Below are 115,343 nucleotides of genomic sequence, written 5' to 3' on the forward strand. Positions count from 1 at the left end.
CCACCATGTCTCCGGTCTATACACCAAGACAAATGGGGCCGCTGTAAAAGCGGAACAGTGAATCAGCGTCACCCTCGCCAATGGATCAGCTCGCCATACCCGGACCCATGGCTTCACAGGTTTGGCTGAAATCGAGTGCAAACCCGTTGTACAGAGCGTGATAGCGGAACGGTAAATAAGCGTCACCCTCGCCAATGAATCAGCTCTCCGTATCGGGACCGTTCAACGCTGCCAATGGATCACCTCACCTCCATCCAAACAAACAGCGCCACTCGACTGCTGATGATGCTGGTGGGATGTACCTGGATATTGAGAGCCAAAACCCCACCCTCCCGTGAAATGATAAATGGCAGACAACACCCTCAAGTCACGGTTTTTTCAGCCGATATCAGGGCAAATGAAGCACATCGGTCGTGCTCGTCGATCTCCAGGGAGGAACAGACGACCACCGGCAATGCAGCCCCCATGAGGTCGCTGTCTATGACACCCCGCACATTCGGAAAACAGGCTCGCAGCGTCCTGTACGGCGCGGTGGTGTCGTGTCTGAGTGTTTTCACGGCGTACGCCGGCCCCATCCGGATCGTCACCGAAGAACTGCCGCCTTACAACATGACCCAAGACGGCAAAATGACTGGCATGAGCACCGAGGTGGTTCAGGCCGTTCTGAAAGAGGTCAACGTACAGGCTGATATTCAATCGATGCCTTGGGCCCGCGCATATGACCTCGCGTTGCACGATCCAGACGTGCTCATTTACTCCATCACCCGCACCGCCGAGCGCGAACCATTGTTCAAATGGGTTGGCACCATCGCCGCTTCGCGCTGGTACCTGTATTCGTCATCCAGCCACCCGATTACCCTGATGGACCTGGACGACGCCCGCGATTGGCAGACCGCAACCGTCAACGAAGACGTCGGCGAGCAATACCTGATGGGCAACCGTTTCCTCATCGGCCGTCAATTGCAGTCGAGCAATCGCTACGAGTTGAACTATCAGAAATTGCGTACCGGACATGTCGATTTGTGGATTTCCGATGAATTGAATGCCGATTACCTTGCGCGGCAGGCGGGTGACGATCCCAAGGAGACGCTCGTCCCCTCCTTGCGCATCCCGGAGCTCGAAGCAGCAGGCGGCTTCAGTATGGCTTTCAGCGTTGGCACATCCGATGCTACCGTGCAGCTGTTTCAACAGGGCCTGAAGGCCATCCGTGAAAACGGAACCTACGATGCCATTGCACGGAAATGGAATTGAGCATGCTCGCAGAGTCCGAATCGAAAACCTCCGAAGAGACGCGCGTGGCGCGGCGCACCGGTTCGCTGGCACGTCGGCTGGTGTTGGCCACGCTGGCCTTCTGTGTACTGTTCACCTTCGCCACGGTGTCGGTTCGCACCTGGTTCGCCTGGAACGCCAACCTGTCGAACATGAATGCAGAACTGGGCCTGATCGATCAGGTGTTCCAGGGCACCCTGTCCAAAGCGGTGTGGGAGATGGACAACGAGGCGCTGCAGACGCAGATCGACAGCGTCGCTCTCGCGGCACCGGTGGGCCGGGTCGAACTGACCATCCTGCGTCCGGGGCGCGCCCCGCAAGTCCTGACCCGTCAACACCCTGGGCACAACAGTTCGGCACTCGCTCCGGCCTTGCATCGCCAGTTGACGGTGACGCCCTACCCCGGCGCCAACGAGGTGGTGGGCGAGTTGACCATCGAGGGCGATGAAAGCCTGCTCTGGCAACGCCTCTGGAAAGAGGTGGGCATCATCATGCTGACCCAGATCATTCAGTCACTGGCCCTGGCCGGCCTGATCATGGGTATGTTCAATCGCTCGGTGACCCTGCACGTACGACGTATCGCCCGGCATCTGGAGCAACTCACGCCGCAGAACCTCAAACAGCATCTGGTACTGGGACGGCGCGGCAAGGCCAGCGACGAGCTGGACCTCCTGGAGGCGGGCGTCAACGACCTGCAAGACAAACTGGCCGACCACATCGAACGCCAGACCCGCGACGAACTGGCCCTCGCCGCCAGCCGTGATCAACTCGCCGAATTGGTGGAGCAGCGTACGGCGCAGTTGAAGGCCGCGAACACCCGGCTGGAAGCATTGACCCGTTTCGACCCGCTGACCGGCCTGGCGAACCGTCGGCACTTCGATGAGCTCAAGGAATTGGAGTTCAACCGCGCGCTGCGTCACAAGCAGCCCTTTTCGGTGCTGATGTGCGACATCGATTACTTCAAAGCCTACAACGACACCTACGGCCATGCGAACGGTGACCAGTGCCTGCGGGATGTGGCACTGACGATGAGCGCGCTGTTCTCGCGTTCCGGCGAGCTGGTCGCGCGGTTGGGTGGCGAGGAGTTCGCCGTGTTGCTGCCGGGCCAGAACAAGCAGCAGGCGCTGGCCTGCGCCGAACGGCTGCAGGAGTTGCTGGCCAATCGGGAGCTGCCACACAGCGCCTCACCCGTCTCGCCATTCATCACGATGAGCATTGGGATCGCTGAGCTGGAGCCAGCCAACATGGAACGATTCGACCAGTTGCTGCAGACGGCCGACAAGGCCCTGTATCGCGCAAAGAGTCAGGGCCGGAACCGGTGCGTGATCTGAACAGGAAGACCGAATGACATGAGCTGCCCTCACACTACGATCCGACGGAGCCTGAACGGCCTGTGCCTGTGCATGACCCTGCTGTTCGCTCTTTCAGCCCAGGCCGAGACGATTCAGGTCGTCACTGAAGACTCGTCCTATAGCTCGTTGGAGAACGGCAAGGTTGTGGGTGCCGCCAGTGAACTGGTGGAAAAAACCCTAGCCAAGGCGGGCATCACCGATTACCACATGAGCCTGTATCCCTGGGCGCGTGCCTACGACATCGCGCGCCTGGAACCCAACGTGCTGATCTACCCGATCATCCGCAGCGCTGAACGTGAAACGCTGTTCAAGTGGGTGGGGGAGCTGGACGAAGTGACGCCGCTTTTCTACAAATTGCGGTCCCGGCACGACATCGTGGTCAACGACCTGCAAGACGCCGCCGGCTACACCGTGGGTGTGATCCGGGACGATGCTCGCCAGGAATACCTGGAACGCAAGGGCTTCAGCAAGATGGTGGTGTCGTCGAACAACCTGGACAACCTTCGCAAGCTGCTCAGCGGGCAAGTCATGCTGGTGCCCATGCCGGAACGCGAGGCGCGCAAGCAGTGCCAGGATTTGCAGATCGATTTCGAAGAGCTGGAAAGCGTCTACACCCTGGACGATCTGTCCAAGGGGCTGTACGTGGCCATGAGCGCCAAGACACCGGACGACGTTTTCAAACGCGTCAGCACCGCCTTCAGCCGCTTGAAGGATGACGGGACGGTGGCGAAGGTGCTGGCGCAGTGATCAACGCCAGCCCTTCCCGGCCGCGCAGTTCCTGATCCAACCAGCGAGTCGGGCAGCCAGCCCGTCAGACCATCGGCAGGCTCGTGAAGATGTCCAGCCGTTCAGCCTGCGCGGCGAAGTCGGCCAACAGCGGGTAATCCAGGGCGCTGGCCTGATCCGGCACCACCAGTTGGATGAACGACCAGCCGACCGCAATGCTGATCCCGTCCTGCCCGATGTCCGCTTCCGCACTCAAGGGGTGTTCGGCCAACTCCCGTTCAAGCGTCGCGCACGCCGTTTTCAGCTGCTCACTGACCCGCTCCACCCACGGCGCGTGCTGAATCTGGGCCGGGCGCAAATTGCGCTCGTAGTAGATCTGCACCGCCTTTTCATACGCCACCAGTGCCAGGCCTGTCAGACGTAGCGTGCGCGTGCGCTCAGGCAGGCTTGAGGGCATCAGGCCTTTTCCGGGCCCTTGCAAGCACTCCACATAGTCGAGAATCAGGCTCGACTCCATCAGCACGTGCCCCTCATCGGTCACGAAGGTCGGCGCCTTGATCACCGGGTTGATTTCCCGAAAGCGCTCCATGCCACGAAACACCGAGACCGACTCATGCTCGAACGCGATGCCCATCCGTTTCAGGCTGATCGCGACGCGCCGCACATAGGGTGAATCCAGCATACCGACGAGTTTCATCCACACGTTCCCCAGGGTTCAGTAACAAGACAGAAAGGCGCGCAACAGCGCTTTTGCTCGCAGGCTAGCAAAAGCGCCACGACGCGCAACGCACTCTCCGCGAAAAACCTCGCATGGGGCAACACCCTGTCCACACTGTATTCACGAAGTCTTCACAATCGTTTTGAAAAACTCCGCGCCATCCCGCTTTTCAATCAACCCTGTCGACCTTCGACAGCCTCGGCGGGCGCGCAGGTAGCAGGGATACGCCAACTGGCACGCCACGTTCGGGCTCGTTTCGAGTAGTGCTTTATATGGAAGTACGTTCAAAGCTGCGCCCCATCACCTCCACCCGCCTGGTCATGCTGTTTTCCCTCTGCCTGGTGGCGTTCTACAACCTGGCGACCTGGCATGCGCTTATTGGGCTCAGCCAATTGCAGGGCGTCAGGGAAGCGGCGTTCCGGGTATCGTTCGGGCTTCTGCTGTGGGGCGCCTTCACGCTGCTGCTCACACCGTTCTCGTTTCGCCCGACGCTCAAACCGGTGCTGAGCCTCGTCGCACTCTGCTCGGCGGCAGCGGCGTACTTCATGAACAGCTACGGTGTCAGCATCGACACCGGCATGATGCAGAACGTCCTGGAAACCAACCCCGGTGAAGTGAAGGACCTGCTCAGCGGCAGGCTGTTCCTCTATCTGGGCCTGCTGGGCGTCGTGCCGGTGGCGCTGATCTGGCTGGTACCGGTCACCTATCGCCCCGTGCTGCCCGGGCTGGTCAACAAGGTGCTGGTCTGCGTAGGGTGTGTGCTGGTGATCGCGGCGTCCGTCGGGCCGTTCTACTCGACCTACGCGCCGATCTTTCGCGATGAAGACAAACTGACCCACTTCATCAACCCGACCAATTACCTTTACGCGATTGGAAAACTGACCAAGCAGACCGTCGCCATCAAGGAAACGGTCAAGATCCAGACCGTAGGCGCCGACTCGGTGCTTAGCCCGCAGGCGCAGGCGCGGCCGAAGAAGAGCTTGATGATCTTCGTGGTCGGCGAGACCGCGCGGGCCGACCATTTCTCGCTCAACGGGTACGCCCGCGAAACCAATCCGGAACTGAAAAAGCAGGACATCCTGAATTTCACCCAGGTGGCCTCCTGCGGAACGTCCACGGCTGTGTCGGTGCCGTGCATGTTTTCCAAGTTCCCGCGCACCGATTACAGCGACAAAAAAGGCAAGACCTACGAGAGCTTGCTGGACATGCTTCAACGCGCCGGTTTCAAGGTGGTCTGGCTGGACAACAACAGCGACTGCAAGGGCACCTGCCTGCGCGTGCCCCATAGCGACATTCCGAAAAACCAGCCGAGCCCGTTCTGCGACGGCCAGACCTGCCTCGACGAATCCCTGCTGTTCGGGTTGCAGGACTACATCGACACCCTGCAGGACAACGCAATCATCGTGCTGCACGCTGACGGCAGCCACGGCCCGGAGTACTTCGACCGCTACCCCGCCTCCATGGAGCGCTTCACCCCGGTGTGCCGTACCAATCAGTTGGGCAGTTGCACGTCCGATGAGTTGAAGAACGTCTATGACAACACGATCCTCTACACCGATCACTTCCTGGCCCAGACCATCGAGTTGCTCAAGCGCAATCAGGACAAAGTCGACACCTCGATGATCTACGTTTCGGACCATGGCGAATCCCTTGGTGAAAACGGCATTTACCTGCACGCCGCGCCTTACGCCATCGCGCCCAGCGCGCAAACCCATGTGCCCATGGTCATGTGGTTCGGCAACGCGACGCTGAAAGATGCGGGCATCGACCGCGGTTGCCTGGCGGCCAAGCAGGACCAGGCGGGCCTGAGCCATGACTACCTGTTCCATTCGGTGCTAGGCTTGCTCGGCGTCGACACCGCCGAGTACCAGCCCGCGCTGGACATTTTCCACAGCTGCAGACAGCCCGCAGGATGACCTGACATGCCCCTTTCGCACTCCGCCAGCCACCCCGCGACACCGGTGTTCTGGCGGGATGCGCAATTGCCGTTCATCGAAGCGCGCTCCATCGCCGATGGCCGCAAAGTCTGTTATGCACGGCACTCCCATGACATCTTCTCGATCGGAGCGATCACCGCCGGGCGCAGCACGTATCTGCACGAGAAATCCCGACAGACGATCGACACCGGCACCGTCGTGCTGATGAATCCCGGCGACGTCCATGCCTGCAACCCCATTGACGATCAACCGTGGTCATACGTGATGTTTTACGTCGACCCGCACTGGCTCGGCCGGGTGCAGGAGACATGCGGCGTCGAAGGTTTTCAGCCGGTTCCGGCCATCTCCAGCCAGGACCCCGCGTTATTTGACGGGCTGCTTCGCCTGCATCGGGCCCTGCTCGACCCCGCGCTGGATGCGCTGGCCAAACAAAAGCAGGCCGTCGGCTTTTTCACCCTCCTGCAGCAGCGACTGGGCGGGTCGGACGCACCGTTGAAGAAGGCCAACGAACGGGTCGAACGGGCCGCCCGCTACATCAACGAGCACTTTCTGCAGGCGATTCGGCTGCAAGACATCTGTCAGGCCGCCAACCTGTCCGAGGCCTACCTGATCCGGGCGTTCGAGCAGCACTACCACATGACGCCGCACGCCTACGTGATCAATCGGCGGATACAGCACGCCCAGGCGCAATTGCGTGAAGGTGAGGCGATTGCCGACATCGCTCACCAGAGCGGCTTCTCGGATCAGGCACATTTTCAGCGAGCGTTCAAAAAGCACCTTGCCACAACGCCTGGGCAATACCGGCGCTGATCAGACATACAGCAGCGACATTGCGCATCCGGCCAGCAACGCGGCCATGCTGCGATTGAAGGTTCTGATGCGGGAAGGACTGCGCAGCCATGGCCCCAGAAACGCGCCCGCGCCGGCCCAGCAGGCGACGGACAGGTAACAGATCACGAAATAGATCAGGGCAAACAGACCGATCAGCCGCGCTTCGCCGTCTGCCACGAACGCGCCCATTCCGGCCACTGCCGCCAGCCACGCCTTGGGGTTGAGCCACTGCATCGCCGCGCCGTGCCAGAACGAGGGCGGTTGCACGGGCCTGTCGACATTCAGACGGCCATCGTCCACTGCCAGTTTCCAGGCCAGGTAAAGCAGAAACGCCATGCCTGCCCAGCGAATCACGTCCGTCAACATCGGGTACCGATGCAGCACTTCATGCAGGCCCAGCCCGGTGAAGACCAGCAACGCCACAAACCCCACCGTCGCCCCCATGACATGCCGCAGGCTCGCGCCAAGGCCGAACTGCGCCCCGGAGCTGAGCGCTACCACGTTGACCGGCCCTGGCGAAATGGATGCCGCCAGCGCGAACGCCGCCATGGAAATCATCAGGTTCATTACCGCCCCGCTCCGTTCAAAGAATGAAGGGCCACGATAAGGGGTGGGGCTGAGCGGGTATTGAAGAAAACTGACCCTTCCTTCGGCGGCAACGCCGAGTCTCGGCCGCGCCTGAGCGCCGCCAGCGGTCTGGCGGCGCCCGGACGCTTGCAGCGCTGACGTCAACGGTGGGCCAACAACCGCTCCAACACCACCTCCAGCGGGTGGCGCAACTGCCGGTCGGTCTGACGCTTGACCTGGCTGCGGCAAGAATACCCAGTGGCCAACGCCTCTCCGGCCTTGTCCATCTTGACCGCCCAGGACTGCTCGAAAATGGTCTTCGAGGTTTCGAGATTGCGCGCCTCGTGGCCGTAGGTACCTGACATGCCACAACAGCCAGTGGCCTCGGTCACCAGCGTCAACCCGATCCGGGCGAAGACCTTTTCCCATTGCGAGGTGCTGGCCGGGACATTGGTCTTCTCGGTGCAGTGGGCCAGCAGGCGAAAGGACTCGGGCGCGCCAGAGTCCGCCGACTGCGGCAATACATCAACCAGCCATTCCTGGGGCAACAACACCTTGGGCGTGCCTCCCAGCCCATCGACTTTGAGGTATTCCTGGCGGTACACCAACGTCATTGCCGGGTCCAGGCCGACCAGCGGGACGTCGCAATCGGCCAGCGCCTTGAGTTGGGTGGCGTTACGGACAGCCGCCTTGGCGAACGCCCCGAGGAAGCCCTGGACGTGCAGTGGCTTGCCGTTGGCACTGAACGGCGCGAGGTAGACGCGATAACCCAGGGCATGCACCAGTTGAATGAGCGACGCCAGCAGTGGCGTTTCGAAATAGCGGGTGAAGGCGTCCTGCACCAGCACCACGCTGCGCTGGCGTTCAGCATCGCTCAGCTCCCGCAACGCCGGAACGCTGGCGACGGCAACCTCGCAGCGGGTCAAGGTGCTCTGCAGGTTGTAGCGATGGAGCAAAGGGCTGTCGACCATGCCCACCTGCCGCTCCAGTACCCCCGTGACCCACTTGGACCCCATCACCGCGTTGTACAGGCCTGGCACCCTGGCCATATAGGGCAGCGTGAATTCCAACGAGCCGATCAGGTAATCACGCAGAGGACGCTGGTAACGACCGTGATAGAGCTCCAGAAAACGCGAACGGAAATCCGGCACGTTGACCTTGATCGGACACTGCCCTGCGCACGACTTGCAGGCCAGGCAGCCAGCCATGGCGTCATACACCTCATGTGAAAAGTCTGCCTGGCCACGGGCGCGCTTGAGGTTGTTGCCCAGACGCACAGGCAGGCCTCGAAGCCAGCCTGCCTTGCCACGGGCCGCTTCCAGCACGTCGATGTTCGCCGCGCCTTGCAGGCGCAGCCACTCGCGGATCAGCGAGGCGCGGCCTTTCGGCGAATGCCGACGTTCTCGGGTGGCTTTCCATGACGGGCACATCGCATCGTGTGGATCGAAGTTGTAGCAGGCGCCGTTGCCGTTGCAGTGCACCGCGCTGCCGAAGCTTTGCCAGACACGCTCGTCGATCTGGCGGTCCAGATCCCCCCGCAGGGTGACTTCGTCGACCTTGAGCAGACCGTCCTGCGCATCCGGCGGCGTGCAGATCTTTCCGGGGTTGAGCTGGTTGTACGGATCGAATGCCCCCTTGATCAACTGCAGCGCCGGGTACAGTTCGCCGAAGAAGGCCGGCACGTATTCGGAGCGCAGGCCCTTGCCGTGCTCCCCCCACAACAAGCCACCATAGCGCTGGGTCAGCTCTGCCACGGCGTCGGAAATCGGCTTGACCAGCGCCGCCTGGGCCGGGTCTTTCATGTCCAGGGCAGGACGCACGTGCAGCACGCCGGCGTCGACGTGGCCAAACATCCCGTACGCCAAACCATGACCATCGAGCAAGGCGCGGAATTCGGCGATGTAATCCGCGAGCTTCTCCGGCGGAACGGCCGTGTCCTCGACGAACGGCTGGGGACGGATTTCGCCCTCGACGTTGCCCAGCAAGCCGACCGAGCGCTTGCGCATGGCATAGACCTTGTTGACCGCCGCCGCCCCTTCGGCCAGCGTATGGCCAAGCCGCTCGACACTCGTGTCGCGCTGCAGATGCTCGATGAATGCCGCGACTCGCGCGCTGACGATCTGCCTGTCGTCACCGCTGAACTCAACCAGGTTGATCCCCAGCGTCGGGCGCTCGTCATCGGTTGGGAAATACTCGGCGACGCTGTGCCAGACGATGTCTTTCATCGCCAGCATCAGCACTTTCGAGTCAACGGTTTCGATGGACAGCGGCGAGTGCGCCATCAAGGCGTTCGCATCGCGCAAGGCGTCCATGAAGCTGGAATAGCGCACGTTCACCAGCACCGAGTAGGTGGGGATCGGCAGCACGTTGAGCTTGGCTTCGACCACGTACCCCAGCGAACCCTCGGCGCCGCACAACACGCTGTTGAGGTTGAAACGCCCTTGGTCGTCGCGCAGGTGCGCCAGGTCGTAGCCGGTCAGGCAGCGATTGAGCTTGGGAAACACGGTTTCGATGAGCTGAGCCTGGGTTTCCTGAATCTGCCGCGCCGTGCGGTAGACCTCGCCGCTGCGGCCCTGTTGTGCGCACGCCACGTCCAGCGCCTCGTCGGAGAGGGGCTGCGTGTGCAGCCGCTCACCGCCGAGCAGGACCGTGTGCAGTTCGAGGACGTGGTCCCGGGTCTTGCCATAGGTGCAACTGCCCTGCCCGCTGGCGTCGGTGTTGATCATGCCGCCGATCGTGGCGCGGTTCGAGGTCGACAGCTCCGGCGCGAAGAACAGCCCGTGAGGCTTGAGCGCAGCGTTGAGCTGGTCCTTGACCACGCCCGCCTGAACTCTTACCCAACGCTCTTCCACGTTGATTTCGAGAATGGAATTCATGTGCCGGGACAGGTCGACCACGATGCCGTCGGTCAGCGACTGGCCGTTGGTGCCGGTCCCGCCGCCGCGAGGGGTGAGCGTGATCTGGCGGAAGCGCGGCTCGGCCATCAGCGCAGCGACGCGCGCCACGTCGTCGGCGTCCTGCGGAAAGACCGCCGCCTGTGGCAAGCGCTGATAGATGGAGTTGTCGGTGGCCAGCACCGTACGGGTCGCGTAGTCGGCGCTGATCTGGCCGCGAAAACCGCTGGCGCGCAACGCGTCGAGAAAATCGGGATAGCCGGCGGCGGGAGCGGCGGCAGTCAATGGGGCGATCATCAGGGGATGGCCTCTTGTCGGTCTGATCACGGAAAACGGCAAAATACTTGTCGCCCGGGCATTAATCGGTCAGCCTCGGATCGTTATGGTGTCCATGATCCTGCAGGTTGCAGCACAGGACAAACGGATATTGCTGCCGCTATCGATGACTTTTACGAATGAATTACCGCCACCTGACTCCGTCCATGTCCCTGCTGCTGGCGTTCGAAGCGGCGGCCCGTCATGAGAGCTACACCCGGGCCGCCCTGGAACTGTCGTTGACCCAGAGTGCGGTCAGCCGCCAGGTCCAGGCGTTGGAGCAACAACTGGGGCTGACGCTGTTCCGTCGTGAAGGCCGGCAAGTGCAGCTCACCGAGGTGGGGCGCCTGTACCAGCGGGAAATGAGCGAGGCCCTGGGGCGAATTCGCAGTGCGACCCTCCAGGCCATCGCCTACCAATCGGGCGCCGGCAGCCTGCGGCTGGCGACGCTGCCGACCTTCGGTTCGAAGTGGCTGCTGCCGCGCCTGCACGGCTTCTACAAGCAACACCCCGGCATGCTGGTGCATATCAATTCTCGCATCGATGGGGTGGACTTCGAGACCAGCGGCATCGATGCGGCCATCGTCGTCGGCACCACGGGCCTACCGGGCCAGATCAGCCATCGCCTGCACGCCGAAGAGCTGGTGGTGGTAGTCTCCCCCCAGGCCGCCGATGAGCAGCGGGACTGGACGCCGGAGCACATCGCCGGGCAAATGCTGCTCAACGTTGCCAACAACCCCAATGCCTGGGGGGACTGGTTCAGCCACCATCGCCTGCCGCACCGCCTGATGCGCCTGGGCCCGAGTTTCGAATTGACATCGCACCTGATCCAGGCAGTCAAAGCGGGCATCGGAATCGGCCTGGTGCCCCGCATTCTGGTGGCCGACGAACTGGCCAGCAACCAGTTGATCGGGGTGGACCTGCCGTTTGCCAGTCAGCGCAGCTATTACCTGACCTACCCGCCGCGCAATGAAATGTTGCCTTCGCTCCAGGCCTTCCGAGCATGGTTGCTGGAGCAGATCTAGGCTGTTGCCCAGCGGCACCGCGTTTGCGCTTTTCGGCCATCGGCGAAAGCGATGGCGTCTGGTATGTTGCGTGTGCAACACCGCCTGCTCGGAAACACCCTGCAATGCCCCATGATCGATCAATCCCCATGGACGGCCCGCTTACGGGCCTTCTTAGGACTGGCCGCTCGCTGCATTCCAATAACCACTGACAAGGCTCTGGATCACCCATGTTCGCGTTCATTCTCTATTCGGTATTGATCGGCATCGGCGGCACGGCCTTGCTGGATCTCTGGGCACACTTGCTGAAAATCACCCTGGGCTTGCCCACCGCGCCCTGGCATCTGGTCGGACGCTGGTTCGCAGGTATGCGCAACGGGCAGTACGTGCATCGCAACGGCATTGCCAACTCGCCCGAGGTGGCCAATGAACTCAAGATCGGCTGGATCATGCACTACGCAATCGGCGTACTCTTCGCAGCGGCGTTGCTGTTCATCTGGGGTGTACAGTGGGCGCACACCCCGACGTTCTTCCCGGCCCTGCTGGTGGGGCTGGTCACCGTAGGCGCGGGCTGGTTCATCTTGCAACCGGGCATGGGCGTCGGGGTGGCCTGCAGCAATGCACCGAACCCCACCGTGGCACGGCTGCAGAATGTGGTGGGGCATGTGGTGTTCGCCATCGGCATGTACTGGACGGCGCTGCTGGTCGGATAGCCAGACGCGCTGGCAGGGTTCACATCGTTACAGAGCGGCCGCGTAGTTGCCGATCTCAGCCATCAGCGCATTGACCTGGCCAGCGTCGGCCGTCGAGCCGCTGTAATACACCGTGACGATCAGCGGCGGGCGATTGGGTGGCCATACAATGGCAATGTCATTGCTGGCGTTGTTGCTCCCCGAGCCCGTCTTGTCGCCGACCCGCCAGCCCGCTGGTAGACCGGCCCGCAGTTTCTGATCGCCGGTCGTGTTACTCACCAGCCAGGCAATCAACTGGTCCCGCGAAGCCCCCGATAACGCTTCGCCAAGCGCCAGCGTCTGCAAGGTTCGCAGCATGGCCAACGGCGTCGTGGTGTCTCGAACATCGCCCGGCCGGTTTTCGTTGAGCGTGGGTTCGCGGCGATCCAGACGCGTAACCGGGTCCCCTGCCCTGCGCAACCAGTCGGTCAACCCCTGCGGGCCGCCAAAACTGTCCAGCAGCAAATTGGCCGCCGTGTTGTCACTCAGGGTGACCGCCGCTTCGCAGATCGATCCCACACTCAACCCGCCCTCGCCCGTGTGCTTTTGCGTCACCGGCGAATACGGCACCAACTGTTCCGGGCCGTAGACGACCCGTCGCGAAAGGTCCTCCTCCCCACGGTCAACCCGCGCCAAGACATAAGCAGCAGCCAACGCCTTGAACGTGCTGCACATCGCGAAACGCTCATCGGCACGGTGGGCAATCAGGCGCTGATTCCCCGTATCGAGCATGGCAACGCCAAGACGCCCGCCATGGCGACGCTCCAGCGCGGCGAGCTGTCGTTCCAGATCTGTGTTTGAGATGGGGCTGGCGTCAGACGCCAGAGCATGCATGCCGTACAGCGCGGGCATCGCCAGCAGCGATGCGCCGATAAACCTTCTGCGCGTGATCAATCTTTACATCCTTGTCGAGACGGGGGCCGGGGGAACATCGACACCCACAGGGTCGCTCATGACTGGGCGGCGTGTCGTATCAACGGTAGCGATCATGATGGGTCTCCCCGCGTCTGGCCAGCAGGCCCCCGGCGAAGCCCACAATCGCTCGCCTGGTCGTCGCATTCATGTCGCCCACCGATGTCGCCTGCCCGTTCGCGCCCTGACGTTTACTACACCACGCAAAAAGGCGCAATCACCGAGGGCGACTGAACGCTGAAACCGAACGCACCCAACTGATCAGCCGTACCGTCGCCGGGTTGTCCTGCTCCTCATGCTCGGCGGCCAACTCCCCTGCCAGCGAGGCGAGCGACTGTGGCAACAGCCACGACACTTCCTGCTCGGTCACTTGAATCAGGTTCGGATCGTCTTCTTTCTCGAACGCGGGCCATTCATTCATCTTTATCACCTTTCGCATCACGTCGGCGTCAGCCATGTTTCAGAGATCGAGCACCAGCGGCCCGGAGGCCGGGACGGCACAGCAGATCAGCACCTGATCGGCCGCGGGCATTTCAGCGGGCGGCACGGGATAATGCACTTGGCCTTTGATCAGCCGGGTTTTGCAGGTACCACACGCACCGCTGCGGCAGCTGTATTCAGGTTCAAGGCCACGGCTTTCGGCCAGTTCCAGCAATGTCCCACCGGCGGGTTGCCAGCGGGCCTCCTTGGCAGACTTCTCGAACACCACCGGCACCGGCGCGGTAGCCGCAGGTGGCTGATCGAGGCCGACGGCCTGTGGCTCGGTGGTGCGCTTGAGGGTCGAGGGGCCGAAGGTCTCGGCATGAATCCGCTCGTCACGGATGTGCATCGCCCTCAGCTCGTCATATAACCCTTGTGTGAAGCTCGCCGGGCCGCAGACATAAAAATCGAAGTCATTGAACGGCAGCAGCGTCTTGAGCAGATTCAGGTCAATGCGACCTGCAAAGTGAAAATCCCGACCTGCGCGGGCCTCGCTCTCAGGCTGGCTCAGCAGGCGGACAACCGTCAGTTCTTGACCGGCATTGGCAATGAGTGTGTCCAATTCTTCACGAAAAGCCAGGTCCACCAGACGACGTGCACTTTGAATGAACCAGACAGGGCGATTACGGCGCTTGCGCCTGTTCTGATACAGCACCTCGCGGAGCATCGACAGCATGGGGGTCACCCCGATTCCGGCGCCCAGCAAGACCAATGGCCGGGGCTCCAACGGCTCTACGGTGAAGGCCCCTTGCGGCGCGCGGGCCTCGATGCAGTCGCCGACCTTGAGCGTATCGTGCAAGTGACCGGACACCTGGCCGTCACGTTTGACGCTGATGCGAAAAAAATCGTCGGAGGGGGCGCTGGACAGGCTGTAGGTTCGAATCACAGGTTTGTCTTGGCCCTGCAGGCGCACCCGCAATGGCACATGCTGCCCGGCCTTGAACGTCGGGAGACCGGCCCCGTCGGCGGCTTCGAAGTAGAACGAGCGAATGTCCGCGCTTTCATCTTCGACGCGCACCACTTTCAAGGTTCTCCACTGGTCGCGCAGGGCGTCGGCTTGCCGGCGCGCCGCCGCCTGTTCCCAATCGCCGGTCATCAGGCTATTGGGCGAGAAGCCCTCGAAGCTCCAGCGAGAGCGTAGCGCAGTGGGTCGTCTGAGCACTTTGCGCACCTTGACCTGCCAGAGCCGCTCAGCGCCCTGAAAGGCGGCCACTTCAGGTCCGTCCAGGATCAGCGTCACCTCGCCTGCAACGTGCAACAGTTCACCGGTGGCAAAGTCGATGAACAGCAGTCCAGCCCTGGGGTTGAGCAGGAAATTCCCCAGAGTGTTGAAAAACAGGTTGCCCGCGAAGTCCGGTATGGTGAGCACGTCGTCTTCAACCCGCACGAACCCAGTGCGTCCGCCCCGGTGGGACACGTCCACCGAGCGGTGTGGCAGGTCCCCTTCGAGGTCGACGTAGCTGGCCACGAAAAAGGTATCGGCCCCACGAATAGCCGCTGTTGCGGCCTCGTCCAGCGCATCCATCGCCTGCGCCGGCGCTCGGCCGGGCAACGGCGATGCTTCACCGTCTTGCAAGGGCCGAAGTTGAATGTACTGGGGGCAGTTGCCGAACGAATATTCAACCGCCAGCGAAAAGCCATGCCGATCCAGCGAGCGAATGTGGCCGTTGAGGCGGTTGCGCCGACGGGTCTGCAAATCGATGCCCAGCAACCCCAACGCACTTCCGGGCTGAAAGCCGCCGGTCACCGGGTCATCGGCACCCGGCAACCAGGCGATGTCAAGCCGACGAGGGTCGGGGGAGGTGATGAAACCTTCATGAGCCTCGATCATGCTCGCCCATGGCCAGCCTTCGGCATCCACCGCGCCCACCATCAGGTAGGGAATCTGCTGATAGAACTCGCGGTGCTGGTCCGGCATGTAATCGCGAACGAACTTGCGTCCCACGACGTCCATGCGCTCGACGACACCTGCGTGGGTCTGAAGCTGCAATTCACCGGCGTGCCAGGGGGCGTTCTTTTCGAAAGGGGTATCGTTCATGGCGCAAACTCCCGCAGGGGAAGTGAGGGGTGTCCGATAGGCGCCAACCGCTCAGCGCCTACCGAACCGCGTTCGACATTGCTGCTCGGCTCAGACCACCAGACCTGCGCGGGTCTTGGGCATGGGCACGAAACCTTTCAGGCTTTCGATACGCGCCAGCCAGGCCCGCACGTTGGGGTAGGCATCCAGCGACACATTGCCTTCCGGTGCATGGGCGATGTAGCTGTAGCCAGCGACGTCAGCGATGGTGGCGTGCTCTGTGGCGAGAAATTCGCGGCCTTCCAGATGGTGCTCGATGACCCGGAGCACAGCATGGGCGCGCTCGATGGTGTCTTTCGGATCGAAACCGGCGCCGAATACGGTGATCAACCGGGCGCGGGCCGGGCCGTTATTGATTTGCCCTGCCGCCACCGCCAGCCAACGCTGCACCTGTGCGGCACCTTCTGCGTCCCGTGGCAGCCATTGGCCCGTGGTGTCGTACTTGTTGGCGAGGTACACCAGGATCGCCGTCGAGTCCGCCACGACCGTGCCGTTGTCGTCGATCACCGGGACTTGACCGAATACGTTCAAGGCCAGGAATTCCGGGGTTTTGTTAGCCCCCTTGGCCAAATCGACGAATTCGATCTGCGGCTCCAGGCCGAGCAGCGACAGCATCAATTGGGCGCGATGGGAATGGCCGGACAAAGGGAAGTGATAGAGTTTGATGGCGTTCATGTCAGGTGCTCCGTTGGCTGATGGGTTCAGGTTCAGCGGGAGCCTTCTGTCGAGATCGGCTTCGTCGCGCTGATGGGAGGAATGTTGGACCTAATCATGAATCAGCAGAATCACCAGAAAAAACAATCCAGCATTTCAGAGGATGGAATAATCAATCGACGAGGGGCAGATGGGGGGCACTAGCCTCGAGGGTGGACGATCAGGTAAGGGTATGGGAGGAAAAGGCCCACGCTGCACGAGCGCGCACCGCGGCAACGGACGGCCCTGAGATGGCCGCTACGGCCGACAGTGTTCCCTGTCGGCCGTATCACAGGCAAAAAGCGGCTGCCGATCAGCGACGCTTCAGACGGTCGATGATCACGGCCAACAGGAGAATTGTGCCGCGAATGACGTACTGGTAGAACGTGTCAATGTTCTTGAGGTTCATGGCGTTCTCGATGATCGCCAGAATCAGCACACCGGCAATGACATGGCGGATCATCCCGATACCGCCGCTGAGCGACACACCGCCCAATACGCACGCAGAAATCACGGTGAGCTCGAAGCCCTGCCCGATCATGGGTTGCCCCGAGGTCATGCGTGACGCCAGTACCACGCCCGCCAAAGCGCCGATCAGACCATGGACGGCGAAGATGATGATCTTGGTCCGATCGACATGGACACCGGCCAACAGCGCCGCTTCCTGATTACCGCCGATGGCCAGGGAATTACGCCCGTAGGTGGTGTAGTTGAGCAGCCAGCCAAAAAACACGAAGCAGGCGATGGTGATCAGGATCGGCACGGGTACACCGAACAACTGGCCGTTGCCGAACACGAAGAACCCTTCTTCACCGACGCCGACCGCTTTGCCGTTGGAAAAAATGTAGGCCAGCCCGCGGACAATCTGCATGGTCGCCAACGTGGTGATCAGGGCGTTGATCCGCAGTTTGGCGATCACGATGCCGTTGATCAGCCCGACAACCAGCCCCATGGCCAGTGCCGCCGAAACGCCGAAGAACACGCTGTCGGTGTCGCGGATCACGATCCCTGCGATCACGCCGGAGCAGGCCAGCACCGAGCCGACCGACAGGTCGAAATGCCCGGACGCGAGACAGAACAGCATGGTGCAGGCCGCAATGCCCACGGTGGAAATCGCCAGCCCCAGACCGCGCATGTTCAACGGCGACATGAAGTTGTCGATGAGCAAGGCACAGAGCAGGAAAATGCCCAGTGCGGCCAGAAGCATGGCCCAATCGTCGAAGAACCGCCGCAGGTTCATGCCCTGGCGGGGTGCCGTCAGGCTGCTGGTTTCGGTAGACATACGCACCTCATTTTTGTTTTTCACTTGGGTGACTCGTTTTCAACCACGCGTGCGCGGTAACGCCAGTTGCAACAAGCGTTGTTCATTGGCTTCTTCGCGGGACACCTCGCCCGTGATGGCACCTTCACTCATGACCAGGATGCGATCGGAAATGCCCATCACTTCCATCAGGTCGCTGGACACGACGATGACAGCAATACCCTCCGCCGCCAGGTTATGGATGATCTGATAGATCTCGGATTTGGCGCCGATATCGATGCCGCGGGTTGGCTCGTCCAGCAACAGGACCTTCATCGGCATCGACAGCCAACGACCCAGAATGGCCTTTTGCTGATTGCCGCCGGAAAGAAACAGCATCTGTTGTTCCGGCGAAGGTGTTTTGACGTTCATCGAGCGAATCTGATGCCGAGCGTTTTCACGCTCCCAGCGGCCCTGAATCAGGCAGCCCAGATGGACGTGGCGGGGCCGTGCGCCGATGTTGATATTTTCCGCCACGCTGGACAGCGGCACGATCCCTTCTTTCTTGCGGTCCTCGGGGCATAACAGAATCCCGGCATCGATGGCATCGCGCGGTGATTTCAGCTTGAGTGGCTTGCCATCGAGCTGCAGCGTCCCTGCCTGGCTGCGGGCGAGCCCCGACAGCAGCCGAAACAGTTCAGTACGGCCCGCGCCGACCAGGCCAAAGAAGCCGAGCACCTCACCCTTCTCCACCGCAAAACTGACCGGTTCCTGCAGGCCCGGCCCCAGCAGCCCGGTCACCCGCAGGCTCGGTCCCTGATGCTGGCGGGGCCGGTAGTTGTAAATGTCCTGAATATCGCGCCCGACCATGCAGGTCACCAGGCGGTCATGATTCAGCTCAGCCATGTCCTCGAAGGTGCGCACAAAGCGCCCATCCTTGAACACTGTCACGGCGTCGCAGACCCGGAAAATCTCTTCCATGCGGTGGGACACGTAAAGAATCACCCGGCCTTCATCGCGCAGCTTGACGATGATCGCCATCAAGCGGTCGATCTCCCGGGCTGACAGGCTGCTGGTGGGTTCATCGAAGGCAATGACATGCGCGTTGCGTGACATGGCCTTGGCAATTTCCACCAGCTGACGCTGCCCCAACGACAAATCACCCAGCCGCGTTGCCGGGTCGATCTCGTCCGCCAGCCCCGTGAGCAGCTCACGCGCGCGACGCACCATCGCTCGTCGATTGACCAGCCCGAAACGATTGGGCATGTGCCCGAGGAGCAGGTTTTCGGCCACGGACATGTCGGGCACCAGATGCAATTCCTGGTGAATGACCGCCACGCCCGCAGCGATGCTATCTGCCGTGGATTTGAAGGCCAGATGCTGATCACCGATCTGCAGATCGCCACTGTTGGGCTGGTAGGAGCCGCCAAGAATCTTGAGCAACGTGGACTTGCCCGCCCCATTCTCGCCCATCAGCGCGTGGACGCTCCCTGGCCGAGCTTCGAAGTGAATGTCGGACAGCGCCTTCACGCCCGGAAACGTCTTGCCGATGCCGTTGAAACGCAGACTGCCGCCTGCACGCGACTGTTGCGCTTGGGTTACTGAAGCCTGATGCATGAACCACCTCCTCCTCGCCCTACCTTCAAGGTAAAGCGAGGCCTTGCACTGTACGCTGCGGATTACTTGTACAGACCGATCTTGGTCAGCACGTCCTTGAAGTTCTCGCGGGTGATCAGGGTCACGTCGTCCATGGCCGTGTATTTGGCCGGCTCTTTACCGGTGGTGACCCACTCGTACATTTGCAGCGCAGTGTTGTAGCCCTCTTTGTCAGGGCTGGGCAGCATCGAGCCGAAGAAGCCGCTTTTCGGTTTCTTGAGCTCGTCGATGGCGTCAGTGCCGTTGATGCCGATGCCGATCACGTTATCCGGGGCGAAACCCGCGCCTGCGGTGGCCCGTACCCCACCGAGCACGGTGTTGTCGTTCATGCCGCCGACGATGAGGTTTTTCGCGCCACTGGGCAGCTTCGGCAGTGCAGCGTTGGTGGCGTCCATGCTGCCGGGCACGTCGAGTGTTTTCTGGGGAGTGAAGAGGATGTGGTCTTCCGGCAGGCCAGCCTTTTTCAGCGCGTCGACCGAGCCGTCAGTGCGTTTCTTGCCAGTGTCCAGTTCGTTGTAGGTGTTGATGATGGCGTAGGTTTCTTTCCAGTCCCATTTGCGGTTCTGCGCCTCGGTGGCCATGGCCGCACCCTGCTTCTGGCCGACTTCGAACGCCGCCATGCCCAGGTAGGGAACGTCTTCCATGAACTTGCCCTTGGCATCGACGAACCGGTCATCGACCGCCATGACCTTCAGGTCATTGGCTTTGGCCTTGGCCACGATGGCTGGGCCGAGGGACACGTCAGGTGGGCAGATGACAAAACCCTTGGCGCCGTTGGCGGCCAGGTTGTCGATCGCGGTAAGGGTTTTTTCGCCATCGGGCACGGCGATCTTGATGACTTCGAAGCCATGATCCTTGCCCGCTTTCTCGGCAAATTGCCACTCGGTCTGGAACCAGGGCTCTTCAGCCTGCTTGACGAGGAAACCGATCTTGACCGTGTCAGCGGCGATAGCGCCGCCGCTCATTCCGACGATTGCGGTGGCAACAGCAGCACAGCACAGGGAACGAATCCCGTGGCGACTCAACATAGCTAACTCCTTATTTTTATTGACTAGCTACAGCGTCCAGCAGTGAGTGTCGTGACAGCCCGCACGAGGCAACGCGACGGGCCAAACGACTGAAAACAGTCATATCATATTATCAATGACGCCTATGTAACCGAGTGTCACACCTCCTCGTTCTCCTCCAGCCTCAGCCTGCGAAGCGGTGCGAGGCCAATCCGCGAATGCCGGTCTCGACCTGCAGCACCGCACCATCCAGCGGCAACGCCTCGCTGGCGGGCCGTGCACTGGTGACGAAGAGCGTGGTCATGTCCGGCCCACCGAACACGCAACTGGTGGGGTGGCTCAACGGCAATTCCACGAGTTGGTCCACGCGCCCATCCGGCGCGAAACGAATCAGGCAATGGCCTCCCCAGCGCGCGTTCCAGACATACCCTTGTGCATCCATCGCTGAGCCGTCCGGCACGCCTCGCGGGTGCTCCGAGGCCCAGACATCACGCTCGCCCAACGCGCCGTCGGCTTGAATGGGGTAACGGTAGATCACGCCATCCAGGCTGTCGGCGGTCAGCAGCGTGCGATCATCGTCCGCCCAGAGCAGCGTATTGACGATCCCCTGCCCGGCGAGCAACGCTGTAACGCGCCCGCCGGCCTCGACGCGAAACAGGCCACCGGAACGTCGCTCCAGCGGCACATCACCGCCTTCGGCATCCAGATTGTTCTGCATGCTGCCCAACCACAGGCGGCCCTGACTGTCGCAACGCGCTTCGTTGGCGCGGTTACCCCCCACCGGATCGGCGACACACAGCACGGTGAGCGCCGGCCGTTCGGCAGGCGAATCGAGATTCAGGCGATACACGCCACTGGCCAGCGTCACCAATGCATCGCCCTTGGAGGTCGGTATGAATGCCGAAACCGGCTCATTGAATTGCCAGTGGCGTACCTGGCCCTGATACAGGCGCAAGGCGCGGAAGCCAGCAATGTCTACCCAGTAGAGGGCCTGCTGCTGATCATCCCAGAAAGGCCCTTCGGCCAATTTGAATCGCTGGTCACTGACCGCTTGCCACTTCATCGTGAATGTCCTGTTCTTGTTGTTGTAAAGCGTTCACCGCACCGACGATGATCGGTGTCACGTCGCCAACGAGCGGGAAATCACCTCGCAGGCGTTCTCGATCAAACTCATGCAGGCCCACACGCCCCTGGCCGAATCCCGGGTGGCGATGGCGTCGGCCAGGTCCTTGTGCAAGGGCAGCGTGCGGCCCAGCTCCCCTGGCACGGCGGACGACACCTCGAATGAGATGGCCAGCAATGCACCCAACGCCGGAAGCATCTGCTCGATGAACTGGTTGTGACTGGCCGCCAGCACCGCTTCGTGAAAACGCTGGTCGGCATGGTTGTAGTCACCCTTGTCCGCGACGCTTGCGGCCAATTGCGCATAAGCGCCGTGAATCTCCGCGATCTGATCGGGGGTCGCGCGCTCGCACGCCCAGCGCACGGCCATTGGCTCGATGGCCCGACGCAGGTCCAGCAAATCCATGACAAAGCTTCTCGACAAGCCCTTGGCTGCCAACCAACCGACGACTTGCGGATCGAACAGGTTCCATTCGCGGACCGGTAATACCCGCGTCCCGACCTTGGGCCCTACCTCCAGCATGCCCTTGGCGGCCAGCGTTTTGATCGCTTCGCGGATCACCGTCCGGCTCACGCCGAACTCTTCACATAACGCCGCCTCAACCTTCAACGACTGCCCCGGCACGACATTCCCGTGAGCAATCCAGGCGCCCAGGCGGTCCACCGTTGACGCATGAAAACTGTTGCTCATTCCTCAGCCCCTTTCTGCGGAGTGGTCCGCGGAAACGAAGCTAATCATCATATGAATGAGAGTCAAATGGCTGTACAGGGGGTCAAAGCTGGACTACACCTCATCGGCAGTGAATCCCACCTCGTTCAGGATTCACAAATAGTATTACGATTAAATTTAAAATCGAGCTATTTTTGCTTATGGATGAGAAAGCGAGACAGAAACATCGCAATTAGTAAGACCAAATACCTTAAAAAGTGGCGTTCATAACAAAAAAGGAAGCAAGCGATGAGTAAGACTTTGATCCCTGCCATCGGCCTGGCCGTGCTGACCACCGCCCTGCAGGCTCACGCCGCCGCAGGCTTGATGAGCGAACAAGCTGCATTTGGGCAAATGCCTGATGGCACCGCCATTCAGAAATTCACCCTGCGCAACAGCCATGGCATGCAAGCCTCGGTGATCACCTATGGCGGTACGCTGCAATCCCTGCTGGTGCCGGACAAACACGGCAAGACCGAGGATGTGGTGCTGGGCTTTGATGACGTCGCGGGTTACATCAATGGCACCGCGTACTTCGGCGCCACCATCGGCCGATTCGGTAACCGCTTGGCCAACGGCCAATTCACCCTCGATGGCAAAACCTACCAGGTGCCGCAAAACGACAAGACCAACGCGCTGCACGGGGGTACAAAGGGCTTCGACAAGCAGGTCTGGAAAGCCGAGCCAATCAAGGACAAAGGTTGGGTGGGCGTCAGGCTGACCTACGTGTCGGCAGACGGTGAAATGGGCTTTCCAGGAACCCTCAAGACCGAAGTGACCTACAGCCTGAACGAGAAGAACGAACTGCGCATTCAGTACCACGCCACCACCGATAAACCGACGGTGCTCAACCTGACCAATCACAGTTATTTCAACTTGGCGGGCGCTGGCAATGGCGACATCCTTGACCAGGTCGCCACAGTGCATGCCAGCCACTACACCCCGATCAACGAAAAGCTGATTCCGACCGGCGAATTGCCTTCGGTGGTCGGCACGCCCCTGGACTTTCTCAAACCTGTCGCGTTCGGCAAGCGGATACGTGAAGACAATCAGCAACTGAAATTTGCCGAGCCGACCCAAGGCGGATACGACCATAACTGGGTGCTGGACACGCAAGGCAAGGTGAGCCGCCTGGCCGCCGATGTGGTTGACCCGAAATCCGGCCGACGGCTGCAGTTGTTCACTACCGAGCCGGGCGTGCAGCTTTATACCGGCAACTTTCTGGACGGAACCGTGAAAGGCAAAGCGGGCAAAATTTATCCGCATTGGGGCGCCTTCACCCTCGAGACCCAGCATTACCCTGACTCGCCGAACCAGCCGGGATTCCCATCGACCCGACTTGATCCCGGCAAGGCGTACACCCAGACCACCGTCTTCAAATTCTCCAGCGAATAACGACGTTTCACGCGCGGCGGTGAAGAGCAGCGTCTCTTCCACCGTCGTGACGGCTCGCGACCTCTACCATTCATCTTCAAAACAATCCATATGGATGGCATTTGTCGGCCGCAAGCGCTTTTTTGTACGATTCCCCACCGTTTGGAGCGAAAGGATCAATTCGAGTGAATTTTCTGTCCGGATGCGACTCAAGGAACAGTGAGTGACTGAAAGGGAGGTTTGGGAGAGTGGCACAGTATAAGCATTTCAGAATCGACTACCTGCTGCATGGTAAGTACAAGAGCTTCTATATCAGCGCTGAAGCCATGGATAACGCTTCGGCCTGGCATTGGGCGTCCGTGGATGCAGGCTTTGGACAGATCCCGAAATACCGCTCGGACAAGGTGCCTAAAGTGACTAAACCCAAGGCCGAACAGTTGGGCCTGACGGATGTGGAGTGGGCCGAATCCTGATGAGCGAAACGCGGCGCGGGTAGATCGGCGCGCATCGCTGGGCTATGCGGGGCGAGGCAGTGCCTCGTCCCGCCCTTTACCCGCACCCTGTCGACTGAGCAACGCCGTTTCCACACTCTGCATGAAAGAGCGCGCGCTGCCTGCCCCCCCCATAGCCCCCGTTCTTCACATCTAGCCCAAAGCGGAACAAACCGTGGCGGATCGGCTCCCTAATCGCCACTCGATTCAGTGGCTGGAAACTGGCACATCCCTGCAGTCCTATCCTCACGGCCAGGCCCTCCTGGTCGCTTCAACCCCTCGCGTCGGCGCCGCTGCACCAGCCCGGCGTACATCGAGATTTCGCAATGACTCTGTTCTGTATATCCGCCTGGACCTGATCGCCCTGGCTTAGTTGAGCCCGGTCGCCCACGCCGCACTCCCCGTCACGCTGGTCGTCGGCGATCAGAATGACGACAACGTTCGCGCTTCGATCAAAGCATCAGGCGTCCTGAAGGACGCGCCCTGCACAGTCGACTGGAAACATCCTCGCTCGGACACCCAGCGCGTGATCGATTCCTCGTTCAGTTCCGCGTTCCACTGAAGCATTTTCTGACCATTGGCGCCTCCGATCAGAGCGATTGAAAGAACTGATCATTAAACGATCATTGTAAGTAAGCCCTTGTCGCTGAGGGCTTACAGCAGGTTATCCACAGAGATATTCACGATTTTCGTGGACAACTTTTCCTACGTATCACGCTTGACATCTACGGCCGATCATTGCGTTGCATAGCCGATATCTCTGCACGAAAATCTTTCGAAGGAGCGCGACGGATTTTTTCATTGGCTGCGTTTAATCCGTCAACTGCACCCACTTCATGTGCAGGTCTGGAGGAGTTGAAATGAGCGCAGCACGATCCCTGGCGAAATTACGCTATGCCCTGCTCATCCCGGTCGCACTCGCCGCATTGGCCAGCACACCGAGCTACGCCCGGGAAGAATTCATCATTCAGGCACCACCCCCCGTCCGCGTGGAGCCGGTTCCCATGGCACGGCCCGGGTATGTCTGGGACCAAGGCCACTGGCGCTGGGAACGGGGGCAATACGTATGGCTGCCCGGGCATTGGCAACCCGTCCGCCAAAATGCCCGGTGGCAACCAGGGCATTGGGAGGCCCGTGGGCCAAACTGGTACTGGATAGAAGGTCGTTGGGTCCGCTGAACCTATGGCAGCGCTGCGGTCTGTAGATACAGAATCTTGCAGGCGAGCCCGCCAGCGCTCCTCTGGGCCAGAGTCATCTGGACAGAACGGTTTAACTCTACGATCGAGACGCCCGATTGAACGAACCTGATCCGGACCTTGAACTGTTGGCCCGCATTGGCAACAACGAGCCGGAAGCCGTGAAAGAAATGGTGTCGCGCAAGCTTCCACGCTTGTTAGCACTGGCTGGCCGCTTGTTGGGCGACGCCGAGGAAGCCCGCGATGTGGCCCAGGAGAGCTTTCTCAGGCTATGGAAAGCGGCCGGCCAATGGCGCGCGGGTCAAGCGCGCTTCGACACCTGGCTGCATCGGGTGACGCTGAATTTGTGCTACGACCGCCTGCGCCGGCGCAAAGAACAACCCCTGGACGATGATTCTCGGCTCAGCGAGCTGGTCGATACCGCCCCGGCGCTCGATGACCAGTGGCAGGCCGAAGCTCAACATCAGCAAATGGCGGCGGCGCTCGCAGCGCTGCCGGAGCGCCAGCGGGAAGCAATTGTGTTGCAGTACTACCAGCAATTGTCGAACACCGAGGCGGCGGCTGCGATGGACATCACTGTCGATGCGCTGGAAAGCCTGTTGTCCCGGGCGCGCCGTAATCTGCGTAAACAACTCATCGAGTCGGAGCTTGCTACCGGCACGGGCAAGCACACCCCAAGGAGAGGAACCTCATGACCCCCGAACGCTTCGCTGATCTGGCCGATGCCCATGGCGCGAACCTGGACCGCTGGCCCGCGGCCGACCGGGAGAGCGCCAGGGCGCTGATCGAACGCAACGATCCACAGGCGCTGTGCGCCTTGAAAGAAGCTGCATGGCTCGATCAACGACTCGACCGCCATCGCCCTCCCGTACCAGACGCAGGATTGGAGCGCCACGTGCTTGCTTCGGCTGTCTCGGCACGGTGCCCATCAGCATGGCGACGATACGGCGACTGGTGGTCGCGCCTAGGGTTCGTTGGCGTCGGCCTGGCTGGCGTGGCCACCGGCATGCTCGTGGCCTCGCTCAGCCTGCCGCTCTCCGGTGCGCCAGATCTGCTGCCCAGCGTCCTCGACCACGGCGACGCGGAATGGATACTCAACCTGGATGCCGAGGAGGCCGAGCAATGACACCCTCTTCCGGACGCCTGAGAAGCTGGTTGATCGCATCATTGCTGACCAACGTTTTCCTGATCGGCAGCGTCGCGGGCGGCGTCTACCAATGGTCGAGCCAGAAGCGCCCTCAGGTCGTCAACGTCCAGCACGGCCTGCGTCAGGCCCTGGCACAGTTGCCTGAGGCCCGTCGCCACCAATTGCGACGCATGTTGCGAGAAACCCATGCGCAGAACCAGTCCTTGATACTTGCCAGTCGCCAGGCTCACCAGGATGTGGTGCGCCGCCTGCAGGGCGACACGCTGGATCGCAACGCGCTGGATCAGGACCTGGACCGCGCTCGAACTGCCGACATCACGCTGCGCAGCCGCGTCGATTCGACGCTGGCGGACTTTGCCGCCAGCCTGCCCGCGGACGAACGCCACGCTTTGGCACTTGCCATGACAACCCGGCGCCAGTCCCCACACGTCGAACCTCAAAAACAGTGACTGCCTGCGACGGATTTTCCTGATCTGAGACGTTCAAGGGTGGAATGCTCCGTTATTCAGGCGGGGCTATCTGCCACAAGGATCTACCATGTCCCCTACTCGCAAAGCCATCTTACTGGCCATGGCCGTCACCCTTTCGCTGTCCGGTTGTGTCGTTGAACAGACACATCCGCGCCGCCCCCCTCCGCCCGTCGAGGTCATCCCGGCCATCCCCGCGCCCGGCGCCCAATGGGTACCAGGCCATTATCGCTGGGCGGGTAATGCATGGTTGTGGGAACCGGGCCACTGGCGCCGGTATTGAAGCTGCTCGCTATCCCGAGCCCGCGTGCTAGCATCCCGATCCTGTCACTACGCATCAGGCATGGGAGCATCGGGATGCTGAAGCAGCACACATTCGCCGCGTTTCTGTTCGACATGGACGGCACGCTGACCAACTCCATTGCCGCTGCAGAACGCGTCTGGAGTCAGTGGGCGATCCATAAGGGACTGGATGTCGAATCGCTGCTGTCCACCATCCACGGCGTACGCTGCATCGACACCATCCGCCGCCTGAACTTGCCCGGCGTGGACCCGGAGCATGAGGCGGCACTGATGGCTCAAGCCGAAATGGATGACGTAGAAGGGGTAATTTCCATCGAAGGTGCGGCGCGATTTCTCGCGACGCTGCCTGCCGACCGCTGGGCGGTGGTGACCTCCGCCCCTCGTTTACTGGCCGAACGCCGAATCCAGGCAGCGGGCCTTCCACTGCCCAGGATCATGGTGTCCGCCGAAGACGTCGAGCAGGGGAAACCCGCGCCGGACTGTTTCCTGCTCGCGGCGCGCAAGCTGGGTGCCCGCCCCGAAGACTGCCTGGTATTCGAAGACGCACCGGCGGGAATCGCAGCGGCCGAAGCGGCTGGCGCCCACGTAATGGTCATCACCGCCACCCACCGGCATGCGCTCGACACCGAACATCCAACCCTCGCCAGCTACGACACCTACCAGGTAAGCATCACCGACCAGGGTTGGCTAGCCTTGCGCCCTCGCTGAGGGAAACCCCTTCACAGGCCGGCAGCAGCCTGCCGGTCAATCGATCAGATCCGCCGCACGCAGGGCGCTGAGCGCTTCAAGCCAGCGTGGCTGTTGACGATACTCGGTGGTCGAGATGCCTTGGCCGCGCATGCGCGCGATCCTTGGATGGGGGGTTACCTTCATCCGTTGCGCGGCGGTCAGTGCCAACTCCGCCGCAGCACGATCGTTACAGACCAGTCCCATGTCACAGCCTGCAGTAAAGGCGGCGTCGATCCGACTCGCGGCATCACCTACCACATGGGCGCCAGCCATCGACAGATCATCGCTGAAGATGACCCCCTCGAAGCCCAACTCGCCGCGGAGGATGTCCTGCAACCAACGGCGGGAGAAACCCGCGGGCTGCGTATCGACCTGCGGATAAATGACATGGGCTGGCATGACCGCAGCCAGGCGCTTGCTCAAACGCGCGAACGGTATCAGGTCATTGGCGCGAAGGGTGTCCAGGCTGCGCTCATCACGGGGAACCGCAACATGGGAATCCGCCTCGGCCCACCCATGGCCAGGGAAGTGCTTGCCAGTGGCCGCCATCCCTGCCTCGTTCATGCCCTGGATGAAGGCTTCGGCGAGTTGGGCGGCGCGTTCGGCGTCGCCTTCGAACGCACGGCTGCCCACCACCGCACTGCGTTCGTGATCGAGGTCCAGCACCGGGGCGAAACTGAGGTCCAGCCCAACGGCCAGCACCTCGGTCGCCATCAGCCAGCCACACTGCCGGGCAAGGGTTTGGGCGTCAGGACGATGAGCAATTGCACGCATGGCGGGCAGCCGCACAAAGCCTTGGCGCAAACGCTGCACCCGCCCGCCTTCCTGATCGACAGCGAGCAGCAGATCAGGGCGAATCGCCCGGATGGCCGCGCTCAACTCGCGAACTTGCCGCGGGCTTTCAATGTTGCGGGCAAAAATGATCAGGCCGCCCACCTCGGGCTGACGCAGAAACTGACGGTCTTCGGACGTCAGCCAGGTACCGGCGATGTCCACCATCAGGGAGCCATGCAGGCCAGAACTCATAAGGAAGATCCTTCAACAACCATTGCTCAGAGCGCGCATGGTGCGGGATCGACGGGTGCGATGCAAATGCGCCGCACCCTGAGGCTACATCAGACCTTGGCGGGGGCCGCCGGGACGCTGCTCTTGCTGCGAGGCTTGAGCTGAGCGCTGATCATCGCCGCATCCGTGACGCCGGTCTCTGCGCGCATACCCGCGGCCAGAAACGGCACCATCAGACGCATCACCTGCTCGATCGAGGTGTTGACGCCAAAATCGGTTTCGGCAATTGCCCGCAGTGCCTTGATGCCGGACATGCTGAACGCGGCGGCACCCAGCATGAAGTGCACGCGCCAGAACAGTTCGATGGGAGGAATACGCGGCGCCGCCTCATTCACCAGCAGCATGTAACGACGGAACACCTTGCCATACATGTCTTCCAGGTAACGACGCAAATGGCCTTGGCTCTGACTGAATGCCAGCCCCAGAAGACGCATGAAAATGGACAGATCGTTGCCGCTGCGAGGTTGCACCACCATCGCTTGCTCGACGAGGATCTCGAGGAGTTCTTCCAGCGAAGGCTTGTGATCGGGCTTGGCCTGGCGGCGCTCGAGCTCTTTGTCGAGACTGGCGCAGAACGGTCCCAGGAAACGGGAAAAGACCGCTTGAATGAGGGCTTTCTTCGACCCGAAATGATAATTCACCGCCGCCAGGTTGACCGACGCTTTGCTGGTGATCAGCCGTAACGACGTTTCTGCAAAACCCTTTTCCGCGAACAGCTGCTCCGCAGCGTCGAGGATCCGTTCAACTGTTTCCGACTGAGCCATGGTTATCCGCCTGACAAACACTTGTTTGAAACATACGTTTCAGCCGACCACCTGTCAACCCTGGCTGTTCGCTTTCTGTCCGACCGGTCACGGCATTTAATCATATAAATCACGGCTTTTAGCCACTCTTGCGCGAGGTTGCAATGTCAGCGGCCTCCTGTCGTACGCGCCCATCGTCAAAAGGAGGATTGCCAAGTTGCGATCACTGTATATAATCCCAGTCACTGTATAAAAAGACAGAGCGATTCACATGATCAAACTGACATCACGCCAAGCCGAAATCCTGGACTTCATCAAACGCTGTCTAGAAGAGAACGGCTACCCGCCAACCCGTGCGGAAATCGCTCAGGAACTCGGTTTCAAATCCCCCAACGCTGCTGAGGAACACCTCAAGGCGCTGGCTCGCAAGGGCGCGATTGAAATGACGCCCGGTGCTTCTCGCGGTATTCGCATCCCCGGTTTCGAGGCCAAGCCCGAGGAAAGCGGGCTGCCAATCATCGGACGGGTCGCTGCGGGTGCGCCGATTCTCGCCCAGCAGCATGTCGAAGAATCGCTGGCGATCAACCCTGCGTTTTTCCATCCGGCTGCAGACTACCTCCTGCGCGTCCATGGGATGAGCATGAAGGATGTCGGCATTCTCGACGGCGACCTGTTGGCCGTGCACACCACTCGAGAGGCGCGCAACGGGCAGATCGTCGTGGCACGCATCGGCGACGAGGTGACCGTCAAACGTTTCAAGCGTGAAGGCAGCAAGGTCTGGCTGATCGCCGAGAACCCTGAATTCGCCCCTATCGAAGTCAATCTCAAAGACCAGGATCTGGTCATCGAAGGGCTGAGCGTCGGCGTTATTCGCCGCTAAGGAGCATGTTTATGCAGTTCCCGCACACACCGCAACAACACGCACAATTGCCGCTGTTCGAAGCGTTCATGATGCCCGGCGCGCACTTGCTGGAAACGGCTCTGGTTCAGATCCCGGTGCTCGACACGGTCGTCGAAGCCCCATGGAACAACGAGCCTGAAGCTTTCAGTGAGTTGTCGTTGCGCGGTGCTGCGGGTAACTGCCTGAATCTGCTGGCGCCGATTCTGCGCGATCTGAGCGAAGGCCGAAACGACCGCTGGTTGACCCTTGTTGCGCCACCCGCCAGTGTGACACAAGCCTGGCTGAGGGACGCGGGCCTGAACCGGGAACGCATTATCCTGATGCACCCCCGCGGCACTCAAACGGCCTTGGAACTGACCTGTGAAGCGCTGCGTCTGGGTCGCAGCCATACCGTCGTGAGCTGGATCAACCCTATCTCGAGCAGTGCGAAGCAGCAGTTGATCCAAGCTGCGCGCGCTGGCGAAGCGCAAAGCCTTAATATCCGCCTGGGGTGATTGCCCGCAGGCCGTTCAGAGGCTTGAGAAGGAAGACGTTCCTCTAATCGAAGCATGCTACAGGCAGCTCGGGCTGCCGGGGTACGCCGGAAACTTAATGCAGAACGCGAGGGCCCTCTTCCTCCTTGGTTAGCTCGCCTTCAGCGAGACGACCGGCCATTTGAACACCGACGCTGAGCATCGCCTTGGCGACCTCGACGTGTTGGCCTTGCAGAAATGCCTTGGCGTCATCAGAGAAGTTCAAGGTCACGAGGGAACCTTCATCTTCAGCACGGCGCAACTCGATGCGGCCGTCAGGCAGTTCGACAATTTCCAGAAAAGAGGTTGGCATCAGGACTGTTCTCCACGAAAGGCGGGCAGTATAACAGCCTGATGACGCCACCCCTAGGCCTGGAAAGAAATGCACTGACACTCGGCGCACCGCCGGGGCGGATCAGTCTTTTCCGTTCAAGCGCTCAACACTCGCTGAGACCTTCGCGGAACCTGATCGCCAAGCCCTTGAGCTGCTGGCGCCAGGACTCCATCTCCTCGCGCGTGAGCTCCTCCTCGTCAACCTCCTCGACTGCCACCGCAATGATCAGCGGCTGCGTGACATCCGCCTTCGGCTTCTTCGGTTCGCGCGGGGGTTGGAACAGCGCGCCATAAGCGCCGAGCAATTGCGCCAGCCAGGTTTCGCGCTGCCCGGCCAACTCCACCAACTCAGCCATTTCCGGAATGGCAATGGCTTCCAGGACCTTGGGCGTCAGCAAATCTTCGGCGCGCGCGGTGGTGGCCTGCGGCAAGCGGTAGAAACCCGCAATTTCGTGACACAACCCCAGCAGCGCGCCGTAGAGATGAAACACCGCCGCCTCGCGTTCAGCTTGGAGCAGACCCTGGGCGTTCATCGCGGTGCTGGCCGAGGCCTTGGCCATCGCATCCAAGGCAAGGCCGGCAAAGAACAGTTTTTGGTTGGTGCGGGTATAGAGTTCGTGAGCCATGACTTGTGGCCTCCCATCAAAGAATTGAACGAGCACGCCAGGCAAAAAAAATCCCTCGAGGCATGACACGGCCACCGAGGGATTCTTTTAACGCAAAGCGCCTTGGGCCGCCAGGCGATTTGGATGCGGCGTCAAGCGATCACCGCTTGTCTTCGACCTTCCATACCCCGCCGTCGTAGAACGCACGCCAGCCGGTGGGCTTGCCGTCCACTTCGGTCTGGACATATTGCTCCTTCGACTTGCGGCTGTAGCGGATCACTGCCGGACGGCCATCGGGATCCTTCTGCGGGGCCTCGCACAGGAAATGATACTTGGGGTCGATCTCAGACTTGTGCGGCACGATCTCCAAGACCAAAGGTGCACGGGTCTCACGGTTTTTCGGGAACTGGCTGGCCGCCAGGAACAGGCCCGAGGCACCGTCACGCAGGATGTAGGTGTCGTCCACCTTCTCGCACTTGAGCTCGGGCATCTTCACGGGGTCCATCTTCGGCGGCGCCGCTTCGCCGTTCTTCAGCAGCTTGCGGGTGTTCTTGCAATTGGTGCAGCCAAAGAACTTGCCGAAACGACCGGTTTTGAGCTGCATTTCGCCGCCACATTTGTCGCACTCGACACTCGGACCTTCGTAGCCCTTGATCCGGTAATGCCCCTCTTCAACCTCGTAACCCGGGCAGTCGGGGTTGTTGCCACAGATGTGCAGCTTGCGCTTTTCATCCAGCAGGTAGGCGTCCATCGCCGTGCTGCAAATCGGGCAACGATGCTTGCCCCGCAGCACGCGAGATTCGGATTCGCCTTCGTCATCTTCAGCGATCTCATCGCCAGGCGTGAGGTTGATGGTCGCCTTGCAGCGCTCTTTCGGCGGCAGGCTGTAGCCCGAGCAGCCGAGGAAGACCCCCGTCGAAGCGGTACGAATCTGCATCGGACGACCACAGACCTTGCACGGAATGTCGGTCATCACCGGCTCATTGGCACGCATGCCGCCGCCAGCGACTTCGGCTACTTCCAGCTTTTTCTTGAAGTCACCGTAGAACTCGTCGAGTACGTTCTTCCAATCGCGCTCGCCCTGCGCCACGTCGTCGAGATTTTCCTCCATACCGGCGGTGAAGCCGTAGTCCATCAGGTTGGAGAAGCTCTCGGACAGACGTTCGGTGACGATGTCGCCCATCTTTTCCGAGTAGAAACGCCGGTTGTGCAGGGCCACGTAGCCCCGGTCTTGGATCGTCGAAATGATCGCCGCATAGGTCGAAGGGCGACCGATGCCGCGTTTTTCCATCTCCTTGACCAGGCTCGCTTCCGAATAACGCGCCGGCGGCTTGGTGAAATGCTGACTCGGATCGAGCTTGATCAGTTTCAGTGTTTCGCCCTGAGCCATGTCCGGCAACACGGCGTCATCCCCCGGTTTGCTCATTTGCGGCAGTACGCGGGTGTAACCGTCGAACTTCAGGATGCGGCCCTTGGCGCGCAGTTCGAAATCGCCCGCGGCCACGCTGACAGTGGTCGACAGGTACTGGGCAGGCGGCATCTGACAAGCCACGAACTGACGCCAGATCAGGTCGTACAGCCGCTCGGCGTCACGCTCCATCCCTGACAGTTTGCTCGGGTGAGTGTTGACGTCGGACGGCCGAATCGCTTCGTGAGCCTCTTGCGCGCCTTCCTTGCTGCTGTAGACGTTCGGCGAATCGGGCAGGTATTTCTTGCCGAATTCACTCTCGATGTAAGTCCGCGCCATGGCTACGGCATCGGCGGACAGGTTGGTGGAATCGGTACGCATGTAGGTGATGTAGCCCGCTTCATACAGCCGCTGGGCCATCATCATGGTCTTCTTCACACCGAAGCCCAGCCGGTTACTGGCCGCCTGTTGCAGGGTCGAGGTGATGAACGGCGCCGACGGCTTGCTGCTGGTGGGCTTGTCTTCGCGCTTTGCCACGCTATAGGACGAAGCCTTGAGCTTCTCCAATGCCGCCATGGCCTGCGCTTCGTTCAGGGGCTTGAAGGCTTCGCCGTTCTCCCGAGCGACCTCGAAGCGCACGTTAGCGCCCTTGGCCGTGCCCAGGTCGGCGTGAACTTCCCAATACTCTTCCGGAATGAAAGCACGGATCTCACGCTCGCGCTCGACCACCAGCTTCACCGCCACCGACTGCACCCGGCCTGCCGACAGACCGCGGGCGATCTTCTGCCACAGCAGCGGCGAGACCATATAGCCCACGACGCGGTCGAGGAAGCGTCGGGCCTGCTGGGCGTTGACCCGGGCAATGTCCAACTCGCCAGGTTTGGAGAACGCGTCTTGAATGGCTTTCTTGGTGATCTCGTTGAATACCACGCGCTTGTAGCGCTCGTCGTCACCGCCGATGGCTTCCCGCAGGTGCCAGGCAATGGCCTCCCCTTCGCGGTCCAAGTCCGTCGCGAGATAGATGGTGTCGGCATCCTTGGCGAGGCGGCGCAGCTCGTCGATCACCTTCTCCTTGCCAGGAAGGATTTCGTACTTGGCTTTCCAGCCATGCTCGGGATCGACCCCCATACGCGCCACCAACTGGCGCCGGGCCTTTTCCTTGGGCGACAACGCCGGCGCCTCGGAAGCGGTCTTGCCCTTTTTGGCAGCCGGCTCTTTCGCAGCGCCAGCCGAACCGCTGGTAGGCAGGTCTCGGATATGGCCGATACTCGACTTCACCACGTACTGGCTGCCCAGGTACTTGTTGATGGTCTTGGCCTTAGCCGGGGATTCCACAATGACCAGCGATTTGCCCATGGATCGGAAAATTCCTAATGCTAGAAAAAAAGACGTTGGAGCCGTCGAGGCCCCGCTATATATAGTGGCTATAAGGTGAGGTCAAGCAGAGGCTACTGCAAGGTCTCGCCTCAAGACCGGGAAAAAAGGTCAGGTTCGGCCTGGACCAAAGCAAAGCGCGGCACTTGCTCGCCGTCAACCTCGACCGACTCCAGAAACATGCTCAAGGGACGGACCCACAGCCCGTACTCGCCGTACAACGCCTGATAGAACACCACTTCCTCTTCGGTCTCGGAATGTTTCGCGACCCCGAATACTCGGTACTCGGGCCCCTTGTAGTGACGGTAGAGACCTGGTTGTAGTTGCATGCTGCTGACCTCACGGACGAACGGGAAAAAAACTTTAAAAAACGTTTCCCGACAAAAACAAAAGCCGGGGCACCAGGCCCCGGCTTGCGCATTCGCACCGATCAAACGCGTTCGAAAACGGTGGAAATGCCCTGCCCCAGACCAATACACATCGTGGCCACACCGAGGGTGCCGCCTTTCTGCTTCATGACATTGAGCAGCGTGCCGGAAATGCGCGCCCCCGAACAGCCAAACGGATGCCCCAGAGCGATAGCGCCGCCGTGCAGGTTAACCTTCTGGTCCATCTTGTCGAGCACTTTCAAATCTTTGAGCACCGGCAGTGCCTGCGCCGCAAAGGCTTCATTGAGTTCGAAGTAGTCGATGTCGTCGATGCTCAGGCCCGCACGCTTGAGGGCTTTGTGGGTCGCCGGGACCGGGCCGTAGCCCATGATGGCGGGGTCCACACCGGCAACGGCCATGGACCGAATGACGGCCATCGGCTGAATGCCCAGGTCCATCGCTCGCTGGCCCGACATGACGATCATGCAGGAGGCGCCGTCGGTAATCTGCGACGAAGTGCCCGCGGTCACGGTACCGCCTTTGGGGTTGAAGGCCGGCTTGAGCGTCGCCAGGCTTTCCAGCGAAGTCTCGGGACGAATGGTCTCGTCGTAGTCATACATCTTCAGGAAGCCGTTTTCGTCATACCCCTGCATAGGGATGATTTCGTCCTTGAAATTGCCTTCAACGGTGGCCTGATGCGCCAGACGGTGGGAGCGAACGCCAAAAGCATCCTGCGCCTCACGGGTGATGCCATGCATTTTGCCGAGCATTTCGGCGGTCAGGCCCATCATGCCCGAAGCCTTGGCGGCGTAGAGCGACAGGTGCGGGTTCGGGTCGACACCGTGCATCATCCCGACATGGCCCATGTGTTCCACCCCCCCAATGACGAAAACGTCGCCATTGTTGCTCATGATCGCCTGAGCAGCGGTGTGCAAGGCACTCATCGACGAGCCGCACAGGCGGCTGACGGTTTGAGCGGCCGACGTGTGGGGGATCTGAGTCATCAACGACGCCATGCGCGCGATGTTCCAGCCCTGCTCCAACGTCTGGTTCACGCAGCCCCAGATCACATCCTCGACTTCCGCCGGATCGACCTTGGTGTTGCGTTCCAGCAACTTGCTGATCAAGTGCGCCGACATGTCTTCGGCGCGGGTGTTGCGGTGCATGCCCCCCTTGGAGCGGCCCATCGGTGTACGACCGAAGTCGACGATCACGACGTCTCTAGGATTCAAGCTCATATTCTCACCTGTTCGTTGGGCACTTAGCCGAAGAAGCGTTGGCCGTTACGGGCCATTTCGCGCAGCTTCGCAGTGGGGTGGTACAGGGCGCCCAGATCAGCGTATTGGTCAGCCAGGGCAACGAATTCAGCCACACCGATCGAATCGATGTAACGCAGCGCACCGCCGCGGAACGGAGGGAAGCCGATGCCGTAAATCAGGCCCATGTCAGCCTCGGCGGCCGTCTCGACGATCCCGTCTTCCAGGCAGCGCACGGTCTCCAGACACAGCGGGATCATCAGCCAGTTAATGATGTCCTCGTCGCTGACCTCGCGCTGCTCATAGATGACCGGCTTGAGCACCTCTTGTACCGAAGCGTCGACGACTTTCTTCGGCTTGCCCTTCTTGTCGGTTTCGTAGACGTAAAAGCCCTTGCCGTTCTTCTGGCCCAGTCGATTGGCGTCGTACAAGGCGTCGACGGCAGAGCGGCGGTCGTCCTTCATACGATCAGGGAATCCTTCTGCCATGACGTCACGACCATGATGGCCGGTGTCGATACCCACCACGTCCATCAGGTACGCCGGGCCCATGGGCCAGCCGAATTTCTCCATGACCTTGTCGATGCGCACGAAGTCCACACCGGCGCTGACCAGCTTGGCGAACCCGCCGAAATAAGGGAACAGGATGCGGTTGACCAGAAAGCCTGGGCAGTCATTGACCACGATGGGGTTTTTACCCATTTTCTTGGCGTACGCCACGGTGGTGGCGATGGCCACTTCGCTGGATTTCTCGCCGCGAATCACTTCGACCAGCGGCATCATGTGCACCGGGTTGAAGAAGTGCATGCCGACGAAATTCTCGGGACGCTTGAGCGCCTTGGCCAACAGGCTGATCGAAATGGTCGAGGTGTTCGACGCCAGAATGGCGTCTTCGCCCACCTGCCCTTCCACTTCAGCCAGCACTGCCTGCTTGACTTTCGGGTTCTCGACGACAGCCTCAACCACCAGATCCACATGGCCGAAATCGCCGTAGGAAAGGGTCGGACGAATCGCACTCAGCGCTTCTGCCATCTTGGCAGGGGTCAAACGACCTTTCTCGACGCGCTTGCCCAGCAATTTCGATGCTTCGTTCACGCCCAGACCGATGGCCTCTTCGCGGATGTCCTTCATCAGGATCGGCGTGCCTTTGACAGCGGACTGGTAGGCGATGCCGCCGCCCATGATGCCGGCGCCCAGAACCGCGGCTTGCTTGACGTCCTTGGCGACCTCGTCATAACGCTTGGCTTTCTTTTTCAGTTCCTGATCGTTCAGGAACAGACCGATCAGGCTCTCTGCAGCCGAAGTCTTGGCCATCTTCACGAAACCGGCGGCTTCGACTTCAAGCGCCTTGTCACGACCGAAATTGGCGGCTTTCTGGATGGTTTTGATCGCTTCGACCGGTGCCGGGTAATTCGGCCCCGCTTGGCCGGCCACGAAGCCTTTGGCCGTTTCGAACGCCATCATCTGCTCGATGGCATTGAGTTTGAGCTTGTCCAGCTTTGGCTGGCGCTTGGCTTTGAAATCGAACTCGCCGGAGATGGCCCGCTTGATCAGGTCCAGCGCGGCCTCGCGCAGTTTTTCCGGAGCCACCACGGCGTCGACCGCGCCCACTTTCAGTGCATCTTCGGCACGGTTGTCCTTGCCCGAAGCGATCCATTCGACCGCATTATCAACGCCGATCAGGCGTGGCAACCGAACGGTTCCGCCGAAGCCGGGATAGATCCCCAACTTGACTTCCGGCAGACCGATCTTGGCGTCGGTGGACATGACGCGGAAATCCGCTGCCAGGCACATTTCCAGCCCGCCACCCAGCGCGATGCCGTTGATGGCCGCGAGGGTTGGGACGTTGAGGTCTTCGAAGTCACTGAAAATCTTGTTGGCTTCGAGATTACCGGCAACCAGTTCGGCCTCCGGCAGTTTGAAGTTGTCAACGAATTCGGTGATGTCGGCGCCGACGATAAAGACGTCCTTGCCGCTGGTGACGATAACGCCTTTGATCGAAGCGTCGGCCTTGATGGCAGCCACCGCTTGACGAAGGTCGTTGAGGGTGAGGCGATTGAACTTGTTGACGGACTCACCCTTGAGGTCGAAATTCAATTCGACGATGCCGCTTTCAAGAGCCTTAACCGTGATGGCTTTACCTTCGTAAATCATCAACTGATCTCCACGATATGGAAGCTGAACAATACGCATCAGACGCTGAAATCCGGCGCAAAACACGAGGCTTTCGTGGTTGCAGATACCAAACGCCAGTCACCCCGTCGACGCGATTCGGGCGTCTGTAAGAGCATTCCTACGGCAAACGCTCAATTCATACGCCCGTTTGATTTGGGTGCGCCTACCTTCTGCCATATTCCAGCAATTGTCAATTCACCTGACAGCGGACAAAACTGGCAAATCGCAGGTGAAAGAAACACCTGATGTGGGGATATTCATCGTGCTGATCACGTTCAATGCAGGCGCGCACCGTTAAACGCATGAACCGACGATTGACCTGCCGATAGCGAAAAATAATCGGATCCATGGCAGACAAATGCACCAATAAGGTCTACATTCAGCGCACTGCGCATCAAGACGGGTCGTTTTCGAAAAAGGAAGTGGATCGAATCGGAACGTTTCTCGCGGCCTTGCACCGCAAAATGCCATGAATTACGGCCTGCCTGGCCAACCCCCAGCCCGATGTTGTTATCGGGCTTTTTAATGCCTGCATTTCAGCTGCACCGGGCCAGTTGTTGATGCCTAGGCCAGCGCCTTCAACACCGCAGCAATGCGCTGCAACACTTCTTCATCGCCACGTTCGGCCCAATACACCGCGACCAGTTGGGGGCCAGCCTCTATCTTGTAGACGTCCTTAGGTAGCGTCTGCAGGTGCGGGAGCACACGTGGATCGTCACAAGGCTCTCGCCATGTATTGACCCACTGACCCGGAGCTGTCTGCCAATACGCCCAAAGGTCTGGCTCAGGTTTCGCGCGAGGCCGATAGTATTGCGCGCAAGGATTGGGCGGCTCGGCCGGCAACCAGTGCGGCCACTCCTGAGGGGTCAGTTGCATGGCCAGGCCGATGCGCCGCGCAGCCATGCGCATCGCCATCCGACCGCTCTGCGAACGGGACGGGCGAAGCCACACCAACGGGCTCAATACGACGGCAATGATTGACAGCACTATCCACACCGTCATATGTCTATGCCCCAGTCGCGGAGAGCGACGAGCGAAACGTCACGGCGTGCCATGAGGCGCGTGAAAAGAGCCATAATCAAAACCATCGCAGACCTCAGAAGGAACATCCCATGTCCTATGAACATATTCTGGTAGCCGTGGACCTCACTGAAGAGTGCGATCCGGTCATCAAGAAAGCCACGCAATTGGCCTTGAACTCCAACGCCAAGCTGTCGCTGGTGCACATCGTCGAACCCATGGCGATGGCGTTCGGCGGCGATGTGCCGATGGATCTGTCCCAACTGCAACAACAGCAATTCGACCAGGCCAAGGAAAAACTCGAGGCGTTGAAACTCAAATACCCGGAGGTGAAAACCGGAGACAGCCATCTGACCTACGGCCAGCCGCGCCAAGAGATCCATCAATTGGCCAAAGAACACAAGGTCGACCTGATCGTGGTTGGCAGCCACGGCCGTCATGGCCTGTCGCTACTGCTGGGCTCAACCGCCAATGATGTGCTGCATGGCGCCCCGTGCGACGTGCTGGCGGTCCGGCTGATCAAGCGAACCGAGTGACCCGCTTCAGACGAAAGCCCGAACCTCTGTAGGTTCGGGCTTTTTTATAGCGCTGCCCTGCTGTCACTCGTCAAGCTCGGCCCAGCGCTCGACCAGTGCATCCAGCGCCTGATTCGCCTGTTCCAACGCACTCAGCACCTGAGTGGTTTCTGCTGCGGGACGCTGGTAAAAGCCTGGTTGCGCGATCTCGGCCTGAATCGCCGCGATCTCCTGCTCCTTGGCGTCGATTTCACCCGGCAACGCTTCCAGCTCACGCTGCAGCTTGTAGCTCAACTTCTTCTTCGGTGCGGCCCCGTCTTCGCGCACGGGCGCGGGCGCCTCAGCCGTCGGCTGGACGATCGCCGAGTTAAGGTCCGCCTTGCCGGATTTGCTTTCTGCCACACCCAGCAGACGCGGCGAACCGCCCTGGCGTAGCCAGTCCTGATAACCCCCGACGTATTCGCGGACCTTGCCTTCGCCCTCGAACACCAGCGTGCTGGTGACCACGTTGTCGAGGAAGGCCCGGTCGTGGCTGACCATCAGCACCGTTCCCTTGAAGTTGGAAAGCACTTCTTCGAGGAGCTCAAGCGTCTCGACGTCCAGGTCGTTGGTCGGTTCGTCGAGCACCAGCAGGTTGGCAGGCTTGCTGAACAACTTGGCCAGCAACAGACGCGCCCGCTCGCCCCCGGACAGCGCCTTGACAGGGGTTCGGGCCCGTTGCGGACTGAAAAGGAAATCGCCCAGGTAGCTCAATACGTGACGGTTCTGGCCGTCGATTTCGATGAAGTCCCGACCTTCGGAGATGTTATCGATCACCGTCTTTTCCAGGTCCAACTGATGGCGCAACTGGTCGAAATACGCGACTTCCAGGTTGGTACCCACTTCCACCTTGCCAGACGTCGGCTGCAGGTTGTCGAGCATCAGCTTGAGCAGCGTGGTCTTGCCAGTCCCGTTGGCGCCCAGCAGGCCGATGCGATCTTCGCGCTGCAGCACCATGGAAAAATCCTTGATCAACGTCGGGCCGCCAGGATGGGCAAAGCTGACATTTTCCAGGACCATCACTTGCTTGCCGGACTTCTCCGCGGTATCCAGCTGGATATTCGCCTTGCCGGTGCGCTCACGGCGCTGACTGCGCTCGACGCGCAACGCTTTGAGCGCGCGGACACGACCTTCGTTACGGGTCCGACGCGCCTTGATGCCCTGGCGAATCCACACTTCCTCCTGCGCCAGGCGCTTGTCGAACAGCGCGTTGGCGGTCTCCTCGGCGGCAAGGGCCGCTTCCTTGTGCACGAGGAAGCTGGCGTAGTCGCCGTTCCAGTCGATCAGCCCGCCGCGATCGAGCTCCAGAATCCGGGTGGCGAGGTTCTGCAGGAAAGACCGGTCGTGGGTAATGAACAGCACGGCGCCCTGAAAGTCCTTCAGGGCCTCTTCGAGCCAGGCGATGGCGCCGATGTCCAGATGGTTGGTCGGCTCGTCGAGCAGCAGCAAGTCTGGCTCGGCCACCAGCGCCTGGGCCAGCAGCACGCGCCGGCGCCAGCCACCCGAGAGATCGGCCAGGGTCTTGTCGGCCGGGAGCTGCAGGCGGCTCAATGTGCTCTCGACCAGTTGCTGAAGACGCCAGCCGTCACGGGCTTCGAGGTCCGACTGGACGTGCATCAGCTTGTCCAGGTCTTCAGCGGTCACGATATTCTGGCTCAGGTGATGGTACTCGGCGAGCAACGCGCCGACGCCATCGAGCCCCTCCGCCACCACGTCGAACACGGTACGACCGTCGGCCACCGGCAATTCCTGTGGCAATTCGCCGATCTTCAGACCCGGCGCGCGCCAGACGCTCCCGTCGTCAGGCAGTTGCACGCCCTTGACCAGTTTCAACATGCTGGATTTGCCGGTGCCGTTGCGACCGATGATGCACACCCGCTCGCCACGGGCGATCTGCCAGGACACCTTGTCCAACAACGGCATGGCGCCGAACGCAAGGGACACATCGCTTAATTTGAGCAGGGTCATGAGCTTCTCCAAAAACCGGGCGCGCATTCTACCTGAGATGATCCGCGCATAGGGGACTGAATGACACGTGGCGTTGCTGCACACTGGCCAGGCAGAGGGTATTCGCAGCGGGGGTTTGTATCCATCTGTGACTGTCTACGACCGGGTGCTTCAACCGGCGCGGGCAAACCGCTAAGCTAGCGACACTTTTCACGGTTCATCTGCACGGAAGTCTCATGCGCAGTCGTTTGTTCAGCCTTTTGTCCTGCCTGCTTCTGTCGGCCACCGCTGCCCAGTCCGTCCAAGCGGTCGATATCACCACTCAACGTCAATACTACGATCAAGCCAAGCGCGCCCTGGCCAAGGGCGATGCCGGGCCGTACCGGATGTACGCATCGGCCCTGGCCGACTACCCGCTTGAACCCTATCTGGCCTACGACGAGTTGACGGCACGCCTGAACACGGCGAGCAATGACGAAGTCGAGAAGTTTCTCGCGGCGCATGGCGACCTGCCGCAGGCCAACTTCATGAAGTTGCGCTGGCTCCGCCTGCTGGCCGCTCGTGGCGACTGGCAACCTTTCGTTCGGTACTACGACCCCAAACTCAATTTCACCGAACTGGACTGCCTCTATGGCAGCTACCAGCTCAGCCACAACATGCGCTCGGAGGGCTACGCCAACGCCGAGAAGCTCTGGATGACCGGCAAAACGCTGCCCGCCGCCTGCGATGCACTTTTCACGCAATGGGCCGTGGAGGGGCAACTCACCGAGCAGAAGCGCTGGCAGCGCGCCAAACTCGCCGCCCAGGCCCGTAACTACGCGCTGGCCAACCAACTGGTGAACAGCATGACCACCCTGGCCCCTCAGGGCCGCTTGCTGATCGCTGTCGCGCAGAAGCCCGAGCTGGTCAACAACCAGAGCCAGTTCATGCCGGCCGATGAGGCCATGTCCGACGTGGTCGGCCTCGGGTTGAGACGCCTGGCCAAGCAGGACCCGCAGCGCGCCATGGAGCTGCTGGACAGCTACTCGCCCGTGCTGCGTTTTTCCCATGAGGAGCAGGTGCAGATTGCCAAGGAAATCGGCCTGACCCTGGCCCGTAGCTACGATGGCCGCGCACTGGAAGTCATGACCAAATATGACCCGGACCTGCGTGACGACACCGTCACCGAGTGGCGCTTGCGCCTGCTCCTTCGCCTCGGGCGCTGGGGCGATGCCTATGAACTGACTCGGCGCTTGCCCCAGGACCTGGCGACCACCAACCGCTGGCGCTATTGGCAGGCCCGAGCGCTGGAGCTGTCCCAGCCCAACAACCCGCAATTGCCTGCGCTGTACCGCGCAGTATCCAAAGAACGCGATTTCTACGGGTTCCTCGCTGCCGATCGCACGCAAACGCCCTACATGCTCAACAACAAGCCATTGCCATTGACCCAGGCGACAATCAATAAGGTGCGCAACACGCCGGGCATTCGCAGGGCGCTGGAATTCTACGACCGGGGCGAAGTGGTGAACGGGCGCCGCGAGTGGTATCACGTCACCCGACACTTCACCCGCGATGAAATGGTCGCGCAGGCGAAGCTGGCCTACGACATGCGCTGGTATTTCCCGGCCATTCGCACCATCAGCCAGGCGCAGTACTGGGACGATCTGGACATTCGCTTCCCGATGGCCCACCGCGACACGCTGGTCCGTGAAGCCCAGATTCGCGGCTTGCATTCCAGTTGGGTGTTCGCCATCACCCGTCAGGAAAGCGCCTTCATGGATGACGCGCGCTCCAGCGTCGGTGCCAGCGGCCTGATGCAGTTGATGCCAGCGACGGCCAAGGAAACCGCGCGCAAGTTCAGCATTCCGCTGGCGTCCCCCGCCCAGGTGCTGGATCCGGACAAGAACATTCAGTTGGGGGCCGCCTACCTGAGCCAGGTCCACGCGCAGTTCAACGGTAACCGGGTGTTGGCATCGGCCGCCTATAACGCCGGCCCAGGCCGCGTGCGTCAATGGCTCAGGGGAGCCAATCACCTCGCATTCGATGTATGGGTGGAGAGCATCCCGTTCGACGAGACGCGCCAGTACGTGCAGAACGTGCTGTCCTATGCGGTGATCTACGGCCAGAAGCTCAATGCTCCACAGCCGTTGGTGGACTGGCACGAGCGGTTCTTCGACGATCTGTGACAGGTCCACCCGGGGCAGCGATACCCCGAACGCCGGATCATCGAGAAGCGTCGAGGGATCACCGCCCCTCGACGTCACCGGTATGCGTCAGAAACGCTCGGTTGAAGGCCGTTTCGACACTGGCGGAACCGTGATCCGGTTCACTGGCAACCCGAGTGCGCTAGTCGCCGCCGCTATTCCAACACCTCAACTTGCATCCCGACGGCAACCTCCCCAGCACCATCGCTGACCAGGTTCTGCCCGAACCAGACTTCGCCCTCGCGCTCACGGTATGTCTTGAGCGTGCTCAATGGCTCCCGGTCTTCGCTGCGCACACCGGTGGCCGGGTCGATGGTGGTCAGGATGCAGCGGGAACAGCCCTTGAGCACCCGAAACTCCAGGTTGCCGATGCGAATTCGCTTCCAGCCATCCTCGGCGAAGGCTTCAGCGCCTTCGATCACCAGATTCGGACGAAACCGCAGCATTTCCTGAGGCCGCCCGATCTTGGCCGACAGATCGTCCAACGACGCCTGGCCGATCAACAACAGTGGAAAACCGTCGGCGAAACTGACCTTGTCGTCGACGGTGCCGTATCCAGAGGGGAGCCAGCGTGCGCGCTCCTTGGGCATGTGCACCATGCGGGTAGGCTTGCCGATGAAGTCACTGACCCAGCGCGCCGCCTCGTCGCCCGCGTCGGGCACACGCAACGTATCGCGCCAGACCGTCACACCCCGCAGGTTGCCCTCGACGTCATCGGGCAAAGGGACGTGCAACGACGCATGGCCGGGGGCCGACAGTGTCACCCCACCCTGCTCGCTCCAAGAGACCGATAACTGAGACATATGGGGCAAGGCGCGCTGAGTGAAGAAACGGCCATTGCTTTCGTCCACCAGCATCCAACGTCGGTCGCCACTGAGTCCCAACTCATCGAAACGGGCCTGTTGCAGCGGTTCGGCCTTGCAGGACTTGAGGGGGTACCGGTACAGCGCGCTGAGGTGCAGCATGGACGCGTCCTTGAGGTGAAGTGAGCGAAAAAAACTCACTCTATACGAGCCGTAGCCATCGCGAACGGTACAGATACAAAAAAGCCCCTCGATACAGCGAGGGGCCTGGTGGGTCGGGTGATCAGTTCTCTAGCATCAGGCGCTCGCGCACGACATCCACCAGCTTGTCCGGCTGGAACTTGGAGAGGAAGTTGTCGCAGCCGACCTTCTTCACCATCGACTCGTTGAAGCTGCCCGACAGCGAGGTGTGCAGCACCACATACAAGCCACGCAGACGGGGATCGTGACGAATTTCAGTGGTCAGGCGATAGCCGTCCATTTCCGGCATTTCTGCGTCGGTGAAGACCATCAGCAATTTATCCGTCATGACTTCGCCGCTGTCAGCCCACGCTTTGAGCATGTTCAATGCTTTCAGACCGTCGCTGGCCACGTGCAATTTCACGCCCAGTTGGCCCAGGGTATCGCGCAACTGCGACAGGGCGACCTTGGAGTCGTCCACCAGCAGGACTTCGCGACCGCGGGCTCTGCTGAGGATCGGATCGTCCAGCTTTTCGCGCGACACCTTGGCACTGTACGGCACAATCTCCGCAAGGACTTTTTCCACGTCGATGATTTCGACCAACTGGTCGTCGACCTTGCTGATGGCGGTCAGGTAATGCTGACGCCCCGCGCTGCCGGGCGGCGGCAGAATCGCCTCCCAGTTCATGTTGACGATGCGATCCACGCCGCCGACCAGGAACGCCTGAACAGAGCGGTTGTATTCAGTGACGATGATGGTGCTGGACGCGCCAGGCACCAGCGGCCGCATGCCGATGGCCTGAGACAGATCGATGACGGGCAGCGTCTGCCCGCGCAGGTTGACCACGCCGCACACGTAGGGATGACGTTGGGGCATCAGGGTCAGCTTGGGCAGTTGCAGGACTTCCTGAACCTTGAATACGTTGATTGCGAACAACTGCCGACCGGCCAGGCGGAACATGAGAATTTCCAGGCGGTTCTCACCTACCAGCTGTGTACGTTGGTCTACTGTGTCGAGAATGCCAGCCATCGGTTGCTCCTGGAGCAGGGGTTTCAAGTGAGTCCGCACTTGAGTTATCGGCAGGGTTGGCGCAGACCTTAATCAAGGACGTCTGCTTATCAAAAAATTGATATCATAGTAACATCATGATCCAATCATCGGCATCTTCCGGTTTCAACGCCTGGCAACCGTAGCGCTATTTTCTTGATCGGCGAGGCGCATCTACGCTGCACCCTAGGGGTATCCCTTAATCTCCATCAGGGCGAACCTGATATTCGCGGTTTCCAATACTCATTATTGTGACGCCATTCTCATTGAGTGAATGGAGTCAGCTACGTGGCCGCGTTCGTGGACTATCCCGATCCCCTCGTCGAAGCAATAGAAACGGACGCAGGGATCCGCGGTTTTGCGTGGTGCAATCCGAAAGGCAACGCCTGCTCGGTGACATGCACATCACAATATTCAGAAAAGCCCTACAGACTTCCCATTGCCTTCAACCTTAACTTTGGGCCACTCGCCCCGCGCGTCCTCGGATCGCGTTCCATGAAGAGTGGAGATTTCACATGCTGAACGGCAATGAATGGCATGAGGTGCACAGTGAATTTCTGTACGACGCCCAACAGCTGATGACGCGCGCGGAAGAGTGCCTCACTCATCTGGAGTTGATTGGCGACGATAAAGACGCCATTGAATGCCTGTTGGGCACCCTGCAACGGATTGCGGGCAGGGCGGACGCCGCCTCGGTTCAACCTATCGCCGGTTTTGCCCGGCAACTGCGCTACCTGTTGTATTTCGCCAGTGCCGCCGGGCGCTTGCAGCCCAAGGCATTGGTCTCCCTGCGTCAATGCCTGTCGCTCCTGGCGTGGCAGGTCGAGCTGGTCGACCCAGCGACAGGTGGGCTGCCATTGGACGACACCGAGCAGCGCGAACTGCTCGATCAATTCGGTTGCTGTTGCGGGGTCGGTCAGCTTGAAAGCGGTCCAGACGTCTCAGTGAACTGGACGGTTCCCCGGGCTGTGGCCCACCCCTTGCCCGATTCGCTCGCCAGCAACGGCGATCATCCCGGCCCTCTCTGAGCGGCGAAGTCTCTCCCACGCGTTCGTGCACAGGGCCGAGCGTGCCGGGCAAGCGCTTGGGTGTTCATCTCCGGCGGGCAGTGAAATGACCCGCAATGACCTGTCGTGCGTCGAGGGTTGAAGATCTTCCAATGCCCATGAATTCGCTCTTATCGGATCAATTCCTGACGACTCGGACAACTTATTGTCCAGTCCCTTGTTTGAACTTAGCGCTTAATAAACCCGGTATTTAAGGTAATATCGGCGCCCGCGACTGAACGCATCTGTAAGCGCTATCGTTGTTGAACCTCGACCCTGTTTTTGTACACGCACGTATAAGGCGAGCGGGCTATAGGGGCCTCGCTGGCCCCATTAAGTGACCTGGGGAACAACTGCTCAGGTATTCGCAACAATTATCCGATGGCTTCATCCGCTATGCATGGCAGCAACAAGACCTTCAATTCACGGACTATGGGCTCGATCAACGCATTTCGGTGGGCGGCCGGACTGTGTTTACTGACAACCGTGTGCAATAGCGCGTTCTGGCTCCTTGGCAGCGGCATGCCTTTGAGCCTCGGGCTATTGAACGGTCTGGCGTGCCTGTGCGTCGGCTACTGCCTCAGCCGCCCCAACCACACCATCCAGTTTCAACCTCAAGAGCTCGCCGACCACATGCTCCAGGTGCAGGAAACCGAGCGCCACCGCTTGAGTCGTGAATTGCACGACGACATCGGCCAGATGTTGACGGCGGCCAAATTGCAGAGTGATTGGCTGCAACGTCGCGCCGGTGACGACCTGCAGCCCCACTGCACCCTGCTCAGCGGGATCCTCGATGAAACGCTCGCCAAGGTGCGAGACGTGTCGGCCATTCTCAATCCGCGGCAATTGACCACCCTGGGGCTGGAGGCCAGCCTGCGGGCACACCTTCGCCAGACCTTGGCGGACACGCCGGTGCGCTGGAGTCTCGAATGCCACCAGCAGCTGGCGGGCATTCCCGAGGAAATGTCCGTTGCGGCGTTTCGGATTACGCAAGAAGCTGTCACCAATATGCTTCGCCATGCCCAGGCGAAAAACCTGCGGGTCCATATCCAGCGCCGTCCGGAGGGGTTGGCACTGAGCATCGCGGACGACGGAGCCGGATTCGTCCCGGCCTCGAACCCCGGCCAAGAGGGCCAACGCGGCATGGCCGGCATGCTCGAGCGCGCGACGCTGCTGGGCGGACACTTGACGGTCGACAGCCAGCCCGGCAACGGCACCCACATTCATGCGCTGTTCCCCTGGGCGCCGCGCGTCCGGGGGCGTGCGGAGATCACCAAGCCCTCATGATTTGCACACTTCTTCTGGTCGATGACCACGCCCTCATCCGCGCTGGCGTTCGTGCCCTCGTGTCAGACATCCCCGGTTACGAGGTCATCGGCGAAGCGGCCACCGGCGAACATCTCCTGGAAATGACCATGGAGCTCAAGCCGGACATCATTCTGCTCGACATTTCGATGCGGGACAGCAACGGGCTCGACGCGCTCGAACGTTTGCACCGCGCCTTGCCGGACAGCAAAGTGCTGATCCTGTCCATGCACACGGATCCACAGATGATCATGCGCGCGCTGGAAGGGGGTGCACACGGCTACCTGCTCAAGGACGCCACGGCGACCGAAATCGAGCAGGCGCTGGAGGCCTTGCGCAACGATGAGCGCTACCTGAGCCCGGCCATCGCGCACACGGTGATCAACCAGGCGTTGATCAGCACCCATTCGAGCAAGGCTGAAGCCGTCGAGAACCACAATCTCACGGCGCGCCAACTTGAAATTCTGCGTCTGATCGTGCGCGGCAAATCCACGCGGGAGATTGCCAGCGGGTTGAATCTCAGCGTGAAGACGGTGGAGACCCACCGGTCGCAGATCATGAAACGCCTGCAGATCTACGACGTGGCCGGCCTGGTGCTCTTCTGCGTAAAAGAGCAGATCATCAGCCTGGACGATTGATCGCGCAAACGTTTGTTGCCCCATGGGTCAGGGCGTTGCGGGTTCTGTTACCAGGTTCGCGGGTCACGATCAAAGGCAGATTTCAGCCGCCCTCGACCCCGGCTAACCGCAACCTGGACAAGGCGGCCGCTTATTTCTCGATTCGCTTCGCCTGCCCCAGCAGCGGTGAGTGGGCGGGCAAGTGGATCCGCAAGGCGCCGGGGCGGGCTTCGAAGCGCAAGTGTTCGCCCCGCAGGGGCTCTCCGTCCAAATTGATGTCCAGCCCTTGCGCCGATTTGAGCTCGACCCACGGCAAGCGTGCGCGCACGAACAGGTTGTCGAGGCCCAAGCCGCCTTCGAGGAAGCCCTTGAGCGCGCTCACCACTTCCTGCGGCGCAGGCAGGATGCTGATGTCCAACAACCCATCGTCGGCCAAGGCATTGGGGCACAACGGATGGCCACCGCCCGCCTGCCGACCGTTGCCGATCCCCAGGGCCAGCAATTCACCTTTCCAGTGAAAATCCGGTCCGCTCAGTTCGCCATAGGCGGCCTTCAACTCGCTGAAGCGCGACAACCCGGTAAACAGATACGCCGCCCCGCCCAGCACCTTTTTCAGGTCTTCGGAGGTATTGGCGGTCACCTGACTGCCAAAGCCGCCCGTGGCCATGTTCAGGAACAGATGGCCACCCGCCGCGCCGATGTCCACGCTGCGTGCCGGCACGTCGAGCAGATCGAGGGCTTGCTCGATCTCCAATGGCACGCCTGCGGCGCGCGCGAAGTCGTTGGCAGTGCCCAACGGCAGAATGGTCAGGTTCGCTTCCTTCTCTGCCAGAGCCAGCGCTTCAGCCACGTCTCGCAACGTGCCGTCGCCACCCCCTGCGATGATTTCCCGATGGTCGGCGGCGAGGGCTTCGTTCACCAAGCGTTGGGCATCTCCGGCCTCCCAGGTCACACGCACGTCCAGTTCCCAACCGTGTTTGCGTTTACGCTCCACGCCAGCTCGCACATCTTCGTTGAGCGCCTGCTTGCCGTGAAGAATCAAAATCGCTCTGCGTGCTGTCATGTGCCTTCCCTCTAAGAATATCGTGCGTGCCATGTTGACCGCGTGCCCGGGTGAAATAGCCCCACGCTGCGCATTTTTTTCTCGCTACTGTGCAAATCGTCAAAGCCCCATCCCGTCAAGGAGTGGCGGGACAAAACGGCACTCGACTGATATCTCAAAGCCACTTTTCTGCGCTGCCCGACGTTCGGCGCCATGACACTCGCTGTTTCATGGGCTTTACTCTGCACAGGCACCCGTTTGAGGGTTTCCGACCTGCGCTGAGGGTGTGAAGTCCTGCGCCGTTCGAGAAGAAACGGTTTATTTCGCATTCATGGGATTGAAATGCAGGTCGATCAGGTGCTTAATCGACAAATAATTGGCTTATTTTGAAACACCCGGATAAAAAGTCATTATATTGACTTTTCAGTCGCACGATCGGGCAGATGGGCCAGTCAAGGGATTCATGGATCGAAGAGGTGTTCTATGCGACTGCAACCGGTCGACAGCCTGCTGCTCACTCGCACCAGTCTGATCGAGTATTTCCTGTTCGCCGTCAGGCTCGTCCACGGAGTGACCGCGATTGTCCCCGGCGTGTTGATTCTCGCCTACTGGAAGACCGGCGCCCCCCAACCCCCCGAAAGCTACTTCATGGTGCAAGTGCTCTTCGGCGTCGTCTGTGTCCTCATGTTCCAGGCGCTGGGCGTGTACTCAGAGACGATTTTCAGCAACAAATCCCGGTTCAAAATGATCCTGTTCGTCTGGTCGCTGGCCTTCTGCGTGCTGCTATTCATGCACAAGGCCATGGACCTGTTCGACTACATCACGCAAGAGCAACTGATGGTCTGGTTCTTCGCGAGCCTTTCGCTGTTCTGCGCTGAACGCCTACTGTTACTGATGCTCTATCAACGCCTGATGGCCCGCGGCTTTTTTCTGCAGAGCGCCGTCATCCTGGGCGCCACGGAAAACGGCCAGCGTCTGGCGGAATACTTGTTGCAGAACCAGGACATCCGTTCGGGGGTATCGGGTTTCATCGATGACCGGATCGGACGCCTCCCCAAGACCATGGCCGGGCTGCCACTGCTGGGCAATACCAAGGACCTGGAAGCGCTCATCCGCGAGGAAAAGGTCACGCAGGTGTTGGTCGCCCTCCCCTGGTCCGCCGAAAACCGCATGGATTACATCATCCGCGAATTGCGCAGGTTGCCGGTCAACGTGTTGCTGGTGCCCGACATGGTCGCGTTCCGCCACGCCCATAACCGCATCACCGAAGTGGCCAGCTTGCCGATGTTCAATGCCTCGGATGTGCCCTTGCGCGGCTGGTCACCTTTGTTCAAACGGGTCGAGGACATGGTGCTCTCCAGCCTGGCGATCATGCTGCTCTCGCCGGTCATGCTGGCGATTGCCCTGGCCATCAAGCTCGACTCGCCCGGGCCGGTGCTGTTCTGGCAGAAGCGCTACGGCTACAACAACCGGCTGATCACCGTCTGCAAGTTCCGCTCGATGCACACCCACCAAGCGGACGCCCACGCCGAGCAACAAACCGTCAAGGGTGACGCCAGAGTCACCCGGGTCGGCCGTTTCATCCGCAAGACCAGCCTGGATGAACTACCGCAACTGTTCAATGTGTTCGCGGGCAGCATGTCAATGGTGGGGCCGCGCCCACATGCCACGGCGACCAAGGCCGCGGGCATTTTGTTCGAGCAAGCTGTCAAGGAGTACACCTCGCGTCATCGAGTCAAGCCCGGGATTACCGGGCTGGCGCAGATCAACGGCTTTCGTGGTGAGACAGACACTGTGGAGAAGATCGAGAAGCGGGTGGAATTCGATCTTGAATACATCGAAAACTGGTCCGTCTGGTTCGATCTGTACATTCTTCTGCGCACTGTTCCTGCAGTGCTCTTCTCTCGCGAGGCTTACTGATGGGCACCCTTATTCCCTGCATTATCGCCGGCGGTGCCGGTACTCGGCTGTGGCCCGTTTCACGGGAGGCCATGCCCAAACCTTTCATGCGCTTGGCCGATGGCGAAAGCCTGCTGCAAAAGACCTTCAACCGCACCAGCGGCCTGGAGGGCGTTGAAAGCCTGCTGACCGTGACCAATCGGGAAGTCTATTTCCGCACGGTCGATGACTATCGGCTGCTGAACAAACGCAAGATTCACCTGGACTTCATCCTCGAGCCCTTCGGCCGGAACACCGCGCCCGCCATCGCGGCGGCCGCGTTGCATGTGCAGGCGTTGCACGGTGATCAGGCGCAGCTGTTGATCCTTCCGGCCGATCATCTGATCAACGACCTGGAGGCCTTTGCCGCCGCCGTCAGCGATGCGCGTGCGCTGGCCGACGACGGCTGGCTGGTGACATTCGGCCTCATTCCGACGCGAGCGGAAACCGGCTTCGGCTACATCGAAAAAGGCCAGGCGCTGAGCGACAAGGGTTACCAGGTCGCGCGTTTCGTGGAGAAGCCCGATAGCGCGACGGCGACCGAGTACCTCAACGGCGGCTTGCACCTGTGGAACGCCGGCATGTTCTGCATGCGGGTCGATACCCTGTTGCAGGAACTGGAAACCCACGCCCCGGATGTGCTGGCAGCGGTCCGCCAGTGTCTGCCCCATTGCACGAGCAAGGAAGGCAGCAACGAGTTGCAACTGGAACTGGATGCCACGACCTTCGCTTTGGCGCCGGACATCTCCATCGACTACGCGCTAATGGAGCGCTCCCAGAAAGTCGCCGTGGTGCCCTGTGAACTGGGCTGGAGCGACATCGGCTCCTGGCAGGCCATTCGTGAACTGGCCACCGCCGACGCCAACGGCAACCAGTGCAACGGGCAGGTGGTGCTGCACGACGTTTCCAATTGCTACATCGATTCGAAAAAACGGCTGGTGGGAGGCGTCGGGCTGGACAACCTCATCATCATCGACACCCCCGATGCCCTGCTGATTGCCGATGCCGACCGGACCCAGGAGGTCAAGCTCATCGCGCAGGAGCTCAAGCGCCAGGGTCACCCGGCCTACCTGCTGCATAACACCGTCACGCGCCCATGGGGCACCTACACGGTGTTGGAAGAAGGCAAGCGCTTCAAGATCAAGCGCATCGTGGTCAAGCCGCAGGCCTCGTTATCGCTGCAGATGCATCACCATCGCAGCGAGCACTGGATCGTGGTCAGTGGCATGGCGCGGGTCACCAACGGCGATCGGGAATTCATGCTCGACACCAACGAATCGACCTTCATCAAGCCCGGGCACACCCACCGTCTGGTCAACCCCGGGGTGATCGACCTGGTCATGATCGAAGTGCAGAGCGGCGAATACCTGGGTGAAGACGACATTGTGCGTTTCACCGATGTCTACGGCCGCGTGCCGGAAACCGCCAAAGCCTGACGTCGACAACGGCAGCCGCGCCTGTCGCGGTTGCAACCCGTTACCTGTTCACAGCGAGGCCGGACCGCTGACACCACGCTACCGCGACACTCAGTGACATTGGACTTGGCAGTACCGCCGACATGATTGTTTTACCCGCAAGGGAGCCGTATTCATGCATGACAGGAGTTCTGGACCAATGAAACCCGCGCTGTGGCTCGCCAGCGTTCTGCTGCTGTGCGCGTGCAACACGCCCTCTCGCGTCGGCGTGCCGGACGATCCGCAGATCAAGGCCGCGCAGGAGGCCGGCCGGGCGCTGGTGGGCAAGCCGCTGCCCCCCGAGCGCATCCATGCGGGAGATACGTTGCGGATCGTGCGCAACACCGGCGAGTCGCCTTCGATCTCCGCCTTCACCGCCAACTCGATCTACGAGCTGACGCTGTTTCCGGTGCTCAACGACGGCACCTTTTCCTACCCTTACATTGGCTCCGTGAAGGCCGCGGGCCTGACCATTCCCCAGTTGACGCACGTGCTGGAAGACAAACTGGCACCGATCTACCGGGAAACGGCGTTGACCATCAACATCAGTCAGGCACCGAGCAACGTGGTGTTCGTCGGCGGCGCCGTGCGTAATCCGGCTCCCCTCTCCGTGTCCACGGTCACCAACCTGGAGCAGGCGCTGGTCGGCGCCGGGGGCATCAACCCGGACGCCGATGCTCGGTTGGTCGCGTTGCTGCGCCAGGGCGATGACGGTCTGTACAAGACCTACTTCTTCGATTACAGCAAGCTGCTTTATGCGGGCGGCGGAGGCCCTGCCGCGCCGGTGCTGTTACAACGCGGTGATGTCGTGTTCGTTCCCAAGTCGTCCGTCGGCAACCGGATCGACGGCGTGAACCTGTACTTCAACCAATTGATTCCCTTCGCGAAATCGATCGGCTTCGGGGTGAATTACAACCTGCGCGACAACAACTGATCGGAAGGGACTACCGATATGATCACCATTCGCTCGTTTCGCGATCTGCTGCGCCTGTTCTTCATCTTTCGGCGCGAAGTGCAGATCACTGTCCTGGCGACCTTCGCGATCATCGTGCTGGGTGCCTTTCTCTTGCCCAACCGCTACGAGTCTACCGCGCTGCTGCTGGTCAAGCCTGGCCGCGACACCAGTACCGTGCCGATCGAACTCGCCGACCGCCAGACCGTCGTTGCACCCAGCGGCCTGCGCGACCCATTGCTGGACGAGGAGCGCATGCTCACCGGGCGCCCGATCATCCGCGCAGTGGCTCAGCAATACATCGCTAAAGTGTCCGACGCGCAAGAGAACGCCGGGATGCTGGCTACCCTCAAGCGCCTGCCCGGCACCATGGTGCGAGGCCTGGTGGGTGCGGCCCGAAGCGTCTTCGAATTTCTCGGATTGATCGAGGCAAGGACACCCGAGGAGCGGCTGGCCGAAGACCTGGAGAAGCACTTCAAGGTCAGCCATGACCCCGGCTCCTCGGTCATGGAGCTGACCTTTACGTGGGACGACCCCGAGGTGGCGCAGGCCATCCTCAAGAGCTGGGTGGATCAATACGGCATCGAGCGCGCGCGGATTCTCGGCCGGGTCAATCTGTATGCCTTCTACGAACAGGAGGTGAAAGATACCCAGGCCAACATCCTTCAACACAAGCGCGAGATTCAGACGCTACTCGATCAGATCGGCACCGTCAGCATCAACCAGCGGCTGGCCGATGTCGCCCAGGGGCTCAACGACTTGCGCACCGAGCGCAACAACACGATGCGCGCCATTGCTTCGACCAAGGCGGGGATCGACAAGATCCAGGAGCAGATCAACCGACAGACGCGCCTGATCAGTTCGGGCAAGGAAATGGCCCTCAACCCTTCTCGCCAAGACTTGCAGACCCGCATCAACGGCAAGGAAGAGGAGCGTCAGGAGTTGCTGCGTTCGTTCAAGGAAAACGCACCGCCCGTCAAGGCGCTGGACTCGGAAATCGCTAACCTTCGCGCGCTATGGGCCAAGGAAAGCCACACCGTGCAGCGCACCGAAAACATCGCGCCGAACCCGCTGTTCACCCGTTTGCAGAACATTCTCAATGACCAGCAAGCCAGCTACACCCGCCTGCTGGTGCAGAAGCAGCAACTGGACGCGCAACTGGAGCAGTGGGAGAAAGACCGCCAGCAGGCACTGGCGCTGGAACCCAGGCTGTCACGGTTGCAGAACGAGCTGAATGCCGAGGAAAAGAACTTCGTCCTCTACACCGACAGCCTCGAAAAAGCGCGTATCGACCGCGAGTTGGACAACAAGCAGATCAGCAACATCTCGGTGGTCGAACACGCCACGCTTAACCCCAGCCGGGTGTTTCCCAAGAGCCTGCTGATGCTGTTGCTGGCGATTCCGCTGAGCCTGGGCGTTGGCCTGCTGGCTTTGTACCTATTCTACCTGCTGGATCAGCGCATTCATGACGGCGACAAGATCGAGGCCCAGTTCAAGGTCCCGTTGTGGACCACCCTGCCGGATTTGAACACGGTCACGCCCCAACAGCGAAGTGGCTTCATCGCCAGCCTCTATCGGTTGTACAGCGTGTTGCCGCTCAAGCAGGTGCCGGAAAAAGGGCTGAGCATCGGGCTGACGTCTGCTCACGCCGGGGAAGGCGTGAGCTTCGTCATCGAGCACCTGCGTCGGCTGCTCGAAGAGCATGGTCATCAGGTTCGGCTGGGCGACGGGCGTCCTGCCGAAGCGGGTGAAATCCAGTTGATCGATGCCTCCAATTTCTTCGCCAGGCAAGAAGTCTTCATCCACCTGCGCGAAGCGGATCTGATCGTACTGGTGATCGGAGCGGAGACGTCGACGGTGCCTCGACTGCAGAACGCGTTGAGCACCCTGTCCACTGCCTTCAAGCACGTCGACGGGATCATCCTCAACCGCCGACGCTTCGAAATTCCCGAGCAGGTCTTGGCCTGGCTCGGTCGTTTGCGCAGCCATCACTGAGGGAACGAACGCCATGCAGATAGCCCTGCTCGCCCCGCTCCCTCCGGAGCAGAACGGCATCGCCGACTACGCCGGCCACCTCCGCCACGCGCTGGAGGCGTTGGGGGTGCGGGTGCGCACGCCACTGCAAGGCGTCGGCAACGATCCACAGGCTGCGCGGCAGCGGGTCGCGGAGGCCGACTGGCAAGGGATCGATCTTGTCCATGCGGAGATTGGAGGCGGACGCCTGGCGGAATTCCACGCCCTGCGCGCGCTGCGACAACGCTTCGCTCAGTTGCCCCTGACGGCCACGGTTCATGATCCAGAACGGCTGGTCTGGCGCCGGGAAAAGCTGCCCTGGCCGCTGTCGATGCTGGCCACGCTGCGCTCGCCGTTGCCAGAGGTGGCCACCGTCCTGGCGGACCCGCTGTGCCTGCACGAAGAGCGTCAGTTGGCACGGCAGATGACGCGCTTGGTCACCCTCACGCACGCTGGCAATCGGTGCCTGCAACAGCGAATGGGTTTGCGCCAGGCACAGATGGCCGTCATTCCTCACGGCAACCTGCCCATCGCCCCCCTGCCCCTGCCGCCCCTGCAACCGCTGAAGCTGCTGTATTTCGGCTTCATCTATCGCGGCAAGGGTATTGAAGACTTACTGGAGGCACTGGCTCGGTTGGTCACGGAGCAGCCGGGATTACGCAGCCGCGTGCGCCTGACACTGGCCGGGGGCAGCGAGCCGGAAATGGCATTCGGGCCATCGGGCAGCTACCTGGAACAGTTGCGCCAGCGCATCCGCGAACGGGGCCTGAGCGATCTGATCGGCTGGCATCTGGACGTTCCCGCGGACGAGATCCCCAGCGTCATCCAGGCGCATCACGTCATGGTGCTGCCCTACCGGGAATCCAGCAAATTGAAGATCCTTGGCCAACTGCGTGGCACCAGCGGCGCGTTGTCCTGGGCCACGGCATGCGGACGCGGGGTGATTACCTCGGACGCGCGCTCGTTCGGCGAAGAAGTGTCCTACGGCAACGGTGAAATCTACCCTCAGGGCCAGGTGCATGCCCTGACCCAGGCGCTGGCTCGCCTGTGCGCCGAACCGCAACGGGCCCAGGCGTGGGCGGACCGAGCGGCTACGCTGGGTCGGGAGCGAGTCTGGAGCCTCACAGCCGAGCGCTTCCACCAACTATTCCTACACGCGTGCGAGGTAAACGAATGAAGGGCAAGGCGTTACTGGCGATTTCCGTTCTGAGCGCGTGCGTACTGGGCGCCTTCAGCCCGGCAGTGGAAGCCGAGACCATCCTGCGAGCGCCTCGCGCTGTGACCTGGAAGGATTTTCTGGGGGTCAACGTGCAGTTTCATTATTTCCCTGCGGACATTTACCCGAAACAGATGAACCGCCTGGATCAACTGGGGCTGAACTGGATTCGCTGGACCCTGCATTGGCCGATCCTGGAACCTGCGCCGGGTCAGTACAACCTGGCGGACCTGGACGCTGCCATGGCAGCCGCGCGGCCCCATGACTATCGCACCGTGGCCTACCTGGTGGGCTCGGCCACGTTCGACAGCACCGCTCCACAAGGCGCTAGCAACGCCGATCAGTACCCACCGCGGGACATCGGGGTGTTCGCCGAGCGAATGACCGCGCTCGCCCAACGCTATCCCCAGGTCAGCCACTGGCAAGTGTGGAACGAGCCCAACATCATCTGGCTGCCCCAAGCGGACCCCGTGGCCTACTACAACCTGCTGACCACCACCGCCTCGGCCATTCGCAGCGCCGTGCCGGGCAAGCCCATCGTGACCGCCGGGGTCGCGTATTACGGGCAGATGCGCGGCTCCACGGGCTACATGCTGCAATCGATGGTGGATCAAGGGCTGGCCAGGCAGGACATCGTCGCGGCGTACCACCCCTATTCCGAATACCCGGAAGGCGACTCCATCCAGGACCGGGATTTCCTGGTCCGCGCCACATCGCTGAACAAAAGCCTGCATGACGCAGGCGTCAGTCAGGTCTGGGCGACGGAATGGGGCTGGTCGAGTTATGCAGGGCCGGTCGAGATGCAACACATCGTCGGTCTCGACGGTCAGGCCGATTACACCCTGCGTCGCCTGGCCCTGATGAGTACCCTGGACTACCAGCGCATCTTCCTGTTCAACCTCAGCGACCTGGACCAGCGAGCCAGCGCCCGCGACCGAGGCTACGGGTTGCTTGACCTCAATGCCGAGCCCAAACCGGTCTACACCGCGCTCAAGCGCTTCTTCGAGGTCACCGGCCCCACCCTGCAACCGGCCGACCCACCGCCCGCCAAGGCGATACCGGAAGACCTGTATGCCGTTGCCTGGAATCGGCCCGACGGCACGCACCTGTTGATGGCGTGGAGCGCCAGTAGCGGGCACCTGAACTTCCCCGGTATCAAATCCGCTTCGCTCCACGACCCGTTGACCGGCAAGCGAACCGAGCTGGCCGACAGCAAGGGCGTTGATGTGCCATTGACGCCCACCCTGCAAATTCTGGCCTGGAAGCCCTAGCCATGCGCATTCTCTGGACAATGCCCTATCTGCCTTGGCCGACCACCAGCGGCGGCAAGACCCGCCAGTTCCACCTGTTGCGAAACCTGGCGGCGCGGGGCCATCGCATCACCCTGCTGGTGCAATCCAAGACCGAGCTTGACGACGACACGCGGGCCGCGCTGGAGCCTTGGCTGGAGCGCTTGATCGTGGTGCCGCGCAGGCCTTTGCGCAGCGCGCTGACCTTGCTGGCGATCGCCTTCGCCCGGCCGCCCATGCTGGCCAGCGCCAATGGCTATTCCCCGCCTCTGCAGCAGCAATTCGAAGCCCTGCTGCAAGAGCAGTGGGACGTTATCCAGATCGAACACAGTTACAGCTTCCAGCCATTCGAGGCGCCCCTGCGGCGCAGCGGCAAGCCGTTCATCATGACCGAACACAATGTCGAGTCCGGACTGGGTGCTGCCAGCTACCACCATTTCCCCGAATGGGCGCGCCCGTTCACGCGCTATGACCAGTGGCGCTACCGCCAATGGGAGCAGCGGGTTTTGCGCCAGGCCTGCGAACTGATCGCGGTCACCGAGGACGATGCCAAAGGCCTGACGCGCGTGACAGCGCGCACCACCGGCCTGGTGGTCAATGGCGTCGATTGCGATTACTACGCCAAAGTCTGCCCGGACCGCTACAGCCGCCGCCTGCTGTTCATCGGCAACTACGAATACGGACCGAATCTGGATGCGATGCAATGGGCGCTCGACCACATCATGCCGCGCGTCTGGGCGATCGATCCCATGGTGCGGCTGACCATTGGCGGCTACGCCCTGCCCCATGACTGGCCGCAACGCTGGGCCGACCCGCGCATCGACTGGCTGGGCTTCGTTCCAGACCTGCGCACCGTGCAGCACGACGCGGCGGTGTTCTTTGCACCGCTGAGCGAAGGCGGCGGCTCCAAACTCAAGGTCCTGGAAGCCATGGCCGCCGGCCTTGCGGTCGTGACCACCGCTCAGGGCGTCTCCGGCCTGAATGTGCTCAACGGCACCCATTACCTGGGCTGCGAAGACGCTCACGGGCTGGCGCTGATGCTGGTGGATGCGGTGGCCAACCCGACACGCTTGGCGAAAATCGGCGAAGCCGGCCGGGCTTATGTGCGCCAACACCACGACTGGGCGGTGTCGGCGACGCAACTGGAAGAGATTTATGCCCGGTTTCATCAGCAAGAGGACGCTCACGCATGCGCGTAGGACTGGATGTGCGCCCCGCCACCGGCTTTCCCAACAGCGGCATCGGCCGACAGAACGTTGCGCTGGAAGATGCCTTTCGCGCCCACCCCGAGGTGCAGTTGCAAGTGTTCAGTGTCGGCCCCTACGACCATCCGGTCCGCCGCATTGCCCATTGCCCGCGCTGGGCAACGCCGCTGGACGGCATCCACCGCCTGCCCGAGCGCTTGAAATTCGAAGCCTGCTTTCTGCCCGGCGCACTGCGTGATGCCGAAGTCGAGCTGTACCTGGCGAACCTCAACATGGGCTTGCCCATCGGGCGCAAACCGGCGGGTATGCGCTATGTCCTGCAATTGCATGATCTGTTCCAACTGACCCTGAACAACGCCCATGGCTCGAAAATCAAAGCGATGATCTATGGCCAGACCGATCGACTGTCGATCGCCTATTCGGTGAAGGTCGCCGATCGGATCTGGACCCCTTCACAGTTCACGGCGGAAGAAACCGTGCGCCTGTTTCCTCAGGCTCGGGACAAAGTCAGGGTGCTGCCCAACCTGGTCGAAGGTTTCACCAGCGCCCCTGCCGAGCTCGACACACCGCTGCCCGAGCGCTATTGGCTGTGCGTGGGCACCCGCGAGCCGCGCAAGAACATGCCCTGGTTCGTCGAGGCCTGGCAGATCGCCCGACGGCAATTTCCCAGGACACCGGCGCTGGTGCTGGTCGGTGGTCCAGACGGGCTGTCCACCGCGCAGCGCGAGCTGCCGGGCCTGCACATCCTGCGCGGCATCGGCGATGGCCAGTTGCATCAGGTCTATCGGCAGGCCGAGCGACTGTGGCACCCCTCCTATGGCGAAGGGTTCGGGCTTCCGGTGGTGGAGGCGCTGGGGGTGGGGACACCCGTAGCCGTGGCCAGTGGCTCGTCACTGGACGAAGTCACCCCTGCGGACAGCCCGCGCTTCTCACCCCATGACCCGTCAGCGCTGATTCGCCTGATGGGCGTGCTGTCCACCGCCGAGCCGGAGGACCCAGCGCCGCTCAAGGCCTGGGCCGAGCGGTTTGGCGTCGAGGCGTACCGTCGTCGCTTCAATGAACTGCTGGAGGAATTGCGCTGATGCCATTGGCCATGCCGCTGGGGGTGCTGGTCGCGCTGCTGTTCGGCGTGATGGTCTGGCTGTTGCCGGCGCTCAAAGTGACGGCGGCGCTGATCGGCGTCGCGGCGGTGTTGACGATTATCCGGCGCCCCTTGCGCGGTCTGCTGCTGTTCGGTGTGCTGGCGACCTTTTTGCCCTATGCCACTGTGCAGATCGGCATCCGCACCACGGTCTCCGAAGCGCTGCTGATGCTCATCTGGGCAAGCCTGCTGGCCCATCGGCTGTTTGCCTTGCACACCGCTGCCGTTCCCCTGCTGCGCACCGAGCGCTGGCTGATCGCGCTGATGCTGTTCAGCGCCTTGCCATTCGTGGTGGGGCAGTTGAGTGTGCACGTCGAGGGTAATGGCCCGATCAACTGGGTGCGCTGGCTGTTCAACCTATCGCCGCTGTTTCTGGTTCCGCGCCTTTTGCGCGAGGCGCAGGCCCGTGAACAGATGGTCGTGGCCATTCTGTTCGGCACCCTCCTCATGCTGTTGCTGTCGATTCCGGTGTACCTGAAGGAAGGCAATTCGACGGCGATCATTTCCGTCATCGGCGGCTTGGGCTACAGCAACCTCGACACCCTCAACCAAGGCTTGAGTGGGTTATCGACCCGGATGGGCACGCCCTGGACACACCCCAACATCGCTGGCGGTGCGATGGCCATGTTGTTGCCGCTGGCCTTCTGCATCGGCTTGACGCGCCAAGGCGTCGTGCGGCATTTGGGGCTGGCCGTGGCCCTGCTGGCGCTGGCCGGCTTGTTGCTCACCGGTTCACGCGGAGCGCTGGTCAGCCTGGTGCTGGTGATGGGTTGGATGGCGCGCCGGCGCGTTCCGCATGTCGGACGTTTGCTGATGGCTGGTGCGATCTTCGGGATGTTGCTGCTGATGTTCTACCCCCCCTTGCAGGAGCGCTTGATCGGCCTGTTCAGTAGCAATGACGCCAGTACGGCAGTCCGGTTCGAAGAGTATTCGCACTTCCCCGATGCCCTGAAAATGTTCCCGCTGGGCATCGGTTTCAAAGTGGACCCGCCCGTTCCGGGGACCGGCCTCTGGGGGATCTCCAACCTCTGGCTGAACTATGCCTACAAGCTGGGCATTCCCGGCATGCTGGTCTATATCGGCGTCACCGTCGCATGGTGGCGTGAAGCGCGTTTGCCCGATGACCGGGTCACCCTCAACCGCGATACGGCCCTGTGGCTGGGCAGTCGGGTCGGCGTGCTGGCAGCGCTGCTCAGCGGCGCATTCGATCACTATTTCAGTTTCACCACGGTATTGATTGCATTGTTCTGGCTATTGCTCGGGCTGAACCTCTACGAAGCCCGACGACTGCAGACCGCTGCACACGCCCTCGCCCCTGATGCCCGGGAGAACCCATGAAACACCGCATGTTGCATTCCCATGACCTGCGCCAGGCGCTGCCCGACTACGCACGCAAGATGGGGGTGAGCCCGCAGGAGCTGGAGAGCGCCTACGACTGGATGCTTGCCAACGACGTCTGTTTCGAAACGCCCATGAAGGGCAAAACCCTCTGTTTCATCAGTTACCTGAACATCGAGCCGCGCATCGAGCACCCCCTGGCCCGCCGCTTCTACCGGCTGTTGGGCCAGGAAACCGCCGGTGCGCTGATTCCGCTGTACGGCATCAACTGGCCGACCCTGCGCGATCGTATGCTGCGAACGTGGGAGCAGGTCTACAACATTCTCATCTGCAAGATCCCCAGCCATACCCTGCGCCTGCTCTGGCTGCGGTTGGGGGGCGCGAAGATCGGCAAGGGGTCGACGGTCTGGCGCAACACCGAGATCCTCGGCGTGGATGGCCTGCGCATCGGCGACGACAGCACCGTCGGCTGGCACTGCCAACTCGATGCACGGGGCGGCCTGTTCATTGGCAATCATGTGACCATCGCTTCCCATGTGCTGATCATCGCGGGCGGCCACGACCTCCAGGCCCCTGAGTTCTGGGCCGTGGGCGGGCCGGTCTACGTACGCGACTACGCCTGGGTCGCCAGCCGAGCCCTGTTGTCATTTGGCGCCGACATCGGCGAAGGCGCCGTGGTGGGGGGCGGCAGCGTGGTGTCCAAGCCCATTGCGCCCTACGCCATCGTGGGCGGGCCGAATGCGGAAATCAAAGGCGAACGGGCCCGCAACCTGAATTACAAAGTGGGCGGCAAAGGCCTGTTCACGCTGTTTCACTGAGGGCTGGCCATGTTCGGATCGACGGTGTGGCTGACCCTGGCGACTCTCGCCGGGTTGGCCGCCGGGTTTGCCCGCGAATGGCTGCTGGTGGCTGCCTGGGACGCGGGCGGCCGCAGCGATGCCTTTCTGGTCGCCCTGTTTCTGCCCGAGGCCCTGCGCATGGCGCTGGCGGCTGGGCTGCTCAGTGCCGCCGCGCTGCCCCTGTATCAGCAACGGGCGGCGCACGCTCAGCAGAACTGGCTCGGTGCCCTCGCCCCTCGGCTGCTGGTATGCGGGCTGGGGTTGGGTGCACTGCTCAGCGCAAGCGCCTCGCTGTGGGTGCGTCTGATCGGGCCGGGGCTGGACGAAGCCGGGTACGCCTTGGCTACCGGTGCAATGCGTTGGCTGGCGTGGTCGGCACCGGGCTTTCTGCTGCATGCGCTGCTGTGCGTACCGCTGCAGGCCCGCTCGCGCTTCGTATTGGCGGGGACGGGCTCGCTGGTGTTTAACCTGCCGCCGGTGCTTTACCTCGCCGCGATGCACCACGACGCCACGCCGACCGGGTTGGCCATAGCCTGTCTGCTCGGCAGCCTGCTCATGCCGGGTGTGCTGTTGCCTGCGCTGTACCGCGAAGGCTGGAAGCCTTGGCACCGTTCACAGGCCCCAGGCGCGGGCCGAGAGCTGTTGCAACGCATCGGACCCTTGCTCAGCAGCAACCTGGCCAGTCAGGGCCTGGCGTTGCTGGAGCGAATGGTGGCATCGCTGTTGGGCGAAGGCGCAGTCACTTGGGTCAACCTGGCGCGCAAGCTCATCAACCTGCCGCTGATCGCGTTGATGAGCCTGAATCAAGTGCTGCTCGGTTTAATGAGCGGTGCCGAGGGTGATCAACGCATGGGCCTGCTGCGCAAAGGCCTGAGCACTGCCACGCTGCTCACCGTGCCCGCCGTAGCCGGACTGATTGGCGCCGCCGGGGCGCTGGTGTTCCTGCTGATCCCCAGCCAGGCCGTCGAGGGTCCTCTGCCGGGATTGTTGGCCTGGTTTTCCGTGCCCCTGATGTTCGGCGCCTGGAACGCCCTGCTGGCCCGCTATGCCTATGCTGCAGGCGACACCCGCATGCCGTTGGCGTGTGAGCTGACGGGCAGCGTGCTCAACGCGCTGTTGCTGGGTGTTTTGCCGTTCGTGTTCGGCCTGACCGGTATCGCCATGGCCGGGATCGGTGGCGTCGTGCTGACCGCTTGGCTGCTGATGCGCCGGCAGCGGCTGCTGCAGGCGTTGCCATGGCGTCGGCAATGGTCGCTGGGGGTCGCGACCATGGCGCTGGCCGCAAGCTTGCTTCATCCGCTGAGCAACGTCTGGCTGCAATTGGGCTTGAGCGGTGCGTACGGCGTCGTGCTGTTGATCGTCATCGCGCTATGGCTCAAACCCTGGCGGCCGATCAATGGCTGATCATCCAAGGTCGCCCGGCTGGCTTGCCTTTGAGCGCATGGGGATTGTCCTTGCTCGGCTCGACTTTTTTGCTCGGGGCGCAACAGCCACAGCCGGTAGGGTGCCGCCGGCTGTCCTGATATTCGCCGAGGGTCTGCGGCGCATGGGCGCTGCGTTCGTTCGCGGCCATCGCCTTGCGCGTGTGGCCTGCCATCGTCGCCAGCCCGGGAGCGGACAGAATCACTCGCATGCTGGATGCACCGCATTCAGGGCAATCGCAGGGTAAGGCGCTTTCGGACATGGGCCGCAGGGCGGTGAAGTCACCGCAGTGGGGGCAGTCGTATTCGTACACGGGCATGGCAGGGTCCTCGATTCGGTTTCAACGTCGCACTCTGTTGATCGTGCCCAGGCGCCGCGTAGGTCCAGGTCCCGTGACGCTGGGCATCAGCCCCGGCAATGCACACGGAGCGTTCGGGTCTTTATCACGCGGAGCATGGGCGCGTTCGATCTGCGGGGTCGACCCGGCGTTACTTGTCCGGCGCAATGGGCAGGTCGACACTGCCATCGATGAATTGGGTCGGCCCGCTTGCGCTCGGGTTAATGTCGAACCCGAAGATCTCAGTCGGCAGCCACAGCGTGGCGCAGGCGTTAGGGATGTCCACCACGCCACTGATATGCCCCTGCACCGGCGCCGAGCCGAGCAAGGCATACCCCTGCGCAGGCGAGTAGCCGAATTTGGTCATGTAATTGATCGCATTCAGGCACGCCTGACGATAGGCCACATTGACGTCCAGGTAGTGTTGCTGTCCGGCCTCGTCCACCGAAATGCCCTCGAAGATCAGGTACTTGTTGTACGTCGGCACGATGGGGCTGGGTTTGAATACCGGGTTCTTGATTCCGTACTTGACCATGCCCCCCTTGATCAACTCGACGCGCATGTGCACCCAACCGGCCATTTCGATCGCACCACAAAAGGTGATCTCACCATCGCCCTGACTGAAATGCAGATCGCCCACTGACAGCCCGGCCCCGTCGACGTATACGGGGAAGAACACCTTCGAACCGCGGGACAGATCCTTGATGTCGCAGTTGCCGCCATGCTCGCGCGGCGGCACGGTGCGGGCGCCGGTGGCAGCGGCCATGTCCCGCGCAGGGCCTTTGAGTTTGCCCATGTGCGCAGTCTTGGCGTGGGGTGGATTTGCCAACGGCGGGACACGGCCCGGCTCGGTGTCGATCAGTTCCTGCTCGCGACGGTTCCATTCGGCGAGCATCTTGTGATCAGGCAGGCAGCCGATCAGGCCGGGATGAATAAGACCGGCGAATTCGACGCCAGGAATGTGCCGCGAGCGGGTCATCATGCCTTTGAAATCCCAGATCGCCTTTTGCGCCATCGGGAAATGATCGGTGAGGAAGCCGCCGCCGTTCTGCTTCGAGAAGAACCCATTGAAGCCCCATTGCGAATCGGCCCGGGCACCGATGTCCAACAGGTCGACCACCAACAGGTCACCGGGCTCTGCGCCATGCACCCCGACCGGACCGGAGAGGTAATGCACGGTGGACAGATCGACATCCCGCACGTCGCTGGCGTCATCGTCGTTCTTGATCGCTCCGGCGGTCCAGTCGTAGGTTTCAAGAATGAAATCCTCCCCCGGCTTGACCCAACAGGCCATCGGAAGGTCTGGGTGCCAGCGGTTGTGGATCTGCTCGTTTTCGGTAGCGGGCTGGTTGAGATCGACTTTGATCAAAACTTCGGTCATGGGTGTTCTCCTGGGGTTCCTGGGTCAACGGATGGTTCTGGGTGGATGCACTGGCCACTTGGCGGGCAAGCGCGCGCCTGCAGGTTCGAGCTCTTCCGCAGGTACGCTGGCCAGCAATGCAATCGAACAAACACTGCAGATCTCGAATGGGGTTAAACCGAGAGATAACGACTGATCGTTGCCTCATCGACATTGGCCCGCGTCTCCTCGATCACGAACCGGCCCTTTTCGATCACCAGAAACCGGTCGGCGATTTCCAGGGTGAAGGACAGCACCTGTTCCGATACCACGATGGTCAGGTTGCGCAGGTTGCGGATCTCTTTGAGGGTGCGGGCGATGTCCTTGATGATCGACGGCTGAATGCCTTCGGTAGGCTCGTCAAGCAACAGCACTTTGGGGTTGGTCGCCAGCGCTCGGGCGATTGCCAGTTGCTGCTGCTGCCCACCGGACAAGTTGCCGCCGCGCCGGTTGCGCATGTCGAACAGCACCGGAAACAAGGCGTAGAGGTCTTCAGACACCTTGCCTCTGGCCGACGCGGGCAGGCCGGTCTGAATGTTTTCCAGCACCGTCATGGAGGGAAAAATCATCCGCCCCTGAGGCACGTACGCCATGCCGTGCTCCACCCTGGCATGGGTCTCCATGGCCGAGACGTCGATCCCTTCGACCTGCACCTGGCCGCGCCACTGCGGGAGGATGCCCATCAGACTCTTGAACAGAGTGGTCTTGCCCATGCCGTTGCGGCCCATGACGGCGACGATTTCCTGCTTCTGCACGGCCATATCGAGGTCGTGAAGTATCTGGCTCTGGCCATAGCCGCACGCCAGTTGATGGATGGTGAACATGCTGCGCTCCTCAATGGCCGAGATAGACTTCGATGACTTTCGGGTTGCTCTGCACCGACTCCATGCTGCCCTCGGCCAGCACCTTGCCCTGATGCAGCACCGTGACTTTGTGCGCGATGCTCTTGACGAACTCCATGTCATGCTCGATTACCAGCACCGAGCGGCCCTGGCTGATGCGGTTAAGCAATTCGGCGGTCTGCGCGCGCTCGCTGACGCTCATGCCCGCCACCGGCTCGTCGAGCATCAATAGTTCAGGGTCTTGCATGAGCAACATGCCGATCTCCAGCCACTGCTTCTGGCCGTGGGACAACAAGCCGGCCTGCTGCTGCAACAGATCGGCGAGGAAGATGTCCTTTGCCACCTCGTGGACCCGATCGACCACAGTCTGGCTTCGCTGGAAAAACAGCGCACCGAACACGCTGCGCCCTTTGGGGAAGGACATTTCCAGGTTTTCGAACACGCTCAGGTTGTCGTAAATCGACGGCGTCTGGAATTTGCGCCCAACCCCGGCGCGAACGATGTCGTACTCGTTCATCCGGGTCAGCTCACGGTCCTTGAACTGAATGCTGCCGCCGGTAGCGCGGGTCTTGCCGCAGATCAAATCGAGGACCGTGGTCTTGCCTGCACCATTGGGGCCGATGACCACCCGCACCTCGTTACGGTCGATGTACAGGTTCAGGTCGTCTACCGCCTTGAAGCCGTCGAAAGACACCGTCAGCCCCTCGACTGCCAGCACCGGTTTGGGCATCTGAAAGCCACTGGCCGTGGTCATGGTTGGGTCTCCAGGGAACTGTTGACGGATTTGGCGCCGGTTACAGCAGCCGGTTTTGCAGGTGCAGGGGCGGCAGGCAGCGCGGGTTTACCCTTCAGTCGTGCCAACCATTTGCGTCCGTGGCTTTCCCATAACCCGGCCAGCCCGTTGGGGAAGTACATGACCACGGCAATGAACAAGCCGCCCATCAGGTACAGCCACAGTTCAGGGAAGGATTCAGAGAAATAGGTCTTGCCGTAATTCACCAGCAACGAGCCGTACACCGCGCCGAGCAGCGACATGCGGCCGCCGACCGCGGCGAAGATCACCATCTCGATGGACGGCACGATGCCGACGAACGACGGCGACATAAACCCCACCTGCAAGGCGAACATCGCCCCGCCGACGGCGGAAAACCCGGCGGCAACGCAGTACACGAAGACCTTGAAGCTGGCCACGTCGTAACCGGAGAAACGCACACGCTCCTCCTTGTCGCGCATGGCCATCAGCAAGCGGCCGAGCTTGGAAGCGAGGATGAACTTACCGATCAGGATGCAGCCGAGCAGCAATGCGGCGTTGATGAAATACAACGCGAGCCTTGCGCCGTCGCCACGGATGTCCCACCCCATGAGGGTCTTGAGATCGGTAATGCCGTTGACCCCGCCCGTCAGGCCCTGCTGACCGATGATCAAGACAGTGAGAATCAGCGCGATGGCCTGGGTGACGATGGAAAAGTACACATCCCCCACGCGACGTTTGAAAAGCGCCGCGCCGATCACCAGCGCAAGGATCACCGGTACCGCCACCACCGCAACCACCGTGAAACCGAAACTGTGAAAGGGCATCCAGAATGCGGGCAGTTCGGTGATCTGATTCCAGTCCATGAAATCCGGTATGCCCGGCGTAGACTGGATTTTCGTACTCTCCGGGTCACTGGCTTCCAGTTTGAGGAACATGGCCATGCAGTACCCACCCAAACCGAAGAACACACCCTGCCCCAGGCTGAGAATCCCGCCGTAGCCCCAGCACAACACCAGCCCGACGGCGACGAAGGCGTAGGTCAGGTATTTGCCGACCATGTTCAGGCGAAAGGCGTCCAGCGTGAGTGGAAACACCAGCAGTATCAGCGCGGCCAGGATCAGCAGGCCGATCACCCCTTGCCGTCCGCCCATGAGTCTGTCTATAGCGTTCATCTGTGCGCCTCTATTTGCGAACTTTGCTGGAGAACAGCCCTTGCGGGCGCATCAACAGGATGAGGATCACGGTCGAAAGGGTCAGCACCTTGGCCATTGAACCGCTCATGAAGAATTCCGAGACCGACTGCGTCTGGGCAATGGCGAAGGCCGACGCTATGGTGCCGAGCAAGCTTTGGGCGCCGCCGAAGACCACCGTGAGAAAGGTGTCGACGATGTACAGCGAGCCCGCCGTGGGTCCGGTGGAGCCAATGGTCGTGAAGGCCGCGCCCGCGACCCCGGCGACCCCGCACCCGAGGGCGAACGTCATGCGGTCGACTTGACGGGTGTTGATACCGACGGCGCGGCTCATCACCCGGTTTTGCACCGTCGCCCGCACCTGCAGACCCCAGCGTGTGCGGTAAAGCATCAGAAAAATGCCGCCGGTCAACAACGCCGTGAGTGCCATCACGAACAGGCCGTTTTTGGGAATCTCGATGGCGTCGGTCAGGTTCACCGCGCCCATCAACCACTCCGGCGGGTTGGCACTGACTTCACGGGCGCCGAAGATCGAGCGAAACGCCTGTTGCATCACCAGTGACAGGCCCCAGGTGGCGAGCAGGGTGTCCAGCGGTCGATGGTACAGACGGCTGATCATCACCCTCTCCACCGCCCAGCCGATGGCGCCAGCCACCACGAAGGACAAGGCGATGGCAAAGAAAAAGTAGTACGGCTGCATCGACGGCAGATGGTTTTGCACCAGGGTCGAGAGCATGTACGTGGTGTAGGCACCCAGGGTGAGGAACTCCCCGTGGGCCATGTTGATCACCCCCATCTGGCCGAAGATGATTGCCAGCCCCAGGGCCATGAGCAGCAACACGCAGAACACGGACAAGCCGTTGAACCCCTGCATGGCAGCGATGGCACCAAACTCAGATAGCCATTGCATGGTGGTGTCCTCAGAAGAAGTGACGTAGAAACGATCGACGATCAGCATCGGTGAACGTAGTCGGCGCGCGCCTGCGCGCGAATGGCGCGGACAAGCGATCGAGATGTTCTGGATTGACCACCCTCACCGCGGGCAAGTGCGCGCCTACCGGTCTCAGCGAATCGGTTACTGATAACCCTTCGGAAACGGGTTCGGCTCGATCAAATCCGACTCGTAGATCACCTTGAACTGGCCGTTGGCCTGCGCTTCCCCGATCCGGGTCTTGCTCCAGAGGTGATGGTTCTCGTGGACTTTCACGTAGCCTTCCGGCGCGGTTTTCAACTCGATGCCAGGCGATGCTGCGACCACTTTGTCCACATCGAAACTGCCCGCTTTTTCGACGGCAGCTTTCCATAACCAAGGGCCGAGGTAGGCGGCCTGGGTCACGTCACCCATCACCGCGTCCTTGCCATACTTGGCTTTGAAGGCATCGACGAAGGCTTTGTTGTTGGGGTTATCCAGGCTTTGGAAGTACTTCATCGAGGCGTAGAACCCTTCCATGTTTTCGCCGCCAATGCCGAGCAGTTCGTCTTCGGTGACCGACAGCGTCAGCAGGTTCTGCTTGGCCGCCGTGACGCCTGCCGCCTTCAGTTGTTTGTAGAACGCGACGTTGGAGCCACCCACCACGGCGGCAAACACCACATCAGGCTTTTTCAGCTTGACCTTGTTGATCAGCGAGCCGAACTGGGTGTTTCCCAGCGGGTAGTAGTCCTCGCCAACCACCGTGCCATGGAGCACATTTTCGATATGTTTGCGCGCGATTTTCATCGAGGTCCGCGGCCAGATGTAGTCCGAGCCAATCAGGTAGAACGTCTTGGCACCCTTCTCTTTGGCGATCCAGTCCAGGCTGGCGAGGATCTGCTGCGTGGCTTCCTGGCCGGTGTAGATCACGTTCTTGGACTGCTCCAGCCCTTCATAGAAGGTGGGGTAGTAGAGCAGGCCGTTTTCTTTCTCAAACACTGGCAATACCGCCTTGCGCGAGGCGGAGGTCCAGCAGCCGAACACGGCCGCCACTTTGTCCCCGACCAAAAGCTTCCTGGCCTTCTCGGCGAAGGTCGGCCAGTCGGAGGCGCCGTCTTCCTGAATTACCTTGATCTGCCGTCCGAGAATCCCGCCCGAGGCATTGATCTGGTCGATGGCCAGACGCTCGGCCTGAATCGAACCGGTCTCGGAAATGGCCATGGTCCCAGTGGCCGAGTGCAGTTGACCGACGGTGACTTCCGTCGGCGTCACGGCCAGCCCGGTGCTGTTAGCGTCATCGGCCATGGCCATCTGGCTGAACACGCTGGCGGCGATCAGCGACAGCGCAGCCGCGCCCAGGGTCAGTCGTCGAGGGAGCAAGCGTTTCAAGTGGGTCTGTGGTGATTCCATGGTTCCGGCTCCTGTGTGGGTCGTGGGTCTCGGCGGCGCTCTGAACGGCGCCTCATCGCGAGCTGGAACGAGCATGAAGTCCGGGAGGGTTTGGCGGTATACGCAGCTTGACGTAGTGGCATACGTCATTTGACGTAGCGCCAGAATTGCCATTTGGCGGCATGCTTGCGCCCGTGCGAGTGGCGAGGCATGGAACTTGCTCGCCAATACCTTCAGCCGTCGCGCCGGGCTCGGAGTTGGGGTCGGCTGGCATGAGCGCTTTCGCGAGCACGCCGCTGCCGACACAGTGTGTTCAGAGGACGACGGCTCGGTCTCGGGACGACAGGTTTCACCCCTCACCTCTCTGGAAGAATCGACTGTGCGACCCTCTGGCTCACAACGCATCATCAAGGTCCGCCGCGACTACAACAGCCTGGTCGCCGATGAGACGATGGAAGACTATGCTCTGCGGTTCACACCCAAGTCGTTCCGCAAATGGTCGGAGTTCCGGATCGCCAATACCGCGGTCGGCGCCGTGTCGTTTCTCGCGCTGGAAGCCATCGGGGGGGCGCTGGTGATGAGCTACGGCTTCACCAATACGCTGTGGGCAATCCTGGCCACGGCGCTGGTGATCTTTTTGACCGGCCTGCCCATCAGCTATTACGCCGCGCGCTACGGCGTGGACATGGACCTGCTGACTCGCGGCGCCGGTTTCGGCTACATCGGCTCGACCATCACCTCCTTGATCTACGCCAGTTTCACCTTCCTGTTCTTCGCCCTGGAAGCGGCGATCATGGCGTTGGCCCTGGAGCTGTACTTCCGCATTCCCCTGGCCTTGGCCTATGTGGTCTGTTCGGTGATCATCATCCCGCTGGTGGCCTACGGCATCACCCTGATCAGCCGATTGCAAATGTGGTCACAACCGCTGTGGCTGACACTGTTGCTGGTGCCCTACGTTTTCGTGATCTGGAAAAACCCCGACGCATTGAGCGATCTCACCAGCTTTTCCGGTCGGGAGGGCGAAGGGGGCACATTCAACCTGCTGTTATTTGGTGCGGCGTTCAGTGTGGCACTGTCACTGGTGACCCAGATCGGCGAGCAGGTCGACTACTTGCGTTTCCTGCCCGAAAAGACCCTCGCCAACCGCACGCGTTGGTGGGTTGCGCTGCTGATGGCCGGGCCGGGTTGGATCATCCCCGGCGCGCTGAAAATTCTGGCCGGGGCTTTCCTGGCCTTTCTCGCGTTGCAGCATGAGGTGCCCATCGAGCGCGCTGCCGAGCCAACGCAGATGTACCTGGTCGCATTTCGCTACGTGCTCAGCTCGCCGGAGTGGGCGCTGGCGGCCATGACGCTGTTCGTGATCATTTCCCAGATCAAGATCAACCTGACCAACGCCTATGCCGGGTCGCTGGCCTGGTCCAACTTTTTCGCGCGGGTGACACACAGCCATCCCGGGCGGGTCGTCTGGTTGGTATTTAATGTGATCATTGCGCTGATCCTCATGGAACTGGGGGTCTTCGACGCCATCGAGCAGGTACTGGGCCTTTACGCCAATGTGGCCATCGCCTGGATTGGCTCACTGGTGGCGGATTTGGTGATCAACAAACCGATGGGCTGGTCGCCAAGGCATATCGAGTTCAAGCGAGCGCACCTGTACGACATCAACCCGGTTGGGGTGGGTGCAATGACCATCGCCTCGCTGGTTGCGTTCTGTGCCCACTTCGGAGCATTCGGGGAACTGGCGCAGGCCGCGCCGCCGCTGGTTTCACTGGCCGTCGCGCTGATCATCTCGCCGTTGATCGCCTGGCGAACCCAAGGCCGTTACTACATCGCCCGCAGCAGCACTGCCGCCCTGCTCCACCCGCAGGGGCCGCAGCCCACGCTGCGTTGCGGTTTGTGCAGCAACGCCTTCGAAACGCCGGACATGGCATGGTGCCCGGCTTACGGCTCGCCGATTTGCTCGCTGTGCTGTTCGCTGGATGCGCGGTGTGGCGATCAGTGCAAGAAACGCACACGGCTCTCCATGCAGTTCGAGGATCTGGTCAGCCATCTCCTGCCTCGCCTGCCTCGCCGCTACCTGCATACCCGGCTGGCGCAGTACCTGGGCTTGCTCGCGATCCTGGTTCTGGGACTGTCCGGCGCCCTGGCGCTGATTTACGGGCAAGTGGCGCACGGCCTGATCGATCAGTCATTGCAGGCGTATCACACCTTGCGGCTGGCCTTTCTCAAGGCCTTCCTGACTTTCTGCGTGTTCGCCGGCATCCTCGCCTGGTGGGTGGTGCTGACCCGAGAAAGCCGTCGCGTGGCTCTGGAGGAGTCGGAACGCCAGACACAGCTGTTGATTCAGGAAATCGATGCCCACGACAAGACCGACCAGGCGCTGCAGGAAGCGAAGGAAGCTTCGGAAGCCGCCAACGCGGCCAAAAGCCGTTATGTGACCGGACTGTCCCACGAGCTGCGCACGCCGCTCAACAGCATCCTGGGCTTCACCCAAATTCTGCAACGCGACCCTGCCACCCCGTCGCAGCAACAAGCCGCTCTGGCGACCATTCTCCGCAGCAGTTCGCACCTGCTGTCGTTGATCGACGGTCTGCTGGACGTCGCCAAGATCGAGGCCGGAAAGCTGCGGCTCGAACCGTCGGAAATTCTCTTGCAGGAATTCCTCAGCGACCTGGAACAGATGTTTGTCAGCACCGCGGGCGACAAGGGGATAGGGTTTCGGCTGGAACGAGTGGGACGCATGCCAATGGTGGTGCGTGGCGATGAAAAAAGAGTGCGACAGATTCTGATCAACCTGCTGGGCAACGCGGTGAACTTCACCGACAGGGGCGAGGTGTGCCTGCGGGTCAGTTACCGACGGGAAACAGCCATATTCGATGTGATTGACACCGGCATCGGCATCGCGCCGGACCAGATCGAGCGGATTTTTCAGCCGTTCGAGCGGGGCGGTCTCGTGCGCCAGGACAACGGCGTAGGCTTGGGCTTGACCATCACCCGCATGCTCACCGCCTTGATGGGCGGGGCCCTGTCGGTGACCAGCCAACCGGGGGAAGGGACACGCTTCCAAGTGCGGCTATTCCTGTCGGAAGTGCGGGTGCCGCGGGCGGTCATCGACGTGGATCATGACGTGATCGGCTATGAGGGCGAGCGTCGACGGATTCTGGTGGTCGACGACCACATCGAACACCGCAAAGTGATTCACGGCATGCTCTCGCCGCTCGGTTTCGACATCATCGAGGCAGCCAACGGCCACGAAGCCGTGCGCCAGGTGTCGTTACAGCACCCTGATCTGATTCTGATGGACCTGTCGATGCCGGGCATGGACGGCTGGCAGACCCTGCGCATGATCCGCCACAACGCATTGTCCCTGGTCCCGGTCATCGTGCTGTCAGCCAATGCCAATACCTTTGCCGACGACAAGGACCAGGGCTTGCCCTCCATGGAACACGACTACCTTTCCAAACCAGTGCACATGCAGCAACTGCTCGACCGCCTGGCCCACCACCTGACACTTCATTGGCAATATCGTGTGCGCAACGCCCCACCCGCCCGGTCTGAATGGCATCTGCCGCCCCGAAAGGACCTCGAAGAACTCTATGAACTGTGCGGTCTGGGGTACATGCGTGGCATTCAGCACAAACTCGATGCCATTGAGCGAGACAGCACGGAAAGTGCCCGCTTCGTCGCAGACCTGCGCACCCTGGCCACCGGCTTTCGCTTGGACGAACTCAGCCTACAACTCAAGGAGGCCCTCAATGAACGCCCTGACTCCACGCGCTGAAACGGGGGTGATCCTGATTGTCGACGACACCCCGGACAACCTGGCCCTGCTGTCCGATGCACTGGACGAGGCGGGCTACATGGTGCTGGTGGCGCTGGACGGCACCAGTGCGCTGAACCGCATACAACGCCGACGGCCGGACCTGATCCTGCTCGATGCGATGATGCCGGGGCTGGACGGGTTCGAGACCTGCCGCCAGATCAAACGCCAGCCAGACACAGCGAACATTCCAGTGCTGTTCATGACCGCACTGACCGACAGCGAACATGTGGTTCAGGGTTTCGAAGCGGGCGCTATCGATTACGTGACCAAGCCCATCCAGTGTGCGGAGGTCTTGGCACGGGTCGCCTCGCACCTGCGCACCGCGCGCATCCTGCAAACGGCGCGCGATGCGCAGCCCATAGGGCTCGACCACCCCCCGGCGTATGATCGACTGGCGACACGCTTTCAACTGACGGAGCGGGAGTTCGAAGTGTTGCGCTGGGTCTCCTGCGGAAAAACCAACAAAGACATTGCCGACATCCTGCAACTCAGCCCACGCACCGTGAACAAACACCTGGAGCACATCTACATCAAACTCGGCGTCGAAACCCGCACCGCCGCCACCTCGGTGGCGATGGCCGCGATGACCGAGCGTGTCCCCTGACGGGCACGTGATCGCCCTACGAGCCCTTCAGCCCATCGTTGACTAGGCGTTTTCGCTGTCCCAGAACCGCTTGTACATGCCAAGTTTCTTCTTCAACGGTCGAGACAGCCGCGCCTCTTCCTTGCCCAGTTTGAATGCCACCAGCTTCAGGCCATTGCGCAGCAACGAGGCCGGCCAGAGGTACCAGCGCCGCAGGCCGAGGAAGTTCAGCTCAGACTTGACATAACGCATACCCTCGGCACGGGCTCCGCCGAACCGGGCGTGAATCCATGACTCGCGTGCCTGAAAGACGCCGATGTCGAAGTACCGGCGAAATTCCTCGCGCAGGGTGTAATTGTGGGAGTGCCGACAGACCGCCGAGCCCTGATAAGCCACTTTCCAGTGGGACAGGAGCATCTTCGCGGCCACGTACATGTCTTCGGACAAGATCACATGCCGGGGAAAACCGCCCACCGCCCGCAGCGCATCGCGGCGGTAGGCAGCGAACGAATTGGACATGAACGGCGTCTTGATCCCCAGCGCCGGCACGTCCTCCAGACGCTTGATCCGGGACACCGGCGGGTAGTTGAACCAGCGGGCATGCTGGGCAAGCACCGTGGCGTCCAGATGAGGCAGTTGCCGACCGCAGACCGCGCCGACCAGCGGGTCGTCGAACGGCGCGAGGATGTTTTCCACCGCGCGGGGATCTTCCAGGTAGGCGTCCTGCGTCAGGTACACGAAGATGTCATAGCGGGGGTGGGTCTCGGCCATCATCTGCCGGGTACCGCCGTGGTTGAAGTCCTTCGGGTCGATGCGGGTCACGTTGCCGCAGCGGGACTGCGCCAGTTCCAGGGTACCGTCCGTGGAACTGGAATCGACGATCAGGGTGTCGAACTCAGCGGTCTGGGCCCACAGGGAATCGAGCAACCGCTCGAGCTCCCTGCGCCCGTTGTAGGTCGGGATGACGCAAGCGACACGCAAAGGCTGCATAACAATACTCCGTGGCAACTGCACAATGCCCATTTGTCATGACACGCTTTTGAGGGTAGCTCAGGATCTTTCCCCGGGATTCAACCGCTGGTCAGCCCATCACCTCACTCAAGGGAATGAAATTCAGCAGATCGCCTTCCGCCACCGTCGTGCCCTCGATCACCTCGATCAGGCCATCGGCCCACGCGGCACTGCGCAGCACGCCCGAACTCTGGTTGCGATAGGCGACCACCCGGCCCTGCTCCAGACGCCCGCGCAAGTACTCCCGGCGCGTGCCCGGTTTGGACCAGACGAAACCTGACGGCACCTTGAACGACAACGGCCTGACCTGTTGCACCCCCAGACGGCGCAGCAGGTAAGGCCGGGCCAGAAGCGCGAAGGTCACCAGCGTCGAGGCCGGATTGCCCGGCAAGCCGATCACCGGCACGCCCCGGTAGTGACCGAAGGTCAGAGGTTTGCCCGGCTTGATCGCCAGCTTCCACAGGGCAATCTCGCCTTCCTCGCGCAGGGCATGGCCGAGAAAATCGGCCTCGCCCACCGAGACACCGCCGGTGGAAAGGATCAGGTCAACATCGCCCAAGGCGCCCAATGCTGCACGGGTTTTGTCCAGGTCGTCAGGGAGGATCCCGGCGTCGATCACTTCGCAACCCAACCGCGCGAGCCAACTGCACAACAGGACACGGTTGCTGTTGTAGATCTGCCCCGGCCCCAGTGCCTGACCTGGTTCGATCAACTCGTCGCCGGTCGAGAGCACCGCGACCCGGGCGCGACGCACCACGGGCAACTCGTTCATGCCCAAGGTCGCGGCCAGCCCCATTTCGATGGGCGTCAGTACCGTGCCCGCCTGCAGGACGGTGTCGCCAACGGTGGTTTCCTGACCTTTGGGCCGGATGTTCTGATCCCGGTGCAAGGCATGCAGCAAACGCACACGCCCATCGGCCAGGACCTCGGCGTTCTCCTGCATTTCGACGCAGTCGGCGCCGTCCGGCACGGGTGCGCCGGTGAAGATCCTCGCGCAGGTGCCCGGCTGCAAAGGCTCGGGCGCCTGGCCAGCGAAAATCCGTTGGCTGACCGGTAACGGCTCACCCGTCCAGTCCGCCACACGCAAGGCGTAACCGTCCATGGCGCTGTTTGGCCAGGGCGGCAGGTCCAGGGTAGACACCAGATCCTGGGCGAGGACGCGGCCCTGAGCCTGTGCCAGGGTCACCGTTTCGCGTTCGGTAATCGCCGCTGCGGCGGCCAGGTTCATCAACCGCTCCATGGCCTCTTCGACCGGCATCAAGCGGCTCATTTCAGGCTTGCTCATCGCCATTCACCCACGGGTTGCGCATGGCTCCGCCTTTTTCAAATGCGGCACGAAGTTGCAGGGCCGGAAGCTGTTGTTCAATTGATCGGCCAGAATCCCGTCCCAGCCGGTGCGCACGGCATTGGTCGAACCGGGCAGGCAGCAGACCAGCGTACCGTTGGCCAGCCCCGCCAGCGCGCGGGATTGAATGGTAGAGCTGCCGATGTCCGGCACGGAAATCTGCCGGAACAGCTCGCCGAACCCGTCAACCTGTTTGTCCAGCAGGCAGGCCACCGCTTCGGGCGTGCTGTCGCGACCGGTGAAGCCAGTGCCGCCGGTAATCAGCACGACCTGGACCTGATCGTCGGCGATCCAGGTCGCGACCTGGGCGCGGATTTTGTAGAGATCATCCTTGAGCAGCACACGCTCGATCAAGCCGTGCCCGGCAGCGGTCAGGCGATCGACGAACAGTTGCCCGGAGGTATCGGTTTCGAAGGTTCGCGTATCGCTGACGGTGAGCACGGCAATGTTCAGCGACACGAAGGGGGTGTCAGCCTTGGCTTTCATGGGCGAGGTCCAGTTGTCGAGAAAACAGTCCGGTGTTATATCACAGGGCCTCCTTTTCCTGTGCTTGATGAGTCCCCCATGACCGCGTTCGACACCCTGCCCCCTTGCTCGATCCTATTGCTCGCGGGCGGCCAAGGGCAGCGCATGGGCGGTCGCGACAAGGGGCTGATCGAATGGCAGGGCGAGCCGCTGATTTACCCTCTGCACCGCCTGACCCGACCGCTGACGGACGACCTGATCATTTCCTGCAACCGCAATCGCCAGCGCTATGCGCCCCTGGCCGACCGTTTGGTGCACGACGACGAACCGGACTTCCCCGGCCCCTACGCCGGCATTCGCGCGGGGCTGGCCGTGGCACGGCATGACTACTTGCTGGTCATGCCGTGCGACACCCCCTTGCTCGACGTCCCCCTGCTCGACGGCCTGCGCCGCATGGCCGCGGACCATCCCGGCAAGCCCGTGATGGTCCGCCAGGGTGAGCAGTGGGAGCCGCTGCTGTGTTGCATCCCCACCTGCCACGCCGCGGTGTTCGAACGGCACTGGCAACAAGGCCAGCGCAGCCCGCGTCGGACCATGGCTGAACTCGGGGCGGTCGCGTTGCAGTGCGACCCGGGTGACCGACGCCTGGCCAACCTCAATTCCCCACAGGTGTTGACCGAGGTCAAACCCTGAGGGCGGGAACGATGTTTCATGGAACTTTGCGCACAACCCCTGCGTCAGAACCGTCACTACACAAAGAATTACCCTCGGAGACACAGTAATGAAACAACGGACTATTCCTGCAGCCTTCCTGCTCGCACTTGGCCTGGCCACCCTCGCCGGTTGCTCTTCGCCCACGGTGATCACGCTTAACGATGGCCGTGAAATCCAGGCAACGGACACGCCGAAGTACGACGAAGAGTCCGGTTTCTACGAATTCAAGCAACTGGATGGCAAAGAAACCCGCATCAACAAAGATCAGGTTCGCACCGTCAAAGAACTCTGATATTTGAGCTGAATCGAAAAAAACCCGCTACCGCAGCGGGTTTTTTTGGTCTTGAGAGGGGTTCGATTCGCCCATGCTCCGATCGCTCAGCCTTATCCGCCCCGCCAATCAGCGCCCGAAGCGCGCCAGTTGCATTTCCTGCAATCGACTCAAGGTGCGACGAAAAGCGAACGCCAGGTAACCTTCCGTATACAGCGTCTGCATGGGCAAAGCCGCTTCGACATACAGCGGCACCTTGCGGTCGTAACACTCATCCACCAAGGCAATGAAGCGTCGCACCCCGTCATCGTAAGGCGACAACTGCGGCAGCTCCCGATCGCCTGCGACGACCTGTTCGACGGCATCCTCGGTCCCCCGGGCGATGCGGCCTTCCCGTTGACGGGCGCTCAAGGCAGGCACTTCACTCAGCAGCACGGCACGGTAACGGTCGCACAGATCGATGAAATCCACGGCGGCCAGCGGCTGTTCGCACAGGTCCTTGTAACGGCACCAGATCACGGTCTTGCTGCAGCGCACAACCGCCAGATGGCGGCGGCCCAACGGCACCGGTTGAATCGACACCGATTCGCCTTCGCTCAGCGTTTCGAACACCTCCACCAGCGCGCTGGGACCCCGCTCCGGCGTGATCCAGTAACGCTGCTGCGCCTGCCCGGGGTGCAGGCGATGATCTTCGCCGCCGTCCACTGACACCACCGTCATGTGCTCGTTGATTGCGGTGATCGCCGGAATGAATCGCTCCCGGTTATGCCCCGTGGCATACAACTGCTCGGGCAACTGGTTGGACGTGCAGACGAGGGTCACGCCTTCTTCGAACATCGCCCGCAGCAGACCACCCAGGATCACCGCGTCGCCAATGTCGTTGACGAACAATTCGTCAAAACACAGCACCTTCACTTCCTGGCCGAGTTCGTGGGCCAGCACCTCAAGGGGCTTGGCGATACCTGTCAGTTGAAAGAGGCGCTGATGCACCCAACGCATGAAATGATGAAAATGCTGGCGCCGGGCAGGCACCTGCAGACCTTCGAAAAACCGATCCATGAGCCAGGTCTTGCCGCGTCCGACAGGGCCCCAGAGGTAGACGCCCTTGACGCCGGCGTGGGGCCTGCCTTCATGCAACGCATCCCAGCAGCGCTGCAAGTGTCGAGCGGCCTGGCGTTGGGCCTCGTCCGGTTGAAAACCCTGGGTATCCACGGCCTGCTGCCAGGCCTCCAATGGAGAAAGCGCACTCATTGAACCGCATCACCGCATAGTGTGAGATTGATCGTGACGCCTGGAATACGACGCCCCCAGCAAATAGCAACAGCCCCCGGCCACGATGAAACCCGCCAGCATGGAGAACATGAACGCAGGGGGCTGAGCGGCCAGGGCGAAACCGCATAACACCGGCCCCAGCGCACCGCCGAGGTTGGACAGGTTTTGCGCGCCGTAATACATGCCTCGCAAATGCGTGGGTGCAATGCGGTCGATGAACATGTACTCCGCAGGAAAAACGATGATCTCGCCCAAAGTGAAAATCGCCACTGCCAACGACCAGTGCAGCACCGTACTCGACAGAGCGAACCCGACCACGCCCATCAGAAACAACGTGAAGCCCAGGGTCAGCCACTGGTTGAGGTGCTGGTGGCTGATGCGCTTGCCCACCACATACTGGAGGCAGATCACCACCGCCGCATTGACCGCGACCACGGAACTGATGACTTGATAGGTAAATTCCGGCGTGCTGGTGGTGACCAGGTATTGCGACAGGTAAGCCGTGAATTGGCCGAACACCACCGCACTGAGCATGCCCCCCAGGGTAAAGCACACCAATCGGTAATCCTTGAGCAGAATCCGCCCCACCGCCAGAAAGGAGATGGGCGCGTTGGCCGGGTCTGCCGAGCTCAACTGACGGTCACCGTACATCGCGTAGACAACGAAATAACCCAGGCCCAGCGCCGCCGACACCAGAAACGGCAGTTTCATGCTCCAGTGGGCGAGCCCCGCACCGATGAATGGGCCGACCGCGTAACCGATGTTGATGAGGGTGTAGCGCACCGAGAACAGTTTGCTCTGCTCGGCTACGGGCAGCAGCTTGCCAAAGGCCGCCTTGACCACGACATCGATCACCGAATAGGCGAAATTGAACGACACCAGAAACAGAAAAAACAGCCACAGCCTGTCGGTCAGGCACATCCCGACGAAGCCGACGAAAAAGAACCCGGTGAACGCGAGGATCAGTTTGTAGCTGGACAGTCGGTCCGTGAGGTAACCGCCGTACAGGCTCAGCAGCGAACCGACGATCAAGGCACTGCCGACCATCAGGCCGATATCACTGATGCCCAGTGTGAAACTGGACGACAGATAGATCACCAGGTAAGGCAAGGTGATCGCCCTGCCCAGCGTCAGGAACAGCGACGAGGCCAGCAGGAGGTTGACCGAGGCAGGGTAATGTCTGAGGGCGGTGAGCATCCGAGTCCTGTCCTTGTGGTCAGCCGTGGCAATCGAAGCCGAGCATCGTTGCATAATCGAAGCGGACTGGACATTGAGATAAATTCATTTGCATCCCTCTGTAAAAACCTGGGCGGTCCCTCCGTCACTCGATCACGCTGGCCTGAACCCTGATCAATCCGCTCACTAAAGCCCTCACCAAGCGTTCAATCTGGCTGGCCGGTGCGGCTCATATTCCGTAACATCCCCACCCTTTGCGCTTTCTCCCTTCAGGTCATACATGAAATCCGCTCGTCTGCGTGCCGACATCCTCGCCGGCCTCACCACCTCATTCGCCCTGGTTCCCGAGTGCATCGCCTTCGCCCTGGTCGCCCACCTCAACCCACTGATGGGGCTGTACGGCGCGTTCGTCATTTGCACCCTGACAGCCCTGTTCGGCGGCCGCCCCGGAATGGTATCGGGCGCAGCAGGCTCGATGGCGGTGGTGATCGTCGCACTGGTGGTGCAACACGGTGTGCAGTACCTGCTGGCGACGGTTCTGCTGGGCGGGCTGGTCATGATTGCCTTTGGGGTCTTGCGCCTGGGCAAACTGGTGCGCATGGTGCCCTACCCGGTGATGCTCGGCTTCGTCAACGGCCTGGCCATCGTGATTGCCATGGCCCAGCTCGAACACTTCAAGGCCGGCGAGCACTGGCTCACCGGCCCGCCGCTGTACAGGATGCTGGGCCTCGTCGCGGTGACCATGGCGGTGGTGTACGTGTTGCCCCGCCTCACCCGCGCGGTCCCGCCGGCCCTGGTGGCGATACTGGGCGTCGGTCTGCTGGTGTACCTGCTCGATCTGCCAACCCGCACCCTGGGTGACATGGCCCACATCGCCGGCGGCCTGCCCGGTCTTGCGCTGCCTGATGTGCCATGGAGCCTGGAGACCTTGCGCATCATCGCCCCCTACGCGGTGCTGATGGCCCTCGTGGGGCTGCTGGAAACCTTGCTGACGCTGAACCTGACCGACGAAATCACCGAAAGCCGCGGCTACCCGGACCGCGAATGTGTGGCGCTGGGAGTGGCGAACATCACCTCCGGCCTCTGCGGTGGCATGGGCGGTTGCGCGATGATCGGCCAGACCGTGATCAACCTCAGCTCAGGCGGCCGGGGGCGTTTGTCCGGGGTCGTGGCCGGGTTGATGATCCTGATATTCGTGCTGTTTCTGTCGCCGCTGATCGAGCGCATTCCACTGGCTGCATTGGTGGGCGTGATGTTCGTCGTGGCCCAGCAGACCTTCGCCTGGGCGTCGCTGCGGGTGCTGCGCAAAGTCCCGTTGAACGATGTGCTGGCCATCATCGCCGTGACCGTGGTCACCGTACTGACCGACCTGGCCACCGCGGTGCTGTTCGGTATTCTCATCGCGGCACTGAACTTCGCTTGGCAACAGGCGCGCGAACTGTACGCAGACAGCCACACCGAAGCCGACGGCAGCAAACGGTATCAGGTGCATGGCACGCTGTTTTTCGCTTCGACGACGCCGTTTCTCGACCAGTTCGATCACCTGAACGACCCGCAAAACGTGACCCTCGATTGCCGTCACCTGCGGTTCGTCGACTATTCTGCGATCGCCGCCCTGAAGACGCTTCGCGAGCGTTATGAAAAAGCCGGGAAACACCTGCGTGTGGTGCACTTGTCGGAGCGTTGCAAAAAGCTGCTCAAGCGCGCGGGCATGCAGCACGCCTGACTCGACGGTGCCCAGTGGGTGCATCGAATGGGCGCGGCGGGCGGTGGCAAGATTCTGGGCAAGCCTTGATCGCAGTTCGCCACATTTGTGGGCACAGCAGGAAGAATTGTTCCAAAAATACTCATTTTTTGTACACAAGGTGCGCCTCTGTGCTCCATCGCACCTGCCGTCGAAGGGCTCTGCGCCTCGCAAAACCCAGCACCCTGGGGTCACCCGCGAAGATATCCTGACCAGCCGATCAACTTAATGGCCCGCTTATTGCTCCAGCCGGACAGTAGGCACTGTTCCATGGTGGTTGTGCGCGCGTATTTGCGGAGTTTTCTTATGTTTGTCTGGCGAAAGAGCATTCAATGGCAACTGACCCTGAGCATGGGCGCCGCGCTGGTGACCAGCAGCCTGATTGTCATCGGTATCTATGCCTTTGCATTGAACCGCCTGACCGACCGCTATCTGCTGCAGCAGGCGATGCCCGCCAGCGTCGAAGCCATTCGCAATGACCTCGAACACCTCCTGGCTGCCCCCTTGACCGCCGCGAGCGACATTGGCGACAACACCCTGGTCGCTGACTGGCTGGGCAACGGTGAAGACCCGGCCCAACAGCCCGCGTTCATCCGCTACCTGGCGAAAATCAAGGCTCAACACAACGCGCTCACCACCTTCATCGTGGCCAAGGACAGTGGCCACTACATCACCGACAAAGGCGCAGACCGCACCTTGCAGCGAGGACCGGCCGAGAACGCCTGGTTCTATGGCTTCCTTGGCAGCAACAAGCGGCGCTCGCTGGATATCGATATCGATGCCACGACCAAAATCCCCACGTTGTTCATCAACCAGCGCATCGAGTTCGACGGCAAGGTCGTGGGCGTGGCGGGCTTGGGCTTCAGCATGAGCGCGCTGTCGCGCATGATCAGCGATTTCCACTTCGGCAAAGAGGGGCAGGTTTACCTGGTGAGCCCGGACGGCAAGATCAAAGTCCATCCCAACCCCGAGTTCAATGACCGTGAATCACTGACCGCGCACGTGGGCGACGCCGCTGCGCGGACACTGCTCAGCCAGGATGGCAAGGGCCAGGCGCTGGAGTTCGAACGCGATGGCCAGGCTTACGTCGCGGTCGCCCGGCCGGTCGAGTCGCTGGGCTGGACACTGGTCAGCGAAGTGCCACTGGCGGAAGTGTACGGCCCGGCCAAAGAAGCCCTCACCACCATTTCCGCGATCAGCCTGGCGGTGGTGCTGTGTTTCCTCGGGTTCGTGGGCTGGATCGCACGCGGCATCGTGCGCCCTATCCAACACGTCACGAGCGCGTTGGTGGATATCGGCGGCGGCCAGGGCGATCTCACTCGGCGCCTTGATGACAGCCGGGCGAACGAACTGGGCGATCTGGCCCGGGGCTTCAACCGCTTCATCGAGACCCTGCGCCTGCTGATCGGCGACGTGTTGCAGACCAGCGAGCAACTGCGCCACAGCGTGGTGGACGTGGCTCGGGTGGTCGACAGCACGTCGGCGCGTGCAGCCAAGCAACAGCAAATGACCGACATGGTCGCCACCGCCGTGCACGAAATGGGGCTCACTGTTCAGGAGATTGCCCGTAACGCCGGCGCTGCTGCCGACGTTTCGCGCACTACCCACCAAGAAGCGGTATCCGCCAAACGCGTGGTGGGTGAGTCCATCGGCCACATTCAGAGCATGTCCGACGGGGTTGGAACCGCGGCCGGTGCAGTGGAGCATCTGGCCACGCAGATTTCCACCATCGACCAGGTGCTCGCCGTGATCCGCAGCATTTCCGAGCAAACCAACCTGCTGGCCCTCAATGCCGCCATCGAAGCGGCCCGCGCGGGGGAAATGGGTCGCGGCTTTGCGGTGGTCGCCGACGAGGTGCGCACACTGGCCGGTCGCACACAAACCGCCACGTCGGAAATTCAGCACATGATGGGCGAGCTTAAAAGCGGTGCCGAGCAGGCGGTCACTTCGATGCGTGCCGGGCAGGCGGCCACGGGCACTGGCGTCGACGCCAGCCGGCGCACGGGCCAATCACTGGACGCGATCGCAGGCCACGTCGAAGAGCTGACGGACCGCAACCACCAGGTTGCGGCCGCCACTGAGGAGCAAAGCACGGTCACTGAAGAAATCAACCGCAACGTGCAGGGCATCGCGGACCTCGCGCAATCGACTGCCAGCGACGTCAGTGCCTGCCGTGAAGACTGCCTCAAGCTGTCCCAGAAGGCCGAACACCTGGCGGCACAGATGGCACGTTTCAGGTTGTGAGCGACTGCTGCGTGATCGCTTTTGCTGTCGCCGAGCGGCTACAGGGAGGCCATGGCGCTCACGATATCGGCGGTCGAGACCACCGTCGCGTATTCCCCGTGCAGATTAGCCAATGACATCCCATGAATTGCCTCGGCACTGCGGGGTTGCCCGAAAAAATCCGCGCCGTCGAACGTGTAGCAGGCATCATGGGGAACGATGACCTCGAACCCCAGGTTGCCGCCCGTCCTTGCCGTGGATTCCACAGAATTGTTGGTGATCACCCCGACGATCACCACCTGGCGGATGCCGTCCGCTCTCAACCAGCCCTCCAGCGCCGAGTGGCAAAATGCGTCCGGCACCTGCTTGTGCAGCTCCCCTTCCCCATCCAGCGGCAGAAAGTCGGGCTGGAACTCCACACCCGCTTGCCGGGGCCAGAACACCGAGTCCTCGGAGCGGGAAAAATGCCGCACATGGATCACCGTCCGGCCGGTGTCGCGCCACGCCTTCAACAGTGCGAGCATCTGTCGTTCGGCATCGGGATTGTTGCGCCGCCCTAACTTGGGGTGGTTGATCCCTTGCTGCATATCAATGATGACCAGCGCGGCCTTGGGGTCGAGTTGCATGATGGGTCTCGTAAGGAGGATGGATTCTGGCGCCTGCGATGATGCGCCGCTGATCGACACGGGCATGGCGGTGCCGTCTAAATGGCGCTGAAATGCCGCGCCCATTGCTGCTCGGCGAACTGCTCGATGATGAAATCGACGAACGCCCGGGTCTTGCCGGGCAGCATGTTGTGTCCGCTGTAGTAAATGCAAATGTGGCCGTCTTCGACGTACCAGTCCGGCAGCACCCGCAATAGCGCTCCGCTGCGCAAATAAGGCAACGCGAACGGCATACTGACCAGCGCGACCCCCAGCCCCTGCACGGCGGCGCGACAGGCTGCCTCGGAATCACTCAGGGTCATACGTGCGGTCAGTTGCAGCGGGGCCTGCGCCTGATGACGATGGGTCAGCGGCCAGTGACGGACACGGCCGGTCTGGGGCGAGCGAATCAGGATCCCGTCGCAGGTGCGAAGGTCCTCGGGCTGCTGGATGCGGGCGTGCCCACTGACCCAGGCGGGCGACGCCACCAGCACCCGATGGGCGGGCGCCAGCTTGCGCGCGACCACCCCTTGCGGCAGATCGAAGCCGCCACCTATCGCTGCATCGAATCCTTGGCCGATGAGATCGACCTGGCGATTATCGAAATGCCAGTCCGGCGTGATCGCGGGAAACCGCCGCAAGAACTCGCCCAGCAGCGGCACCACGTACAAGCATCCGAACAGCGTTCCGACACTCACTTTGAGTGTGCCCGCCGGGCTGCCCTCGGCGCTGGCCAGGTTGGCGACCGCGTTCTGAATGGTATGAAAACTGACGCGCACCTCATCCAGAAAGCGCTGCCCGGCCTCGGTAAGGGTCAGGCGTCGCGTGCTGCGCTGGAACAGGCGCACACCGAGACGCCCTTCGAGACGCGCCACGCTCTTGCCCACCGCCGCAGGCGTAAGACTCAAGCGTCGTGCGGCTTCCGCGAAGCTGCCGACCTCAGCGCTGCGGACAAAACATTCGATGCTGCTGAAGTTCTCCATCGGCTCGATTCACAACTTTTGGTTTACACAGACTATAGCGATTGCCCGCTACCGAGAATCCAATCGGCGACAGATACTGCGCTCATCCACTTCATCGCTCGGCTTACCGGAGACCCACATGACTCATACCACCCCACTCAGCGGCAAAACGGTTCTTGTCCAGGGTGGCTCGCGCGGCATTGGCGCGGCCATCGTCAAGCGTTCGGCCGAACAAGGCGCTGCGGTCGCCTTCACTTTCGTCAGTTCCGAAGAAAAAGCACGCCAATTGCAGGCCAGCGTCGTTGCCAGCGGCGGTAAAGCCTTGGCCATCAAGGCTGACAGCGCCCACGAACAGGACATTCGTGATGCCGTGCACAAGACGGTCGACGCGTTCGGTGGCCTGGACATTCTGGTCAACAACGCGGGCGTCCTGGCAATTGCGCCGCTGGACGAATTCAGCCTGGACGATTTCGACCGGACGCTGGCCATCAACGTACGCAGCGTGTTCATCGCCAGCCAGGAGGCGGCGCGTCATATGAAAGAAGGCGGTCGCATCATCAATATCGGCAGCACGAACGCCGACCGCATGCCGTTCGCTGGGGGCAGCGTGTACGCCATGACTAAATCGGCCTTGGTAGGTCTGACCAAAGGCCTGGCCCGCGACTTGGGCCCCCGCGGCATTACCGTCAACAACGTGCAGCCAGGCCCGGTGGACACCGACATGAACCCGGCCAACACGGACTTCGCCAACACCCTGCTCGGGCTGATGGCGGTGCCGCGCTATGGGACATCAGAAGAAATCGCCGCCATGGTCGCTTACCTCGCGGGCCCGGAAGCCGGCTACGTCACGGGGGCGAGCCTGACCATCGACGGCGGCTTTGGCGCCTGATTTCGGCCAACCTTCCGCTCTCGCTCAGCCCCGAACACTGCAATGAAGCCGGGGCTTTGCGCTTTTCTGCTTAAGCGCATGAAAAATCTGAAAAAAAGTTTTGCCTTCCTCAAAACTTTCGACTACATTAGCGCGCCTCGACAGACTGAACGTCTAGCGAGATACGGTGAGGTGTCCGAGTGGCTTAAGGAGCACGCCTGGAAAGTGTGTATACAGGAAACTGTATCGAGGGTTCGAATCCCTCCTTCACCGCCATATTCGATACCCGTCAAAGCCCCGATTTTCCCTGCGAAAATCGGGGCTTTTTCTTTTCTGGCCTTAATTCCAATCACATCGGCGGCTGCACGGGGGCTGATGATGCAGGGGCACAAGGCGGCTTGCGGCACCAGGGTGAGGTCCGTTCTTGTGCTGGGCCGGCTCAGGCAATATTGAGCAGGTGCGCAGGCGGCTTCTCATCTGCCTTGAGATACAGATAGTCGCGCCAGTTTCGGAAGGCGCGCTGCTGGCGGTCAAAAACCACCTGCCATTGCGGCGAGCCGACTTGGTCCACACCTAAAGCCATCATTTGTTCAGTGGCGTCATCAAGCTCTTTGATCAGTTCAAGCGCGTTGGGCGAATCAATTAGTCTCTGCGGCATATATTCCATTTCCTTTCGCTACACCATGGAGTGGCCAACCGATTGATAGTGCTCGCGTTCCGACGAGCGGCCGTCCCATAGATCACCACGGTAACGATCTCTCTGGCGGTGTGATCGTCCGGGTATCATGCTGAATCCCCGCTCGCCCTAGCAGAAAGGCGAGTACCGGGCAGAATGGGAATTGCCAGCAAACTGCCACTCACGCTATACCACTGTCTTCTGTAGTCCTTCTCAGCAAGGGAGGTGGCCGTGCTTCCGGAATCTGCAACGCTCAACCGTGCAGGCAGGCGAATGATCCGAGCCCGCGGGCGGGTCGGATTGTCTTTTGTCGCAACCCTATCGCTCATCGCGGGCATGACGGACGCGATCGGGTTCATGGTCTCCGGCGACTTCGTCTCGTTCATGAGTGGCAACACCACCCGCTTGGCGATTGCCGTGGGCGGTGGTGACTACGCGCTGTCTCTGCGCATCGGGGTGTTGATTACCGCTTTCGTGGTCGGGAACGCGCTTGGGGTCATTGCATCGCGCGCATTCAAGCACCGCGCTTGGCCGTTGCTGGCGTCCATCGGCACGCTGCTCTGCCTCTGTGGATGGCTGGATCAGGGCGTCGCGCCGTTGATAGGAGCCGTCGTGGCCATGGGCATGATCAACGCCGTGGTCGAAGAAGTGAACGGGCTGCCGATCGGGCTGACTTACGTGACCGGCGCCCTCTCCCGATTCGGGCGCGGGCTTGGCCGCTGGCTGTTGGGCGAGCGCCGCAACGGCTGGCGCGTGCAACTGGTCCCGTGGGGCGGCATGCTGTCGGGCGCGATCCTCGGCGGGTTGCTGGCTCACACCATGGGGTTGAGAGCGATGCTGGTCAGCGGCATTGCGGCCCTGATCCTCGCGTGCCTTTCGGCGACGATTCCGCACCGTTGGCAATCGAGTTTTCTACCCAAGTAAGCGGTTTCGCCAACCTCACGGCATCGAAGACTTTCATTGCACAAACCGCGCTATTCTTTTCCCGCTTTCGCCTCAAGGACGTCCCCCCATGCAATTTCTGCCACTGACCGACACCCCTCCTTCCATCCAGTCTGCCGTGCGCACGTTGCGCAATCAGGAAGCGGTGCGCCGGTTCATGTACACCGCCCATGAAATCAGCCCTACAGAGCATCAACAGTGGCTTGAGTCGTTGAAAGATAACCCTCGCCACGCGGTTTTTGTGGCCATCCACGAGGGCGTTCTGGCGGGGGTGGTGTCGCTCAATGCCATAAACACCACTCACAAAACCGCCGACTGGGCGTTTTACCTCGACGCGCAATTGCGCGGCAAAGGGCTTGGCAGTCTGGTGGAGTTCTGGCTGCTCGATCATGCCTTCGACGACGTCGGCCTGGAAAAACTCAACTGCGAAGTGCTGGAGATGAATACGGCGGTCATCAAGATGCACCAGAAGTTCGGCTTTCAGCTCGAAGGCGTGCGGCGTAACAACATCATCAAGGAAGGGCACCGGGTCAATGTTGTCCTGCTGGGCATCACCAAAGCGGAATGGCTCGCTCATCGACCGGCCCTGCTGCCATTGATCACGCGTTTGAGTGGTTCGGAACGTTCTTCACCCTGCCTGTGAGTGAATACCTCAAGCTGCTGATTCCATCCATTCGGCTGGTTTGAACCTCCGAACAGCCAGATACGACGCTTATATTTGCGCCCCGACGCCTCAAGTGACCGCAGAACATCGGAAACCCCACCTTCCCACCAAATGAACGTCTACTGTCTATCCGTGCTGCTCGTTTTTTGGAGCAGTAGTTCGTACGAGGCTAGTCAGACGCTGAACACCCAGCCCGTATTCCAGCCCCCATTGCGCGCTCCCGAATGAGAAACAAAGAGCGCGAATTTCGCAGGAGTAGGTTGATGAATGGAATTGGCAAACGTTTGAGGCAAGAAAGGAAGAGGCTGAAGCTGACGCAGAGTGCCATGGGCGCAATCGGCGGCGTGGAGGCCAACGCCCAAGGTCATTATGAAAGTGGGCAACGCCTGCCCAGGGCCGATTACCTGTTTCGCGTGGCGGCGGCAGGGGTCGACATCGGCCGTGTGGTCACCGGCATCGACTCCAACAATCGACTGGAGATGCCGACCTTCCCTTCGCTGGTAAACGACAAGGATTTCACCAGCGCCGAGAGCGTGGTGAAGATTATCAGTCAGCTGCGACAGAGCCTGTGGGTGACCGCCAATGCGTTGTGTGAGGTGACGCGCCTGATCGATACCCAAGAGCAACCGCAGATCAGCGATCACGTCGAAGACCATTTGCGGGTGTTGCAGGGTGACGCGGACATGTTCGTCGCCCTGGCGTTATCGCGGGTGCAGAAGTCCAGCCACGGCACCCAGTGAGTCGCTCGCCCGCCCACTGACAAGCTCTCCTCCCAAGTGGTAGCCTTGTGCCACAAGAGGAGGGCTTCAATGAATGGATCGGTCATCGCATCCGCGCTGCTTGCGCTGAGCCTCAGTGCTATGGCGCACGGCGAGGTGTTCAAATGTGTCGCTCACGACGGCAGGGTCAGTTTCGCCTCGACGCCCTGCCCTGATTATGTCGGCGAAAATCGGGTACAGCGGCCCGCTCAACGCCTCTCCAGCGATTGGGAACCGACCGACTTTCCCCACCGAGTGAACAAGAATGCGACGGAAATCCTGCAAGTCAGCCGACGTCGGCGGATCATCATTACCAACGAAAAGGAAATCTCAGACCACATGCAGGCCATTCGACCGCCCCCGCCCGGGGTCCCGTCGACCTGTGTAGCGCCAATCTACAACAGCGCCTGCTTCGACCCCTCAGGTGGGAGCATTCGCCAGCCGGGGAAGGACGCAGTCCGGCGTGAACCGTTGGGCTTCAGCCGCTGACTGCCCGACGCTGCGCGGGTCGGCGCGCAAACGGTAGTGGGCGCCGATTACTTCCGAATTTCATGAACTGAATATTTATCGGCAACGATGTTACCCCATGTGAGAGCTCCTTAAAGTCAGGCCCCATCGCTCGCACCACAATAACGAGATGGCCATGACCTCTACCCAGCAGCTCGAAGCGCACGTCCTCCAGGCAGCCCATGATTTGGTAGCGGCGTTCGCCCGCACCGACACCGAAGCGTATTTCGCCGCTTTCAGCGAAGACGCGACGTTCCTGTTCTACACCCTGCCCTCGCCCTTGTTGTCCCGCGCTGCCTACCGCAAGGTGTGGGACGGCTGGCTGGCCGATGGCTTTGCCGTGCTCGATTGTCAGTCCACCCGGGCACAGGTTCGTTTGCTTGGGGATGTGGCGATCTTCATGCACGACGTGGCGACTCGCATTCGCTTCGGCACTGAAGAGAGTCAGTTCGAGGAGCGCGAGACCATCGTCTTCCGTCGTGACGGCGAGCGTTGGCTGGCGTGCCACGAACACCTGTCCACCTACACGGGTTGACCACCGGGCCGACGGTGGACCGCTTATTCATAACAATCACACCGCTTCAGCACTTCAGGTCGACTTACCGACCACTGCCAACGCCACCGCCGGACCTGTTCCGGCCGGACACATCGGGGCCGCATTTTCGTTGCCGGGCCTCATAACAACACGACAGCGCGCAGGAAACCGTCATGTCACAACCCACCACCCGTATCGAAACCTTTGGTGTCGAACAAATTCCGGACGATCAGCGTGATGCCTCGCCCCTCGACCTGTTCCGCCTGACCTTCGGCGGCGCCAACACCTTCGCCACGGCGGTGCTCGGCAGCTTTCCCGTGCTGTTCGGGCTGTCTTTCCAGGCGGGCGTCTGGTCAATCCTTCTGGGCATTGTCCTGGGTTCGCTCATCCTGGCACCGATGGGCCTGTTCGGGGCATTGAACGGCACCAATAACGCGGTCTCGTCAGGGGCACACTTTGGTGTGCACGGCCGCATCGTCGGTTCGTTTCTGTCGTTGCTGACCGCTGTGGCGTTTTTCTCGCTGTCGGTCTGGAGCTCCGGGGATGCACTGATCGGTGGCGCCAAACGCATGGCCGGGTTGCCGGAAAACGACCTTACCCTGGCCATCGCCTACGGTGTGTTTGCGGTGCTGGTGCTGGTGGTGTGCATTTACGGCTTCCGGTTCATGCTGTGGGTCAACAAGGTCGCGGTGTTTGCCTCCAGCGTGCTGTTTCTGCTCGGTATCTTCGCCTTCAGCGGCAGCTTCGATGCAAGCTTTGCAGGCACGGTCAATCAGGGCAGCGAAGGCTTCTGGGCCGCGTTCATCGGCGCGGCGTTGCTGGCGATGAGCAACCCAGTGTCGTTCGGCGCGTTCCTCGGGGACTGGTCTCGTTACATCCCGCGCCACACCTCGAAGCCGCGCATCATGGCGTCGGTTTTCCTGGCGCAGGTCTGCACCTTGATTCCCTTTCTGTTCGGCCTTTGCACCGCCACCATCGTGGCCACTCAAGCGCCGCAGTACATCACCGACAACAACTACGTTGGCGGCCTGCTGGCTGTTTCACCCAGTTGGTTCTTCCTGCCGGTGTGTCTGATTGCGATCATTGGCGGCATGTCGACCGGCACGACCTCGCTGTACGGCACCGGACTGGACATGTCGAGCATGTTCCCGCGCCTGCTGAACCGTGCCCAGGCGACGATCCTGATTGGCATCGCGGCCATTGCCTTCATCTTCATCGGTCGGTTCGCATTCAATCTGGTGCAGAGCGTATCGACGTTCGCCGTCCTCATCGTCACCTGCACCTCGCCGTGGATCGTGATCATGGTGCTGGGCCTGATCATCCGTCGCGGCTTCTATCATTCCGAAGACTTGCAGGTGTTCACCCGCGGCCAGAGCGGTGGCCATTACTGGTTCGAAAACGGCTGGAACTGGCGCGGCCTCGGCGCGTGGATTCCCAGCGCGGCGGTGGGCCTGTGCTTCGTGAACCTGCCTGGGCAGTTCGTCGGCCCGCTGGGCAACCTGGCGGGCGGCATCGACATCAGTCTGCCGATTACCTTGGGGCTGGCCGCGTTGCTGTACGTCACATTGCTGCGCACCTTCCCGGAGCCGGTGGGCGTGTACGGCGACCACGGCCCACATCCGCTGCTGGGCAGCAACGCGCACCGCAACGTGAAAAAGCCAATGGTCATCGGTTGATAGCTCCCCACACACGCGCAAGGGCTCGTCCACAGACGGGCCCTTTTGCATTGCGCCACGACCGACGGGGTCGCCTTTGGGTGACATCGATACAAGACATCCCGCACAATCGGCTTTCACGTTAGCCACCCGACAATCAGAAATCGTCAGCTCGCCCAACAGGAGAAACCGCTCGCATGAACGCTAATGACTGGACCGAAGCTGCCTTGGCGAAGTACATCGTGACCAACCCGACTCTTCAGGCGGAAATCAAGGAACTGAGCCCTGAAGAGCAACAGCAACAGATTCTCTGGGCTTTCGAGGACGAGGCCGAAGACCTCGGCATCCCAACCTGGGACCTGGCCCTGCAATTCATCGCCGACACCCCGGAGCAACTCAAGGAACTGCGCCTGGCGGCCCACAAGGAGGCCGCGGATGCCCTGGGCATGGCGTGGGATGATTACCGCGAGTTGAACGACGTCGAAGACTGACGCTGCCCCCGCCTGCGCAGGGCTTCGGGTCGTGATGCTGCCGCCTCGTCCACGGCCCGAAACCCTGACTTGCCAGTCATTCATAGCGCTTTACCTCGCCCGTTCGGGTGGGTAACGTCTGCGCCACTTCACAACAAAAAAGGACGCGCTCCATGAGTGATTTGGTCGCCTACCAACTGGACGACGGCGTTGCCACGCTCACCCTGAGCAACGGCAAGGTCAATGCCATCAGCAATGACGTGATCGCTGCATTCAATGCTGCCCTGGATCAGGCCGAAAAAGACCGTGCCGTGGTGATCATCACCAGCGGGCCGGGGATTCTTTCCGGCGGCTACGATCTGAAAATCATGACCTCCGGGCCGCAGGCGGCGATGGACCTGGTGGCCGCCGGGTCCGCCCTCGCCCGCCGGATGCTCTCCCACCCCTTCCCCATTGTCGTGGCATGCACTGGTCATGCAGTCGCCAAAGGCGCGTTTCTGCTGTTGTCAGCGGATTACCGCATTGGCGTCGAAGGCCCGTTCAGCATCGGCTTGAACGAGGTACAGATCGGCATGACCATGCATCACGCCGGCATCGAGCTGGCCCGTGATCGCCTGAGCAAACCCGCCTTCGGCCGCTCTGTGATCAACGGTGAAATGTACGACCCCCAAGGCGCCGTGCAAGCAGGCTTTCTCGACGGGGTCGTCGCCCCCGAGGCGCTTGCCGACACCGCGCGTACCGTGGCTTTGCAATTGAAGAAGATCAACATGAAAGCCCACCACCAGACCAAGCTCAAGGTGCGCAAGGCGTTCCTCGAGACATTGGACCAAGCCATCGAACTGGACCGGCAACACGCCTTCTGAGGAGGGTTCAGGGTTCGGCGGACCGGCCCCTGGCGAAGGTCTTCCCCTGCTGCACCGCAAAAACAAATCCCGGCCTTCTCGAAGACCGGGATCGTTTGCTGTCGGCGGTTTATCGATGGGCGATCACGCGGTCCAGCGAGACTCGCCCGGCACCTTCGAATAGGACCGCAAAGGCACCCGCCAGCAACGCCAGACCAAATTCATAGCCGTTGTTGGCCATGAACAAACCGTTGTGGATGTGCACCGACAGAATGGCAACCACCAGCATCACGATCAGCACCACTGCGGCAGGGCGCACCAGCAAACCGAGGAACAGCGCCAGCCCGCCGAAGAACTCCGCGCTGCCGGACAGCAAGGCCATCAGGTAACCCGGGTTCAACCCAAGGCTGGCCATGTACTGCCCGGTGCCTTCCAGACCGTATCCACCAAACATGCCGAAGAGTTTCTGGCTGCCGTGGGCCATGAAAATGATGCCGACGAGGATGCGCAGGATGGCGATGCCATAACCGGCCTGGGTGTTGAACAGTTTTTTGATCTGAGTAGTCATGGTGCACATTCCGTTAGTAAGAAGTAATGGCGCCATGATAATCGGATTAGCCAATATGAAAATCGCAAAAAACCCGGCATATCAATCGAATTGATCGATTATTCACGGGCCGCTACTTTGCGTATGGGTGTGTTTTCCAGCGCGCTGCGTTCCTGGTCATAGGCTAGGTAGTACTTGTTGACGCTGTTGACGTAGCTGACGACGTTCATCCCGACCTGCTTGAGCGCGACTCGCTCGACCTGAAAGAACCACTGATTGGGATTCAACCCCTGGCGCCTGGCCTCGGTACGCATGGCCTGTACCCGCTCCGGCCCCAGGTTGTAGGCCGCCAGCGTAAACGCCATCCGCTCACGCTCGTTGATCTTCGGGCTGGAGAAAAACTTGCGTCGGATCATCGCCAGGTACTTGGTGGCCGCCTGCACGTTGCCATCGAGGTCATGAATGTTGCCGACCCCGACACGTTGGGCCGCCGACGGTGTGATCTGCAACAGGCCCGTCGCGCCGCTGCCACCTTTGGCACCGGGGTTGAGCTGAGACTCCTTGAAGGCCAGCGCAGCGAGATCGAGCCAGTCCATTTTCTGCGCATCGGCATGAAGCTGCAGGGTCGGCCGCAGCTTCTCCAGCCGCTGGCGGTCGTCGCGTGCCAAGGGGTAATGGATGCGATACACGTCCTTGTAAGCTTTCTGGAAGGCCACATCCTGATTGCTCGGCGGCGTGTAGGTCGCCAGAAAGCGGTCGACGGTGGCGTGCAACATGACCGCGTCCTTGCGCACGAACCAGTTCATCTGGCTCGGATCGCTCAACGCCAGCGAGCGATCCACCCGCAGCTTGGGCATCACCTTCGCCCAGCGTTCGGCAATCGGCTGCTCGACCACCGTCAAGTGGTAAATACCGGCCTGCACCATTTCCAGGACGTCCTCGACAGCCAGGCTGGGGTCGACCCATTCGACTTTCACCGGCGGCAACTTGCGCAGCGCCAGCTTTTGATTCAGTTGCACGATGGCATCATTGGCCACACTCCCGGCGGTCAGCATCAGGGTGCGGCCGGAAAGCTGCTCGACCCGCTTGAAACCCCGCTCGCCACGCACGCCCACTACCACCAGCGGCACATGGCTGACCACCGGCGCTGAGGCATCGACGTAACGGGCAGCGCTGGCGTCCAGCAATTCTCCAGGCGCGACCAGATCACCCTCGCCCCGCTGCAGCGCGGCAAGCAATTGGTCCTTGGCTTTGGGAATGAGTTTGAGCGCGACTTTCTGGCCATCGCGGGCATGGCCGTTGAGGTAGGCCTCGAAGGCCTGCAGCCGCCGGTATTCGACGCCGATCGCCTCGCCCTGGATTTCACCGGAGCTGTTGCGGCTCTGATTGACCAGCACACGCAACACCTTGCTGCTGCGGATGGCCGAGAGATCGCGCACCTGGGTTTTCTTGATGACCACCGGGGGGCCGGCAGGACGGGCTGACGCCGGGGTGGGCATCAGCGACAGGCACAGCAACGAGATCAGCGAGGCTCGGATCATTGACGCTCCGGGAAAAAGCCGAAAAAGGGGTTTGAAGTCTGCGTCGGTTGGTCGCTATCGCCCTGGCATCAGGGGTCGCCGACGACCCATCGTTCCAAGCAGTTGAACCTGCTCGTTTTTTTATCACTTCAATCGCTCTGGTATTCTTCTCGGCCTCCGGCCTGAGGTGAACCATGCAACTAATCGACATCGGCGTCAACTTGACCAATCCCAGCTTTGCCTCGAAAGAGCGTGAAGTCCTCGACCGCGCCTATGCAGCGGATGTAGCGCAACTGATCCTGACTGGCACCGACGTCGCAGGCAGCGAACAGGCCCTGCACCTGTGCCGCGAGCTTGACGAAGCGGGTCAGCGGCTGTTCAGCACCGCCGGGGTCCATCCCCATTCGGCAAGCGCCTGGACGCTGGACACTGAGAACGCCTTGCGAGCCCTGCTCAGGGAAACACCTGTGCGCGCCGTCGGTGAGTGCGGCCTGGATTTCAACCGCGATTTTTCCCCACGTCCACAACAGGAAAAAGTGTTCGAAGCCCAACTGGCGTTGGCGGCGGCATCGAAGATGCCGGTGTTTCTCCACGAGCGGGAAGCCGATGAACGGCTGCTCGCCATCCTTCGCGAGTACCGGGATCACTTGCCCGGCGCAGTGGTGCACTGCTTTACGGGTGAAAAAAAGGCCTTGTTCGCGTACCTCGATCTGGACCTGCACATCGGCATCACCGGCTGGATCTGCGATGAACGCCGGGGCACTCATCTGCATCCGTTGGTCCGCGAGATTCCCCGTGGCCGCCTGATGCTGGAAAGCGACGCGCCCTATCTCCTGCCCCGCAGTCTGCGACCCAAGCCGAAAAACGGTCGCAACGAACCGGCGTTTCTGCCTGAAGTTCTCAGAGAAGTGGCGGCGCATCGTGGTGAAACCCCGCAAGACGTGGCAGCCCACACCACCGCGTGCGCACGGACCTTTTTCGGCTTGCCCGACCTGTAGAGCGCGGACGCTTCAGCAAGGGGCCTGAGAAATTGATGCAGATCAACCCTATCTGGGCAGACAACTGAGAAACTAATGGCACCTTGCCTTATCACGTGCACCCACAGAAGAGCTTTCTCATGAGCCGCTGGTTAAGTAACCTCTCGCTGAAATACAAATTCTGGGCAGTGAACGCCGTCGCGTTCATCACTACGCTGTTGCTGGTGCTGTATGCGCTGAACATCGAGCAACAGAGCCGTGCCGAAGATGCCCGCATCGCGGCTCAGGCCCAGGCGCACTTACTCGCGGCCTGGCCTGCCGGACAAACCGCGCCGACGGCACCGCCCCTGCCTGCGGCGCCGTCCTTCGAGCAGCTGTTCAGCCAGCATTTCACTCAGTACGCGCTCGCCGTGTTGGTATTGATGCTGGTCATGCTCAGTGCCTCCCAGTTGCTCATCCGGTTTCTGTTGACGCATTTGAACGCTGTCAAGGACGTCATGCTGTACGTGGAGCGCAGCGGTGACCTCTCCGTCCGCGCACCGCTGGCCGGGGACGATGAAGTCGGACAAATGGCCAAAGCGTTCAATGCCATGCAGGCCGGTTACCAACGAATCGTCGGCACCGTGGCGCAGTCGGCCGCGCGGCTGGATCAGGGCGCGGTGCATCTGGCCACTGGCATGAGCGACGTGCGTGAAGGGATGCTGGGGCAGCAGAGCGAGACCTATCAAGTGGCCACGGCCATCAACGAGATGACCGCCACGGTCCATCACATTGCCCAGCACGCCAGCGCCACGCGGGATCAATCGCAGAACGCCGACGCGTTGGCAGGCAGTGGCAAGGACGTGGTGGCCCGGGTGCAGGCCTCCATTACCGGGCTGTCCAGCGGCGTGCAACAGACTGCGGGCATGATTCAGCGCTTGGCCGAAGACAGTCAGAAGATCAACAGCGTGGTGAGCGTGATCCACAGCATCGCCGAACAGACCAACCTGCTCGCCCTCAACGCAGCCATTGAAGCGGCCCGCGCCGGGGAAATGGGCCGGGGGTTCGCCGTGGTGGCCGACGAAGTGCGCAACCTGGCCAAGCGTGTGCAGACCTCCACGGACGAGATCACCACCATGGTCTCGGCGCTGCAGGCAGGCACGCGGGATGCGGTGGATTTCATGCAGGAGAGCTCCTACAAGGCGGACGACTGCGTGCAGCACGCGCGGGAAGCGGGAGAAGCTCTGGCGGCGATCACCGAAGCGGTGGCGCAGATGCGTGAAAGCAACACGCAGATCGCCGTGGCCGCGCAGCAGCAGAGCCAAGTGGCGGAAGACATGAACCGCGCGGTGGTGAGCATCCGCGATGTCACCGAACGCACCGTACGCCAGACCCTGGATTCGGCGGGTACCAGCGACGAACTGGCGACGCTGGCCGGGGAACTGAATAAGGCTATCGGGCAGTTGAAACTGCAGGGGTAGCCATCGAAGCAAGAACAGACTCGCCGGCCAGTGGGCCCACGGCCCCCTGGCGGTGTGCGGCTTTATCACTGATTGCTTTCACCGATGCTGGCTATGGGCGCGATAGCAATCTTCGATTCGCCGTAGTGGGGCGCCCGGCCTATTCTGAACCCATCGAAAACGGTTCTTATTCAGGCTTCGGAGGTCATCATGCCCAAGTTCATCGCCAGTCTTCACCTGGACAGCATTTTCAGCAGCGCGCATCAATCGGGATTGTCTTCGCAAACGGTGCTGGCATCGATGGCCTTTCCGCTGTCGATCGTTTCCGGTCTCCTGCTGCTGGATGGCGCGCTGAGCGCCAGCGTCGCGTCGGCCGGTATCGGCATTCTGGGGTTGGTTGCAGCCCAGGCCATCAAGACCCGGGGCCAGTAAGGTCTCGGGGCAGGTCGTTGCCCTCGACGTCTCAACCGAACACGGTCACCGTCTGGCGGCTGATCGCGATCAACTCTCCCTTCGGCGTCCACAACCCCGCCGCGACATGGCCGTAGCCATCCCGGGCATACTCGATCACCGCGCGGTACCGCGTCCATTCATGGGTGCTCATCGCGGGTAGCGGCTGCACGAACTCGATGGTCCAGGTCAGTGAACTCCCCGGTGCCGGTTTATTCAAATGCGGCAATACCGCGGGCGGCCACGTATCGACCAACGCCAGCACATGCGCCTCGGTCAGTCTTTCTTCCGGCACGTCCTTCAGCCGCGCATAGCCCCCGATCGCAGCGGATGGGGTGTTGCTATAGGGCAGTCCGCCCAAGGCCCAGCGCATGTCGATATAGCGCAAGTACTCGGGCATCACACCCGCGATGAAGGGAAAGGCAGGCACTTCGTCCACCGCCTTGAACTCGGGGGCCGGATCGGCCGCTACGGCAATCGCCGACTCACGGGGCGCGCCGAAACTGCCCTGGATCAACGTGACCGTCTCGCCCTTCTGAATCGCCCTGCCCAGCACCTGGCTCACGGCTTTGCCTTCGCGCAGGATCTCCACCTCGAATGAAATCGGCACATCGATCGCCGGCGGCCCGACGAAGCACACGGCGAGCGAGCGAATCGGCCGATCCGTTGCGACCCTGGCGCGCATTGCTTCGAATTGCAACGCGGCCATCAGGCCACCAAAACACGAACGCCCCTGGGTCCACGAAGCCGGAATGGACACCGATGACGGGTGGTTGCGGACCGCGTCGAGCAATTCGGAAAAGGTCATGGGGCACTCCGTGCGAATGAGCTGCACGGCAAAGCTTAACCCGATGCATTGGGGCCAACAGCACTCATAACTGCCATTCCTGCGGCCTGATCGGGAGCGTCAGCCGGAATGGCCTCCGAAACACGCTGCGTGCAGCCGCTCCAAGGCTTTATCTGAGCGCTGCTCGGCAAGCTGGATTCCCCGTCTCCACCCCGGCACGCAGGCGGCAAGATCCGCCTGCTGCTCGGCCTGCGTCAGCCACTGCAGGTGATCGTGCCAGTCACCCAAGGCGCTCTGCGCCGCTTTCAGGCGTTTCTGCATGCCGGCTGGCTGGTGACTGAGTGCCGGGTACGCCTCGGCGGCGTAACGCACGCGCTTGATCAACAACCGTAAGCGATGGCGATCATGCGTCGGATCGGCCATCGCGTCGCGCAATTGCTTCCACTGTTTGTCCATGCGTTTCTCGATGCGTCGACGCAGACGTTTGAGCAGGCCGTGACGCTGCTGGGTCCGCAGAAACGAAGGCAATTGATCGAGTATTCCAAACAGGCGGTTCAACGGCGCAGAAGTGGCCACCTGTGGGCAGGCCGAGTCCAGCACGCGCGTTCGGTCGAGCGCCGCTTCATGCAGCCCCAGATCGGCGAGGAACGCCGCCAGGACCTGCATGTCACGCAGCGGCGTGGTCAATTCCCCTACCCCCTTTGCCGCTTCTTCAACCTGGTCGATGCCTGGCAGGCCGCGCAAGGGTCGCACCACGCTGCGCAGACGCCGCACGGTGGTGCGCAGGTCGTGCAAGGCCTCGCTGTCGGTGGAGGCCACCAAGCGGGCATGACAGGCCAGCAACTTGACGTTGAGGCTGATGATTTCGGCGACCAACCGATCGACCATGGCAGACATGGGACGCACTCCTTAAACATTCATCACGACGAAGGGTCTTTCGCCGCAGACAGCCGCCACGGTAAACGGCGGCGCAGGTGTTTCAATTGTCGACGCAGAAGCCCGTTAGAACCGGGCACTCCGGCATACCGTTGCGCCTCGAACTCGCGAGCGAAGGCATCGATGGCTTCGGCATGAGCAGGCAAACGCTGCGCGGCCCGGCGAGCGAAGGCCTGAGCGCCCTCGCCCGGTTGACGCTTGAGACCTTGTCGGGCCAACAAGCGTTCGAAGGCGGCGAACAGGCGCAGCTGCGAATCGCTTTCACGACGCCACGGCTTGAACAGCCACAAGGCCAGCAGACCGAGAATGACCAGCGCTCCGGAGGCGAACACGGGTGCCTGGAAGCCGGAAAACCAGCGGCCCAGCACTTGCAACTGCTGCTGGCCCTGATAGCCCAGCACCCAACGCTGCCACCCGTAGTTGAGGCTGTCCCAGTTCAGACGGATCGAGTTGAGCCAGGCCAGGTGGCGATAACGGAGGGCCGACATCGGCGAATCGGCGAGGAACGCCTCGTCCGGCGCCAGTGCCTGCTCCAGCCCTTGCTCGATGCGCGCGGGGGCGACGGCGGCGGTAGGATCGGCACTGCGCCAGCCCACCCCGGCCTGCCAGTACTCGACCCAGGCGTGGGCGTCGAGCTGGCGCACGCTGAGGTAGTGACCGTTAGGATTGAGCTCCCCGCCCTGATACCCGGCCACGACCCTCGCGGGAATGCCCGCGGCCCGCAGCACGAAGGTCATCGCACCCGCGTAATGGGCACAGAACCCGGCGCGGCTGGTGAACAGGAAGTCGTCGATGCCGTCCGGGCCCGTGACCGGCGGCTTTAAGGTGTAATGGAAAGGTTGCTCACTGAAGTAGCTCAGCATCGCTTCGACCAGCGCCTCTGGCCTGGGATAACGGCGGCGCAGGTCGGCCGCCCATTCCCGCGCCTCCAAGTTGCCCTTGGCGGGTAGCTGCAGGTTTTGCAGACGTCCACCCTCACTGAGCACGGTTTCGCGAACGGCAGCCGGCCAGGAATCGACGCGGTAGAGTATCGACTGATCGATGGGGCGTCTGCGCTGCCAGCGAAAATCGCTCATCTGCCGCACACCGCCAAGCTCGGGCGCCCCCATGTCCAGCAGCATCAACCAGGGTTTGCCGGTAGGTTCCATGACCACGCTGTAGCTGATTTTGTCGCCTTCCTTGCGCCAGTCCGGCGCATCCGGCACCTGCGCGCGGGACGATTGCGACCAGCGCCGACCGTCGAACTGTTCCAGCGTCAGGGCGCGCCAGTACTGCTGGTTGCGCGGGGGAATCGGCCCGTCGAAACTGGCGCGGAACACCAGTGCCGCCGACTTGCTCAGCTCGGCGATGTCCCCCGGCGCCATGCTGTCGGAAAGCCCGGTCAGCGCCTTGTTGCTCGGCTGCGGAAGTGACCAGAGCGGGTCCAGGCGGGGAAAGAACAAAAACAACAGAAGCATCAGCGGCACAGCCTGCAGCAACAGCTTGGCAGCAAGCATCAAGGTCGCCCCTGGCCGAGTGGCGAGTCCCGATTGCTGCAGCCCGATGAGCGCGGCAAGTAAAGTGGCGATGGGTAGCAGCGTGAAGAGCCCCCACAGCAACGCGTCCTCGAACAGGTAGCCAACCGCGACACAGAAGAAGCCGAGAAAGATCAGCACCAGGGCATCGCGTCGGGTCTGCATTTCCAGCATCTTCAAGATGAACGCGGCAATCAACAGCGCAGCCCCGGCATCGAGGCCCACCAGGCTGCCCCGTGCCAGGAAGATCCCACCCGCCGTGCCGACCAGCAACCCGGCCTTGACCCAAGTGCCCGGCATGCGCACGCGCATGCGAAAAATCTGGATGCGCCAGAAGCTGCACACCAGCCACAGCACGATCAACGCCACCGGTACGTGCAGCGAGAACGGCACGATCACCAACGCCTGAGCGATCAGCAGCCAGTTGAGGCTGGTGCGCGGGATGGGTTTCCCCAGGTTGGCAGAGGTCATGGCGGATTCCCGATCATGCCCGCACACCGTAAAGCGCCAGTTGCCGCAGGCACGCCTCGCGATGCGCATCGCCGCTGTCCACCGGCGAGAGAAAGCCTGGCAGGCGCAAGGCGAACGGCTGCTGGCGCTGGGACAGTTCCAGCACCCAATAACACAGGCGTGACAGTCGCTCTTCGATGTCTCCACCCAGTGCCATGAAATCCAGACACAGGTCGTGCCCGCTCAGGTCGGTGAATTCCTTGACCATCAGACCCTGCCCACGCGACCAGGCCTTCCAGTGCATGCGCCGCATGGAGTCGCCGAGTTGCCACGGCCGCAGGCCTTGATAATCGTCGACCCCCTGGCCTTGCGTGGCTTGCCCGTCGTCTTCGGCATGGGGTTGCGCCCCTTGCAGCAGGGGAAGCGTCCCGGGCATCGGCTGGGGGTAGATGAGCACCGTCTGCTCAAGATCCAGCCAGGTCCAGGCGCGAAAGATACCCAGCGGGAACACGCTCTCCACCCGCAGGCGTGGGGCGCGCAGCCAGCCTCGCCGCTGCGCGGGCAAGGCCAGCCCAATCTCGACCTGCCGGTCTGCGTCCACGTCGGTCTGTTCCAGTTGTTCGCTGTCCCAGCCCAGGGCGATGGCCTGATGGGCGACAGACGCGCTTTCCAGGCGCAAGCGAAGCTGCACGGGCTCGCCCACGAACACGGAACGCGCAGGGCTGGCGCTTATAATCAGGCCGCTGAAGTTGCGATAGGTGTGCAGGATCGCGAGGATACCCACGGACAACATCAAGAATGTCAGGCCGTAGGCCAGGCTGTTCTGATAGTTGATGGCGACCAGCAACAGCAGAAACAGGACGAGCGCATAAGTCCCGCCGACCCGCGTCGGAAGGATGAAGATTCGTCGGTGATCCAGCTCGATCCGGGATGCCGGAGGGATCCGGCGCCCCACCCAGCGTTGCCAGAACGGCTTGAACTGAAGCATCAAAGCACAGGCACCTCACGCAGCAGCCACTGAACCAACGCTCCACCACCATGCCCCGTCGGGTCGGTCCGGTCGCGCAGGCGATGGCCGACGACCGCAGGCAGTACCGCTTGAACGTCTTCCGGAATCACATACTCGCGCCCGATCAGCAGCGCCCACGCTCTCGCGGCCGACAGCACCGCCAGGCTGCCCCGCGGAGACAGCCCGTAGGCGAACTGCGGCTGACTGCGGGTGGCGTCGACCAACCGCAACACATAATCGACCAGCGCGTCGCTCACCCGAACCTGGCGAGCCTCTTCCTGCAGGGCCGCCAGTTCGGCGTGGTCGATGATCGGCTCGATGCGCGGCAACAGGTCCCGGCGGGACTCGCCCAGCAGCAGGGCTTTTTCGGCCGACCGCGCCGGGTACCCCAGCGACAGGCGCATGAGGAAACGGTCCAGTTGGGATTCGGGCAAGGCAAACGTGCCCCCCTGGCTGAACGGGTTCTGGGTGGCGATCACGAAAAACGGATCAGGCAGCAGGCGGGTCGCGCCTTCGATGGTGACCTGCCCTTCTTCCATCGCTTCGAGCAACGCGCTCTGGCTTTTGGGCGTGGCACGATTGATCTCGTCTGCCAGCACCAGTTCCGCGAAAATCGGCCCAGGATGAAAAGTGAATTGCCCGCTTTCACGGTCGAAGACCGAGGTGCCGAGTATGTCGCCCGGCAACAGATCGGAAGTGAATTGAATGCGCTGGAAACTCAACCCCAGAATCCGCGCCAGCGTGTGGCTGAGGGTGGTCTTGCCCATGCCCGGTAAATCTTCGATCAGCAGATGCCCGCCGCCCAACAGGCAGGTCATGGCCAGGCGGACTTGAGGCTCCTTGCCCAATACCACTTCGTTGATTGCGTTCAGACACGCATCCAGTTTTCTGCCCATCGGAAAGCCTCCCCAGGCGACTGCTCTTGGCTAGTAGGACTGCAGACGATGCCAGACGTGCTGCCACTTTAAAGTCAGCGTAGGCGGTTTCACCAGAGCGGAGAAAGGGAAAGATCGGATTTGTTGCGCAGCGTCCATAAAAGGCAGGTGGACGCTGAATTCGAAGCGCCGGACGCCCCACGAATGCGCGTGCTTACACAGGCGCGGGGCCGGTTTACAGCGAGGTCAGGATGCAGTGCACTCAGCCTCAACGCCCTGCGCGGGATTCGCGAATATAAAAGCGCGCCTTTTCGGCTTTTTCGGTGCAGCCTTCGAACGCTTCGAACTGTTGCTGGGTCTTGGCGCCTGTCATCAGCGACAGCGCCTTGGAATAACTGACCGTCCCCGCAAACCCTTCCGCCTTGGCCAGGTCCAGTTCATGCCAGGCAGCGTCCAGATTGGTCGCGCAACTGTCGCGGTAAGCGGTTTTACCGGCACAGCCTGCAAGAGCGAGGGCGATCAAGGGCAGACAAATCCAGGCTTTCATCGGGTATTACCTCAGAGGTGGAAATCGATAATGCGGGTTGGACGGTATGGCGATGTAAAAGTGCCATAACTGTCCACCCCTGCCTAACGATTTTCAGACCCGCCCCGATCGCCTCAGGCGTATTGCATCTGGCCATTGCCGAAAGACCAGTTCTCCCGCTTGGTCTCGACCAGATTGATGAATACATCCTCTCGTCGCACCCCCGTTCGCTCATGAATGCCTTGGGCGACAGCCTCGTAGAAGGCTTTCTTGACCTCCGTGGTCCGGCCCTCGTTCCACGTCACCTGAATGAAGACGATGCCTGGGGTGTAGGTCACTCCCAGATACCCGGCTTCGGGATAGATAAGCTCATCGGCGGGGTGCCGCTGGATAATCTGAAATTTATCGTGCTCAGGCACGTTGGCGGTGCTGCGCATGGCGTCATAGATCACTTCGCTGATACTCGCCAGGGTATCCGGCGATGTGCGGTCTGAAACGTCTATTCGTACGAGAGGCATGAGGCTCTCCTTCTGTGGAGGATAGGCGACAGCGGCTGGTTGCCAGCGTCAGGCATCCACCCTAAGCTCACGAGCAAAGCGCATCAAGCGCATAATTCTCACTGTCTTCATGAGAGTTACGCATGCTATTTGCAGACCTCAAAGCGTTTGTCGCGGTCGTCGAATGCGCGTCGCTGACCTATGCCGCTCAACGCCTGAACCTCACGCAGTCGGCGGTTTCCCGTCGGATTCAGCATCTGGAACAGACGCTGGGCGTCGAATTGTTCGACCGCTCGACACGCCCACCCCGGCCCTCGGCGATCGGTCGACGGCTTTACCAAGGCGCCGTCGCGCTGCTCCACGACGCCAACCAGTTACTGGCGATTCCCCGCGAAGAAAGCGCCCCTTCCGGGTCGTTTCGCGTTGGCCTGCCGCAGGTCATTTCCGACATCGCGGCATTCGACCTCGTGTCGCGGATGAAAGCCGCGTTTCCCGGCCTGGAGCTGCAGGTCATCACCGACTGGAGCTTTTTGTTGGAGAAGCGCCTCGCCCAAGGCGAGTTCGACGCCGCCGCGCTGATGCGCCCATCGCCCAGCCGCCTGCCCGGCGGATTCGCTGGCGAGAAGCTGGGGAGCTTTGAGGTGCTGGTGGTGCAAAGCCGCCGCCAACCGCTGTCTGAACCCTCGACCTGCCTGGCGCGCCTCGCCGAACGGGAATGGGTGCTCAATCCTGCAGGCTGCGGCTACCGCGATGCGTTGGTGGCGGCCATCGAGGCCAAGGGCAAGCGGTTGAGGTTGGGTATCGACACCCACGGCACGGCCATTCAGATGCGCATGGTCGCCTCGGGCCTCGGCCTGGGCCTGATTCCGCGGCACTTCATGGACGACAGCCCGCTGGCCCAAGCGTTGTCGGTGGTCGAGGTCAGTGACTTTTCGTTGAGAATGGATATCTGGCAGGTGATTTCCGGACAGCCAGGCAACCTGCGCCAAGCCTGTGATCTGCTGGCGCAGGCCGTTCGCGAGGGGCTGGAGCGCGGGTGAAATTTGTCGCCATTGGAGATGAATCGCGGCCGTCTTGAGCGTAGGGTAGAAGCCCTGCAAGGGGGAGTTGCGCATGAAAAAAAGAATCGCGCTGGTCTTGGGGTCCGGGGGCGCACGGGGCTACGCGCACATTGGAGTCATCGAGGAATTGGAGCGGCGTGGCTATGACATTGCCTGTATCGCCGGTTGCTCGATGGGCGCGGTGATTGGCGGGATCTACGCCGCGGGCAAGCTGCCGCAATACCGCACCTGGATCGAGAGCCTCGATTATCTGGACGTCCTGCGCCTGGTGGATGTCAGTTTCCGGCTTGGCGCCATTCGCGGAGAAAAGGTATTCGGGCATATACGCGAGATCGTCGGCGACATAAACATCGAAGACTTGCGCATTCCCTACACGGCCGTCGCCACCGACCTGACCAATCAGCAGGAAATCTGGTTTCAAGAGGGCAATCTGCATGCCGCGATGCGCGCCTCGGCGGCCATTCCAAGCCTGTTCACCCCGGTGGTCCAGGGCAATCGCACCCTGGTGGATGGCGGCCTCCTCAACCCTTTGCCGATCGTGCCGGTGGTGTCCAGCCATTGCGACCTGATCGTCGCGGTGAACCTCAACTCGACCAACCAGAAGCAGTATCAGTTACCGGTCATCGAACGCCCTCCGGCAGTGAAAAAGCGCTTCGACAGCCTGATCAGCTCCATCGGTTCGCACCTGCCGTTCCGTCGCAAGCTGGAAGTGGCACAGGGCGACGTGTTGCGTCTGGAACAGGACAGCCTGAAGGCCGCCGCGGCCAGCCTGCCCGACCCGTGGCTGCAAGCCGAATCCCCCGATCCGCAGGGCCAGCAACCGGCTGCGGCCCCGACCCAGGCCGGCGCACCGAAATCTGCCAGCGGCGCGGTGATCATCGATAACGTCGGCCCCGCCTCGCTGCTGGACTTGATCAACCAGAGCTTCGAAGTGATGCAGACGTCGCTGGCGCAATACAAGATCGCCGGCTACCCACCCGACATCCTGATCAACGTGCCCAAACGGGTGTGCCGGTTCTTCGAATTCTACAAAGCGCCCGAGTTGATCGCCCTGGGCCGCGAGATCGCCCGGGATACGCTGGATCGGTACGAGCGTGAACCTTGAGGCCAGCGTTCATCGGTCGATGTGCCACCAGGCGGCGTCTGTTCAGGGCGCCACCAGCCGATAGCCCACACCGGCCTCAGTCAATATGAAACGGGGCGCAGCCGGGTCATCGGCCAGTTTCTGTCGCAAATGCCCGACGACGATCCGCAGGTAATGGGTGTCCTCGACATGGGTCGGGCCCCAGATCTCCTTGAGCAATTGCTGCTGCGTGATGACGCGGCCGGGGTGGCGCGCCAGCTGCGCCAGCACGGCGTACTCTTTTTTGGTCAGGGCGACCTCCATGCCGTCCAGCAACACACGCCTGTAAGCCAGGTCCACCGTGAGCGGGCCGATGACCAGTGCCGACTCGGTCTGCTCCGCGTCGGGCACTTGGCGTAACAGCGCGCGGATCCTCGCCAGGAACTCCTGAATGCCGAAGGGCTTGGTCACGTAATCGTTGGCCCCCGCATCCAGGGCACGCACCTTTTCGCCTTCGCTGGCGCGCACCGACAACACCAGCACCGGCACCGTCGACCATTCGCGGAGCTGGCTCAAGACCTCCTGGCCATCGATGTCCGGCAGGCCAAGGTCGAGCACCACCAAATCGGGTTTGTTCAGCGCGGCCTGGCTCAGGCCTTCAGTGCCGGTTCCGGCTTCCAATACTTTGTAGCCTTGTGATGCGAGGCTGATTCGCAGGAATTTGCGGATCTGCGGTTCATCGTCGATCACCAGAAGGGTTGCGGTCTGGCTCATGGAAATCCTGTTCTTGAAAACCGAGGCTCGCGCAGCCGCACGGCCTGTTGGCAAAACGTGCGCTTACGCAGGGGGCCAATTTGAAAAGCCAGCCTACCGCAAAGCAGGCTCACAGCGCTTGCTCCGATTCAGCCTGGGGCTGGGCCTGCAGAGGCAGGTGCAGGGCGATGCAGGTACCGCGCCCGTCGATGCCCTCTCCCACGCTGATCCGGCCACCGTGGGCGCCGACCATGCCCTGACAGATGGCCAAGCCCAGACCGGTGCCTTGCCCGCCACGGTCGCCCCGTGCCGCGGTGTAGAACATGTCGAAGATCTTCGCGCGCTCAGCCTCCGGAATGCCGGGGCCTTCATCGCTGACCGCAAACACCAGTTCCTCCGCGGCCAACCGAACGTCCACCTGCAACCGCCCGTGTTGCGGCGAAAACCGCGCGGCGTTTTCCACCACGTTGATCAACGCCTGTTCGATCAGCGCAGCGTGGACATAAAGCAGCGGCAACTCCGCAGGCAAGTCCGTGCTGACCCGCAAGGGCGCCAGCACCGCCCGCAGCCGTGTGAGCGCACTGCCGACGATGTCCCCCGGTGAAACCCAGTCACGCGCCAGTTTCAGCGCACCGTGCCCCAGACGCGTCATGTCCAAGAGGTTCTGGATATAACGGTCCAGCCGCTCGGCCTCATCGCGGGTCCCCTCCAACAGTTCGCGCCGATCCCCCTGCGGGATGGCCTCGCCCAATGCCAGCAGGCTGTCGATGCTGCCGCGCATGGCCGTCAACGGCGTGCGCAGGTCGTGGGACACCGAGGCCAGCAGCGCGCTGCGCAATTGTTCGGTTTCGCCATGCAAGCGCGCCGCCTCCAGGTCTTCAGCCAGGCGAGCGCGGGCCAGTGCCTGGCCCAACGGCTGGCTGAGGGCGATCAGCAGGCGTCGGCGCTGGGCGGTGAAGTCTTCCCCTTGACGCGGCCTGATGCCGAGCAGTGCCAAGGGCGCGTCGTCGACCCACAACGGCAGCCACCACCAGCTCCCGGACGGCAGGGTACCGGTGCCTTTACCCGCTGGTTGTCCGTGCTGCCAGGCCCAATCGGCGGCGGCCCGTTCAAACTCGGCAAACTCCAGCGGCCCGCCCGTTTCGACGGTCCAGCCCTGCGCGGCGTCATGATCGAGAATGCACACCTGCAACTCGCTCCACCCAGCCAAATGATGTTCGGCGGCGCTGAGCACGGCTTGCCGGTCCGTCGCAGCGGTCAGGCGTTTCGACAGGTCGAGCAACTCGCTGGTCTCCTCTTGCGTATCACGCAACGCCTGCAACTGCCGACGCTGGCGGGCCGCGAGGTTACCCGTCAATGCCGCCATCATGAGGAAGAACAACAGCGTCAGCACGTCCTCTTCGCGCTGAATGCTGAATGAGAAATTAGGCGGGATGAACAGAAAGTCGTACGCCAGGAATGAAAGCACCGAGCAGACCATCGCCGGCCCCACACTGCTGCGCACGGCCACCAGCAGGACTGCAGCCAGAAACACCAATGAGATGTTGGGCAATGCCAGCACGCTGGACACCGCCCATGCCAACGCACTGGCCCCGACCGTTGCCAACACCGCCAGCAGGTAATCGAACCAGCGCAACGAGCGCGGGGTGATAGAGCGCGGTTGATCGGGCCGAGCTTCACTGTCGAGCACGTTGATCTCTAGCCCATGAGCGTTGCGCAACAGACGCGCGGCCAGCCCCCCACCGAACACACGACGGCGCAGCAGCGGCCGAGACTGCCCCACCAACACCAGGCTGGCCCGGCGCTCAGCGGCATGCTGGATCAACGTCCTGGCCACTTCCGGCGCCCGCAGCACCACGACTTCGCCCCCCAACCGCTCGGCAAGTTGCTGGGCGTTCTGCAAGCGACTACGGGCGAGTTCATCGAAGAATCGGCCGTTATCGACGTGCACCAGGCTCCAGGGCAAATGCCGGCGCTGCGCGACACGGCTGGCGTGGCGCACCAGCCGCTCGGCCTGCGCATCCCCGTCCACGCCCACCAACAGGCGCCCGCGCACTGCCGGGGCGGCTTGACCCAGTTGACGGTAACCCAGTGCCAAATCGTTATCGACCTGCGCGGCCGCCGTCTGCATGGCCAATTCACGCAATGCGGTCAGGTTGGTCTGGGTAAAGAAGGCGTCGATGGCGGCCCTCGCCTGTTCGGGCACATAGACCTTGCCGTCGCGCAGGCGCTCCAGCAGTTCGCGGGGCGGCAGGTCGATCAGCACCAGCTCGTAGGCTTCTTGCAGCACCCAGTCCGGCAGGGTTTCCCGCACTTGCACACCTGTGATGCCACGCACCTGGTCATTGAGGCTTTCCAGGTGCTGTACGTTGACGGTGGTGTAGACGTCGATGCCTGCCGACAGCAGTTCCTGAATGTCCTGCCAGCGCTTGGCGTGGCGACTGCCCGGCGCGTTGCTGTGGGCCAACTCGTCCACCAGCGCCAGCTTGGGCCTGGCCGCAAGCAGGCCGTCAAGGTCCATTTCTTCCAACATGACGCCATGGTATTCGCAGCGCAGCATGGGCAGCTGTGGCAAGCCGACGAGCAAGGCCTCGGTCTCTGCGCGACCGTGGGTTTCCACCACGCCCACCAGAAGTGAAACGCCCTGGCGCAGTTGCGCGTGAGCGGCCTGGAGCATGGCGAACGTCTTGCCGACCCCCGGCGCAGCGCCAAGAAAGACTTTCAGACGGCCACGGTCGTCGCGGGGAAGAGAGGCCAGCAAGGCATCGGCGCGGGTGTCTGAATTCACAAAGATCCCCTAAAAAAATGGCTCATCCAATGCATCAATGACAGGTGATCACAACCGTTGTAAGAGTGCGCTTGCCCGCGATAGCCATCTGTTTAACCCCCGTTTTTGCCTGACCCGACGCTATCGCGGGCAAGCGCGCTCCTACAGGTTTAGGCTGTCATTCTGCCTGGGGCCGCAACGCACTCAAACCTTGGTTCAACGCCAGCACATTGACTACCGGCGGGCCGATCAGCGGGCTGTAGGTGTTTTCCACCACCAGTTTCTGCACGGTTGCCGGTGGCAGATGCCGGGCGCTGGCGACACGGCTCACTTGGTAATCAGCCGCCGCAGGCGAAAGATGAGGGTCCAGGCCGCTGCCTGATGTCGTCAGCAGGTTCAGCGGCACCGGCCCCTGCCCTTCGACCCGCTCTTTGGCCGCATCGTCGCCGATGCGCGTCGCCAGTGCCGGGTTACTCGGCGCCAGGTTGCTCGCGCCGCTGGCCACCGTCGCGAACGCCCCCGCCGAGGGGCGTGGGTGAAACCATTCTTCGCCCGTAAAATTCTGCGCAATCAATTCCGACCCCCGGACCTTTTCCTGATCGTCATACACCAGACTGCCGTTGGCCTGTCCCGGAAACACCGCCTGCGCGACGCCTGTCACCACCAGCGGATAAACCCCGCCGGTGATCAAGGTCATCAACACAATCAGGCTGACGGCGGGACGCACTATAGTCGACATCATTCATTCCTCAATTCATTTCAGTGGCGGCGGACGGTCACCGCCCGCCGCACTCACGACACCGCGACACGCGGCTAAACCAGGTGCAGGGCGGTCAACAACAGGTCGATGACCTTGATCCCGAGAAACGGCACGACAATCCCGCCCAGCCCGTAAATCAGCAGGTTGCGGCGCAGCAGGTGCGCGGCACTCGCCGCCTGTACCCGCACACCCCGCAGTGCCAGTGGAATCAGCACCACGATGATCAAGGCGTTGAAGACAATGGCCGAGAGGATCGCGCTCTGCGGACTGGCCAGGCGCATGATGTTGAGCACACCCAATTGCGGGTAGATGGCCGCAAACAACGCAGGCAGGATCGCGAAGTATTTGGCCACGTCGTTGGCGATCGAAAAGGTGGTCAGCGCGCCACGGGTCACCAGCAACTCCTTGCCGATCTGGACGACGTCCAGCAGCTTGGTCGGGTCGCTGTCCAGGTCGACCATGTTGGCCGCCTCCCGCGCCGCCTGCGTGCCATCGTTCATCGCCATGCCCACGTCCGCCTGGGCCAGGGCCGGCGCATCGTTGGCGCCGTCTCCGCACATCGCGACCAGACGGCCATCGTTCTGCTCTTGACGAATGCGCTCCAGTTTCTTTTCCGGCGTGGCTTCGGCCAGCACGTCATCGACACCCGCTTCGGCGGCAATGGCAGCAGCGGTCAGGGGGTTATCCCCGGTGACCATCACCGTACGGATGCCCAATTTGCGCAACTCGTCGAAGCGCTCGCGGATGCCCGGCTTGACCACGTCCTTGAGGTGAATCACGCCCAGCAAGGTCTGATCGACCGACACCAGCAGTGGCGTACCACCGGTTTTGGCGATTTTGTCGATTTCGCGGGCCAGGGGCGCCGGCAGCTCCGAACGGTCACGACCGATGAAGGCCAGCAGGGAATCGACCGCCCCTTTGCGGTACACCCGGCCCTGATAGTCCACGCCGGACAACCGCGTCTCGGCGCTGAAAGGCACTGCCGTCAATTGATCTGGCGCGGGCTCGCTCATGGGATGCAGCGCGCGCAGGTACTCAACGATGGATTTGCCTTCGGCGGTGTCATCCGCCAGCGACGCCAGCAGCGTTCCCTCGCTCAGCTCCTTGCCACTGACACCCGGCGCTGCATACACCGCGGCACAACGACGGTTGCCGAAGGTGATGGTGCCGGTCTTGTCCAGCAGCAGCACATGCACGTCGCCG

Annotated in this window: 106 protein-coding genes, 1 tRNA gene and 1 pseudogene (1 of these 108 running past the window's edge); 55 read left to right on the forward strand and 53 right to left on the reverse strand. The window is 61.6% G+C overall.

Translation table 11 applies throughout. From position 1 onward, the window contains the following. Positions 1–234: 234 nt before the first annotated feature. Genes DBP26_RS16675 through DBP26_RS16685 form a run of 3 tightly spaced genes read left to right on the forward strand, consistent with a single transcriptional unit; the run spans position 235 to position 3,368 of the window. Complete coding sequence (locus tag DBP26_RS16675; protein ID WP_349254552.1) at positions 235–1,251, forward strand: transporter substrate-binding domain-containing protein; 1,017 nt, start codon at positions 235–237, stop codon at positions 1,249–1,251. Positions 1,252–1,253: 2 nt separating this feature from the next. Next, positions 1,254–2,600: a GGDEF domain-containing protein gene (locus tag DBP26_RS16680; protein WP_108240559.1), complete on the forward strand. Its 1,347-nt coding sequence runs from the start codon at positions 1,254–1,256 to the stop codon at positions 2,598–2,600. A gap of 18 nt (positions 2,601–2,618) precedes the next feature. After that, complete coding sequence (locus tag DBP26_RS16685; protein WP_108240558.1) at positions 2,619–3,368, forward strand: transporter substrate-binding domain-containing protein; 750 nt, start codon at positions 2,619–2,621, stop codon at positions 3,366–3,368. 64 nt (positions 3,369–3,432) lie between these two features. On the opposite strand, the gene DBP26_RS16690 is transcribed toward DBP26_RS16685, so the two are convergent. Next, positions 3,433–4,044 carry a glutathione S-transferase N-terminal domain-containing protein gene (locus tag DBP26_RS16690; RefSeq protein WP_108240557.1) on the reverse strand — a complete coding sequence of 204 codons (612 nt, stop codon included), beginning with the start codon at positions 4,042–4,044 and terminating at the stop codon, positions 3,433–3,435. 293 nt (positions 4,045–4,337) lie between these two features. Here DBP26_RS16690 and DBP26_RS16695 point away from each other — a divergent pair, with 293 nt between their 5' ends. Together DBP26_RS16695 and DBP26_RS16700 are read left to right on the forward strand one after the other, a co-directional pair. Next, positions 4,338–5,981, forward strand: a complete 1,644-nt coding sequence (locus DBP26_RS16695) for a phosphoethanolamine--lipid A transferase (RefSeq protein WP_108240556.1) — start codon at positions 4,338–4,340, stop codon at positions 5,979–5,981. Between the two features lie 6 nt (positions 5,982–5,987). Continuing rightward, on the forward strand, positions 5,988–6,812 hold the full coding sequence (locus DBP26_RS16700) for an AraC family transcriptional regulator (RefSeq protein ID WP_108240555.1): 825 nt from the start codon (positions 5,988–5,990) through the stop codon (positions 6,810–6,812). Here the strand turns inward: DBP26_RS16700 and DBP26_RS16705 are convergent, their stop codons facing one another. Beyond that, positions 6,813–7,400, reverse strand: a complete 588-nt coding sequence (locus DBP26_RS16705; RefSeq protein WP_108240554.1) for a LysE family translocator — start codon at positions 7,398–7,400, stop codon at positions 6,813–6,815. It abuts the gene before it with no gap. 161 nt (positions 7,401–7,561) lie between these two features. Continuing rightward, positions 7,562–10,591 carry an FAD-binding and (Fe-S)-binding domain-containing protein gene (locus tag DBP26_RS16710; protein ID WP_108240553.1) on the reverse strand — a complete coding sequence of 1,010 codons (3,030 nt, stop codon included), beginning with the start codon at positions 10,589–10,591 and terminating at the stop codon, positions 7,562–7,564. Positions 10,592–10,749: 158 nt separating this feature from the next. Here DBP26_RS16710 and DBP26_RS16715 point away from each other — a divergent pair, with 158 nt between their 5' ends. Together DBP26_RS16715 and DBP26_RS16720 are read left to right on the forward strand one after the other, a co-directional pair. Continuing rightward, positions 10,750–11,634 (forward strand): LysR substrate-binding domain-containing protein, encoded by an 885-nt coding sequence (locus DBP26_RS16715; protein ID WP_108240552.1) that lies wholly within the window; start codon positions 10,750–10,752, stop codon positions 11,632–11,634. A gap of 209 nt (positions 11,635–11,843) precedes the next feature. Continuing rightward, positions 11,844–12,326: a DUF2938 domain-containing protein gene (locus tag DBP26_RS16720; protein WP_108240551.1), complete on the forward strand. Its 483-nt coding sequence runs from the start codon at positions 11,844–11,846 to the stop codon at positions 12,324–12,326. Positions 12,327–12,353: 27 nt separating this feature from the next. Here the strand turns inward: DBP26_RS16720 and bla are convergent, their stop codons facing one another. The 9 genes from bla to DBP26_RS16765 form a co-directional block, all read right to left on the reverse strand. Beyond that, positions 12,354–13,238, reverse strand: a complete 885-nt coding sequence (gene bla, locus DBP26_RS16725; RefSeq protein WP_256601847.1) for a class A beta-lactamase — start codon at positions 13,236–13,238, stop codon at positions 12,354–12,356. 235 nt (positions 13,239–13,473) lie between these two features. Beyond that, positions 13,474–13,677, reverse strand: coding sequence for a hypothetical protein (locus DBP26_RS16730; RefSeq protein WP_146749674.1), 204 nt, complete (start codon positions 13,675–13,677; stop codon positions 13,474–13,476). A gap of 39 nt (positions 13,678–13,716) precedes the next feature. Next, entirely contained in the window at positions 13,717–15,774 is a 2,058-nt protein-coding gene (locus DBP26_RS16735; RefSeq protein ID WP_108240549.1) for a pyridoxamine 5'-phosphate oxidase family protein, read from the reverse strand. A gap of 90 nt (positions 15,775–15,864) precedes the next feature. After that, positions 15,865–16,488, reverse strand: a complete 624-nt coding sequence (locus DBP26_RS16740) for a glutathione S-transferase (protein ID WP_108240548.1) — start codon at positions 16,486–16,488, stop codon at positions 15,865–15,867. A 331-nt stretch (positions 16,489–16,819) separates the two neighbouring features. Beyond that, entirely contained in the window at positions 16,820–17,788 is a 969-nt protein-coding gene (gene araH, locus DBP26_RS16745) for an L-arabinose ABC transporter permease AraH (protein ID WP_177411069.1), read from the reverse strand. A 39-nt stretch (positions 17,789–17,827) separates the two neighbouring features. After that, complete coding sequence (gene araG, locus DBP26_RS16750; RefSeq protein ID WP_108240546.1) at positions 17,828–19,363, reverse strand: L-arabinose ABC transporter ATP-binding protein AraG; 1,536 nt, start codon at positions 19,361–19,363, stop codon at positions 17,828–17,830. A gap of 62 nt (positions 19,364–19,425) precedes the next feature. After that, a complete protein-coding gene (locus tag DBP26_RS16755) occupies positions 19,426–20,430 on the reverse strand; it encodes a substrate-binding domain-containing protein (protein WP_108240545.1) in 1,005 nt (334 codons plus the stop codon). Positions 20,431–20,593: 163 nt separating this feature from the next. Then, the gene (locus tag DBP26_RS16760) at positions 20,594–21,472 is read right to left on the reverse strand and encodes an SMP-30/gluconolactonase/LRE family protein (protein ID WP_108240544.1); all 879 of its coding nucleotides are present in this window, start codon (positions 21,470–21,472) and stop codon (positions 20,594–20,596) included. A 57-nt stretch (positions 21,473–21,529) separates the two neighbouring features. Further along, the gene (locus tag DBP26_RS16765; RefSeq protein WP_108240543.1) at positions 21,530–22,222 is read right to left on the reverse strand and encodes a FadR/GntR family transcriptional regulator; all 693 of its coding nucleotides are present in this window, start codon (positions 22,220–22,222) and stop codon (positions 21,530–21,532) included. A gap of 267 nt (positions 22,223–22,489) precedes the next feature. Here DBP26_RS16765 and DBP26_RS16770 point away from each other — a divergent pair, with 267 nt between their 5' ends. The 9 genes and pseudogenes from DBP26_RS16770 to DBP26_RS16810 all read left to right on the forward strand — a co-directional run bounded on the left by DBP26_RS16770 (position 22,490) and on the right by DBP26_RS16810 (position 27,926). Further along, entirely contained in the window at positions 22,490–23,635 is a 1,146-nt protein-coding gene (locus DBP26_RS16770) for an aldose epimerase family protein (protein WP_108240542.1), read from the forward strand. Between the two features lie 227 nt (positions 23,636–23,862). Beyond that, the gene (locus DBP26_RS16775) at positions 23,863–24,087 is read left to right on the forward strand and encodes a DUF6555 family protein (protein ID WP_108240541.1); all 225 of its coding nucleotides are present in this window, start codon (positions 23,863–23,865) and stop codon (positions 24,085–24,087) included. Positions 24,088–24,478: 391 nt separating this feature from the next. After that, positions 24,479–24,610: pseudogene (locus tag DBP26_RS27370) on the forward strand (ABC transporter substrate-binding protein); the annotation flags it as partial. 355 nt (positions 24,611–24,965) lie between these two features. Then, the gene (locus DBP26_RS16785) at positions 24,966–25,283 is read left to right on the forward strand and encodes a YXWGXW repeat-containing protein (protein ID WP_108576147.1); all 318 of its coding nucleotides are present in this window, start codon (positions 24,966–24,968) and stop codon (positions 25,281–25,283) included. Between the two features lie 116 nt (positions 25,284–25,399). Then, positions 25,400–25,996, forward strand: coding sequence for an RNA polymerase sigma factor (locus DBP26_RS16790; protein WP_108576146.1), 597 nt, complete (start codon positions 25,400–25,402; stop codon positions 25,994–25,996). Continuing rightward, on the forward strand, positions 25,993–26,427 hold the full coding sequence (locus tag DBP26_RS16795) for a hypothetical protein (RefSeq protein ID WP_108576145.1): 435 nt from the start codon (positions 25,993–25,995) through the stop codon (positions 26,425–26,427). The genes DBP26_RS16790 and DBP26_RS16795 overlap by 4 nt, the downstream gene beginning before the upstream one ends. After that, positions 26,424–26,897: a periplasmic heavy metal sensor gene (locus tag DBP26_RS16800; RefSeq protein ID WP_108576144.1), complete on the forward strand. Its 474-nt coding sequence runs from the start codon at positions 26,424–26,426 to the stop codon at positions 26,895–26,897. The genes DBP26_RS16795 and DBP26_RS16800 overlap by 4 nt, the downstream gene beginning before the upstream one ends. A gap of 88 nt (positions 26,898–26,985) precedes the next feature. Beyond that, positions 26,986–27,198 carry a YXWGXW repeat-containing protein gene (locus DBP26_RS16805; RefSeq protein WP_108576143.1) on the forward strand — a complete coding sequence of 71 codons (213 nt, stop codon included), beginning with the start codon at positions 26,986–26,988 and terminating at the stop codon, positions 27,196–27,198. 74 nt (positions 27,199–27,272) lie between these two features. After that, positions 27,273–27,926, forward strand: a complete 654-nt coding sequence (locus tag DBP26_RS16810; RefSeq protein WP_108238643.1) for an HAD-IA family hydrolase — start codon at positions 27,273–27,275, stop codon at positions 27,924–27,926. Between the two features lie 36 nt (positions 27,927–27,962). On the opposite strand, the gene nagZ is transcribed toward DBP26_RS16810, so the two are convergent. Together nagZ and DBP26_RS16820 are read right to left on the reverse strand one after the other, a co-directional pair. Beyond that, the gene (gene nagZ, locus DBP26_RS16815) at positions 27,963–28,961 is read right to left on the reverse strand and encodes a beta-N-acetylhexosaminidase (protein WP_177411075.1); all 999 of its coding nucleotides are present in this window, start codon (positions 28,959–28,961) and stop codon (positions 27,963–27,965) included. A gap of 101 nt (positions 28,962–29,062) precedes the next feature. Next, positions 29,063–29,776, reverse strand: coding sequence for a TetR/AcrR family transcriptional regulator (locus tag DBP26_RS16820; protein ID WP_108238645.1), 714 nt, complete (start codon positions 29,774–29,776; stop codon positions 29,063–29,065). A gap of 250 nt (positions 29,777–30,026) precedes the next feature. On the opposite strand from DBP26_RS16820, the gene lexA reads away from it, so the two are divergent. After that, entirely contained in the window at positions 30,027–30,635 is a 609-nt protein-coding gene (gene lexA, locus DBP26_RS16825) for a transcriptional repressor LexA (RefSeq protein ID WP_108238646.1), read from the forward strand. A gap of 11 nt (positions 30,636–30,646) precedes the next feature. Further along, positions 30,647–31,150, forward strand: coding sequence for an SOS-induced cell division inhibitor SulA (gene sulA, locus DBP26_RS16830; RefSeq protein ID WP_108238647.1), 504 nt, complete (start codon positions 30,647–30,649; stop codon positions 31,148–31,150). A 94-nt stretch (positions 31,151–31,244) separates the two neighbouring features. Here sulA and DBP26_RS16835 read toward each other — a convergent pair whose 3' ends face one another. From DBP26_RS16835 to DBP26_RS16865, 7 genes are all read right to left on the reverse strand, one after another. Next, positions 31,245–31,481, reverse strand: a complete 237-nt coding sequence (locus tag DBP26_RS16835) for a hypothetical protein (RefSeq protein WP_108238648.1) — start codon at positions 31,479–31,481, stop codon at positions 31,245–31,247. A gap of 124 nt (positions 31,482–31,605) precedes the next feature. Further along, positions 31,606–32,127 (reverse strand): DUF6586 family protein, encoded by a 522-nt coding sequence (locus DBP26_RS16840; RefSeq protein ID WP_108238649.1) that lies wholly within the window; start codon positions 32,125–32,127, stop codon positions 31,606–31,608. Between the two features lie 139 nt (positions 32,128–32,266). Next, positions 32,267–34,870: a type I DNA topoisomerase gene (gene topA / locus DBP26_RS16845; RefSeq protein ID WP_108238650.1), complete on the reverse strand. Its 2,604-nt coding sequence runs from the start codon at positions 34,868–34,870 to the stop codon at positions 32,267–32,269. 110 nt (positions 34,871–34,980) lie between these two features. Further along, on the reverse strand, positions 34,981–35,217 hold the full coding sequence (locus tag DBP26_RS16850; protein WP_108238651.1) for a DUF1653 domain-containing protein: 237 nt from the start codon (positions 35,215–35,217) through the stop codon (positions 34,981–34,983). A gap of 101 nt (positions 35,218–35,318) precedes the next feature. After that, positions 35,319–36,494 (reverse strand): acetyl-CoA C-acyltransferase FadA, encoded by a 1,176-nt coding sequence (gene fadA / locus DBP26_RS16855; protein ID WP_108238652.1) that lies wholly within the window; start codon positions 36,492–36,494, stop codon positions 35,319–35,321. A gap of 23 nt (positions 36,495–36,517) precedes the next feature. Next, positions 36,518–38,665 (reverse strand): fatty acid oxidation complex subunit alpha FadB, encoded by a 2,148-nt coding sequence (fadB, locus tag DBP26_RS16860; RefSeq protein WP_108238653.1) that lies wholly within the window; start codon positions 38,663–38,665, stop codon positions 36,518–36,520. A 585-nt stretch (positions 38,666–39,250) separates the two neighbouring features. Beyond that, complete coding sequence (locus tag DBP26_RS16865; RefSeq protein WP_108238654.1) at positions 39,251–39,688, reverse strand: hypothetical protein; 438 nt, start codon at positions 39,686–39,688, stop codon at positions 39,251–39,253. Positions 39,689–39,798: 110 nt separating this feature from the next. Here DBP26_RS16865 and DBP26_RS16870 point away from each other — a divergent pair, with 110 nt between their 5' ends. Then, positions 39,799–40,242, forward strand: coding sequence for a universal stress protein (locus tag DBP26_RS16870; RefSeq protein WP_108238655.1), 444 nt, complete (start codon positions 39,799–39,801; stop codon positions 40,240–40,242). 63 nt (positions 40,243–40,305) lie between these two features. On the opposite strand, the gene DBP26_RS16875 is transcribed toward DBP26_RS16870, so the two are convergent. Then, positions 40,306–42,228: an ATP-binding cassette domain-containing protein gene (locus tag DBP26_RS16875; protein WP_108238656.1), complete on the reverse strand. Its 1,923-nt coding sequence runs from the start codon at positions 42,226–42,228 to the stop codon at positions 40,306–40,308. A gap of 215 nt (positions 42,229–42,443) precedes the next feature. Between DBP26_RS16875 and DBP26_RS16880 the strand changes: the two genes are divergently transcribed. Next, positions 42,444–44,372: a transglycosylase SLT domain-containing protein gene (locus DBP26_RS16880; RefSeq protein ID WP_108238657.1), complete on the forward strand. Its 1,929-nt coding sequence runs from the start codon at positions 42,444–42,446 to the stop codon at positions 44,370–44,372. Positions 44,373–44,545: 173 nt separating this feature from the next. On the opposite strand, the gene DBP26_RS16885 is transcribed toward DBP26_RS16880, so the two are convergent. Both DBP26_RS16885 and DBP26_RS16890 read right to left on the reverse strand, forming a co-directional pair. Further along, entirely contained in the window at positions 44,546–45,355 is an 810-nt protein-coding gene (locus tag DBP26_RS16885; protein WP_108238658.1) for an MOSC domain-containing protein, read from the reverse strand. Positions 45,356–45,476: 121 nt separating this feature from the next. Then, entirely contained in the window at positions 45,477–46,403 is a 927-nt protein-coding gene (locus DBP26_RS16890) for a chemotaxis protein CheV (RefSeq protein WP_108238659.1), read from the reverse strand. A 533-nt stretch (positions 46,404–46,936) separates the two neighbouring features. Between DBP26_RS16890 and DBP26_RS16895 the strand changes: the two genes are divergently transcribed. The 3 genes from DBP26_RS16895 (at position 46,937) to DBP26_RS16905 (ending at position 49,410) form a co-directional block, all read left to right on the forward strand. Continuing rightward, entirely contained in the window at positions 46,937–47,449 is a 513-nt protein-coding gene (locus DBP26_RS16895) for a hypothetical protein (RefSeq protein ID WP_177411070.1), read from the forward strand. A 414-nt stretch (positions 47,450–47,863) separates the two neighbouring features. After that, entirely contained in the window at positions 47,864–48,754 is an 891-nt protein-coding gene (locus DBP26_RS16900) for a sensor histidine kinase (RefSeq protein ID WP_108238660.1), read from the forward strand. Next, positions 48,751–49,410, forward strand: a complete 660-nt coding sequence (locus tag DBP26_RS16905) for a response regulator transcription factor (RefSeq protein WP_108238661.1) — start codon at positions 48,751–48,753, stop codon at positions 49,408–49,410. Before DBP26_RS16900 ends, DBP26_RS16905 begins: the two co-directional genes overlap by 4 nt. 130 nt (positions 49,411–49,540) lie before the next feature. Here DBP26_RS16905 and yegS read toward each other — a convergent pair whose 3' ends face one another. Next, complete coding sequence (yegS, locus tag DBP26_RS16910) at positions 49,541–50,452, reverse strand: lipid kinase YegS (protein WP_108238662.1); 912 nt, start codon at positions 50,450–50,452, stop codon at positions 49,541–49,543. 462 nt (positions 50,453–50,914) lie between these two features. Here yegS and DBP26_RS16915 point away from each other — a divergent pair, with 462 nt between their 5' ends. The 11 genes from DBP26_RS16915 to DBP26_RS16965 all read left to right on the forward strand — a co-directional run bounded on the left by DBP26_RS16915 (position 50,915) and on the right by DBP26_RS16965 (position 65,220). Continuing rightward, entirely contained in the window at positions 50,915–52,351 is a 1,437-nt protein-coding gene (locus tag DBP26_RS16915) for an undecaprenyl-phosphate glucose phosphotransferase (protein ID WP_108238663.1), read from the forward strand. Then, positions 52,351–53,805: a mannose-1-phosphate guanylyltransferase/mannose-6-phosphate isomerase gene (locus DBP26_RS16920; protein WP_108238664.1), complete on the forward strand. Its 1,455-nt coding sequence runs from the start codon at positions 52,351–52,353 to the stop codon at positions 53,803–53,805. Before DBP26_RS16915 ends, DBP26_RS16920 begins: the two co-directional genes overlap by 1 nt. Before the next feature lie 178 nt (positions 53,806–53,983). Beyond that, complete coding sequence (locus tag DBP26_RS16925) at positions 53,984–54,757, forward strand: polysaccharide biosynthesis/export family protein (RefSeq protein WP_108238665.1); 774 nt, start codon at positions 53,984–53,986, stop codon at positions 54,755–54,757. An 18-nt stretch (positions 54,758–54,775) separates the two neighbouring features. Then, positions 54,776–56,770 carry a lipopolysaccharide biosynthesis protein gene (locus tag DBP26_RS16930; RefSeq protein ID WP_108238666.1) on the forward strand — a complete coding sequence of 665 codons (1,995 nt, stop codon included), beginning with the start codon at positions 54,776–54,778 and terminating at the stop codon, positions 56,768–56,770. A gap of 13 nt (positions 56,771–56,783) precedes the next feature. After that, positions 56,784–57,965 (forward strand): glycosyltransferase, encoded by a 1,182-nt coding sequence (locus tag DBP26_RS16935; RefSeq protein WP_108238667.1) that lies wholly within the window; start codon positions 56,784–56,786, stop codon positions 57,963–57,965. Beyond that, positions 57,962–59,275 (forward strand): beta-xylosidase, encoded by a 1,314-nt coding sequence (locus DBP26_RS16940; protein WP_108238668.1) that lies wholly within the window; start codon positions 57,962–57,964, stop codon positions 59,273–59,275. Before DBP26_RS16935 ends, DBP26_RS16940 begins: the two co-directional genes overlap by 4 nt. Before the next feature lie 2 nt (positions 59,276–59,277). Then, entirely contained in the window at positions 59,278–60,492 is a 1,215-nt protein-coding gene (locus DBP26_RS16945; protein ID WP_108238669.1) for a glycosyltransferase family 4 protein, read from the forward strand. Further along, positions 60,483–61,580 carry a glycosyltransferase family 1 protein gene (locus DBP26_RS16950; RefSeq protein ID WP_108238670.1) on the forward strand — a complete coding sequence of 366 codons (1,098 nt, stop codon included), beginning with the start codon at positions 60,483–60,485 and terminating at the stop codon, positions 61,578–61,580. The genes DBP26_RS16945 and DBP26_RS16950 overlap by 10 nt, the downstream gene beginning before the upstream one ends. Continuing rightward, positions 61,580–62,977: an O-antigen ligase family protein gene (locus DBP26_RS16955; protein WP_108238671.1), complete on the forward strand. Its 1,398-nt coding sequence runs from the start codon at positions 61,580–61,582 to the stop codon at positions 62,975–62,977. Before DBP26_RS16950 ends, DBP26_RS16955 begins: the two co-directional genes overlap by 1 nt. Next, positions 62,974–63,795 (forward strand): acyltransferase, encoded by an 822-nt coding sequence (locus tag DBP26_RS16960; protein ID WP_108238672.1) that lies wholly within the window; start codon positions 62,974–62,976, stop codon positions 63,793–63,795. The genes DBP26_RS16955 and DBP26_RS16960 overlap by 4 nt, the downstream gene beginning before the upstream one ends. 9 nt (positions 63,796–63,804) lie before the next feature. Continuing rightward, positions 63,805–65,220: a lipid II flippase MurJ gene (locus tag DBP26_RS16965; RefSeq protein ID WP_108238673.1), complete on the forward strand. Its 1,416-nt coding sequence runs from the start codon at positions 63,805–63,807 to the stop codon at positions 65,218–65,220. Here DBP26_RS16965 and DBP26_RS16970 read toward each other — a convergent pair. The 7 genes from DBP26_RS16970 to urtA form a co-directional block, all read right to left on the reverse strand. Further along, a complete protein-coding gene (locus tag DBP26_RS16970) occupies positions 65,210–65,557 on the reverse strand; it encodes a zinc ribbon domain-containing protein (protein WP_108238674.1) in 348 nt (115 codons plus the stop codon). The genes DBP26_RS16965 and DBP26_RS16970 overlap by 11 nt on opposite strands. A gap of 169 nt (positions 65,558–65,726) precedes the next feature. Next, positions 65,727–66,956: a formamidase gene (fmdA, locus tag DBP26_RS16975; protein WP_108238675.1), complete on the reverse strand. Its 1,230-nt coding sequence runs from the start codon at positions 66,954–66,956 to the stop codon at positions 65,727–65,729. Between the two features lie 152 nt (positions 66,957–67,108). Further along, positions 67,109–67,798 carry an urea ABC transporter ATP-binding subunit UrtE gene (gene urtE, locus DBP26_RS16980; protein WP_108238676.1) on the reverse strand — a complete coding sequence of 230 codons (690 nt, stop codon included), beginning with the start codon at positions 67,796–67,798 and terminating at the stop codon, positions 67,109–67,111. Between the two features lie 10 nt (positions 67,799–67,808). Then, positions 67,809–68,570, reverse strand: a complete 762-nt coding sequence (urtD, locus tag DBP26_RS16985; RefSeq protein WP_108238677.1) for an urea ABC transporter ATP-binding protein UrtD — start codon at positions 68,568–68,570, stop codon at positions 67,809–67,811. Next, on the reverse strand, positions 68,567–69,742 hold the full coding sequence (gene urtC, locus DBP26_RS16990) for an urea ABC transporter permease subunit UrtC (RefSeq protein WP_108238678.1): 1,176 nt from the start codon (positions 69,740–69,742) through the stop codon (positions 68,567–68,569). Before urtC ends, urtD begins: the two co-directional genes overlap by 4 nt. A gap of 10 nt (positions 69,743–69,752) precedes the next feature. After that, positions 69,753–70,670, reverse strand: a complete 918-nt coding sequence (urtB, locus tag DBP26_RS16995; protein ID WP_177411071.1) for an urea ABC transporter permease subunit UrtB — start codon at positions 70,668–70,670, stop codon at positions 69,753–69,755. A 165-nt stretch (positions 70,671–70,835) separates the two neighbouring features. Next, on the reverse strand, positions 70,836–72,080 hold the full coding sequence (gene urtA / locus DBP26_RS17000) for an urea ABC transporter substrate-binding protein (protein WP_108238679.1): 1,245 nt from the start codon (positions 72,078–72,080) through the stop codon (positions 70,836–70,838). Between the two features lie 358 nt (positions 72,081–72,438). Here urtA and DBP26_RS17005 point away from each other — a divergent pair, with 358 nt between their 5' ends. Beyond that, a complete protein-coding gene (locus DBP26_RS17005; RefSeq protein ID WP_177411076.1) occupies positions 72,439–75,840 on the forward strand; it encodes an ATP-binding protein in 3,402 nt (1,133 codons plus the stop codon). Beyond that, positions 75,815–76,486, forward strand: a complete 672-nt coding sequence (locus tag DBP26_RS17010) for a response regulator (RefSeq protein WP_108238680.1) — start codon at positions 75,815–75,817, stop codon at positions 76,484–76,486. Before DBP26_RS17005 ends, DBP26_RS17010 begins: the two co-directional genes overlap by 26 nt. Before the next feature lie 42 nt (positions 76,487–76,528). Here the strand turns inward: DBP26_RS17010 and DBP26_RS17015 are convergent, their stop codons facing one another. The 3 genes from DBP26_RS17015 to moaB all read right to left on the reverse strand — a co-directional run bounded on the left by DBP26_RS17015 (position 76,529) and on the right by moaB (position 79,307). Then, positions 76,529–77,455, reverse strand: coding sequence for a glycosyltransferase family 2 protein (locus tag DBP26_RS17015; protein ID WP_108238681.1), 927 nt, complete (start codon positions 77,453–77,455; stop codon positions 76,529–76,531). Positions 77,456–77,546: 91 nt separating this feature from the next. Then, entirely contained in the window at positions 77,547–78,761 is a 1,215-nt protein-coding gene (gene glp, locus DBP26_RS17020) for a gephyrin-like molybdotransferase Glp (RefSeq protein WP_177411072.1), read from the reverse strand. Between the two features lie 6 nt (positions 78,762–78,767). After that, complete coding sequence (moaB, locus tag DBP26_RS17025; protein ID WP_108238682.1) at positions 78,768–79,307, reverse strand: molybdenum cofactor biosynthesis protein B; 540 nt, start codon at positions 79,305–79,307, stop codon at positions 78,768–78,770. 78 nt (positions 79,308–79,385) lie between these two features. Here moaB and mobA point away from each other — a divergent pair, with 78 nt between their 5' ends. Then, on the forward strand, positions 79,386–79,979 hold the full coding sequence (gene mobA / locus DBP26_RS17030) for a molybdenum cofactor guanylyltransferase MobA (RefSeq protein WP_108238683.1): 594 nt from the start codon (positions 79,386–79,388) through the stop codon (positions 79,977–79,979). Positions 79,980–80,067: 88 nt separating this feature from the next. Next, positions 80,068–80,292, forward strand: a complete 225-nt coding sequence (locus DBP26_RS17035; protein ID WP_108238684.1) for a YgdI/YgdR family lipoprotein — start codon at positions 80,068–80,070, stop codon at positions 80,290–80,292. A gap of 108 nt (positions 80,293–80,400) precedes the next feature. On the opposite strand, the gene zapE is transcribed toward DBP26_RS17035, so the two are convergent. Then, entirely contained in the window at positions 80,401–81,522 is a 1,122-nt protein-coding gene (gene zapE, locus DBP26_RS17040) for a cell division protein ZapE (protein ID WP_108238685.1), read from the reverse strand. A gap of 9 nt (positions 81,523–81,531) precedes the next feature. Continuing rightward, entirely contained in the window at positions 81,532–82,740 is a 1,209-nt protein-coding gene (locus DBP26_RS17045; protein WP_108238686.1) for an MFS transporter, read from the reverse strand. 259 nt (positions 82,741–82,999) lie between these two features. Here DBP26_RS17045 and DBP26_RS17050 point away from each other — a divergent pair, with 259 nt between their 5' ends. Together DBP26_RS17050 and DBP26_RS17055 are read left to right on the forward strand one after the other, a co-directional pair. Beyond that, positions 83,000–84,445, forward strand: a complete 1,446-nt coding sequence (locus tag DBP26_RS17050; protein ID WP_108238687.1) for a SulP family inorganic anion transporter — start codon at positions 83,000–83,002, stop codon at positions 84,443–84,445. Between the two features lie 324 nt (positions 84,446–84,769). Next, positions 84,770–86,707 carry a methyl-accepting chemotaxis protein gene (locus tag DBP26_RS17055; protein ID WP_108238688.1) on the forward strand — a complete coding sequence of 646 codons (1,938 nt, stop codon included), beginning with the start codon at positions 84,770–84,772 and terminating at the stop codon, positions 86,705–86,707. Between the two features lie 38 nt (positions 86,708–86,745). On the opposite strand, the gene DBP26_RS17060 is transcribed toward DBP26_RS17055, so the two are convergent. After that, positions 86,746–87,312, reverse strand: a complete 567-nt coding sequence (locus tag DBP26_RS17060; RefSeq protein ID WP_108238689.1) for a cysteine hydrolase family protein — start codon at positions 87,310–87,312, stop codon at positions 86,746–86,748. A gap of 77 nt (positions 87,313–87,389) precedes the next feature. Continuing rightward, entirely contained in the window at positions 87,390–88,313 is a 924-nt protein-coding gene (locus DBP26_RS17065; RefSeq protein WP_108238690.1) for a LysR family transcriptional regulator, read from the reverse strand. A 118-nt stretch (positions 88,314–88,431) separates the two neighbouring features. Between DBP26_RS17065 and DBP26_RS17070 the strand changes: the two genes are divergently transcribed. Next, the gene (locus DBP26_RS17070; protein ID WP_108238691.1) at positions 88,432–89,181 is read left to right on the forward strand and encodes a 3-oxoacyl-ACP reductase family protein; all 750 of its coding nucleotides are present in this window, start codon (positions 88,432–88,434) and stop codon (positions 89,179–89,181) included. 165 nt (positions 89,182–89,346) lie between these two features. Beyond that, positions 89,347–89,436 (forward strand) — tRNA-Ser (locus tag DBP26_RS17075). A 163-nt stretch (positions 89,437–89,599) separates the two neighbouring features. Here the strand turns inward: DBP26_RS17075 and DBP26_RS17080 are convergent. After that, positions 89,600–89,818, reverse strand: a complete 219-nt coding sequence (locus tag DBP26_RS17080) for a hypothetical protein (RefSeq protein ID WP_108238692.1) — start codon at positions 89,816–89,818, stop codon at positions 89,600–89,602. 291 nt (positions 89,819–90,109) lie between these two features. On the opposite strand from DBP26_RS17080, the gene DBP26_RS17085 reads away from it, so the two are divergent. The 8 genes from DBP26_RS17085 (at position 90,110) to DBP26_RS17120 (ending at position 96,230) form a co-directional block, all read left to right on the forward strand. Further along, the gene (locus DBP26_RS17085; protein WP_108238693.1) at positions 90,110–90,760 is read left to right on the forward strand and encodes a YoaK family protein; all 651 of its coding nucleotides are present in this window, start codon (positions 90,110–90,112) and stop codon (positions 90,758–90,760) included. 88 nt (positions 90,761–90,848) lie between these two features. After that, entirely contained in the window at positions 90,849–91,421 is a 573-nt protein-coding gene (pseH, locus tag DBP26_RS17090) for a UDP-4-amino-4,6-dideoxy-N-acetyl-beta-L-altrosamine N-acetyltransferase (RefSeq protein ID WP_108238694.1), read from the forward strand. A gap of 284 nt (positions 91,422–91,705) precedes the next feature. Continuing rightward, positions 91,706–92,182 (forward strand): helix-turn-helix transcriptional regulator, encoded by a 477-nt coding sequence (locus DBP26_RS27055; RefSeq protein ID WP_256601822.1) that lies wholly within the window; start codon positions 91,706–91,708, stop codon positions 92,180–92,182. Positions 92,183–92,251: 69 nt separating this feature from the next. Beyond that, on the forward strand, positions 92,252–92,689 hold the full coding sequence (locus DBP26_RS17100; RefSeq protein ID WP_108238695.1) for a DUF4124 domain-containing protein: 438 nt from the start codon (positions 92,252–92,254) through the stop codon (positions 92,687–92,689). Between the two features lie 154 nt (positions 92,690–92,843). Continuing rightward, positions 92,844–93,242: a nuclear transport factor 2 family protein gene (locus DBP26_RS17105; protein ID WP_108238696.1), complete on the forward strand. Its 399-nt coding sequence runs from the start codon at positions 92,844–92,846 to the stop codon at positions 93,240–93,242. A gap of 173 nt (positions 93,243–93,415) precedes the next feature. Further along, positions 93,416–94,918 (forward strand): cytosine permease, encoded by a 1,503-nt coding sequence (locus tag DBP26_RS17110; protein ID WP_108238697.1) that lies wholly within the window; start codon positions 93,416–93,418, stop codon positions 94,916–94,918. Between the two features lie 176 nt (positions 94,919–95,094). Then, entirely contained in the window at positions 95,095–95,388 is a 294-nt protein-coding gene (locus DBP26_RS17115; protein ID WP_108238698.1) for a DUF6388 family protein, read from the forward strand. 152 nt (positions 95,389–95,540) lie between these two features. Continuing rightward, entirely contained in the window at positions 95,541–96,230 is a 690-nt protein-coding gene (locus DBP26_RS17120; protein ID WP_108238699.1) for a crotonase/enoyl-CoA hydratase family protein, read from the forward strand. Positions 96,231–96,339: 109 nt separating this feature from the next. Here DBP26_RS17120 and DBP26_RS17125 read toward each other — a convergent pair whose 3' ends face one another. Both DBP26_RS17125 and DBP26_RS17130 read right to left on the reverse strand, forming a co-directional pair. Further along, complete coding sequence (locus DBP26_RS17125) at positions 96,340–96,777, reverse strand: DoxX family protein (RefSeq protein WP_108238700.1); 438 nt, start codon at positions 96,775–96,777, stop codon at positions 96,340–96,342. 98 nt (positions 96,778–96,875) lie between these two features. Then, on the reverse strand, positions 96,876–98,297 hold the full coding sequence (locus tag DBP26_RS17130) for a transglycosylase SLT domain-containing protein (protein ID WP_108238701.1): 1,422 nt from the start codon (positions 98,295–98,297) through the stop codon (positions 96,876–96,878). A gap of 173 nt (positions 98,298–98,470) precedes the next feature. Between DBP26_RS17130 and DBP26_RS17135 the strand changes: the two genes are divergently transcribed. The 3 genes from DBP26_RS17135 (at position 98,471) to DBP26_RS17145 (ending at position 101,124) form a co-directional block, all read left to right on the forward strand. Continuing rightward, on the forward strand, positions 98,471–99,274 hold the full coding sequence (locus DBP26_RS17135) for a TatD family hydrolase (protein ID WP_108238702.1): 804 nt from the start codon (positions 98,471–98,473) through the stop codon (positions 99,272–99,274). A 119-nt stretch (positions 99,275–99,393) separates the two neighbouring features. Then, positions 99,394–100,713, forward strand: coding sequence for a methyl-accepting chemotaxis protein (locus DBP26_RS17140; RefSeq protein ID WP_108238703.1), 1,320 nt, complete (start codon positions 99,394–99,396; stop codon positions 100,711–100,713). 189 nt (positions 100,714–100,902) lie between these two features. Further along, complete coding sequence (locus DBP26_RS17145; protein ID WP_108238704.1) at positions 100,903–101,124, forward strand: hypothetical protein; 222 nt, start codon at positions 100,903–100,905, stop codon at positions 101,122–101,124. A gap of 31 nt (positions 101,125–101,155) precedes the next feature. Here DBP26_RS17145 and DBP26_RS17150 read toward each other — a convergent pair whose 3' ends face one another. The 7 genes from DBP26_RS17150 to DBP26_RS17180 form a co-directional block, all read right to left on the reverse strand. Then, positions 101,156–101,950, reverse strand: coding sequence for a thioesterase family protein (locus tag DBP26_RS17150; RefSeq protein WP_108238705.1), 795 nt, complete (start codon positions 101,948–101,950; stop codon positions 101,156–101,158). A 99-nt stretch (positions 101,951–102,049) separates the two neighbouring features. Then, a complete protein-coding gene (locus DBP26_RS17155; protein ID WP_177411077.1) occupies positions 102,050–102,817 on the reverse strand; it encodes a CHAD domain-containing protein in 768 nt (255 codons plus the stop codon). A gap of 32 nt (positions 102,818–102,849) precedes the next feature. Continuing rightward, positions 102,850–104,850: a DUF3488 and transglutaminase-like domain-containing protein gene (locus DBP26_RS17160; protein ID WP_108238707.1), complete on the reverse strand. Its 2,001-nt coding sequence runs from the start codon at positions 104,848–104,850 to the stop codon at positions 102,850–102,852. 13 nt (positions 104,851–104,863) lie between these two features. Beyond that, positions 104,864–105,820 carry a DUF58 domain-containing protein gene (locus DBP26_RS17165; protein WP_108238708.1) on the reverse strand — a complete coding sequence of 319 codons (957 nt, stop codon included), beginning with the start codon at positions 105,818–105,820 and terminating at the stop codon, positions 104,864–104,866. Beyond that, entirely contained in the window at positions 105,817–106,734 is a 918-nt protein-coding gene (locus DBP26_RS17170) for a MoxR family ATPase (protein WP_108238709.1), read from the reverse strand. The genes DBP26_RS17165 and DBP26_RS17170 overlap by 4 nt, the downstream gene beginning before the upstream one ends. Before the next feature lie 247 nt (positions 106,735–106,981). Beyond that, the gene (locus tag DBP26_RS17175) at positions 106,982–107,260 is read right to left on the reverse strand and encodes a hypothetical protein (protein WP_108238710.1); all 279 of its coding nucleotides are present in this window, start codon (positions 107,258–107,260) and stop codon (positions 106,982–106,984) included. A gap of 113 nt (positions 107,261–107,373) precedes the next feature. Further along, positions 107,374–107,757, reverse strand: coding sequence for a tautomerase family protein (locus DBP26_RS17180; RefSeq protein ID WP_108238711.1), 384 nt, complete (start codon positions 107,755–107,757; stop codon positions 107,374–107,376). A gap of 122 nt (positions 107,758–107,879) precedes the next feature. On the opposite strand from DBP26_RS17180, the gene DBP26_RS17185 reads away from it, so the two are divergent. Together DBP26_RS17185 and DBP26_RS17190 are read left to right on the forward strand one after the other, a co-directional pair. Beyond that, the gene (locus DBP26_RS17185; protein WP_108238712.1) at positions 107,880–108,776 is read left to right on the forward strand and encodes a LysR family transcriptional regulator; all 897 of its coding nucleotides are present in this window, start codon (positions 107,880–107,882) and stop codon (positions 108,774–108,776) included. Between the two features lie 73 nt (positions 108,777–108,849). Beyond that, positions 108,850–109,902, forward strand: a complete 1,053-nt coding sequence (locus DBP26_RS17190) for a patatin-like phospholipase family protein (protein ID WP_108238713.1) — start codon at positions 108,850–108,852, stop codon at positions 109,900–109,902. 42 nt (positions 109,903–109,944) lie between these two features. On the opposite strand, the gene DBP26_RS17195 is transcribed toward DBP26_RS17190, so the two are convergent. The 4 genes from DBP26_RS17195 to kdpB form a co-directional block, all read right to left on the reverse strand. Next, positions 109,945–110,634 carry a response regulator gene (locus DBP26_RS17195; protein WP_108238714.1) on the reverse strand — a complete coding sequence of 230 codons (690 nt, stop codon included), beginning with the start codon at positions 110,632–110,634 and terminating at the stop codon, positions 109,945–109,947. Positions 110,635–110,743: 109 nt separating this feature from the next. Further along, positions 110,744–113,401 carry a sensor histidine kinase KdpD gene (locus DBP26_RS17200; RefSeq protein WP_108238715.1) on the reverse strand — a complete coding sequence of 886 codons (2,658 nt, stop codon included), beginning with the start codon at positions 113,399–113,401 and terminating at the stop codon, positions 110,744–110,746. A 157-nt stretch (positions 113,402–113,558) separates the two neighbouring features. Further along, the gene (kdpC, locus tag DBP26_RS17205) at positions 113,559–114,119 is read right to left on the reverse strand and encodes a potassium-transporting ATPase subunit KdpC (RefSeq protein WP_108238767.1); all 561 of its coding nucleotides are present in this window, start codon (positions 114,117–114,119) and stop codon (positions 113,559–113,561) included. Between the two features lie 74 nt (positions 114,120–114,193). Then, positions 114,194–115,343, reverse strand: partial view of a potassium-transporting ATPase subunit KdpB gene (gene kdpB, locus DBP26_RS17210; RefSeq protein ID WP_108238716.1) — the 3' portion only. The gene runs 926 nt beyond the window's last position; only the last 1,150 of its 2,076 coding nucleotides appear in the window; the start codon falls outside the window, past its right edge; the stop codon is at positions 114,194–114,196.

The organism is Pseudomonas sp. RIT409 (assembly GCF_003052515.2).
Classification (GTDB): domain Bacteria; phylum Pseudomonadota; class Gammaproteobacteria; order Pseudomonadales; family Pseudomonadaceae; genus Aquipseudomonas.

Coding starts and splice junctions, on each gene's coding strand:
- DBP26_RS16675 (WP_349254552.1), top strand. CDS start 235: ATGGATCACCTCACCTCCATCCAAACAAACAGCGCCACTCGACTGCTG.
- DBP26_RS16680 (WP_108240559.1), top strand. CDS start 1,254: ATGCTCGCAGAGTCCGAATCGAAAACCTCCGAAGAGACGCGCGTGGCG.
- DBP26_RS16685 (WP_108240558.1), top strand. CDS start 2,619: ATGAGCTGCCCTCACACTACGATCCGACGGAGCCTGAACGGCCTGTGC.
- DBP26_RS16690 (WP_108240557.1), bottom strand. CDS start 4,044: ATGAAACTCGTCGGTATGCTGGATTCACCCTATGTGCGGCGCGTCGCG.
- DBP26_RS16695 (WP_108240556.1), top strand. CDS start 4,338: ATGGAAGTACGTTCAAAGCTGCGCCCCATCACCTCCACCCGCCTGGTC.
- DBP26_RS16700 (WP_108240555.1), top strand. CDS start 5,988: ATGCCCCTTTCGCACTCCGCCAGCCACCCCGCGACACCGGTGTTCTGG.
- DBP26_RS16705 (WP_108240554.1), bottom strand. CDS start 7,400: ATGAACCTGATGATTTCCATGGCGGCGTTCGCGCTGGCGGCATCCATT.
- DBP26_RS16710 (WP_108240553.1), bottom strand. CDS start 10,591: ATGATCGCCCCATTGACTGCCGCCGCTCCCGCCGCCGGCTATCCCGAT.
- DBP26_RS16715 (WP_108240552.1), top strand. CDS start 10,750: ATGAATTACCGCCACCTGACTCCGTCCATGTCCCTGCTGCTGGCGTTC.
- DBP26_RS16720 (WP_108240551.1), top strand. CDS start 11,844: ATGTTCGCGTTCATTCTCTATTCGGTATTGATCGGCATCGGCGGCACG.
- DBP26_RS16730 (WP_146749674.1), bottom strand. CDS start 13,677: ATGAATGAATGGCCCGCGTTCGAGAAAGAAGACGATCCGAACCTGATT.
- DBP26_RS16735 (WP_108240549.1), bottom strand. CDS start 15,774: ATGAACGATACCCCTTTCGAAAAGAACGCCCCCTGGCACGCCGGTGAA.
- DBP26_RS16740 (WP_108240548.1), bottom strand. CDS start 16,488: ATGAACGCCATCAAACTCTATCACTTCCCTTTGTCCGGCCATTCCCAT.
- araH (WP_177411069.1), bottom strand. CDS start 17,788: ATGTCTACCGAAACCAGCAGCCTGACGGCACCCCGCCAGGGCATGAAC.
- araG (WP_108240546.1), bottom strand. CDS start 19,363: ATGCATCAGGCTTCAGTAACCCAAGCGCAACAGTCGCGTGCAGGCGGC.
- DBP26_RS16755 (WP_108240545.1), bottom strand. CDS start 20,430: ATGTTGAGTCGCCACGGGATTCGTTCCCTGTGCTGTGCTGCTGTTGCC.
- DBP26_RS16760 (WP_108240544.1), bottom strand. CDS start 21,472: ATGAAGTGGCAAGCGGTCAGTGACCAGCGATTCAAATTGGCCGAAGGG.
- DBP26_RS16765 (WP_108240543.1), bottom strand. CDS start 22,222: ATGAGCAACAGTTTTCATGCGTCAACGGTGGACCGCCTGGGCGCCTGG.
- DBP26_RS16770 (WP_108240542.1), top strand. CDS start 22,490: ATGAGTAAGACTTTGATCCCTGCCATCGGCCTGGCCGTGCTGACCACC.
- DBP26_RS16785 (WP_108576147.1), top strand. CDS start 24,966: ATGAGCGCAGCACGATCCCTGGCGAAATTACGCTATGCCCTGCTCATC.
- DBP26_RS16795 (WP_108576145.1), top strand. CDS start 25,993: ATGACCCCCGAACGCTTCGCTGATCTGGCCGATGCCCATGGCGCGAAC.
- DBP26_RS16800 (WP_108576144.1), top strand. CDS start 26,424: ATGACACCCTCTTCCGGACGCCTGAGAAGCTGGTTGATCGCATCATTG.
- DBP26_RS16805 (WP_108576143.1), top strand. CDS start 26,986: ATGTCCCCTACTCGCAAAGCCATCTTACTGGCCATGGCCGTCACCCTT.
- DBP26_RS16810 (WP_108238643.1), top strand. CDS start 27,273: ATGCTGAAGCAGCACACATTCGCCGCGTTTCTGTTCGACATGGACGGC.
- DBP26_RS16820 (WP_108238645.1), bottom strand. CDS start 29,776: ATGGCTCAGTCGGAAACAGTTGAACGGATCCTCGACGCTGCGGAGCAG.
- lexA (WP_108238646.1), top strand. CDS start 30,027: ATGATCAAACTGACATCACGCCAAGCCGAAATCCTGGACTTCATCAAA.
- sulA (WP_108238647.1), top strand. CDS start 30,647: ATGCAGTTCCCGCACACACCGCAACAACACGCACAATTGCCGCTGTTC.
- DBP26_RS16835 (WP_108238648.1), bottom strand. CDS start 31,481: ATGCCAACCTCTTTTCTGGAAATTGTCGAACTGCCTGACGGCCGCATC.
- DBP26_RS16840 (WP_108238649.1), bottom strand. CDS start 32,127: ATGGCTCACGAACTCTATACCCGCACCAACCAAAAACTGTTCTTTGCC.
- topA (WP_108238650.1), bottom strand. CDS start 34,870: ATGGGCAAATCGCTGGTCATTGTGGAATCCCCGGCTAAGGCCAAGACC.
- DBP26_RS16850 (WP_108238651.1), bottom strand. CDS start 35,217: ATGCAACTACAACCAGGTCTCTACCGTCACTACAAGGGGCCCGAGTAC.
- fadA (WP_108238652.1), bottom strand. CDS start 36,494: ATGAGCTTGAATCCTAGAGACGTCGTGATCGTCGACTTCGGTCGTACA.
- fadB (WP_108238653.1), bottom strand. CDS start 38,665: ATGATTTACGAAGGTAAAGCCATCACGGTTAAGGCTCTTGAAAGCGGC.
- DBP26_RS16865 (WP_108238654.1), bottom strand. CDS start 39,688: ATGACGGTGTGGATAGTGCTGTCAATCATTGCCGTCGTATTGAGCCCG.
- DBP26_RS16870 (WP_108238655.1), top strand. CDS start 39,799: ATGTCCTATGAACATATTCTGGTAGCCGTGGACCTCACTGAAGAGTGC.
- DBP26_RS16875 (WP_108238656.1), bottom strand. CDS start 42,228: ATGACCCTGCTCAAATTAAGCGATGTGTCCCTTGCGTTCGGCGCCATG.
- DBP26_RS16880 (WP_108238657.1), top strand. CDS start 42,444: ATGCGCAGTCGTTTGTTCAGCCTTTTGTCCTGCCTGCTTCTGTCGGCC.
- DBP26_RS16885 (WP_108238658.1), bottom strand. CDS start 45,355: ATGCTGCACCTCAGCGCGCTGTACCGGTACCCCCTCAAGTCCTGCAAG.
- DBP26_RS16890 (WP_108238659.1), bottom strand. CDS start 46,403: ATGGCTGGCATTCTCGACACAGTAGACCAACGTACACAGCTGGTAGGT.
- DBP26_RS16895 (WP_177411070.1), top strand. CDS start 46,937: ATGCTGAACGGCAATGAATGGCATGAGGTGCACAGTGAATTTCTGTAC.
- DBP26_RS16900 (WP_108238660.1), top strand. CDS start 47,864: ATGCATGGCAGCAACAAGACCTTCAATTCACGGACTATGGGCTCGATC.
- DBP26_RS16905 (WP_108238661.1), top strand. CDS start 48,751: ATGATTTGCACACTTCTTCTGGTCGATGACCACGCCCTCATCCGCGCT.
- yegS (WP_108238662.1), bottom strand. CDS start 50,452: ATGACAGCACGCAGAGCGATTTTGATTCTTCACGGCAAGCAGGCGCTC.
- DBP26_RS16915 (WP_108238663.1), top strand. CDS start 50,915: ATGCGACTGCAACCGGTCGACAGCCTGCTGCTCACTCGCACCAGTCTG.
- DBP26_RS16920 (WP_108238664.1), top strand. CDS start 52,351: ATGGGCACCCTTATTCCCTGCATTATCGCCGGCGGTGCCGGTACTCGG.
- DBP26_RS16925 (WP_108238665.1), top strand. CDS start 53,984: ATGAAACCCGCGCTGTGGCTCGCCAGCGTTCTGCTGCTGTGCGCGTGC.
- DBP26_RS16930 (WP_108238666.1), top strand. CDS start 54,776: ATGATCACCATTCGCTCGTTTCGCGATCTGCTGCGCCTGTTCTTCATC.
- DBP26_RS16935 (WP_108238667.1), top strand. CDS start 56,784: ATGCAGATAGCCCTGCTCGCCCCGCTCCCTCCGGAGCAGAACGGCATC.
- DBP26_RS16940 (WP_108238668.1), top strand. CDS start 57,962: ATGAAGGGCAAGGCGTTACTGGCGATTTCCGTTCTGAGCGCGTGCGTA.
- DBP26_RS16945 (WP_108238669.1), top strand. CDS start 59,278: ATGCGCATTCTCTGGACAATGCCCTATCTGCCTTGGCCGACCACCAGC.
- DBP26_RS16950 (WP_108238670.1), top strand. CDS start 60,483: ATGCGCGTAGGACTGGATGTGCGCCCCGCCACCGGCTTTCCCAACAGC.
- DBP26_RS16955 (WP_108238671.1), top strand. CDS start 61,580: ATGCCATTGGCCATGCCGCTGGGGGTGCTGGTCGCGCTGCTGTTCGGC.
- DBP26_RS16960 (WP_108238672.1), top strand. CDS start 62,974: ATGAAACACCGCATGTTGCATTCCCATGACCTGCGCCAGGCGCTGCCC.
- DBP26_RS16965 (WP_108238673.1), top strand. CDS start 63,805: ATGTTCGGATCGACGGTGTGGCTGACCCTGGCGACTCTCGCCGGGTTG.
- DBP26_RS16970 (WP_108238674.1), bottom strand. CDS start 65,557: ATGCCCGTGTACGAATACGACTGCCCCCACTGCGGTGACTTCACCGCC.
- fmdA (WP_108238675.1), bottom strand. CDS start 66,956: ATGACCGAAGTTTTGATCAAAGTCGATCTCAACCAGCCCGCTACCGAA.
- urtE (WP_108238676.1), bottom strand. CDS start 67,798: ATGTTCACCATCCATCAACTGGCGTGCGGCTATGGCCAGAGCCAGATA.
- urtD (WP_108238677.1), bottom strand. CDS start 68,570: ATGACCACGGCCAGTGGCTTTCAGATGCCCAAACCGGTGCTGGCAGTC.
- urtC (WP_108238678.1), bottom strand. CDS start 69,742: ATGAACGCTATAGACAGACTCATGGGCGGACGGCAAGGGGTGATCGGC.
- urtB (WP_177411071.1), bottom strand. CDS start 70,670: ATGCAATGGCTATCTGAGTTTGGTGCCATCGCTGCCATGCAGGGGTTC.
- urtA (WP_108238679.1), bottom strand. CDS start 72,080: ATGGAATCACCACAGACCCACTTGAAACGCTTGCTCCCTCGACGACTG.
- DBP26_RS17010 (WP_108238680.1), top strand. CDS start 75,815: ATGAACGCCCTGACTCCACGCGCTGAAACGGGGGTGATCCTGATTGTC.
- DBP26_RS17015 (WP_108238681.1), bottom strand. CDS start 77,455: ATGCAGCCTTTGCGTGTCGCTTGCGTCATCCCGACCTACAACGGGCGC.
- glp (WP_177411072.1), bottom strand. CDS start 78,761: ATGAGCAAGCCTGAAATGAGCCGCTTGATGCCGGTCGAAGAGGCCATG.
- moaB (WP_108238682.1), bottom strand. CDS start 79,307: ATGAAAGCCAAGGCTGACACCCCCTTCGTGTCGCTGAACATTGCCGTG.
- mobA (WP_108238683.1), top strand. CDS start 79,386: ATGACCGCGTTCGACACCCTGCCCCCTTGCTCGATCCTATTGCTCGCG.
- DBP26_RS17035 (WP_108238684.1), top strand. CDS start 80,068: ATGAAACAACGGACTATTCCTGCAGCCTTCCTGCTCGCACTTGGCCTG.
- zapE (WP_108238685.1), bottom strand. CDS start 81,522: ATGAGTGCGCTTTCTCCATTGGAGGCCTGGCAGCAGGCCGTGGATACC.
- DBP26_RS17045 (WP_108238686.1), bottom strand. CDS start 82,740: ATGCTCACCGCCCTCAGACATTACCCTGCCTCGGTCAACCTCCTGCTG.
- DBP26_RS17050 (WP_108238687.1), top strand. CDS start 83,000: ATGAAATCCGCTCGTCTGCGTGCCGACATCCTCGCCGGCCTCACCACC.
- DBP26_RS17055 (WP_108238688.1), top strand. CDS start 84,770: ATGTTTGTCTGGCGAAAGAGCATTCAATGGCAACTGACCCTGAGCATG.
- DBP26_RS17060 (WP_108238689.1), bottom strand. CDS start 87,312: ATGCAACTCGACCCCAAGGCCGCGCTGGTCATCATTGATATGCAGCAA.
- DBP26_RS17065 (WP_108238690.1), bottom strand. CDS start 88,313: ATGGAGAACTTCAGCAGCATCGAATGTTTTGTCCGCAGCGCTGAGGTC.
- DBP26_RS17070 (WP_108238691.1), top strand. CDS start 88,432: ATGACTCATACCACCCCACTCAGCGGCAAAACGGTTCTTGTCCAGGGT.
- DBP26_RS17080 (WP_108238692.1), bottom strand. CDS start 89,818: ATGCCGCAGAGACTAATTGATTCGCCCAACGCGCTTGAACTGATCAAA.
- DBP26_RS17085 (WP_108238693.1), top strand. CDS start 90,110: ATGATCCGAGCCCGCGGGCGGGTCGGATTGTCTTTTGTCGCAACCCTA.
- pseH (WP_108238694.1), top strand. CDS start 90,849: ATGCAATTTCTGCCACTGACCGACACCCCTCCTTCCATCCAGTCTGCC.
- DBP26_RS27055 (WP_256601822.1), top strand. CDS start 91,706: ATGAATGGAATTGGCAAACGTTTGAGGCAAGAAAGGAAGAGGCTGAAG.
- DBP26_RS17100 (WP_108238695.1), top strand. CDS start 92,252: ATGAATGGATCGGTCATCGCATCCGCGCTGCTTGCGCTGAGCCTCAGT.
- DBP26_RS17105 (WP_108238696.1), top strand. CDS start 92,844: ATGACCTCTACCCAGCAGCTCGAAGCGCACGTCCTCCAGGCAGCCCAT.
- DBP26_RS17110 (WP_108238697.1), top strand. CDS start 93,416: ATGTCACAACCCACCACCCGTATCGAAACCTTTGGTGTCGAACAAATT.
- DBP26_RS17115 (WP_108238698.1), top strand. CDS start 95,095: ATGAACGCTAATGACTGGACCGAAGCTGCCTTGGCGAAGTACATCGTG.
- DBP26_RS17120 (WP_108238699.1), top strand. CDS start 95,541: ATGAGTGATTTGGTCGCCTACCAACTGGACGACGGCGTTGCCACGCTC.
- DBP26_RS17125 (WP_108238700.1), bottom strand. CDS start 96,777: ATGACTACTCAGATCAAAAAACTGTTCAACACCCAGGCCGGTTATGGC.
- DBP26_RS17130 (WP_108238701.1), bottom strand. CDS start 98,297: ATGATCCGAGCCTCGCTGATCTCGTTGCTGTGCCTGTCGCTGATGCCC.
- DBP26_RS17135 (WP_108238702.1), top strand. CDS start 98,471: ATGCAACTAATCGACATCGGCGTCAACTTGACCAATCCCAGCTTTGCC.
- DBP26_RS17140 (WP_108238703.1), top strand. CDS start 99,394: ATGAGCCGCTGGTTAAGTAACCTCTCGCTGAAATACAAATTCTGGGCA.
- DBP26_RS17145 (WP_108238704.1), top strand. CDS start 100,903: ATGCCCAAGTTCATCGCCAGTCTTCACCTGGACAGCATTTTCAGCAGC.
- DBP26_RS17150 (WP_108238705.1), bottom strand. CDS start 101,950: ATGACCTTTTCCGAATTGCTCGACGCGGTCCGCAACCACCCGTCATCG.
- DBP26_RS17155 (WP_177411077.1), bottom strand. CDS start 102,817: ATGGTCGATCGGTTGGTCGCCGAAATCATCAGCCTCAACGTCAAGTTG.
- DBP26_RS17160 (WP_108238707.1), bottom strand. CDS start 104,850: ATGACCTCTGCCAACCTGGGGAAACCCATCCCGCGCACCAGCCTCAAC.
- DBP26_RS17170 (WP_108238709.1), bottom strand. CDS start 106,734: ATGGGCAGAAAACTGGATGCGTGTCTGAACGCAATCAACGAAGTGGTA.
- DBP26_RS17175 (WP_108238710.1), bottom strand. CDS start 107,260: ATGAAAGCCTGGATTTGTCTGCCCTTGATCGCCCTCGCTCTTGCAGGC.
- DBP26_RS17180 (WP_108238711.1), bottom strand. CDS start 107,757: ATGCCTCTCGTACGAATAGACGTTTCAGACCGCACATCGCCGGATACC.
- DBP26_RS17185 (WP_108238712.1), top strand. CDS start 107,880: ATGCTATTTGCAGACCTCAAAGCGTTTGTCGCGGTCGTCGAATGCGCG.
- DBP26_RS17190 (WP_108238713.1), top strand. CDS start 108,850: ATGAAAAAAAGAATCGCGCTGGTCTTGGGGTCCGGGGGCGCACGGGGC.
- DBP26_RS17195 (WP_108238714.1), bottom strand. CDS start 110,634: ATGAGCCAGACCGCAACCCTTCTGGTGATCGACGATGAACCGCAGATC.
- kdpC (WP_108238767.1), bottom strand. CDS start 114,119: ATGTCGACTATAGTGCGTCCCGCCGTCAGCCTGATTGTGTTGATGACC.